This is a genomic window from Pseudoxanthomonas mexicana, assembly GCF_046736355.1.
Classification (GTDB): Bacteria; Pseudomonadota; Gammaproteobacteria; order Xanthomonadales; family Xanthomonadaceae; genus Pseudoxanthomonas_A; species Pseudoxanthomonas_A mexicana_B.
In genome coordinates this window covers 1,540,288-1,651,251 of sequence record NZ_CP157201.1, presented here as the reverse complement: position 1 = coordinate 1,651,251, position 110,964 = coordinate 1,540,288, and the positions used below count along the sequence as shown (strand labels likewise).

The following is a 110,964-nucleotide window of genomic DNA, read 5'->3' as shown; positions in this document are numbered from 1 at the left end:
CGTGTTCCGCGGCATCGGCAACGAACCGGGATGGTGGATCGAGGTCGGCCCCGGTGCCGCGCCGGCACTGCAGGCCGCGCTCGACTACGGGCAGCGGACGCTGCGCGTGGCGGGTTCGACTTCCTTCGTCGATGCAGATGCGCGCACGACCGGCTATCGCGGACAAACCGCCGACGGGCAGCGCGTGGAACTGCGCATCCGCGACGGCGAATGCAGCGACGGCATGAGCGACGAGACCTACCCGGCCACGGCCACGCTGCGGGTGGACGGGCAGGAATGGCAAGGCTGCGGTCGTCGCCTGCACCAGACGCGGGAGGGATGACCGATGCGCTCGCGCCGCCACCGCAGGTCGCATTCCCGCCACATGCCCTGGCTGATCATGGGCGCATTGCTGATCGCGCTGGCGGGATGGTTCTGGAGCCAGCGCCTCAACTCGCCTGAAGCGCTCCCCGCGCCGCCCGCCAGCGAATCGCCGCTGCCGTCCGGCAACGACGGCCTGCGCAGCGAACCGCTGGAACTGCCACCGCCTTCGGAGCCTGCGGGCCAGCCGCCGCCCGCGCCCGCCGCGCCACCACGGTCATCCGTCGATGCGCCCGCGCCTGCCGTGGCCGCCGACCTGCCCCCGCAGGCGCACGAAGTGCTGCGCCTGATCGCGCGCGGCGGGCCGTTCCCGCACCGGCAGGACGGCAGCGTGTTCGGCAATCGCGAGCGCCTGCTGCCGCAGCAGCCGCGCGGCTACTACCGCGAGTACACCGTCGACACGCCCGGCCTGGGCCATCGCGGCGCGCGCCGCATCGTCGCCGGCGGCCAGCCGCCGCGCGAGTTCTGGTACACCGACGACCACTACGCCAGCTTCCGCCCCATCGCCGCCACGGGCGCCGCGCGATGAGCGATTCCGGCTTCGACCTCGGCCTGGACGACCCGGCGCGCGCCGGCGTGTTCCTGATCACCCACGACGACCTGGCGCCGCTGGCCACCGCCGCGCGCGACGCCGGCCTGCGCGCCACCCGCATCGACCTACAGGATTGCCGCGACAAGTCCACCCTGCTGCTGCGCATCGCCACCGCGCTCGACTTCCCCGCCGGGCTGGGGCGCAACTGGGACGGCCTGGCCGACTGCCTGCAGGATCTGTCCTGGCTGCCCGCGGCCGGCCATGCGCTGCTGCTGGGCCATGCCGGCGACCTGCGGCGCGACCGCGAGGCCGACTTCGACACCCTGCTCGACATCCTCGACGAGGCCTCCCGCTCCTGGGCCGGCGCGCAGCGGCCGTTCTGGGCGTTCGTGTCGCTGGCCGAGGAGGACTTCGAGGCGATGGAGTGAGCACCGCTCGCATCGCCTGATCCCCGCGGCCGCGCATCGCCGGCGGTCCCGCCGGACCTCCCGTTCACGCCGCGCCCCTACGCGCGCCGCGCCAATGCTGCGATCATGCGCGGATGGAATCCTTCGCCTCCCTGTCCCTCCCCCCCGCCCTGCAGCGCGGCCTCGACGCGCTCGGCTACGCGGTGCCGACGCCGATCCAGGCGCAGAGCCTGCCCTTCATCCTGTCCGGCCGCGACGTCATCGCGCAGGCGCCGACCGGCAGCGGCAAGACCGCCGCGTTCGGGCTGGGCCTGCTGCACGCGCTCGACCCCGCGCTGATCCGCACCCAGGCGCTGGTGCTGTGCCCGACCCGCGAACTGGCCGACCAGGTCGCCCAGCAGATCCGCAGGCTGGCGCTGGGCATCCCCAACCTGAAGGTGCTGACGCTGTGCGGCGGCATGCCGCTGGCGCCGCAGCTGGCCTCGCTGGAGACGCACGACCCGCAGGTCGTGGTCGGCACGCCCGGGCGCGTGCAGGAACTGCTGCGCAAGAAGGCGCTGCACCTGTCCGGCGTGCGCACGCTGGTGCTGGACGAGGCCGACCGCATGCTCGACATGGGCTTCGAGGAACCGCTGCGCGAGATCGTCGGCAAGCTGCCGAAGACGCGGCAGAGCCTGCTGTTCTCGGCGACCTTCTCCGAGGCGGTGCGCGAGATGGCGCGCGCCAGCCTGCGCGATCCGCACGAGGCCACGGTCGAGGGCGCGGCGCGCCCGGTCGCCATCGAGCAGCGCTTCATCGAAGTGGAACCTGCGCGCAAGCAGCCGGCGCTGGCCGCGCTGCTGCTGCGCCATCGGCCCGAATCGGCGGTGGTGTTCTGCAACACCCGCCGCGAGGTGGACGAGGTGGCCGGTTCGCTGTCGCACTACGGCTTCTCCGCGCTGGCGCTGCACGGCGACATGGAGCAGCGCGACCGCGAGGAAGTGCTGCTGCGCTTCGCCAACCGCAGCTGCAACGTGCTGGTGGCCAGCGACGTGGCCGCGCGCGGGCTGGACATCGAGGACCTGGCGATGGTGGTCAACCACGATCTGCCCAGCGACGCCGACACCTACGTGCACCGCATCGGCCGCACCGGGCGCGCCGGCCGCGACGGCATCGCGCTGACGCTGGTCACCCCGCGCGAGCTGCCGCGCGTGGAGGCGATGGCGGAAACGCTGGCGATGCCGCTGCAATGGGAGCGCCACGTCCCCGCCCCGCCGGCCGCGCGCAGCGCCCCGCCGGCGGCGATGGCCACGCTGCGCATCGACGCCGGCAAGACCGACAAGCTGCGTGCCGGCGACATCCTCGGCGCGCTGACCGGCGAGGCCGGCCTGCCGGCCAGGGCCATCGGCAAGATCAACATCTTCCCGACCCGTTCCTACGTGGCGGTGGAAACCGGCAAGGCCGCGCAGGCGCTGGCGCGGCTGGGCCAGGGCAGGATCAAGGGCCGCAGCTTCCGCGTGCGCAGGATCTAGAAAACGAATCGTGCCCGTGTGCTTGCCCGACAGGCTGGATCGGGCAAATCTCCGGCCGACGGAAGCCTCCGAATCCTTCCCCGGTTAAACAGGAGGGAGTTGCTCGCCATGGTTTCCAGCGCCATGACCCGCCCCTTCCCCCGCCTGCGGGGGAAGGTTGGGATGGGGGCAACCACCAGCCGACGCCCCCACCCCAACCCTCCCCCGTGAACGGGGGAGGGAGCCCATTCCGATGAAGGAAGCATTCCGACCCTGACAGCCCCCCAACTGGCCCTAGCGGATTTGCAGCGTCTCGTTCTCCGCCAGCACGCGAGGATTCTCGCTCGCCGCGCTCATCAGGAAATGCAGCGCCTTGCCGAATACCGTGCCCGGGCCATCCCAGTACTCGGCGCTTTCCACGGCGACGCGGATCAGGCGCAGGTCGGGATCGTCCGGGCCGCCGGGGAAGAACGCCTTCATCGCCGGCGTCCACAGTTGCGCGGTCCTCGCGCGATCGTCGACCACCTGCGCGAGGCCGGAAACGGACACGTAGTCGTTGCGGTCCCTGCTCGCATAGGCCACGTTGACGCGCGGGTTGGCGCGGATCTCGGCGACCTTGTGGCTGTCGGCCGAGGTGGCGAACCACAGGTCGCCGTCGAACTCGACCTCCTGCGTGGCCAGCGGCCGGCTGACCAGGCGGCCGTCGGCGGAGGTGGTGGTCAGCATCGCGATGTCGATGCCCTTGATCAGATCGGCCAGCTTGCGGATGTTTTCCTGGTGCTCGGTCATGGTCTGGCGCCTGCGCGGTGGAGAGACCGCCATCAGAGCGCACCGGCGCGCAAGAACAAGTGAACCGCGCAACCATCGCAACGCGCGCGCAAACAAAAACGCCGGGAGCTTGCGCTCCCGGCGTTCGAGGTCAATCGGTGCGGCGCTGGATTACAGCGGCTGCACTTCGTCGGCCTGCATGCCCTTCTGGCCCTGCACGGCGACGAAGCTCACGCTCTGGCCTTCCTTGAGCGACTTGAAGCCGTTGCCCTGGATCGCGCGGAAGTGCACGAACAGGTCCGGGCCGCTCTGCGGGGTGATGAAACCGAAGCCCTTGGCGTCATTGAACCACTTGACGGTGCCGGTCTGACGTTCAGCCATTTTACTAACTCCTGAAAACATTGGATTTGGAAGATGAATCGCGGTACCGGAACATTCCGGGGCCGAGACTGGGTTTGCAGGCGTTGGTAAAGCGGAACGATGTAGCAGAGCGATCTACCGCATCAGGACTCACGATTCACAGTGACCCTGGCAAGCACAGTGCCCGCACTCTACCGGGGTTCCGGGACAAAAGCGAATGTTTTGTTAAGCCCGGGGGCGCCGTTGGTCAGCCCGCCTTCACCGCCCGTCAGCCGCCGCGGCTCCGCGGGCCGGTATCATGGCGCCCCTTTGCCTTTCCGGACCGTCATGGCGCTCAAGGCCACCGTCGTCAAAGCCGAGCTGCAGATCAGCGACATGGACCGCCACTACTACGCGGCCCATGCGCTGACCCTGGCCCAGCACCCGTCGGAGACCGACGCCCGCCTGATGGTGCGGCTGCTGGCCTTCGCGCTGTACGCCGACGAGCGGCTGGAGTTCGGCCGCGGGCTCAGCGCCACCGACGAGCCGGATCTGTGGCGGCGCGACTACAGCGGCCAGATCGAGCAGTGGATCGAACTCGGCCAGCCCGACGAGTCGCGCATCCGCAAGGCCTGCGGCCGCGCCCGCGAGGTCGTCGTGGTCAACTACGGTGGCCAGGTCGCGGAGCTGTGGCGGGAAAAGAACGCCGCCGCGCTGGCGCGCCAGGACAACCTGACCGTGCTCGACCTGTCAGCGGCCGACGTCGAGGCGCTGGCCGCGCTGCACGCCCGCGGCATGCGCCTGGACGTGCTGGTGCAGGACGGCGAAGTGCAGTTGCTGGCGGCCGATGCGTCGGTGTCGCTGACGCCCGCCGTGCACCGCTCGGCCGCGCCCCGGGCCTGACCCGGTGCCGATGACCCACGACGTCATCGTCGTCGGCGGCGGCGCGGCCGGGCTGATGTGCGCGCTGACCGCGGGCGGACGCGGCCTGCGCGTGCTGGTGATCGAGCACGCCAACAAGGTCGGCAAGAAGATCCTGATGTCCGGCGGCGGGCGCTGCAACTTCACCAACACCGGCGCCACGCCGGCGCAATACCTGTCGGCCAACCCGCACTACTGCAAGTCGGCGCTGGCGCGCTACACGCCGGCGCACTTCATCGACCTGGTCGAGCGCCACCGCATCGCCTACCACGAGAAGGAACTGGGCCAGCTGTTCTGCGACGAATCGTCCAGGCTCATCGTGAAGATGCTGCTGGACGAGTGCGCGGCGGCGCAGGTGCGCATCGCCACCCAGTGCGCGGTCGAGCGCGTGGCGCGCGAAGGCGACGGCTTCCGCGTGCAGACCTCGCAGGGCCGCTTCGCCGCGCCGTCGCTGGTGGTGGCCACCGGCGGGCTGTCGATTCCCAGCATGGGCGCGAGCGGCTTCGGTTTCGACCTGGCGCGCCAGTTCGGGCATGTCGTGCTGCCCACCCGCGCCGGACTGGTGCCGCTGACGCTGTCGGGCAAGCACCAGGAACGGCTGCGGGATCTCAGCGGCGTGGCCGTGCCGGTGGAGGCGCGCTGCGGCCGGCAGGCGTTCCGCAACTTCATGCTGATCACCCACCGCGGGGTCAGCGGCCCGGCCATCCTGCAGATTTCCTCGTACTGGCAGCCTGGCGACGACCTGCGGCTGGACCTGCTACCCGGGCAGGACGCGCTGGCCTGGCTGAAGGAGCAGCAGCGCGCGCGCCCGGCCGCGGAACTGAAGACCGTGCTGTCCGACGCGCTGCCGCGCCGCTTCGCCCAGCGCCTGTGCGAGGCCTGGCTGCCGAACCGGCCGCTGAAGCAGTACAACGAGCCGCAACTGCGCGAGGTGGCCGAGGTACTGGGCGCCTGGCCGCTGGTCGCCAGCGGCACCGAGGGCTACCGCACCGCGGAAGTCACGCTGGGCGGCGTCGACACCGACAGCCTGTCGTCCAGCACGATGATGTCGCGCCACGTGCCCGGCCTGTACTTCATCGGTGAAGTGGTCGACGTCACCGGCTGGCTGGGCGGCTACAACTTCCAGTGGGCGTGGGCGTCGGGCCATGCGGCGGGGATGGCGGTGCCAGGCTGACGGCGCGATCCTGCGCAGGCAGGGAGAAGATTCCCCTCTCCCCCGCTCGCGGGGGAGAGGGTGCCGAAGGCGGGTGAGGGGGCGAACGAAGTCCGCGCTCTCTGAAACGACTCGTACTCCTTCCGAAGCCGCGATTCACTTCTCGACGCAACCTATCGCAGGTCGGCGCCCTGCCCCCTCACCCCCAACCCTCTCCCCGCAAGCGGGGCAGAGGGAGCTATATCCCGCGCAATCACGAAAACACTGACCCGCGCATCCCCTAGGAACTACACGACAACATCGAGCACCCGGCACGCTCGCGCGCCCAGTCGGGCCGCCGCTGCGCGTAGCGCTCGCGCCCGGGCTGGTCCTCGTATGGCCTGCGCATCACCTCGAGCAGTTCGTCGATGCCACCCATGTCGCCGGCGTGCGCACGGTCGATGGCCTGCTGGGCCAGGTAGTTGCGCAGCACGTAGCGCGGGTTGGCCAGGCGCATGCGTTCGCGGCGCACGGCATCGGGCAGATCGTCCTCGCCCAGTCGTCGCGCGTAGCGGGCCAGCCACGCCGCCAGATCCCCGGCGACCGCATCGCGCCGTGCCTCGTCGTAGTATGCGGCCGCGAAATCCTCCGGACTGGCCGATGCTGGATCCGTCTCGCCCAGCGCGCGGAAGAAGATCGTCATGTCGGTTTCGCCGGCGTGCAGCAGTGCCAGCAGGTCCGAATACAGCACCGCGTCCCCGTCGCGGCATCCATCCAGTCCCAGCTTGCCGGCGACGACGTCGCGTTCTGCGCGCGCCAGCGCCTGCCCGTAGCGCTGCAGGCCGTCGTTGAGCGGTTCCACCGAGGCGAACAGCGGCGCCAGCGCCTGCGCCAGCCGGGTCAGGTTCCACCAGGCGATGCGCGGCTGCCAGCCGAAGCGGTAGCGACGCCCCTGCGCATCGGTGGTGTTGGGCGTCCAGTCCGGATCGTAGTCGTCGATCCAGCCGTAGGGACCGTAGTCGAGGGTCAGGCCGAGGATGGACATGTTGTCGGTGTTCATCACCCCGTGCACGAAGCCCACCCGCATCCAGTGCGCGACCATCACCGCGGTGCGCTCGCAGATCCGGGCGAACCATTCGACATGCAGCGCTTCGCCCTCGCCGGACAGCTCCGGGTAGTCGCGGCGGATGCAGAACTCCACCAGTCGCCGCAGCAGCACGGAGTCGCCGCGCGCGGACGGCAGTTCGAAATTGCCGAAGCGCAGGAACGACGGCGCCACCCGGCAGACGATCGCGCCCGGCTCGTGCTCGGGGTGGCCGTCGTAGAACATGTCGCGCAGCACCGCCTCGCCGGTGCCGACCAGACACAGCGCGCGCGTGGTCGGCACGCCCAGGTGGTGCATCGCCTCGCTGCACAGGAATTCGCGGATCGACGAGCGCAGCACCGCGCGGCCGTCGGCGGTGCGCGAGTACGGCGTCGGCCCGGCGCCCTTCAGTTGCAGTTCCTGGCGCCTGCCCTGCGCATCGATCGCCTCGCCCAGGGTGATGGCGCGGCCGTCGCCGAGCTGCCCGGCCCAATGCCCGAACTGGTGTCCGCCGTAGTTGGCCGCGTACGGCTGCATGCCCGGCCACAGCGCGTTGCCGGCGAAGACCTGCGCGAACTCCGGCGAGGCCACGGTCGCCGCGTCCAGCCCCAGCGATTCGGCCATCTCGCGCGAATATGCCAGCAGCCGCGGCGCGGCCACCGGTGTGGGCCGCACGGACGACCAGGCCGCGCCCAGCACCTCGCGGCGGCGCGGCCCGGTTTCAGGATCGCCCGGCAGTTCGGCGACGAAGCGGTTGTCGAACTGCAGCGGCGCGGCGGCCGGGACCTGCGCCATCGTCAGGCCGCGTCGTCCACCAGCGGGCGCAGCTGCGGATCCAGCGCGACGCGCTCGTCGAACACGAAGCAGCGGCCGTCGTAGCCGAACCCGCCGACCCGCTCGAAGTAGCCGAGGATGCCGCCGTCCAGTTGCAGCACGTTGTCCATGCCGTCGTCGCGCATCCACAGCGCGGCCTTCTCGCAGCGGATGCCGCCAGTGCAGAAGCTGACCACCGTCGCGTCGGCCAGCGCGTCGCGATGCGGGGCCAGCGCCTGCGGCAGGTCGGTGAACTTGCGTATCGGCAGCGTCAGCGCGCCGGCGAAGGTGCCGTATTCGATCTCCTGCTGGTTGCGCGTGTCCAGCATCACCACCCGGCGCCCGGCATCGTCGCGCCCTTGTCGCAGCCAGCGCGCCAGCGTCGGCGGATCCACCGCGGGCGCGCGCTCGCGGCGCAGCGGCGAAGCGTCGTCGCGACGGAAGCTGATGATTTCCGGCTTGACCTTGACCTTCAGCCGCGCGAACGGCTGGCGGCAGCTGTGGCTGAGCTTGACCTGCACATCGGCGAAGCGGCCATCCTGCCGCAATCCATCGAGGAAGCCGTCGATGCCCGCCGCGGCGCCGGCCAGGAACAGGTTGACGCCCTCGCCCGACACCAGCACCGTGCCGCGCAGGCCAAGACCCTCGGCCCGCTCGAACAGCGCATCGGCCAATGCCTGCGGCGCATCGACGTGGACGAAATGGTAGGCGGCGATGTTGACGATCATGGCGGCATTTTACCGCTCTACCTGCTGCCAGCCCTGCCAATCCTGAACAAACCTGCCTTTGTAGGGCCGAGCTTGCCCGGCTGCTCTCGCCTCCATGCAAAAGCAGCCGGGCAAGCTCGGCTCTACAGGCCCAGCAGCACGAACGGCAGCAGCACCAGCGAGGCGACGAAGACGATGGCCGCCAGCGTGGCCAGCACGAACAGCGGCCGGCGGCGCAACAGGCCCAGGAAGGTCTCGGCGGTGCCGTCGCGCTGCGCCTGGGCATGCTCGGCGCGCGCCCGCTCGCGCCTGCGCTGCTGGTAGTCGGCCATCAGCGCCTTGGCCTGCGGGTGGCGGTCGCGGTCCTCGATCCAGATGCCACCGGCGGAAATGCCGAACGGGCTGGGCGGAGTCTCGTAGAAGGCGATGCCGGCCTCGCGCAGGAACGCGCGCACGTCGTCGGCTTCGTCGTCGGGCACGTGGCGCAGGTTGAGCAGCAGCTTGGACATCGCCCGCATTGTACGCGTACCCTGCCCGCCCGCGCTTCGCTGCCAGTGGCGGCGTGCACCCACCTTTCCCCGGGAAAACCCTCGATGCGGATTCTTTCAATGCTGATGCTGCTGTGCCTGCCCCTGCTGAGCGCCTGCCGGGATCCGGGACCGCCGCCGGGCGGCAGCGTGGCCGAGCTGCAACGCATCGACCAGGCCGTCGGCGAAGGCGCGCTCGCCGAGCCCGGCAGCAGGGTCACCGTGCACTACACCGGCTGGCTGTACGACGAGAAAGCGCCGCAGCAGCGCGGCGAGAAGTTCGACAGCTCGGTCGATCGCGGCCAGCCTTTCAGCTTCCCGCTCGGCGCCGGCCAGGTCATCCGCGGCTGGGACGACGGCGTGGCCGGCATGCGCGTCGGCGGCCGCCGCGTGCTGCTGATTCCTTCCGACTACGGCTACGGCCGCAAGGGCGCCGGCGGGGTGATCCCGCCGCACGCCTCGCTGGTGTTCGAGGTGGAACTGCTGGCGGTCGAGCCGCGCTGACGGCGGTGATGCTACCCGTTGTGGGAGCGACGTGAGTCGCGATGGAGCTTTACCGGCAACCTATCGTCGCGACTCACGTCGCTCCCACAGGTTTCGCCCGGAAGCAATCAACTTGCGCCGGGACGACGGCAACTCACGGAGAACCCTGCCCCTGCTTCACCGCGCCACCGGCGCCAGCCGCAGATCATGGAAATCGAAGCTGAAATCGGTCAGCGGCGAGATCGCCTGCATCCGTGCCTCGCGGATGCCGCCATCCGGCTTCAGCGCGAAGGTGATGAAGGCATCGGCATTGAGCCAGCGCTCGCGCCAGCGCACGACGAAGGTGTCCTGCTGCCAGTGCGACAGGTCGCCGACCAGTTCCGGCGTGCGGGTGAAGCGCAGCACCAGTCCCTTGCCTTCCCGGGCGATCTCGACGTCGCCGTACCACGGATCCCGCAGCGTGCCCGCGTAGCGCGGCAGCGGCAGCGAAGGCTTCGACCTGGCGTCGCGCGCGGCCTGCAGCTTGCGCCAGTTCGCATCGGCGTCGCCGTGGTTCTTCGCCACCAGCTCGCGGTAGGCGGCCAGCCAGTCGTGCGCCGGCGCATCCAGGTAGGCGTCCAGCACCTGCAAGGTCAGCGCGTGGAAGGCCGCGCTCACTTCCTGGTTGGTCAGCACCACCACGCCCAGCTTCCGATCCGGCACCAGGGTCAGCCGCGAGACCATGCCCGGCCAGCCGCCGGTGTGCCAGACCAGCTTCTGGCCGCGATAGTCCGACAGCATCCAGCCCTCGCCGTAGCCGAGGAAATTGGGCCGCGCCGGCTTCAGCGACTCGACCCTGGGCTCGGCGATCGGCATCGGCGTGACCAGCGACCACATCGCCTTCTGCCGGGCGGCGGTGAACAGCCGCTGCTCGTTGCCGTCGGCATCGCGGTAGACGCCGCCATCGAGCTGCACCTGCATCCAGCGCGCCATGTCGCCGGCGCTGGCGTACAGGCCGCCGGCGCCGGCGACGTTGCTCCAGGTCATCCGCGGCGCGGTCTGCAAATCCCTGAAATCGGCCTTGGCGTGGCCGCTGGCGACGTTGTCGCCCGGTCGCAGGCGGTCGCTGTTGTAGCGCGTCTGCGCCATCCCCAGCGGCGCGAACACGCGCGCCTGCAGGAAGTCCTCGAAGCCCTGCACGCTGACCGTCTCGATCACCCGCTGCGCCACGCCGTAGAGGATGTTGTCGTAGGCGTACTGGCTGCGGAAGCCGCCGGCCAGCGGCACGTCGCGCAGCCGCTGCACCACTTCGGCGTTGCTGTAGGTGGTGGTCGGCCAGAACAGCAGGTCGCCCGCGCCCAGCCCCAGCCCGCTGCGGTGCACCAGCAGGTCGCGCAGGCGCATCTCGCGGGTGACGTAGGCGTCGGCCATGCGGAAATCCGGCAGGTGATCGATGACGCGATCGTCCAGCGACAGCTTGCCGTCGTCGGCCAGCATCGACAGCGCGGCGGCGGTGAAGGCCTTGGTGTTGGAGGCGATGGCGAACATCGTCTCCGCATCGACCGCCTCCGGCCGCCCCTGCTCGCGCACGCCGTAGCCGCGCGCCAGCACGACCTCGCCGTCCTTGACGATCGCCACCGCGATGCCGGGGATGTCGAAGGCCTCGCGCACCGCTTCCACCCGCCGGTCGAAATCCTGCAAGGCCGGCGGCAGCGCGGAGGCGGCAGAGCTTTCCTGCGCATGCAGCACCGGGAAGCACAGGGACAACAGGCCGGCGGCGAGGACGGCGAGCAGGCGCGGGGACGATGGCGTCATGGAGCGGGTCCGTATCCGGAGGAGGCGTGAAGATACTGCATCGCCGCCGCGGGTTGCGCCGCCACGGGCATGGCGCGCATCCTCGGCGATAATCCCGCCATGTCCCTTCTCCCCGAAAGCATCGCCCTGGCCGTCATCGGCGGCGGCCCCGCCGGCCTGATGGCCGCCGAAACCGCGCGCGCGGCCGGCGTGGAGGTGGACGTGTTCGAGGCCAAGGGTTCGGTCGGACGCAAGTTCCTGATCGCCGGCAAGGGCGGGCTCAACCTCACCCACTCGGATCCGCGCGGCGTGTTCGACCGCCGTTACGGTACGCGGCAGGCCGAGGTCGCCCGCTGGCTCGACGGCTTCGATGCCGAGGCGCTGCGCGCCTGGGCCGCCGGGCTGGGCGTGGAGACCTTCGTCGGCAGCTCCGGCCGCGTCTTCCCCGCCGACCTGAAGGCCGCGCCGCTGCTGCGCGGCTGGGTGCGGCGGCTGCGCGAATCGGGGGTGCGCTTCCACGTGCATCATCGCTGGCGGGGCTGGGCGCCCGACGGCGCACTGCGCTTCGACACGCCCGAGGGCGAGCGCATCGTCCGGGCCGGCGCAACCGTGCTGGCGCTGGGCGGGGGCAGCTGGCCGCAACTGGGTTCCGACGGCGCATGGGCGCCGTGGCTGCAGGCACGCGGCGTGCCGGTCGCGCCGCTGCGGCCTTCCAACTGCGGCTTCGACATCGACTGGAGCGCGCATTTCGCCAGCCGCCACGCCGGCGCGCCGCTCAAGCCGGTGGTCCTGCATTGGCGCGACGACCACGGCATCGAGCAGGCGCTGCAAGGCGAATGCGTGGTCACCGCCAGCGGCATCGAGGGCAGCGCCATCTACGCCATCTCCGCCACGCTGCGCGACGCCATCGCGCGCGACGGCGAGGCCCTCCTGTATCTGGACCTGCTGCCGGGCCGTGACCTGCCGCGCCTGCAAGCGGATCTGTCCAGGCCACGCGGCACGCGCAGCTTCAGCGAACACCTGCGCCGCGCCGCGGGCATCGGCGGCGCCAAGGCGAGGTTGCTGTACGAAGTATTGGACAAGGCCGAACTGCAGGATCCGGCCAGGGTCGCCGCCACGCTGAAGCGGCTGCCGCTGCGGCTGCGGCGCGCGCGTCCCATCGACGAGGCGATCAGCAGCGCCGGCGGCATCATGCCGGAATCGCTCGACGAGGACCTGATGATCACCGGCCTGCCCGGCGTTTTCGCCGCCGGCGAGATGCTGGACTGGGAAGCCCCGACCGGCGGCTACCTGCTGACCGCCTGCTTCGCCGGCGGCCGCCTGGCCGGCGCCGGTGCGGCACGCTGGCTGGCACGGCGCGGCTGACGCGCCGGAAGGCTCAGACCGCCGCGGTCACCACGATTTCGATCAGCCAGTGCGGATCGGCCAGCGACGCCTGCACGGTGGCGCGCGGCGGGGTGTGGCCCGGCACGACCCAGGCGTCCCAGACCCGGTTCATCGCCTCGAAGTCCAGCGTATCCTTCAGGTAGATCTGCGCGCGCAGGATCTTGCTCTTGTCGCTGCCGGCCTGCGCCAGCAGCCGGTCGATGGCATCCAGCACCTGCCGGGTCTGGCCGACGATGCCCTCACCGGGGTCGTCGGCGATTTGCCCGGCCAGATAGACCACGCCGTTGTGGACGGCCATCTCCGACATCCGCGGACCCACTTCGAAACGCTCGATCATCACGCAAGCTCCCCTTGGCAGGCGTCCAGCTTAACCCGCCGGCTTGGTCAACCGGATACGGCCCCCTGCGGCGCCCGCCGGAACCTTCTTCAGCAGGCGCGCTCCAGCCGCGCAGCCCGGTAGTCACCGTCCAGCGCCGCGTCCTCGGCGAGCACCGCCGGGATCTCCCCGGCCTCGCCAAGCACGCTCACCATCGGCTCATCGTCGGTGCCGCAGACACGGTTTCGCCCGAGGTGCTTGGCGCGGTAGAGCGCCTTGTCGGCGTGCGACAGCAGCTTGGCCAGGCTGTAGCCGGACACCGCCGTCGTGGTGACGCCGAAGCTGGCGGTGATGGGGAAGTCGAAGCCGGTTTCCCTGGTATCGATGCCGGCGATCCGCATCCGGCAATCCTCGGCCATCCTGCGCGCGTTGCGCATGTCGCAACCATGCAGCAGGAAGGCGAATTCCTCGCCGCCCAGCCGCCCCAACGCATCGATGCGGCGGCAGAAGTTCTGGCAGGCCTGCGTCACCTGCTTCAGCGCCCAGTCGCCGGTCTGGTGGCCGTGGCGGTCGTTGATCTGCTTGAAGTGATCCAGGTCGAACATGACCAGCGCGGCCTCTTCCCCGGCGCGCGCGCACTGCGCCAGGCTGTGCTCGGCCCTGAGGGTGAAGTTGTGGCGGTTGCACACGCCGGTCAGCGCATCGGTCTCGGCCAGCTTCTTCAACGACAGTTGCACGCGCTTGACCTTGAAGGCCCAGTAGCCGATCGAGGCGATCAGCACCACCAGCAGCAGCACCACCAACCGGGTGTTCTGCGCCGACTGCTGGTCCAGCCGGCTTTGCAGCTGCAGCAACTGGTTCTTCTGGTCGAGCTGGTTGATCTGCTGGCTCTTCTGCAGGGTTTCCTGGCGGACGATCTGGTAGGCCATCTCCCTGGCCTTGACGTCGTTGAGATACGCCTTGTCGGCTTCGGCGTAATTGCGGTAATGCTGCAGCATTGCCCCCACGTCGTTGCGACGCTCCGCGATCTGGTAAAGCGTCTTGTGCGCCATCGCCAGCGGCAGGGTGAACGCGATGCCGGAAGCCTCTCTCGTGACTCGCCGCGCATGGGCTTCCGCTGCGGCGATCTGCTGTTCTTCGAGCAGGTATTGGGCCAGCAGGCCATGCATCTCGACACTCAGGCGCGGATAGCGCGTTTCCTCGGCCTCGCCCAGATGTCGGCGCAACAGGGCAATCGCCTTGCGCCTGTCGCCTTCGGCCGCCCATTTGCGTGCAAGCAGGATCCGGGTCAGGTTTGCCACGACCAGTTCCTTCTGCTCCACGCAGTAATCGATCACTTCGGTGATTTCCGAATCCTTCTCGGGAAGTCCGGAAATATTCAAAAGCGCCTCAAGGCGCAATTGACCCGCAAAACATTTTGTCCTTGGCTTTATCGGGCTCGCTTCGAGTTTCCGGGAAAACTCCAGGCCCAGTTCGTACTGTCCGATCTGGTTGTACAGAACGGCAGCGGCAACCCATATATGCCAACGGACATCGTCACTCTTGACGCCAGGCACCAACTGCAGCGTCGACTCCAACTGGCGAAGGCCCTCGGCGAAGTTCCTCGTTGCCGCATGGCTATTGACGATCAAGCCACCTGCACGAACCTTGACATCAACGTCATCTGCTTCGGCAAGAAGCTTCCGGGCCTCCCCGATGGCTTCATCGTACTCGCCAGCGTAAGCCTTGGCGTACGCATGAAGGTAGCGGATTCGGGCATTTTGCAGGGGAGTTGCCTGCCCCTCCATATCCCGCAATTCGCCAAGCAGGTGCCTCAGCCGGACGGGTTCCGAACTGCGCATGCCTTCCGCCTGCACAAGTTTTTCTTCTACCTGAGGCGAGGCCAGGACAAAAACAGGAATGCAAAAGAGGATGGCCGCAAGCAGCCATCCTCTCGTCAGTCCCTGACCCGGGTGCTTCATTGCAGATCCCGCAGCATCAATCCGGAGACGCCGGATCCTGCTCGTCTTCTTTTTCACTCTCTCCTTCCTCGGCACCTTCCTCATGGGAAGGCTGCTCTTCAGCAGGATAAAGGGCACACACCATCAACTCGCGACCACCCAGCAATTCGCTCAGGGAATCGCGGTCCCTCCTCAACAGCGCCTGGCGCTCCGAATCATCGACTTCCAGCGCATTGACGAGTTCCTCGTAGCCTTCGGCCCGATACATCGGGTAGGAACCGCCCATCTTCTCGAGAAACTGGATCACGTTCGACATCAATTGTCACTCCCCTATGGTTTGAACTGATTGTGATGCAAGCGAAGACTCGTTCATTCTTCCAATGCTGCAATGCGTTCCATCATTTCGGTGTTGCAGATCAGCGGCTCGGAAGGCGGCACGACCAGCGTCGTCTCGAACCGCAGGTCCACCCTCCCCAGATCGGAAAGCTTCACGGTCTCCATCCTGGGCACCCCGATCGGGAGAGTAGCAGCTTCATAGGCCACCAGCCGATGATCCGGAGGATATGTTTCCGACAGGAGGTCCACCAGCAACTGCCGGTATCCGGGCCCGGTCGAGAAGCGTTTCATCGTGGGATCGCCGGCGATGCCCACCTGCCAAAGGACGAGATAGGCGGACGGGTCCACCCGCCGCCGGTAGAACATGAATTGGCTGGCTTCGAAGTGCTGGCAGCCATAGGTCCCGGGATCGATGCCCAGATCCGCGTACAGGCAGTCTTCGGCGGAGATGCCAGGCTCCATCGCCGCCTCGTAGCCCTCGGCCCTGGCCTGGGCGATGGCGCGGTGGGGAGGCAGGGCGAAAACGCCCGGATGCCCGTAGAACACGCCGCAGACCCGCTTGCCATCCCTGACCTGCGCCAGCATCGCATCGACCATCTGGCGATAGGTGATGTTGCGGGATTTTCCTTCACGGTAATAGGGTTGCAGGCTGCGGACGTCCCGGCGCATCGACTGCAACCAGAGCTCGACCAGCGGATCGGAAACGGCCGCGAACACCACGTCGGCGCCCTCGATGGCGGCGCGCGATCGCGGGCTGATGTGGGCACCCAGCATCATGCCGATCCCGACACAGGTAAGACTGCCTTTGCCGGTCCCCATCTCTTCCCCCCCTTCAAAATCCCTAATCTAGGCAGGGCCGGCTGCCATTGCAAAGGCATTCGGCAGTTTCATTCCAGCCTGCCAGTGCCGGCGCCCCAGGCGCCAGGCAATGCGTCCTTCCGGAAGCGGATGGCGGGTGAAACCGAGCCTTTCCATTAGCCGGATGGAGCGCAGGTTTCCGGCATCCTGCCGACCTTCGAGCCGGGCGAATCCGCCTTCCGCAAAGGCATGGTCGCGCACGCTGGCCAACGCCTCCCCGGCCAGTCCCCGCCCCTGCCAGGGCCGTTCGATCATGGCGCCGATGTCCGCCGCCCGGCGACCCGCATGCGGCACCAATCCGATCAGGCCCACGGTCGAGGCATCGTCCAGAAGCACGGCCTTCCAGAGCAGCATCCGCGGCGGCGACGCGGTGACGGCTGCCAGCGCGGAACGAAAGCTCCTGCGGGCGGATTCTTCCGAAAGCGGCTCCGCCACGTGGCGCATCATGTCCACGTCGGTATAGATGCGGCAGTAGAGCGGTTCGTCCTCCGCGACCAGTGGATGCAGGCCAAGCCTGGCGCTTTGCAGTTTCGGGTAAAACGCTGTCATCGTCCTGGCGACCATCGAAACCGGCAACTCAGAACTTTCCCGCGTTGACGGACGGGTTTCCCTGCTCCAGCGCCCGGATCGACTCTTCCTGCCGGCGCTGCCATTCGGCCAGTTCCTGCTCGGTCCAGACGTTGCTCCGGGTCAGTTCGACGAACTGCGGCGCCGGCTGCGTTTCCGCCGGGTGCGGACGGACGGCCGGGGATGCAGGCGACGGCTGGATCGGGCGTGGAATCCAGACGCCGGTCAGGCGCTCCTTCTTCGCGCTGTCCGTTTCGGCTTGCGCCGCCGTCGCCGGGCGCTCGGCGAAACGCGGCTGGCGTGCGGCCGCCTCGGCCTGCGCCTGGGCCTGGCGTATCTGCGAGGCCAGGTAGGCCGGGTAGCCCCATACGGTCAATACCAGCAACAGGGGGATGGCGGCCGCCAGCGCCAGGCGCGGGCGCTGCCGCCCGCCGGCCAGGCGTTGCAGGAACCATCGCCGCAGGGCAGCCGGTGGCACCGCCTCCGGTGCTTCTTCCTGCAATGGCAAGGGGGGCGGCACCGAGGCGGAGAACAGTTCGGGGACCGGCCCCAGCATGGATTCCAGCGCGGGACGGTCGAGCAGCCGCAGCGTGGGATGGTCGGCCGCCAATCGCCATGCTTCGTCGTCGAACCCATGCCGGCTGGCCAGCAGCCCGGTGGCCGCGCCGGGCTCGGCCGCGACCTGCCGCTGGAACCGGACCACCTCGCCGGCCGCCACCGGGCTCGCGCCCTCGGCGGAGACGCAGCGGATCAGCAGGGTGCCGGCCTCGTTGCGCAACCTGCCGGTGGCCTCGTCCGCCGCCATGCCCAGGGGCGCATATCCCCGCTGCCGGTAGCTGGCCAGCAGGCAGGACAACAGGGGATCGGTCCCGGAAGGCGTTCTGGTTTCGCCGTTCGATGGCGCGCTGTCGTCCCGCATATCCCCGTTTCCCCCTGTGGCAACCTTGGAATGATGGCGGCAGGGTGGCGGGGCGTCCAGACTCCGAGGTGCGTTGACCGTGCCGAGGATATCGTCAGCGGCCCAAACAAAAACCGGCGGGAAATGCCCGCCGGTTTCTTTCGCAACGGCTCGCAAGGCGACGCCGCATGGGCCGCAGCCCTCCGGGTCAAGCCGCGCTCTTCATCGCCAGCTTGCGGTTGCGCATCACGTCGTGGCTGGCGCGTACCTCCGGCAGCAGCCGGGTGACCACGTCTCGGGCGGCCTGGGAGGTGCGCGAATCCTGCGCGACCTCGTTGAAGGCGTTGATCAGGCGGTCCTCCGATTCCTCCAGTTGGGCGACGTAGCCGTATTCCTTGTCGCCCAGGGTGGCGCGCAGGTTGCCGTACATCTTCTGCATCGAGCCGACCAGGGTGCCGGAATCCTCCGGCGTGCCGCCGGCGGCCTGCACGACGGCGCCCAGTTCGGTGACCAGGTGCCCCTTGATGCCGGCGATGCGGGTGAACAGGTTCTTCAGTTCGGCATCGTCGACCTTCTGCGCGGCTTCCTCGTAGAACGACTTGCCGTCGCGGGCGATGGCGATGAGATCATTGAGGGTATGGGCGGTGTTCTCGTTGTTCACGACATATCTCCTTTGAGTGCGATGGATCCGGCGGAACAGGACCACGGCGCGGTCCATGCAGGCATTGCGCAAGTGCCGGATTTCCGTCGTCACGCTAGCGGCAACGCGATGAAATGCGGGTGACAGCAAGGTTTGCAGAATGTGGAGGAAAGGTTGCGCACGGGTTTTCGAGCGCTGCGATCGGCCATGCACGCGAGGCGGATGACATAATCGCCGCCGGCGCATCCCGCACCGCCCTACCCGACGCCACGCCCAGGAGCACGACGACGCGATGAAGGAAAGACTGCCGCTGTGGTTGCAGGAATGGCTCGGCGTCATCGTGCCGACCGGCCAGGTGCTGCTGATCCTGCTGGCCGCCTGGCTGCTGCACGCGCTGGTGCGCCGGATCGTGCGGCGGGTGTCGGCGCGGCACAGCCTGCCGCCGGAAATGAGCATCGGCGCGCGCCGCATCCTCGGCTTCATCGTCTACGCGGCGGCGCTGCTGCTGATCCTGGAGCGCCTGGGCGTTTCCGGCACGGTGCTGTGGACGGCGTTCACCGGCTTCGCCGCGGTCGGCGCGGTGGCGTTCTTCGCCGCGTGGAGCGTGCTGTCCAACATCTTCTGCACGCTGCTGATCTTCACCACCCGGCCGTTCCGCCTGCACGACCACATCGAACTGCTCGAGGGCGGCGACAAGCCGGGGCTGCGCGGGCGCGTGATCGACATCAACGTCATCTACACCACGCTGGAGGATACCGGCCCGCAGCATGCCGGCGCGGTATTGCAGGTGCCCAACAACCTGTTCTTCCAGCGCACCGTGCGGCGCTGGCGCGGCGTTCCACCGGCCGCGGCGCTGCCGGGCGGAAACGCCGAAGCGCCCCAGCCCGGCCCCTGAACACCGCCGGGCAACCGGCCGTCACGACAACCGCCACTCGCCCAGGCACTGGTAATCCGGCGCTCCGGCGATGCCGTGGAGCAGATGGAAGCCGCGCACTTCCAGCGGCACCGCCGCCACCGCCTCGTCCACGGTTGCCGGGCCGCGCGCATAACCGAGGGTGACGTGCGGATGCAACGGCGGCCCCGCCAGTCCGGTGAAGCCGGCGCGTGCGGCCGCCTCGCGCAGCGCCGCGCCGAGCGCCGCGGCCGCTGGCGGCACCTGCGCGCAGGTCAGCGCGAGGGCCGGCTGCCGGGGATTGCCGAAGGCGGCGATGCGATCCGGCGCGAGGGCGAAGGCGTCCGCGCGCAGCCGCCGGCCCGCCTCGCGCGCCATCCGGATCCAGGATTCGCGCGGCCCCGGGCTCTCGCCCAGATAGAGCAGCGTCATGTGGTGGCGGCGCGGATCCACCCAGCGCACGGCGGGCATCCGGGCGCGCAGTTCCTGCGCCAGCGCCGCCAGCCGCCGGCGCTCGTCCTGCGCCGGCAGCCAGGCGAAGAACAGCCGATGCAACGGCTCGGCCGGCATCCGGAACAACTGCTCCTGCGGGTTCATCGACGCCTCAACGCAGCTGGCTGTCCTTGCTGCCGCGGCGGTTGTAGCCACTGGCGGCCTGCTCGTCGGCGTCGTGCGCTTCCTGGCAGGCCACGCACAGGCGGACGCCCGGCACCGCCTTGCGGCGGGCCGGGGGAATCGGCGCGTCGCATTCCTCGCAGCGCTCGCGGCCCGGCCCCTGCGGCAGCCGGCTGCGCGCGCGCTTGATCGCATCCTCGACGGTGGCGTCGATCTGTTCCTGCACCGCGCCGTCGCCGGCCCAGCCGGTCGCCATGATGTTTCTCCCGCATACGGCCTCCACCGGATCACGCGGGCGCCCGCGGCGAATGCAACATCGGCCCGCCAGCGAGCGGTTGCGCATGGCCGCGCTGACGCGGCAACGACGCCGGCCGGCCTATGCTCGGTCCTCCTCCCGCCGCGAGTCCCGACATGGACAACCCCGTCGTGCATCCGTTCTCCTCGCTGTTCGACCAGCTCGGCCTGCCCTCGGACGACGCCAGCATCCGCGCGTTCATCGCCGGGCATTCGCCCTTGCCGGACGACATGCGACTGGAGGAAGCGCCGTTCTGGTCGCCCGCTCAGGCCCAGCTGCTGCGCGAGGAGCGCATCGAGGATGCGGACTGGATCATCACCATCGACCAGCTGAACGTCGCGCTGCACGCCCGCCCGGAAGCGGGAGCCTGAAAGGCCGGCGAAAGGTCGCATCCGCCGGCAGTGCGTAGTGCCGTATCCGGCGCCCTCAGCCTTCGCCGGAACGGCTGATGCGCTCCCAGATGCGCGACACCGCCTCGTGGCGGCTGTCCAGGCGGGCCAACCACGCCTGCGCCTCGGCCTCTTCGATGCGGCCGTGGCGATGCAGCATCGCCAGCGCGCCGGCGGCGCGCCCGAAGCGCAGCGAACGGCCCAGCGGCGTGAGTTCTCCCGGCGCATCCGGGCGCTGCTGGTCGTCCAATGCCTGCGCGATGCGTGCGGACAGTTCCCAGCCCTGCGCCACCCTGCGCGCCGTCGGCGCGGCCCACTGGTCCAGCAATGCGGCCGCGACGCCGGGATCGGGCGCGAGCTCCGGGCGCCTGGCGTATTCGTCGCGCAGCACCTGCACGACGATGATCGCGCCCAGGCCGTGCAGCAGTCCCAGCATCTGCGCGGCGAACGCATCGCCATGCTCGATCCGCCTGGCATGCTCGGCCGCCGCCACCGCGGCCAGCAGCGTGTGTTCCCAGATCACCGCCGGGCAGCGGCCGAACGCGCCGTCGCCGACCTGCATCACCGGCTGCATCAGCGCCACCGCGATGAGCTGGCGGATGCCGTCGGTGCCGACCAGCGCCACCGCGCGCTCGATGTTTTCCACCGGCAGCGACTGCACCCGGTACAACGCGCTGTTGGCCAGCCGCAGCAGGTTGCCCGCCAGCGCCGGGTCCTGGCCGATGATCGCGGCGATGGCCTTGCCCGACGACTCGGCATCGTTGACCGCCTGCATCAGCTGCGGCAGCAACTGCGGCCGCCGCGGCGCGTAGCGCGGCTGAGTCTCGATGCGCGCCAGCAGCGCGCCGGCGGCGGCGATTACCGGTGCATGCTCCTTGCCGGGCCGTCCTTCGGGCACGGGCGGCGCGTCGTCGAAGGCGATGGCATGCAGGCGCGCGAACAGTTCGCGGATGTCGCCCCCGGCCTGCGCTGCCCCGGCGTCGCCGGGGGCGGCTTCGCGCAGGTCCGATCCGGCGGTGCGGCCGCCTGCGGCGACAATCCCGGCCGCGTCCCGGCCCGCCAGGCGGCGCCACTGCCACCATCCGAACACTCCGCCCGCCAGGGCCAGCAGCACAACGGCAATCAGCAGGGTCGAGGTGGTCATTCCGTCAAGAGCATTCACGGACGCCGGCTGGCGCCAAGGCGGTCATGGTAGCGGAGCTTGCGGCAACTGCCCGCATGCGGCCGTTCGAAGGGAATCGCTGGCGCCATTGCAGGCGCGCCGACGGGCATGCGCACCGCCATCACTCCCGGCCGCCGGTTTCGCGCAACAGCGCGGCGCGCTGCCCGGCATCCAGGCGCTCCGGCGCGCATACCGGCAGGCCCGTCTTCTCGTCGAAGAACGGGGAAACGCGATCGCCGCGCAGCCGCGCCGCAAGAAGGCGGGCCAGCAGGCGCATGCCGGCCAGCGCGGTGGCCAGCGGCGTCCTGCGCACGGGTGCGGTTGCGGAAGCGACATTGAGCACCGCGCGCGCCGCGCCGAAGGCCGCATCGATCGATGCGGATGGCGCATCGAGGCAGGCGACGACGATGCCCGCATACGGCAGGCTGGCTTCGCGCGCGGTGTTGGCCAGAGGCGTCCGGCAGCAGGCCGCGTACCAGCGCAGCGGTCCCTTCCCGCTCAGGCAGACGCAGGCGAGCCGGTCGGCGCCGGCCGTCAACCGCACCGCCGAGGGCGGCATCGCGACGATGTCCGTACCGCCCCACGCATCCACCACATCGGTCCGGCCGAGGAAGCGCGCATAGGCCTGGCAGTAGCGGCAATGGCAGACCAGGCGCGCATAGCTGCGCGCCGCCGCCACTTCGCCGCGGACCTGCCCGCACCGGCAACGCAGGGCAATGCTCATCCCTGCCCCGTTCCTTGCCGCAGCGTCCTGGCGAACAGCACCAGCATCCGCGCCCATGCCTCGGCGGCCGCGGTCGCGTCGTAGCGTGGCGTGGTGTCGTTGTTGAAACCGTGCAGCGTGTCGGCCGGCTGGTAGAGCGCATGGGTCACCCCTGCCGCCTTCAGCGCCGCCTCGTAGGCCGGCCACTGCGCGTTGATCCGCTCGTCGCTGGACGCCAGCACGACCAGCAACTCGGCCCTGATCCGCGGCACGTCCTCCAGCGGCGCGGCGCTGCCGTAGAACGGCACCGCGGCCGCCAGTTCCGGTAGCTGCGTGGCCAGGTAGTTGGCCATGCCGCCGCCGTAGCAGAAGCCGACCACGCCCAGCCGCCCGTTGCCGCCCTCCACGCCCTGCAGCCAGCGCGCGGCGGCGATGAAGTCCTGCCGCGTCCTGTCCTGATCGAGCTTGCCGAACAGCGCGCGCGCGGCATCCTCGTCGCCCGGATAGCCGCCCAGCGGGAACAGCGCGTCCGGCGCGAAGGCGATGTAGCCTTCCAGCGCGATGCGGCGCGCCACGTCCTCGATGTGCGGATTGAGCCCGCGGTTCTCGTGCACCACCAGCACCAGCGGCAAGGGACCGGCGGCCTGCGCCGGCCGCACCAGGTAGCCGCGACCGCGGCCGTGGCCCTGCGGCGAGTCGAATTCCACGTGCCCGGCCCGCAACCGCGCGTCCTCGGGCTTGACCTGCTGCGCCTGCGCGAACTGCGGGCTCAACGCCGCCAGCAGGCCGGCCGCGGTCGTCGCGCCCACCGCGAAGCGCGCCGCGCCGCTCAGGAAACCGCGCCGGTCGATGAGGCCGTGGACGTACCTGTCGAACAGTTCCAGCACCTCGGGATGGAAATCGCGGGCGGTCTTGCGCGATGGCGTGGTCATGGCGGGCTCCGGAGACGTGCCGAGCCGGCATGCTAGCGCGTTTGCCGCGCATGCCCCGTCGCCTCCCCCCGTCGGTCGCCTTGCGGGCAACGCTTGCCGGCGGCCAGGCGCGGCTGGCAACATCCGGCCGGCCGCATGGGCGCCGGCAAATTCCGCGACCCCGGCGCGCCTGCCGCCTTCACCCGCGCGAGGTTCCCCATGCCATCCACCCGCGGCAACACCGGCACCGCTGCCGTCGAAGCCTACCTGGCCGGCCTCGACCACCCGCGGCTGGACGACATCCGCGCGCTGAGGCGGCTCATCCTGGAAACGGACCCGGCCATCGGCGAGGCGATCAAATGGAACGCGCCCAGCTTCCACCTGGGCGAGCACTTCGCCACGATGCGGCTCAACGGCAAGCCGCCGCTTCAACTGATCCTGCACCTGGGCGCGAAGAACCGGCAGCCCCTGCCCGCCGGCGCCATTGCCGATCCCGTAGGCCTGCTCAAGTGGCTGGGCCCGGACCGCGCCTGCATCGACTTCGCCGAACCCGGTTCGGTGGGAGCGTGGCGCGACCGGCTGCAGGCCATCCTCCGCCAGTGGATGGTGCACGTCCGTTGAGCGGATCCGGTGCGCCTCAGCGGTGCGCCAGCGCGTAGTCGATGGCCGCGCACACCGCGGCGACCTGCGCCTGGTTGCACTGCGCCGGCGTCGCCTTCGGGCTGTCGGGATAGACCTCGGTGGTGGTGGTGTAGCGCGCCCCGCTGATGCCGGCGCACAGGCCAAGCGGTTTGAACGCATAGCGGATGACGCCCGGCGCGACCACCGGCGAGCCGATGATCTCGCCGTTGGCATCGGCCGGCGCGATGTGGGTGACCTGCGCCACCGCATCGATGATCGCCTGCTGGAAGGCCGGCTGCGGGTTGTCCGTATCGTCGACCAGGTAGAAGCCATCGGGGATTTCGCCCGGCACGAACGGCTTGCCGTCGCGCGCGGCCAGCGCCGGGCGGAATTCGCTCTCGTCGCTGTCGGTGGTCTCGTGCAGGTCGATGTGCATCAGCACGCGGCCGTGCAGCGGCGCGACCAGCGCCATCAGCGCGGCCGATTCCTGCGCCGGGCTCGGCTGGCGGAAGGAGCGGTTCGGATCGACGGCATCGGCGTTCCAGCGGTGGATGCGCTCGTAGCCCCAGGGACTGACGCAGGGCACGACCAGCAGGTTGGCCCTGCCGGCAGGGTCGCCGGCGCGCGTGTCGAGGAACTGCAGCGCACCATGCACGCCGCTGGTCTCGTAGCCGTGCACGCCGCCGGTCACCAGCATGACCGGCAGCGCGTCGTCCCAGCCACGGCTGCGCACGGCCAGCAGCGGATACCTGCCGTCGTCGCCGTAGTCCAGTTCGCCGTAGCGCTGCACGTCGAAGCGATCGCGCAGCCGGTCGATCGCCGCCACCACGTCGTCCGCATGGCTGCGCCGCACGCGCAGGCTCGCGCGCCATTCGGCTTTCTCCGCCGCGCCCCAGGGCTGGCCGGGAGTGCCGATGGGATGGAAGCGTTCGATGGCGTTCATGGGATTCCAGGCAGGCGGAAAGGCGGCACTCTAGCGCGACGGCGTGTTCGCTTCGAGTCCCGTCGTCGTCCGCCGGGACGACCACGCGTGCACCCGGCAATCACTTGCCGCCCGCTAGCTTGGACATTCTTCCCGGCGAACCGCGAAACATGGCCAAACCTTCCTCCTCCCGGCATGCCGGGGACGATCGCGGCCGGCATGGCGCCACGCGGCTGCCCGGCCTGTCGATCGACAACTACAACCTGGCCATCGCGGATCCGGAGGGCGATGGTTTCCTGGGCGACCGCGCCAGCCAGACCGCGTTCCGCACCCTGCTGGATACCGCGCGCCGGGAGCAGCGCACCGGCAAGGATCCGTTCGGCAAGTCCCCGGCCAGGGAACTGGGCAAGAAGGAAATGGACCTGGTGCTGGTCGGCGGCGATCCGGATGCGGCGCACCTGATGCACCTGGTGATCGAGGAATACGCGCGTCGCCTGGTGCATGTGCTGCAGTGTTTCCTCGCCCAGCCCGAATGGGAGGGCGTGGAGCGGGTGGTGCTGGGCGGCGGCTTTCCCGACAGCGAAATCGGCGGTTTGGCGATCCGGCGCGCGATGCGGCTGTTGAAGATCGCCAGGGTCGATCTCGACCTGCACGTATTGCGGCACGACAGCGACGAGGGCGGCCTGCTCGGCTGGCTGCCGCTGCTGCCACGGCAGGCGCATCGCCGCCATGACGCCTTCCTGGCCGTCGACGTGGGCGGGACCAACCTCCGCTGCGGCATCGTCGAACACCGCCTGGCCGATGACGCGGAAGGCGGCAAGGCGCGCGTGATCGAACGGCTGCAATGGCGCCACGCCGACGACGAGCCCAATCGCGGCGAGGCGATCGCACGGCTGGCGGCGATGCTCAATGGACTGATCGCGCAGGCGCGCACGCTCGGCATCCGCCTGGCGCCCTTCGTCGGCGTGGCCTGCCCAGGCCGGATCGAGGAGGACGGCGGCATCCCGCAGGGCGCGCAGAACCTGCCGGGAGACTGGGAAATCCCGTTCAACCTGCCGCGCGAACTGACCCGCCGCCTGGATCCCGTCGGCGGCAGGATCCCGCTGGTGGTGATGCACAACGACGCCGTCGTGCAGGGACTCAGCGAACGCCTGCGGATGCGCAAGGCCAGGCGCTGGGGCGTGCTGACCATCGGCACCGGGCTGGGCAACGCCAGCTATACCCGCCGGTAGGCAGGCCGGCCTCCCTGGCCTGCTCGTCGAAGCACAGATGCGGCGTGATCGGCTTGACGAGGGACAGGGGGGTTCTCCTGCGTGGCGGAGGATGGTTCCCGGCGGCGAACCGGGCGCAGTCTCGTTGGCCGGGTTCAAGGCACGCGAAGACAGGCGAGAATGTTAGCTCCCCCGGAGCCAAGCCCGTGCCAGAAGCCGAAATCCGACCGCTGCTCCACCTGCTGCTGCACGTGGCGGTGCCCGTCGCCGCCGCGCGCCTGTTCTGGCCTAAGGCATGGCAGCGCGCCGCGCTGTGGATGCTGGCCGGCTGGGTGATCGACCTGGATCACCTGCTGGCCGATCCAATCTACGCACCCGGGCGTTGCAGCCTCGGCTTCCACCCGCTGCATACCTGGCCGGCGATCGCCGCCTACGGCGCGCTGGCCCTGCCGCGTCGCACGCGCTGGTTCGGCATCGGCCTGCTCATCCACATCGCGCTGGACGGCATCGACTGCCTGTTGATGTGACGGTGGCGTGACGACACCCCGCCTGTTCGGCACGGCGTTCTGTCCGATCACCCGACAGGCGTCCGCGCCTGATCTGGGTCAAGGCCGCGCGGGCGCGCCTGCGGCACGCTCCACACCACCGCCCTCCTGAATGCCATGAATCCTTCGGTCGAAATCGACGGCGCCCTGGTCGCGCGCGCACTGGAACTCGATGTGGCCGAGTTCCGCAAACTGATGGACGACGGGAAAATCACCCTGCTGTGCGAACGCGGCACCGGCGAGGATGCGGGCCGCTACCGCGCGACCTTCTACTACGGCCAGCGTCGTGCAAGGCTGGTGGTGGACGCCGAGGGCCGGCCGGTGGCCTGACTGGCAGGGGCGCGGGTCCATGCACGGCAAACGCATCCCGCCCCGGCTCCCCGTCGCCTCGCGTTCAAGCCCGCCGGCCCATGTTTCCGTACACTACCCGGCCTATCCCCTGCCGGTGATTCATGGCCAAGCCCAACTATTCATTCGAAAAACGCCAGCGCGAACTCGCCAAGAAGAAGAAGCAGGACGAGAAGGACGCCCGGAAGCGCGCCGAACGCGAAGCGGCCAAGGCCGACGCCAAGCCGGGCCAGGACACGCCGCAATGACCGACCCGGCATCGAACGCCCCCCGCATCTGGGTGGACGCCGATGCCTGCCCGATGGCGATCAAGGAAATCCTGTTCCGCGCCGCCGAGCGCGCGCAGATCCCGCTCACCCTGGTCGCCAACCAGTGGCTGCGCACCCCGCCCTCGCGCCACATACGCGCCTTGCAGGTGCAGGGCGGCTACGACGTGGCCGACGACGCCATCGTCGAGCGCGCCCAGCCCGGCGACCTGGTCGTCACCCAGGACATCCCACTGGCCGCACGCGTGCTCGAACGTGGCGTCGACGCGGTCAACCCGCGCGGCGAGCGCTACACCGCCGGCAACATCGCCGAGCGCCTGTCGATGCGCAACTTCATGGACGAACTGCGCGGCGCCGGCGTGCAGACCGGCGGACCGGCCGCCTTCCACGCACGGGACCGGCAAGCTTTCGCCAACCAGTTGGATCGCTGGATTGCGGCGCGGCAAGCCCGCATGCCTGCGTCGTGAAGCCGGGGTGACAGGCAAGCTCACGCATGCACCGCGCCGCGGGGAGATGCCGCAGCGCTCCGGTTGACGGGTGGACGACACCGCCTTCACGACTGAATCCGGGAGCGGTCCTATCATCGGTGCATGGTCCGCTCACCGACCACCGTATTCACCATCGGCCATTCGTCGCGGCCGCTCGACGAGTTCATGGGCCTGCTGTCGGAATCGGGCATCGAATGCATCGTGGATGTGCGCCGCCTGCCCGGCTCGCGCCGCTTTCCACAGTACGACGCGGATGCGCTGGCCCGGGTGCTCAATGCGCATGGAATCGACTACGGGTACCTGCCGGCGCTGTGCGGGCGCCGCACGAAAGCCGAACTCGACGGCGCGCCTCCCGAGGATTTCTGGACCAACGCCAGCTTCGCCCGATATGCGGCGTACGCGCGCAGCGCGGCCTTCCGGCAAGGGCTGGAGGATCTGATGGATCGCGCCGCGACCCGGCGCTGCGCGCTCATGTGTTCGGAAGCCGTGTGGTGGCGTTGCCACAGGCGCATCATCGCCGACCACCTGCTGGCGCGGGGCGTGGCCGTCCGCCACATCCTCGGCGCCGGCCAGGTCGAAACCGCCACCCTGACCCGCGGCGCCCGCCTGATCGGCACCGAAGTGATCTATCCCTCTCCCACCCACACCTCCCCCGAGGCTCGACCCACCCCATCGGAGAGCCAGGCATGAACAGGAAATTCAAGGTCGGCGACCACGTGCGCTGGAATTCGGAAGCCGGCCATGTCAGCGGACACATCATGAAAGTGCATACCCGCGATGTAACCTACAAGGGCCATATCCGCCATTGCAGCGAAGACGACCCCCAGTACGAGATCAAGAGCGACAAGACCGACCATGTCGCCATGCACAAGGGCAGCGCGCTGAGTCGCATCCCATCGTGAGGCGGCGCAAGGCTTCGCCTTCATGGATCGTGCTCCTGGCAATCGATCATCCACAGAACCCGGCAAGTGGACGCGTCACGTTGTTTGGGCATGCATGCATGACAGAACGTGAAAATCCACGAGACATCACGCCCCAGGTTCATTCAGCAGCCAACAACTCCGAATCGACTGGCTTCCACTCATTGTCAGATATGCTCTCTGGCTTGTATTTCGTATCGCCAAAGTAAATGGTTCGCCATTTGCTCAAATTACCCGCAAACCAATGCGATGTGGAGTCATGGCCGTAGCCATCAAAGAAAAGCTCGACATTCTTCGGCAGAGGAGCGGTGTTCCCCCATGCCTGCAACATGGTGAGTTCACTCATGGTCAGTTCACGACCACTATCGCGCTTGCGATGGAGCGCTGCCATCCTCCGGCCCAGAACATCCGCCTCGCGAATCAGCCCCTTTCGTTGACTCTTGACCTCCGATAATTCACTGCGTCTTTCCCGGATGGCATCCCCGGTGATTTTCCACTCCGCCATTTCCTGAGTACTGAGGAGGGCGCCGCGGTCATTGTAGGGATCCTTCAACCTGCGCTTCTTCCGATACAGCGTAAGCAACTCTGCATTCAAAGCCGCCTCTCTCTCCCGCAACTGCTGCACTGAAGCGAGGTTCTCGCCTCGTTCGATTCGCACCTTCAACCAGCGATGCAGCAACTCCATATGCGCAGCCTGCACCATCTCCGACCGGCCTTGCTTGAGGCGCACGGCTTGCAGATATCCATTGTAGGCACTGCGTAGTTCTTCGTCCTCCTTGTTGAACTCGTCTTGGACATGACTGGCAAGATCCGGGACGGGGCGAAGCAAGACTCCAGCCATCCTGGCCATGTCGTACATCTCGTTCAACGAGAACCGGGAGATGCTGTTCTTGCGCCCTTGATGCGCCGGGTCGTATCCGCCCCCTACGTCCGAATGCACGCCGGGATACCAAATCTCGACCGTATTGGATGGATACCGGGCATCGTCACGGGTGGAGTCCAGCGGAAACTGCGGGCGCAACTCATGGGCGGCGGTCATGTGCACGCATTGCTCCACGATGGGTGGCAGTTTCACGTCATGCGCCCACTCGCCATGACCATCCCTGGCATTGAACAGGGCGGTTACGAAACCGCTCCAGACCGAGCAGACTGTATCGAAGATGCCCACGAAGGCTACCCGCAAGGGAATGTCGCGGTAATGCCATGTCCCATCTGGCTGGGCCTTGCAACGAGCAGCCAAGTCACGCACGAAGGCACGAGCCTGCGCTGCGCCACGTGAAAAGCCGAAGACCGATACATTGATGATGAGAATTTTCTTGGCCGTCTGCTTATCGATCAGTTCGTCAAGCTTCTCAAAAGCGTAGTCTACGCGCTCACCCCCTCCCTTACCGAAGGCAAGGCCCGCGGTTCCTCCCTTGTCGCCCACTTCTGGACACGGCGTGCCAACGCCAGCCAGATATAGATTGGTGATATTATTTGCTTCAGCAACATGAGCAAAACGCAACTTCGCAATATTGGACAAGGCTCGCCGCTCAACCGGCTTGGCCATTTCCTCATCCCGATTGTTGCCCGTTCCATCGAAGAAGACGGCCAGATGAAGAACCTGGGTACAGCCTGCCCCGGCCTCGTCAGGATCCAGCACGCTGCATGACATAGCCACCTGCCGCTGCTGACGCTCCGCATCGCCGAGTGGCCGGGCGCCACGCGCCAAACGCGCGATGCGCGCCGTCGGATCAGCATTCACCAGCGGATCGGGCGTTCCCGGCAGCAGATCCACCTGCCCCGTGATCTCCGTGGGGTCTTTAACGTCTTGTCCCATAGTACTTGTGTCCTTCCGGTATCGGGATGCGCCTGAAATCGAACTTGTTGTCCTTACGCTCTATCATTTCTGCATCGACATGCCCATCCGGGTAGAAATGCAGAATTAGGTCACCTGGATCATCCGGATATGGGAACTTGATTGGCACGGTGGCGCTACGCGACTCCAGAGGACCTAAAGCGACATATCTGTTGGCCTTCAAATCGTATCGATCCGATAACTCCCACTTGATCTCAATCGCATGCTGTTTGCTTCGATCGCGCGGAGGTCGCGGCCCTATTGCACTTCCACCATTGACATAGGCATCAGCCCCCCCATCCACATTCCATCCACCGTGATATTCATCAAGTAACGATCGGTGTAATTGAAAGCAAACAGTGACAGACTCCGCGACTTGCCATCGCCCTTGGTTTTTGCGGTCACACTCGCACAACCCGCCAACAAGACCGCCAGCACAAGCAGGACGAAACCCGCCAACAACACCAGCTTTATGTTGTTCATCTGCGCCTCCTGATTCGGCATTTCATCGACCTAGCATCCGCCCATTACGCAAGCCACAAGGCGATGCCATTGCACCGCGCGTCGATGACGCCTGATGCCAGCATTCATTCCCATGTCTCCTCCACGGGCCAGGCTTCATTCCCAATTTCGCGTGCAGTCCGCCGGCCAGCCGCGAAATCCTCAAGGCGCGCGACCCAAGCGGGATCCTGATGAAATTTATCTCCCAGCAAGAGCGCCCATGTGCAGATCATGACAATCCTTTTTCCGTCACGGATGCCGAATTGTTCGGCGATGCGCATGCAGTGCCTGAAGAACCTGTACCGATCGCGAGGAGGAATCCGGTCCAGCAGCTCCTTGTCCGTGAACGAGAAATGATCCATCAACGTGTAAGGGTAAGTATCGTCCACAATCCGCCGGCGCTGCGCATCGCTGAACTGCTGCGGACCGCTGTACGGGTCGGAGGCTGGATCCGTCAGTTCCAGCGATTGCCATGAAAGATCAGGACCAACGAACCACCAGCGGCTTCCTACCGCGAGGAAGGCTTCGCGCTGTTCTGGCGTCAATACATCGATGAACATGGGAAAGACACGTCCATCGAAGAACCGCTGGAGGAACTCCTTTCCATTGGCAAACTTGGCGCCAAGACGACGCATCAGCCGCTGCGATAGCTCGCCTGGTGGCAAGGATGAATCAATCAGGCCAACCCCTCCCCAGCTCAGGAGAGCGGGCGCAGCGCATCGCAGGAAAGCGGCCAAATCCATGTTTTCCGACAATCGCAACAGATACACCGAGGCATCGGCGCTGCCATCGGCCAGCACCCCATCGAAAAGATGAATCGCAGTCCCGGCATCAGGAATACGCTTGAGGATGTCCTCTACGGATTTGCACTGAGCACCATCCAGCAACAGGAATCGCTGTTCTCCATTGGACGGAGATTTCCAATCGTGGAGTGGAATGAACGCGGCGATGGACATTCTTCAACCCTTCGGGATAAATGGGGCTGCACGTTGCGCCGCGATCAACAGGCATTCCTTGCAGACGCTTTGCGGGAAGACAGGCAACGGATACCTCATCTGCGCCGGTCCGACGAACGACTTCTTGCTCGCCAGCACCTTGATTTCCCCCGGGCAGGCGAAGGTGATGTTGCCGCCCTCCAGGGTCACGCTGGCGCCGCCGGCCGTGGCCAGGTGGATGCGCCTTGCCCGCTGCCAGTTCGGCTACGACGCCAGCGCGCTCATCTGCCGGTAGTCATGGCCCAGCAGCGTCAGGCGCACCGAACCCGGACGTTCATAATGGCCCAGCGCCTGTATCACGTCGGCCGACTCGGTGGCGCAACCCTGCCACAAATTCAAGCAATTGCCTTGTCGACTGGTTCAACATTGGATTCGCCAAAACGTCAGCCCAGCACCGAAACAGACGAAGGCGCCTTCGCCATCCAGGTGTCCTGTTTGCGCAGGAGATCATTTGCATAACGAATCTCCTTGTCCTCACCCATGTAGATTGCCCGTGGGTCAGAGGGCAGCGTGGCATCCTTGGCGAAGCCCGCCAGCGAGTCATGCACGTAGCGGTCAAAGAAATCGATGAGCGTTTTATCCCGCAACCCGGCGCCACGGACGAACTCGGCCTCATAGGCCGCCAGCAATGCCGCATAGTGTGGGCGCAGGGGTTTTCCCTGATATTGGCGCGATGCAACGGCCTCCCTCAGCAACTTGGCGTCCTTCACCAATTGGCGGTCATAGACGCCCATCTTGTCCAAGCTGGGCTCGGGGATGCCGGCCAATTTCGCCTGATGGGCGTTTTGGCGATCTTCGGCCTCCTTCCACTTTCTTTTGGCCTCATCCGCCCGCACCCCTGCCTTGTCCACATCCTGCTGTGTGGCAGCCTGTTCCCATCTTTTTCTACTGGTTTCATGATAGTTCTGATTCGCCATCGACCATGACGACTTCGCCAAGTCTGTTTCTTTCTTCAGGCGTTCCAACTCACGTCGCATGCGCGCCTGCTCCTCGGCGTCAATCTGCTCCTGTTGGCGGATGCCCGCCGCATCGGGCATTTCCTGGGCATGGATGCGTTGGAAACGCCACGCGAAGTACAGCCGCATGTGCGCCAGGAACACCTGCCCCAGCGGGCGCGCGCCATTGCCCACCGCCGACATGTAGTGGTTCCAGTGGGACAGCATGTCGGGCGAGATGGAGAAACCTTGCTCAAGCCCCGTGTCCAGAAACTTCCCGATCTCTTGCAACGGCACCTCCTTGTCCAGCGCCGCCTTGTGCATGATGCGCAAAGCGATATTGCTCAGAGCTTCGTTGCGCGACTTGATGCGCCCCTGATAGCCCAACGTATAGCCGCCCCCCAAATCCGAGTGCACGCCGGGCAACACCATTTCCTGGCAATTACCGGGGTAGGCATCTCCACTACGCACGGAATCCAGTGGAAACGAGTTGCGCTGCTCGTGCGCGGCGACCAGATGCAGGCAATACTCCACCAGCCTTGGCACATGCAGGTCGCTGGCCCAGTCGGAATGCCCATCGGGATTGTCAGGCGTTGGGTCGGCCCCAGGCGCGCCAAACGCCAACCCCCGTACGCTGACAATGGAGTCCTGGGACGGGGCCTCTCTTACCTGGAGGGTGCGCGTGCTGCGCTCGTCCAGGGCGCGCTCCAACTGTTTCCAGCCTTTGGCAATAAGAGCCGACAATCCCGAATCCGCACTGGCAGGAAATCCCACGGAGGCGACGGTATCGAACAATCCCATGAACCGCAGCCGGAACGGTATTTTGGTCTTGGCCCAATGCCACTCGGCCGACGCATTGCCGGTGCTGATGCGTTGCCTGGCCAGACGCAAGGCAAAGGCGCGCGCCAGCGCCGCGCCGCGGGAAAATCCGAACAAGGCGATATTGATTTCCTTCAGCCGATCCACCGGATAGCGCGCCACCCGCAGATCCACTTCTTTCAGTGCCCAATCCAGCCGGGCGCTCCCGTGTCTGGCAAACGCCATCCCGGTGTCCGTACTGCCCGGATCGTCGATTTCACGAAAATAGGTGCCGATACCGGGAACATAAATGGCAAATTTTGCCTCTGCAGAATTATCACGCCCTTGCGACCTAAACAACCGGGCGACATTGGTATCGCGATGCACCGGCTCGTCCGCATCGCGGTTGTTGCCGGTGCCATCAAAGAACACGCTGATCCACAGGGGAATACTGCATGTGCCGGTGACACAGGGTGGCAAGGCTTTGGCTTTGCCCGGACGGGCAGGAGAAGGCACGGCCACAACCGGGGCGCCGCGTGCGTCCGCCAGTGCCGCTAACGCCAGGACGCTGGCGGGAGGCGCATATGCGGGGCTGTTCTGATCACCGGAACCTGTCATGGACATGCCACCCCTCCCTTATTTGGCAAACGTGCGTTTCTGTTCTTCCGTGCATTCGGGCCAGTCCGGAATGCCCGGTCGTTGATCCCGCTCATCCACGGGCAATATCAAGCGCGGCGGCGTGTAGTCATCGGTAATCTCGATGCGAATGTCATCGTTTGAATAAAAGTGCACCTCAAAATACAGAGGATTGGCGGGTAGCGGGCCCGCATATTGCACCTGTTTCTCCCGCCAATCCGAGCGATAGTTGGTAAACCACTCTCCACCGCCATAAACCTGCTCACGGCACATCTGCGCAATCCAACGCACGGTGTAGGTCTTCGGCAACTCGCTGGCAAACGGCATGCGCATGCAGCAAATTGCTTTTCCTCCTCCTGATGTCGGCGTGCTTGTGAAAACATTCCCGCCCCAGTTTCCATCCACGCTGAAACTACTGATGGTTCTATCCATGTAGTTATAGCTGTGGATGCCCAGCCCCGGCTCAGGGTCTTGCGCGCAGCCCGCAAGCGGCAAGAACGTCAACGTCAGCCATAGCCAGCACCCTGGGTATTTCTTCTTCATGGCATGTCCTGCATGATTCTCATTTGGCAAACGTGCGCTTTTGTTCTTCCGTGCATTCCGGCCAGTCCGGGATGCCCGGTCGTCGGCCCCGCTCATCCACGGGTAATATCAAGCGCGGCGGCGTGTAGTCATCGGTGATCTCGATACGGATATCGTCGTTCGGATAAAAGTGCACCTCAAAATACAGGGGGTTGGCGGGTAGCGGCCCCGCATATTGCACCTGTTTTTCCCGCCAACCCGAGCGATAGTTGATGATCCATTGTCCATCTCCCCACACTCGCTCACGGCACGCCTGTGCAATCCAACGCACGTTGTAGGTCTTCGGCAACAAGCCAACCAGCGGCACGCGCATGCAGCAGGTTGCCCCCCCTCCCCCCGCCGTTGGCGTACTTACACGCACGTCCCCTCCCCACGTGCCATCCACGCTGAAACTGGTGATGGCACGGTCCGTATAGTTATAGCTGTGGATGCCCAGCCCCGGCTCAGGGTCTTGCGCGCAGCCCGCAAGCGGCAAGAACGCCAGCAGCAGCCAACGGTGTGGGTACTTCTTTGTCATCGGATGCCCCGCATGGGTTCTCATTCGGCAAACGTGCGTTTCTGCTCTTCCGTGCATTCGGGCCAATCCTGGATGTACGGCTGCCGATTGGCCTGTGTGCAATATTTCATGCGACGTCACCGACGGAGACGCGCCATGACGCATTTTTCGGCATCGACTTGCGCGCAAGCTTGAGGCGGCAATAACGGGCTTTCCGCGAGAAGTCACCCTCCCCGCCCTGCAGCGACTCGTCAATCAAGGCGTTGACATAAGCACGCCGTCGATGATGCGGCCAATGGCTCCATGCCTCCGGCCAATTGCGGGACAGTAGCCCCAAAATCTGCACCTGCTCGCTCTTGTATTGCAGCGCCTGCGCGAGGTTATCCTCCACCGGGACAGGCGAGACCATCTCGCCGTCGCCGGCGTTCAACTCCATCCGCATCAGACATCCTGTTTCCTCCACCCACAACCAGCCCCCGCTGCCGAGCGAGAAGAAGCGTTCCTTCCAAGCCTCCGATGCGTTCTGGGCAATGACACCGAGCAGTCTTGGATCATAAAACCGGAACAATGCGGTTTTTCCCTGAGTACTTGCGGTCATGCGGTGCGACAACCGGCTGGCAAGTTCAGGCGCCGGTAAATCGGTCATCACCCAAGAAGCCACGCCGCCCACCTGATTTTCCAGGCGCAGGAACTCCCGCAATTCCTGGCACGGTTGTGCGCAGGCAAGGGGTAGCAGCCATGGGGCCAGGATTTCCGCCGATGCCTCGGGCTGCCCCATGAACAGGTTGGATGCGCCTGCAATCCGCTTGAACCGGTTGAGATGATCCACGGGATTGTCCAAGCGCGCCAGATCGATAATGGCAAACAGTTGCCGACCGGCTGCTTCATCACAGCAACTCGCGATCTCTTCGGCAAACGTCTCGATGGCATCCACTGCGCTTGGCATTCCGGCCTCTCCTATCTGGCAACGAATGCCTGGGCGGCCGTTGCTGCACGTTTCAGACAGTCTTCGCAAACACTCTTGGGAAAGAGCGGCAACGGATACCTCATCTGCGCCGGCCCGACGAACGACTTCTTGCTCGCCAGCACCTTGATTTCCCCCGGGCAGGCGAAGGTGATGTTGCCGCCTTCGAGGGTCACGCTGGCGCCGCCGGCCGTGGCCAGGTGGATGCGCCTGCCCGCTGCCAGTTCGACCTCCGCGTTGGCGCTGACCACCTTGAGGGTTTCCTTCGATTGCAGCCTGACCTGGTCCTGCTGCGCCTGCACGTCCAGTTCGCCCTCGCCCGTCACCAGGCTCAGGCGGGTTCCCCGTTCCTGCCCGGCCAGCGCCGCCGACAGCACGCCGATGGCCTGGCCCGCATGCAGGCGCAGGTCGCCGGCGATGGCCACGTCGCTGTGCCGGCCGCTGGCCAGCGTCAGCGTCTGGCCGGCCTGCCAGTCCAGGCATTGCCCCGCCACCACGCCGATGCCGGCCGGGGCGGCCAGGCCCAGCAGGGCATCCCCCGTGTGCGGCACCCGGTCCGGGCCGGCGGCCGGGTCGCGCGCCTGCGCTTCGCCGCGGGCTTGCCCGTATTCGGTGCCGGTCACCGTCGTCCGGGCGCTGGCCCGCAATGCTTCCAGCGGGGCCTTGTCTTCCCCCCGTTGCGAAGCGCCCGCCCACCTCGCGCCCTCGTGCGAGGCCAGCTTCACCGTCAGGTGGGTGGCCGCCGCCTGCGAGAACGTCTGGCCCAGCCTCCGCAGTTGCGCCAGCAGCGCGCCCTGCGGCACCGCCTCGCCGGCCGGCGTGCCGGGGCCATGCCCGTAGGCGCTCAGCCACAGGCCCGAAGTGGCCCGCACCGCGCCCCAGGCGTCGCTGCGCAACTCGAAACCTTCGCCGCGGAAACTGCCGCGGTAGTTGTCGGCCTGGTGTATCAGGTGGCCCTGGTTCAACTGGCTTGCGCCTTGCGTGGTGGCCAGTTGCACGCGCAACTGGCCGTCGCTGTCGTCGAACAGCAGCCGGCTGTAGCCGCTGCCGCCCCACTCCTTCGACTGCACGCCCCACAGCGCCGTCGCATTGCGGTGCGCCGGTTCGCCCGCGCCCATGCCGTGCCACGGCGGCGCATGTCCGCCGGCCAGGTTGCCCTGCGCGCTGGGACGCGCATCCCGCGCCTGGGCGTAGAGGTCACGCTCGCTCTCGCCCGCCCGGCCGCCCGGCGTGGCCGGCACGCCGGCTTCGCCGCGGCCGTTGTATACCGCCCCCAGCACCACCGGACGGTCAATGTCCCCGTCCAGGAACACCACCACCACCTCCTGGCCGATGCGCGGCAGGAACTGGCTGCCCACGCCCGGGCCGGCATAACGCTGGGCCACCCGCAGCCAGCAGCTGTCACCCTCGTCCGCGCGCCCGCCCCGCTGCCAGTGGAACCTCACCTTCACCCGGCCCAGCGCGTCGCAATGCAGTTCCTGCGCCGGGTCTTCGCCCGCTCCCACCACCACGGCGGTCTGCCGGCCCGGCGCGGTGGGGCGCGGGTTCAGCCGCAGGCCGGTCCCATCCGACAGCACCGGGCGCCACGGCAGGGCACGGTCCACGCCCCGGAACCGCTGCGCATAGCCCACCACCTCGGCGCGCGCGGCCACCCACGGTTCCAGCGGCTGCGGCGGCATCGCCGGTCCCAGGGCCTGCTCCAGCGCCTGCCGCAAGTCCGAGGGCAGGTTGTTCACGCCAGCCTGCTCCACCTCGGTCAGCAGCACTTCGATGGCCTCGCCCGCCTGGGTAAGCCGCAGCCACGTCCCGGCGCGCAGCGTGCGCACCGTGCCCAGCCCCTGCCATTGCAGGCGTCGCGCCTCCCCGGCCTGCGCCAGCAGGTTCGCATGGCGCTCGCCCTCGGCCACGCTGGCGAAGGCATGGCTGCCCACCACATCAAAGGCCTCGCCCACGCCGCCGGTGGCCAGCGGCAACTGCACGGCCCGCGCATGCGTGCTCTTGTAGTCGTGGCTCAGCAGCGTCAGCCGCGCCGGACCCAGGCGCTGGTGGCGCCCGAGCGCCTGTATCGCATCGGTCGACTCGGCCGCGTCGCTGCGGTGGAAGCGCACGCCGCCCTCGCGCGCCGAAGAGGCGTCCTCGGCCTGCGCCGCGCTGTCGGCAAACAGCACCAGCACATGGCCCGACGCCGACGCCGCATCCTCTTCCAGCCGCCAGCCCAGGCCTTCCTCGGCCAGCAGCCGGCTCACGAAATCCCGGTCGCTCTCGCGGTACTGCACGCAATAGCTGCGCGCCCGCGCCTGCGCCATGAACGACGCCACTTCCCCGCCCTGCTTCCACGACGCCAGCGGCGCGTAATCGGCGAACACCGATGCGACGATGTCCAGCACGCCGCGTTCCTGCCAGACCCGGCTGTGCCGGCCCTGCTCCAGCAGCCACGTCCACGGCGACAGCGTCAGCCGGTAGCGCGCCAGGCCGCCGTCCGCGCCCACGCACGCCGCCTCGCTCACCAGGCCGCTGCGCATCGCGTCCGCGCCGTCGGCGCAGCGGGTCAGCAGCCTTGCCGTCCGGCCCAGCCAGGACGACACCGGCAGCGATGCATCCGCCGACAGCACGTCCACGTGCCAGCAAAACCCTTCCGACAGCCGTTCCCAACCCTGCCAGCGCTCGACCAGCAGCACCGGCGCACCGTCCAGTTCCAGGCGGTGCAGGCGGCTGGAAGCCTCCATCTGCGACAGGCGCGCCAGCAGCGGCGCGGACTGCATGTCCTTGTCCATAAGCATCCCTGCTCCCGGGTCCCGGCATGCAGGACCCGCCATCTTTCCCTGTGGGGCAAAACTATCAGACTCGCGCGGCGTCCGGTATAGGGGCGGCTTGACAAAGACCCGCGCACGGGCAGCGTGTGCGCGGTTCTGTAGAATCGATGCCCTTCCCGACTCTTCACGCGAGTACGCCATGCTGGAAATGGAAGACCTGCTGGCCCCGATTTCGCAACACGCCCCCGCCGGCGAGGACCTGTCCTTCTCGCTCGAATTCGACGCAATCCAGGAAGCCCGGCGCGCCGACGACCCCACCCTGGACCAGGGCGAATGGGTCACCGACATCAAGACTGCCGACTGGAACGCGGTCTGGCGCAGTTGCACGCAACTGTTGCAGGCGCGCACCAAGGATCTGCGCCTGGGCGGATGGCTGACCGAAGCCGGCGTGCAACTGCACGGCTTCACCGGCCTGGCCCACGGCTTGCGGGTGGTGGCCGGGCTGTGCGATCGCTACTGGGACGAGTTGCATCCGCTGGCGATCGACGGCGACCATGAGGAGCGCATCGGCAACCTGGGCTGGCTGCTGGCCAATGCGCTGCAGTGGCTGCGCCGCACGCCCATCGTGCAGGGGCCGCAGGGGCGCTTCTCGCTGGCCGATTTCGACGCCGCCCATGCTCGCGGCCGCAACGAAGCAGCCCGCGGCGACCACGATCAGCCGGGACTGGAAACGCTGGAAGCCGCGCGCCGCGATACGCCGCACGACTTCTACCGGCAACTGCTGGAAGCGCTGCCCGATTGCGCCGCGGCCCTGCGTGAACTGCAGGCCGTGGTCGATGCGCGCCTGGGCATGGACGGCCCCGGCTTCGGCACGGTGCGCGATGCACTGGACGACGTCCACCGCACCGTGCAGCGGTTCGCGCGCGATGCGGGGCTGTTGCCGGATGGCGACGTGCCCGGCGAAGGCCTGCCCGCGGGCGTTCCGGCCAGTGAGCCACCCGTGCCTCCACGCGGCTCCGGCGGTCCCATCGGCACGCGCAAGGAGGCGTTGGCGCAACTGCGCCAGGTCGCCGAGTTCTTCCGTCGCACCGAACCGCACAGCCCGGTCGCCTACCTGGCGGAAAAGGCCGCACGCTGGGGCGAGATGCCGCTGCACGTGTGGCTGCGGCGGGTCATCAAGGACGATGCCACGCTCAGCCAGGTGGAGGAACTGCTGGACATGGATCAGAACGGTCAGTAAGCGGGGCCTGGCGGGCGCCTTGCCCGGGCGACAGGCCTGAAGGAATATCCGGCCCGTCCGTTCACAGCACCCGGAACTCGATGCGCCGGTTGCGCGCACGGCCGTCGGCGGCGGCGTTGTCGGCCACCGGCTCATCCGGCCCCTTGCCCAGCACGCTCAATCCGCCCGCGGCCACGCCCCGCTGCGCCAGGTAGGCCCGCACCGTTTCGGCGCGGGCGTGGCTGAGCGCGAGGTTGTTCTGGCGCTGGCCGACATTGTCGGTATGGCCGACGATCTGGACGCGCACGTCGCCCAGTTCGCGCATCTTCCCCGCCATCTCGTCGAGGATGCTCATGCCCAGCGAGGTCAGCCGCGCGCTGCCGCTCTCGAATTCGATGATGCGGCCGGCCAGGGTCTGGTCCAGCAAGTCCTGCTCGCTGCCGCCGGCGCGCAAGCTGTTGGTGATGGTGTAGCTGCTGTTGCTGGCCACGCTGAGTTCGCTGGCCACCTGCTGGCGCTGCGCCTCGTTGGCCACCTGCCCGCTGACCCTGACGCTCTGCCCGTCGACTTCCAGCTTGCCCGCGCTGACCCTGCGCAGGCCGGGAGACAGCATGTTGGACACGTACTTGCCCCAGTTCGGCGGCGCGGGAATCGACTCCACCTGGATGCGATCCACGATCCGCCCCGCGCCGTACAACTCTTGCAGGCGCGCCAGGATTGCCGACTTGGTGGCCTGGTCGGGGACGATGCCCTCGGCGATCACCGGCGCCTGCGGCTGCGCCGGCATGGGGGATTGCGCCGGCGCGGCGCCGGACAGCAGCCACAGCAACATGATGGCCGAACGATGCATGCTCATGCTCCCAGGAAGGTTTCGCCGAAGATCGCCCGCGCCGACCTGAGCGAGAGATCCTCGCGATCGATGTAGCTGGCCAGCTTGTTGAGCGCGTAGTCGCCGGGCAGGTATTCCTCCACCCATTCCGAATCGCGCAGCCGGATCTGGTATTCGTCCGCCGCCTGCGGATCGAACGCGGCGCGCAGGATCTGCGGGTCGGCGCCGCCGAAGCCGAGCAGCAGTTGCGGCGCGTCGTCATCGCGGATCAGCACCGCCAGTTCGAAATCGCCACGACCGATGAACGCGGCCACCGCGTCGAGCCAGAATGCGGCGACCAGCGGCCGGTACAGGGAATCGCGCGGCAGCGGCAGCTCCAGCGCCTTGTCTATGCTGACGCCGCCGCCGGACAGCAGGGGCTGCAGCAGCAGGCCCAGCGCCGGCAGCATCTGCCGAAGCTGGATGCGCATATGCCCAGATTCCAGCAGGATGCGCTGCATCGAACTCAAGGTCTGCAGTTCGAGGAAATCGGCGAACGGCGCGTCGTAGGCGGCCGGATCGGTATCGAGCCGGTGGCGCGTCCCGGACAGTTCGCGCAGCGGCGCGGCGGCGTCCTCCGCCGCCACCGCCTGTCGCGCATGCCGGGCCATGCCGGTCCAGGCCCGCGACAGCGCCAGCGGGCTGCGGGCGATGAAACGCAGCGGCTCGGCCACCTCGAACCGGGTCGCCGACAGGAACGGGAAGCGGCGCTGCGAGGCGTCATGGCTGCGCAGGTGATGGCCACCGATCACCCACCGGCTGCGCGAGCCCATGAAGGCGTAATGCATGCCGGGGGCGGTGTCGTACAGCCGCTTCCAGTCGGGATTGCGGCTCAGCAGTTCCAGGCCGCCGCCGGCCCAGCGGTCGAGCTGGGCCATCAACGGGTGGTCGTCGGCGTCGCGGACGAAATCGCCGCGCGCAGGCAGCTTGCCGAAATAGTTGATGAGGGCCGACACCTGCGTCATTGCGCTTCTCCCTGCGTGGTCGCCGCGGCCTGCGGCGCGCCGGCCACCACCGCCGGCAATTGCAGGCCGCGCTGCCAGTCGCCGCCGCCGCCGCCCGCGCCGGCGCGGCGCACGGTGCGCATCTCCACCGTCAGGCTGACGCCTCCCTCCTGCCAGGTCACCAGGCTCTTGTCGGCGCCGCCCTCGATCGCGGCGGCCTGCATCAGGCGCGCGAAGCCGTTGCTGCCGGGGGCGTTGAAGATCTCGACGCCGCGGCCATCGCTGGCGACCGCGGAAATCCTGGCGCCGGGCACGGTGCCGGGATTGGGCCACTGGAAGGTTTCCCATTCCGGCGGGGTGTTGCGGTAGCGCAGGACCTGGCCGTCGATCTCCAGGGTGTACTCGACCGCGCCGGTGGCCGGCGCCGGGCGGATCTGGAAGATCGTCGCATCGGAACCGCCCGCGCCCGGGCCGCTGACCCAATCGCCGTAGCCGCTGATCAACTCGGGCGACAGCGTGATGCCCAGGCCCGCCCAGCGCCGCGGCTCCAGCAGGTTGCCGCGCTGGATCACCAGCGTCCCCAGGGCTTCCTTGTTGAACGCGGCGATCGCGCCGGAGGCGCCGAAGATCGCCGCGACGTCGCCGGCCGCCGCATCGACGTCGGCATCGAGCCTGAACGGATAACGCTGGCCGATGCCGCGGCGGAAGGGTTCGTGCACCTGCGCGGTCCAGGCCCGATTGACCTCGGCTTCGGCCGGCGCCACCAGCGCGGCGAAGGTCTGGGTCAGCGGCCGCAGCAGCAGCGGACGGATCGCATCGCGCTGGGCCTCGTCCAGGCCGGTCATCATCTGCTCGTCCACCTGCGCCAGGGCGGCGTTGAGTTCGGAACCCTCGTTGCCCAGCGTGGCCTGCATCAACGCGCGCGCGCCCGGCCCCGGCTCGCCCTGGGCCTTGATGCCGTTGAGGCGGGTGCGCAGCTTGCCCAGGGTCTGGAAATAGTGGTCGATCAGCGGCGGGTTGTCGTCGCGCGCCACCATCAGCCGGGCAAAGCCCTCGAAGGCCTTGCCGATCGGCCCCACCGGCGCCGGCCGCGGGCGGCCGGTCGCCGGATCGATCTGCGCCGCGCCCGCATCGCGGCGCAGGACCACGCGCTGGAACCAGGCCACGAAACCCTTTTCGCCCTGGCGCGACAATTCGCTGGCCGCGCCGGGGTTGTCCCAGACGGTCTGTTCGTTGATCGCGGCCAGCAGCGCGCGCAGCGGCGAGTTCTGCGGGTCGCCGAGGCTGTTCATCCGCGCGACCGCGTCGTCGAAGTCGCGGAACTGCGCCATGCCGACGCCCTGCACGAACTTCCGCCACTCGCGCGCGTATTCCTGCTTGTAGAGCGTGGACAGTTCACGGGCGACGTGCTCGGGACTGCCGGCCTGCGACAGGTCGCGCTGCTCGGTGGTTTCCAGCACCCAGTCGGTGGTGCTGAGCTGGGTGTTGGCCGCCTCGTCGATGGCCGAGCGGACGTACTGCTCCCATGCCTGCCGCGAGAATGCGCCGGAGATCGCATAGCCGCCCACGATGGCGCCGCGGTTGCGTTCCTCGCCCACCAGCGAGGCGGCGGTGATGGTCGGGAAGCGGGTCGCCGCGCGCGCCTTGATCTGGGCGAACACGCGCTCGATCGCCGGCTGCCCCTTCATCACCTGCCGCAGCGCCTCGCGGCTGTCGCCGACCAGGGTCATCCGGGTCTGGATCTGCGGCCAGTCCCGCTCGCCGGCACGCGCCACGTAGAAGGTCATCAGCTTCTCGGCCGCGCGCGCCATCTCCTCGCGACTCATCTGGCCGCGGTTGGCGTCCAGCCAGCCGCGCCAGAACAGGGTCAGCTGCTGGCCCAGGTGCGCCTGCTCCACGCGCGTGCGATCGCCCAGCATCAGGTAGGTCTTGAGCGCGTTGTAGGCGTCGTTGACGTTGGACGGCGAGGCTTCCTGGTACAGCACGTCCTGCGCGGACTGCTGCGCCTGCGCCGGTTCGCCGCCCAGGCTGTCGCGGCCCGCCACGACCTCGCCCAGGAACGCCTCCAGCCGTGCGCTGGCGGGCTGCACCATCACCTGCTGCATGCCGGCGAAGTATTCCCGCAGCAGCTTGTCCTCGATGCGCCCGCCCTGGTACAGGCCCAGGCCGGTGGTGAGGCCACCCTGCCGGCGGTAGTGTTCGAGTTGTTCCAGCCGGTCCTGCAGCAGCAGCAGCGCGTCGATCCGCGACTTCAGATCGACGCGGCCTTCCTGCACGCGCACCGCCTGTTCCAGATCCCGGGCGGCGTTGGCCACCAGCTGGCGGTTGGTGGTGTACGACCACGTCCACAGCCCCAGCATCACCGCCAGCGCCGCCACCGCGCCGAGGAACACGCCGTAGCGCAGCCGGGTCCGGCCCGGGCTGGAATACTGCCGGACCAGTTGCCTGTCGGCGAAGATCACCTTGCGGAACAGATCGCGCAGGAAGTGCGCGGTCTGCCCGCGCGGTTCCTCCGGCGCCGCGCCGGCGCCGGCCGCCTGCAGGCCGAACTGGCGGCCGACGCGCTCGGAGGCATGCTGCAGCAGGTGCCCTTCCTGCAGCGCGCTGGTGAAGTAGAAGCCGCGGAACACCGGCTTGAACTGGTAGGGGTTCTCCTCGAACAGCGTGGCGACGAAGGTGCGCAGCGCCGGCTTGATCCCGATGAATTCCATCGGCAGGGTCAGCAGCCCCGGCGCGACCTGGCGGCCGCGCTGCATCGCCATCTGCGCCAGCCCCATTTCCTTCAGGCCCTCGGCCAGTTCGTCGAAGCGCGCGTCGAAGGCGGCCAGCGCGTCGGTTTCGGCATGGGGATCGTAGGGCAGCGTGGCGCCCCATACGCTCTCGCGCTCGGACGGGTCCAGGCCTTGGAAGAACTCGGTGAAGCCGGCGATCAGGTCGGCCTTGGTGAACACCACGTACACCGGCGCGAACACTTCCAGCCGCTCGGTGATCTCCTGCACGCGCTGGCGCAGGTTCTTGGCCAGTTCGATCGCGAACTCGGGCCTGCTGCCCGACAGCTCGGCGATGCTGGCGGCGATGATGATGCCGTTGAGCGGCGCGCGCGGGCGGTGCTTCTTCAGCAGGTCGAGGAAGGTCAGCCACTCCAGCCGATCCTCGACGCTGACCGAGTAGCGCCCGGCGGTGTCCAGCACGATGCCTTCGGTGGTGAAGTACCAGTCGCAGTTGCGGGTGCCGCCGATGCCCTGGATGACGTTGCCGTGGGTGTCCTCGAACGGGAATTTCAGCCCGGAGTTGAGGATCGCCGAGCTCTTGCCGGCCGCGGGGTTGCCGATGATCGCATACCAGGGCAGTTCGTACAGCGCCGCCTTGCCCTTGAGCATGCCGAGGCGCGAGGACTTGATCGCCTTGACCGCTTCCAGCATGCGCGTGCGCAGCGCTTCGGTTTCCGCGCGCGAGGCCTGCCGGCTGCCCGCCACGGCGCGGTTGGCCTCGCCCTCGACCATCGCATCCAGGCGCCGGGCCGCGCGCCGCGCCGCCATCCTGCGCACCGCCCAGGCCAGCAGCGCGATCGGCAGTGCGATGGCCAGCGCAACCAATGCCCAGATGCCGACGCGGCCCAGCCCGTCGGCGCCGAAATACGCCAGCGCGGCCGCGGACAGGAAACCGAGCACGATCAGCACGCGGTAGTCGGTGAGGAGATACCAGAGCCTGCTCGACATCGGGAACGATCCATGTACGTTGGGATTAGCCGGCGCCATCCGGCGCGGGGCCGGAGTGCCGTGCGGAAGGGGAATCGACGGCCACCGGCGTCAGCGCCACCGCGATGCGCTCGTCCGCGTCGGCAAGGCCGAGCGCCAGCGCCGGCGCCTGCGCGCGCCGGACCTGTCCGGACGCCAGCGCCAGCGCGATCAGCGGCGCGACGTGGCCGGTGCAGCCGGTGACCAGGCCCGGCGCCAGGCAGTGTTCGAAGGCATCCAGCTCGGGGCAGGCCGACTGCGCCGCGGCAGCGGCTTCGGCCAACGCATCGCGCCGGTGGTCGGCATCACACACCAGCAGGGTGACCGCTTCCGGCGCGGTGCCGCTGCGGCGCAGCACGCTTGCGATCAACTCGCCGCATGCTTGCGTTCGCGCGCGCAACGAGCGGCCGGCGCCGGCCGGCGCGCGCCACGGGCGATGCAGGGCCACGGCGGGAACCGCGCCGGGCACGGCGCCGGCCGTCGCGGCATCCACGCGACGCAGCAGCAGTCCACAGGCCGCCTCGCCGGGAATCACGCCCTCCGGACGATGGCCGCTGGCCAGCGTTCCGGCCGCGGCCAGCCGCGCGATGCTGCGCTCGCCCATCGACGATTCGCAGGCCAGCAGCAGGCGCCATTCGCGCGGTTCGGTCGGGGACGCTTCGCAGATCTGTTGCAAGCGCCGCCAGACTTCGATGGCCTCGCGCACCGGCACGGTTTCCAGTCGCAACTGCCGCGGTTCTAATCCCAGTTCCACCGCACTGCGGCGCAGCCATTCGCCGGCCGCATCGCGCAGCGCGGGGGGCCACGCCGCCGGCAACAACGCCTCGATGCGCAGCACGCCGCCGATGTCCGGTTCGGCCATGCGGCGCAGTCCGGCGACCACGCGCTCTTCCCGCGATTGCATCGGCGGCAGCGCGGCCAGGGCCGCCATCAGCAATTCCTCCGCCACCGGCTCCAGCAGCGCGAGCGCGCGCAGGTGTTCTTCATCGGGCACGAGGGCATCACCGTGCATGCCCGGGATTTCCAGCGCATGCGCCACCGGTCCGGTGTCCAGGTCATGGACGAAGGCGGCGAATACCGGCAGGTCGTCGCGATCGCGGAAGCGCGGATGCAGGCCGGGACGCGGCAAGGTGGGCAGCGTCGCCGACAGCGCCGCGATGTCCGCGCCGACCGGCAGGCGCGCGGCGGCCGACAGCAGTTCCAGCGGCGCGGGCAGGACCGCCTCGTCCTGCGGCTGCAACGAAGCCGTGCCGGCAGCTACGCCGTCCTCCGCGATCGCCTGTTCCCGCGCGGCCAGCCTGCGCACGACCAGCGAATGCAGCATCCAGCCGCCCGCGGACAGGCTGACCGGCAGCACCCCCAGCCACGCCAGCATCTGCATGCCGCCGGGCAGGATGCCGCTGTTGCGCCAGTACGCGATCGCGCCGGCCCAGACGGAAGCCGACACCAGTGCCGTCGTCAGCAAGCCGCGCATGGCCGCCCGCACGCTCAAGCCCTGCCCTTCGGATCCGCCGCGGCGGCAGTCGCCAAAGCGATCACGGTCAACCGATCGTCGTGGTGGCCTGCGAGGCGATCAGCGTCGCGCCGCACGCGGTCCTGTCGCCGTGGCGGGCCACCGGCATCCCGTCGACGATGACGCCCGGATCACCGCTGGCGATGCGGGTCGGTCCGCACTTGCGGCAGGCGACCGGATCGCCGAGGCGCGCGACCTGCCGGCCTTCGATGTCGGTGGCGGGCGATCCGCCGACCACGCTGCCGCCGTGGCTGATGCTGTCGCCGATCACGATGATGGGCCGAGACACGAAACTCTCCCTGTAGGTCCGTATGCGCGTTCCTGCGCGTGTCCCCGCCTGATCGCCGCTGCGACGGGGCGACCAGGAGGATGTTGGCGGGCCAGAAGATAGCAGGACTCGACCCGACTATCACCCGTCCCGCGCTTGCCGCTCCCGCCGGGCCTGGCGCGCGCGCCTGCACTCGGCCGCCATCTCGACGTGGACGTAATCCTTCAGGCCGCGCCAGTTGCCGCCCCATTCCAGCCCGGCCTGCTGCGCCAGTTCGCCGTACAGGTGATAGGCCCGGCGGGTCCAGGCATCGCCCATGTCCCATTGCAGGCGGCCATCGCGCAACGGCGCGATGTCCACCGCCAGGCCGTACTGGTGGCAGCTCTGCCAGGCGCCGGCGCGGGTCGCGCGTCCCCCGCGCATCAACTCGGCCTGCCGCCCGGGGCTGCGGTAGCCCTCGACCAGCACCATCCGGTAGCCGTATCGCCGGCTCATGACCTCGAAGATGGCCAGCACGCGCTGCTGGAGCTCGGGATCGACCCGCTCCCAGCGCCGGTCCGCGGACACGATCTCCGGCTTGATCCTGCGCACCTCGGCATTGGTGAACACCTCCGGCGGCGGCGGCGAAGGCGGCACCAGGCGCTCGCCGCGCAGCAACTGCGCGATCATGCTGCTGGATTCGGACAGGTCCTCGCTGCCGAAGCCCTCCAGCACCACGTGGCGGCGCAGGCCCAGGATCAGGATCGGCGGCAACAGCAGCAACGCCAGCGCCATCGCCAGCACCATGCGATGGTGGAGCAGGCCGTCGAACGCGTGCGCGCCGGTTGCGCGCGCGGCCCGCCCCGAATCCTCCACGCGCACGGCCACGCCCCGCCCCGCCTGCGCCGCGCGCCCGGCGAACAGTCGCCAGCGCCGGGCCAGCCACGCGCCGGCCCGCTCGCGTGCCACTGGAAACAACAGCGACCAGGACGCCAGCGATGCGAACAGGAAGAACAGCGCCGTCCACAGCAGGATCACGCGCCACTCCCCGGCCCGGCCGGCGTCGTTGACGCGGATCCGGCAACCGCTAGAATGCGGCAGGGATGCCATTCCGGCCCAGGCCGGTCAAGAGCGGGATTGCACTTGAACACAGCCGGTTCCAATCGTCCAAGCCTGGTCGCGGAGGCTGCAAACCGGAAACCGGCGCAGGCCACGGCGGCCGGCCGCATCCTCGCCGGCATGGAAAGCCGCGAGCCTGTCGCATCGGCTTCCGCCTTCCGGAACAGGCTTCTGCTCGCCCTGCTGGCGGCCGGTTCTGTCGTCCTTGTCATCCTTGCCCTGGGTTCCTGGTGGCCGGCGACCCGCGGGCACGAGCCCGCTGCTTCTCCTTCGCTCCGGCACGCGGTCGCAATGCCCGATGCGGTGGCGGCGCCGGCGCAGGCCGTCCCCGATCAAGGCGGCGCCATTATCGTCGATGATCCGCAGGCCGCCACCTCCCCGGCCGACGCGCTCGCCGGCATCGCGTCGGTGGATACCGATGCCGTGGCCGGGGTGGATGCGCCGCCCGCGGCCAGGGCTTCGCCATCGGGCGATGCCGGCGTCCGCGCGCCCGCACGCCGCGTCGCGGCCGCGTCGGCGCCCGCTGTCCGCGCCGTGCAGCAGGAATCGGATCCGCGCCTGCTCGCCTCGCTGCTGAGCATCATCCGGCAGGAAGAAAAGGCGGCCTCCAGCGAACAGCAGCACGAATCGATGGACGCGCTGATCGCCAGGATCCAGGGCGAAAGCAGCGCCACGCGCACCGGGACCGCCGCCGCCCGGGCCTCGAACGGCGGCGTGCAGGCGGACAGGCACGAAGCGCCTTCGCGCTCGCAGGAAATACAGGACCGGCTGCGTGCCTGCCCGGCGGCCAATACGCTGGCCGGCATCGAATGCCGCAAGAAGGTCTGCGCACCGCATCAGGGCAAGGATGCCGCCTGCCCGGCATCGCAGTAGCGCGCGCCGGCGTCCCCCCCGGAGAATCCCGATGAGCCACAAGAACACCATCTGCCTCTGGTACGACGGCACCGCGCTCGAAGCCGCGACCTTCTATGCCGAAACCTTCCCCGACAGTGCGGTGACGGCGGTGCACCACGCGCCGGGCGACTACCCTTCCGGCAAGGAGGGCGACGTGCTCACGGTGGAATTCACCGTGCTCGGCATTCCCTGCCTCGGACTCAACGGAGGCCCGGCGTTCAAGCACAGCGAGGCGTTCTCTTTCCAGGTGGTCACCGAGGACCAGGCCGAAACCGATCGCCTGTGGAACGCGATCGTCGGCAACGGCGGCGAGGAAAGCCAATGCGGCTGGTGCAGGGACAAGTGGGGCCTGTCGTGGCAGATCACCCCACGCGTGCTGAACGAGGCCGTCACCGGTCCCGACCGCGCGGCGGCCAGGCGTGCGTTCGAGGCGATGATGACGATGCGCAAGATCGACATCGCCGCCATCGAGGCCGCACGGCGCGGCTGAAGCCCGCCATCCACGATTGCGCGCGGGCCAGGCCCTGCGGACGGATTGTGTAGCTGGCGCCTGCGCCCTGCATCACGCCTGTCGAACCTGGGCCATTCCGCTCGTCATGCCAGCAAGTCCATCCGGGAAAGCCAAAGATGTCCACCAACCTGCCGCGCCTGTACGCCCATCCGTTCTCGTCGTACTGCCAGAAGGCGCTCGTGGCGTTGTACGAGAACGCGACTCCCTTCGACTACCGCAACCTGGAGGACCCGCAAGCCAGCGCGGAGTTGGCGGCGTTGTGGCCGATGAAGCGCTTCCCGGTCCTGGTCCACGGCGAGCGCACGGTGCTGGAAGCGAGCTGCATCATCGAATACCTCGACCTGCACCTCCCCGGCCCGGTGCGCCTGATTCCCGAGGATCGCGATGCCGCGCTGGAAGTCCGGATGCTGGACCGCTTCTTCGACAACTACGTCTCCACGCCGCAGCAGAAAGTGGTGTTCGACGCCATCCGCGACGAATCCGACCGCGATCCCCACGGCGTCCGGGAAGCCCGCGCGATGCTCGAAACGGCCTACGCCTGGCTGGACCGCCACATGGCCGGATGCGAGTGGGCCACCGGCGCGGCATTCACCCTGGCCGACTGCGCCGCGGCGCCCTTTTTGTTCTACGCCGACTGGACGCATGCGATAGACGAGCGTTTCGCCAACGTCCACGCCTACCGCAAGCGCCTGCTGGCGCGTCCTTCGTTCAAGCGGGCCGTGGACGAAGCGCGGCCGTATCGCGCTTACTTCCCGCTGGGTGCGCCGGATCGGGATTGATGCGGCCGCCGCGGCGCAAGCCGGATGCGAGCCCGGTTCGCAGGGGACGCTTCCATCGTCGGTCGGGGCCAAGCAGTCCAGCGCCTTGGCGGTGACGTCCGGGCCGATCTGCGGATGGTAAGAGCCGAGCAGCTTGTCGCTTCAACCTTGGCACATCCCGGCGCTCCGGGTAATGTCGCCTCCACGTCCCATGCTCTTCCCCCCATGAAGTCCCCCTCCCCCGACGTCCGCGCCTCCACATGAGCGATGCGTCGCGTCGTGCACCGACCACCGAGCGCCTGATCGATCGCCACCCGCAATGGATCGCCTCGCTGGCGAGCCTGCTGATGCACGTCCTGTTCGTGCTGGCGCTGCTGTATTCATCAAAGATATCCCTAGCCCCGCCCGAGGGCAGCAGCAGCGGCGGCGCCCGCGTCAAGGTCGACTTCCTGGGCGAGGCCTCCCGGGAGGATCAGCAACCGCCCGTGCCCCCGGCCGCCGCCGCCCCGCCCAGCGATCGGCCCCGCCCCCGCAAACCGCTGGTGACCACCGCCGTCGCCTCGCCCGTCGACGCCACCCGCGTGACCGAGGCCGAGACCCCCATCAGCCCCGAAGAAGTGCAGGCCACGCCGCCGGCCGCCGAACAGGCCGTCGTCCCGCAGGAGACCCGGCCGCCCGCCAGCCAGCCCATCCCCGCCTGGCGCCGCTCCGGCCGCTGGGGCCAACCGCCCGGCCTGCTGGCACAGGACACCGCCCCCACCAACAGCGGCCCTACCGCTGGCACCGGCCGCTACCAGGGACCGGGACAGAACAACAACACCCCCAACATGGAAGTGGACGGCCACCAGATCTACTACGACCTGCGCAACGAACTGCGCCTGCGCGACTGGCAGGAGCGCGGCATGGCCGAACTCTCCTTCCCCCTGCCCGGCCGCAGCGAATTCATGGTGTGCGCCCTGGAGATCGTCGCCCGCCGCGGCTCCGGCGGCTGCCGCCTGGTGCAACCGGACGATCCCGCGCTGGCCAACATCGGCGACGCCCGCGACGTGGTCAGCGTGGTGCGCGTGTACCGCCGCGGCGAACTGATCTGGCGCGGACCGGGAGCTTACAGGTAGGACTGCCGACAGACGGTCCACATTCTTGCGCTGCGATCTCCATTCGTGAGACTCAACGACCCTAGCGTGACTCCACGAACCACCGAGGAGTCATCGCAATGCCCCGCTACTACGTCAATCACGAGCAACAAGCCAATGGTGACCATGAAGTGCATGTGGAAACCTGCGGCTTCCTCCCCTCGAACCGCCTGGACCTCGGCATTCACTACACGTGCCAGGATGCGGTGCGCGAGGCCAAGCGTTACTACAGCCAATCCAACGGCTGCTACTGGTGTTCCAGGCCCTGCCACACAACGTAAACAAAAAAACCCGCCGAACGGCGGGTTTCTCGATTGAAGCCACCAAGCCGGCCCTACATGTTGCGGCGGTACTCGCCGCCCACGTCGTACAGCGCATGGCTGATCTGGCCCAGGCTGTGCGTCTTGACCGCCTCGATCAGCGCCGCGAACACGTTCCTGCGCTCGCGCGCGGTGCGCTGGAGATAGGCCAGGCCGTGGCCGTCGTGCACTTCGGGGGCGGCATGCTCCTCCAGCGCGATGCTGTGGCCGTGCTCGGTCTCGCCGAGCGGGGCCAGCGGGTTGCGGTTGCGCTGCCAGCCCTGCACGTTGGCGATCTGCTGCGCCTTTTCCTCCCCGGTCGAGCGGATCAGCTCGATCTCGGTGGCGACCTCGCCGCCGTGCTCCTTGGGCAGGAAGGTGTTGACGCCGACCAGCGGCAGCGAGCCGTCGTGCTTCTTGTGCTCGTAGTACAGGCTCTCTTCCTGGATCTTGCCGCGCTGGTACATGGTGTCCATCGCGCCGAGCACGCCGCCGCGCTCGCTGATCGCCTCGAACTCCTTGTACACCGCCTCCTCGACCAGGTCGGTCAGGTAGTCGACGGCGAAGCTGCCCTGCCACGGGTTCTCGTTGAAGTTGAGGCCCAGTTCCTTGTTGATGATCATCTGGATGGCCACCGCGCGGCGCACGCTCTCCTCGGTCGGCGTGGTGATGGCCTCGTCGTAGGCGTTGGTGTGCAGGCTGTTGCAGTTGTCGAACAGCGCGTACAGCGCCTGCAGCGTGGTGCGGATGTCGTTGAACTGGATCTCCTGCGCGTGCAGCGAGCGGCCGGAGGTCTGGATGTGGTACTTCATCATCTGGCTGCGCTCGTTGCCCTGGTAGCGCTCGCGCATCGCGCGCGCCCAGATGCGGCGGGCGACGCGGCCGATGACGGTGTACTCCGGGTCCATGCCGTTGCTGAAGAAGAACGACAGGTTGGGTGCGAAGTCGTCGATCCTCATCCCGCGCGCCAGGTAGTACTCGACGATGGTGAATCCGTTGGACAGGGTGAACGCCAGCTGCGAGATCGGGTTCGCGCCGGCCTCGGCGATGTGGTAGCCGGAGATGGACACCGAGTAGAAGTTGCGCACGCCGTTGTCGACGAAGTACTGCTGGATGTCGCCCATCATCCGCAGCGCGAACTCGGTACTGAAGATGCAGGTGTTCTGCGCCTGATCCTCCTTGAGGATGTCGGCCTGCACGGTGCCGCGCACGGTCTTCAGCGTGTCGGACTTGATGCGCGCGTAGGTGTCGGCATCGACCAGTTGATCGCCGGTCACGCCGAGCAGTCCCAGGCCCAGGCCGTCGTTGGTCGGCGGCAGGTCGCCGTGGTAGCGCGGGCGCTCGCGGCCCTCGAAGAACGCGGCGATCTTCGCCTCGGCCTCTGCCCAGCGCTGCGGGTCGCTCTTCAGGTACTTCTCCACCTGCTGATCGATGGCGGTGTTCATGAACATCGCCAGGATCATCGGCGCCGGGCCGTTGATGGTCATCGACACGCTGGTGGTCGGCGCGCACAGGTCGAAGCCGGAGTACAGCTTCTTCATGTCGTCCAGCGTGGGGATGTTGACGCCGGAGTTGCCGATCTTGCCGTAGATGTCAGGACGCGGCGCCGGGTCCTCGCCGTACAGGGTGACGCTGTCGAAGGCGGTGGACAGGCGCGCGGCCGGCTGGCCGACGCTGAGGTAGTGGAAGCGGCGGTTGGTGCGCTCCGGCGTGCCCTCGCCGGCGAACATGCGGATCGGATCCTCGCCGGTGCGGCGGTACGGGTAGACGCCGCCGGTGTACGGATAGCTGCCCGGCAGGTTCTCCTTTTGCAGGAAGGTCAGCAACTCGCCCCAGCCGCGGTATTTGGGCGGGGCGATCTTCGGGATCGGCTGGTGGCTGAGCGAGGTGCGGTAGTTCTCGATGCGGATGGTCTTGCCGCGCACCTCGTACTCGTTGACCTCGTCGGTGGCCGCCTTGAGGCGCGCGGGCCATTCGTGCAGCAGCTTGAGGGCCTCGGTCGAGAGCGATTGCACGGCATCGTTGTACCGCTGGCGCAGGGTGAGCAGGGTGCGGTCGGCAGTCGGCGCTCCCTCCCCCGCTTGCCGATGGGCTTCACCGGCCCTGCCCCCATCCGCCCTTCGGGCACCTTCCCCCGCAGGCGGGGGAAGGATCGCGTCGGCGGGATACAGTTCCAGCGCCTTGGGCAGCAGCGGATCGTCGAGATCCTTCAGCGATTGCCAGTAGCTCTGCGCGCGGCTGGCGGTCTCGGCCTCGCTCTCGATGCGGCGGTTGATGCTGCGGCCCTGCTCGGCGATCTCGGCCAGGTAGCGCACGCGGCTGCCCGGGATGAGGACGGTGGCGCGGGGCTCCTTGAGGGAGGTGTCCAGTTGCGGGTTGAAGTCGCAGCGAGTGGAGGCGGCACCCTCCCCACCCGACCCGCCCCTTGAAGGGGAGGGCTTTTCAAATCCCGACTCCCCAATCCCGAATCCCAGCTTCCCACGCAACAACCGGCACAGGTTGACGAACATCCAGCTCACGCCGGGATCGTTGAACTGGCTGGCGATGGTCGGGTAGACCGGCACCTCGGCGTCCGGGGTCTGGAAGGCGGTGCGGTTGCGCTTCCACTGCTTGCGCACGTCGCGCAGCGCGTCCTCGGCGCCGCGGCGGTCGTACTTGTTCAGCACGATCAGCTCGGCGAAGTCGAGCATGTCGATCTTCTCCAACTGGCTGGCCGCACCGTAGTCGCTGGTCATCACGTACATCGGGAAATCGACCAGGTCGACGATCTCCGAATCGCTCTGGCCGATGCCGGCCGTCTCGACGATGATGAGGTCGAAGCCCAGCGACCTGAGGAAGGCGATGCAGTCCTTCAGCACCGCATTGGTCGCCACGTTCTGCCGGCGCGTGGCCATCGAGCGCATGTAGATGCGCTCGCTGCGCAGCGAGTTCATGCGGATGCGATCGCCCAGCAGCGCGCCGCCGGTGCGCCGGCGGGTCGGATCGACCGAGATCACCGCCATGCGCATGGCCGGGAAGCTGGACAGGAAGCGGTTGAGCAGTTCGTCGGTGACCGATGACTTGCCGGCGCCGCCGGTGCCGGTGATGCCGATGACCGGCGTGCCGCCGGTCCGGGATTCGGGATTGGGGATTGGGGATTGGGAGGAAGATCGCGGATTCGCCCATGTCTTGCGCATCAGCGCGAGTTCGGCTTCGCTGAAGATGCCGTCCTCGATGGCCGAGAGCATGCGGCCGATGGAGATCTCGTCGTCGATCGCAGGCGCCTGTCCTTGCGAATCCCCAATCCCCAATCCCGAATCCCGAGCCGCGCAAGCGCGGCTCACCACATCCCCGATCATCTCCACCAGCCCCATCTTCATGCCGTCGTTGGGGTGGTAGATGCGCTCGACGCCGTAGGCCTCCAGTTCGCGGATCTCCTCCGGCGTGATGGTGCCGCCGCCGCCGCCGAACACGCGGATGTGCGACGCGCCGCGCTCGCGCAGCATGTCCACCATGTACTTGAAGTACTCGACGTGGCCGCCCTGGTAGGACGACAGCGCGATGCCGTCGGCGTCCTCCTGCAAGGCCGCGCGGACCACGTCCTCGACGCTGCGGTTGTGGCCGAGGTGGACCACCTCGGCGCCCTGCGACTGGATCAGCCGGCGCATGATGTTGATGGCCGCGTCGTGCCCGTCGAACAGGCTGGCCGCGGTGACGAAGCGCAGCGGCGTAGGCTCGGCCTGCGCTGCGGTAAAACGGGTAGCCGGTGTGCTCATGCGCCCTCACTCGCTGGCATCGTTGCAAGCCGGATATTGTAGCGCGCGCGGCGAACGCGGCCGCTGAACCCGCAACGCGCTCCCTACGCCGGCGTGCGGTGTCTCCTCGCCGCCAGCGAGTTCAGAAGCAGCCGTAGGGCAGTTCGCGCGTGGACACGACCCGCTCGCCGACGGCTTCCCCGCGCAGGAAGCGCAGCGCCTCGGCGATCACGCCGGCGTCGTTGGCGATGCGGTAATGCCCCAGCCCGCTCGTGGTCAGCAATCGCGCGCCCGGCCAGTAGCGCGCGTAGCGCTCGCCTTCGGACCAGGGCACCTCGCGGTCCTCGACGTCATGGACGATCAGCGCGGGCGTGGCGATGGAAGGCGCGTTGACGTGGGCCTGCAGGCTGCCGGGCGCGATGCCGGTCACCGCCTCGTATTCGTCGAACAACCGTTCGGTCAGGTGCGTGGCCAGGCCGATCAGGCCGCCGAAGCGGCGCGCCGCCGCCACCGGATCGGCGGACGGGGCGATCAGCACCACGCGGCCGGCCGGCATCCCGCCCGCCAGCGCCAGGGTCGCCGCCGCGCCGCCCATCGAGTGCGCGATCAGCGCAGCCGGCGGGCTGGCGTGCCCGGCGACCCGGCGCATCACCTCGGCGAACATCGGCAGCGTGGTGCGCTGGCCGCCGCTGCGGCCATGCGCGATCTGGTCGAAGGCCACCACCGCGTAGCCGGCGCGGCGCAGCGGCTCCACCCACGGCAGGAAGAACAGGCCATAACCCGACCAGCCGTGCGCCAGCAACGCCACCGGCTGGGTCCGGGCATCACCCCAGCGATAGATCGCCACCTGCTGGCTGCCGAAGGCCAGCGTTTCGATGCGCGCGCCGGCACCGTCGCTGTCGCCCGCGCGCCGGCGTCCTCCCGGCAGCGGCGTGCCGAACAGGCGGAAGGCGTGCAGCAGCGCGGTGGTCGGCATCAGCCAGCCGCCCAGCCGGAAGCCCAGGCGCAGGGAGAGGAGTCGCAGGAAATATAGAACGTTCGTGCTTTTTTTCGCGGCAGCGAGGACGGCCATGTCGGTTTCCGAAGAGGCTCAGGAAGAATGCGCGTCGAGCAGATGCGCCAGCGCGCGGCGGGCAAGTTCGCCGGTGTTGGAGGTGTCGTAGATGCGGGTGTCGTGCAGGCCATGCGCCAGCGAGAGCAACTGGAATGCCAACAGCTCGGCGTCGGTGTCGGCCCGCAGCTCGCCGGTCTCGATGCACAGCGCGATGGCCTTGCCGAGCTGCGCGCGCCACAGGCCCAGCCAGGAAACTGCGCGCTCCTGCAGGGGACCGGGCCGCCCGTCGTATTCGCCGCTGACGCCCAGGATCACGCAGCCGTCGGGGTTGGCGCAGATCCAGTCGAACCAGCCGTGCATCAGCGCGCGCAGGCGCGGCAGCCCGCGTGGCTGCCGCAGCGCCGGCCCCATCACCGCCTCGCCGAAGCGCGCGGCGGCCCAGTCCAGCACGGTCAGCTGCAGTTCCTCGCGCGATCCGAAATGGGCGAACACCCCGCTCTTGGACATGCCCGCGGCGCTGGCCAGCTCGCCGATGGACAGCCCTTCCAGCCCGTGCCGGCAGGCGATCGCGTAGGCCCGCGCGAGGATCATCTCGCGGGTGGCGCTGCCCTTGCTGGTGGTCGCGGCCAGGTTCATGCCGGCATAAATAGCACGACCGTTCGTTTCTTTCCAGGCCCTTTCGGCCCACGGTCGCGGCAGCCTGTACGGCCGGCGCGCGGCGATTGGATTAGACTGCGCATCTGCGACGACCACGGCCCCTACCGTAAACGTCGCTTTTTTTATTGCCGATCAGCCACTTGACCCGTATCCAGGCCAGTCCGCATCGCCCCAAGCGCCGGAGCTACCCATGATGTTTGAAACCCTGGCCACTTCCGGCCACGAGCAGGTCATCTTCTGCCACAACCCCGATGCCGGGCTGAAGGCCATCATCGCCATCCACAGCACCGTGCTGGGGCCGGCGCTGGGCGGGGTGCGGATGCGCACCTACGCCGACAGCGCCGCCGCACTGACCGATGCGCTGCGGCTGAGCCGCACCATGACCTACAAGAACGCGCTGGCCGGGCTCAACGTCGGCGGCGGCAAGGCGGTGATCATCGGCGACAGCAGCCAGGACAAGACCGAGGCGCTGTTCCGCAGCTTCGGCCGCTACGTCGATTCGCTGGGCGGGCGCTACATCACCGCCGAGGACGTCGGCACCGACGTCAACGACATGGAACACGTCTACCGCGAGACCGAGTACGTGGTCGGCGTGCACCAGGTCCACGGCGGTTCCGGCGACCCGGCGCCGTTCACCGCCTACGGCGCGCTGCAGGGGCTGATGGCCACGCTGGGCCGCAAGCTCGGCCACGAGGAGGTCGGCAAGGCCAGCATCGCGGTGCAGGGCCTGGGCCACATCGGCATGGAGTTCGTCAAGCTGCTCAAGGAGCGCGGCGCCAAGCTGTTCGTGACCGACCTCAACCCGAAGCTGGTCGAGCACGCGGTCGAGGAGTACGGCGCCGAGGCGGTCAAGCCCGACGAGATCTACGAACTGCCGGTGGACGTGTTCGCGCCGTGCGCGATGGAGTACGCCATCAACGAGCAGACCCTGCCGCGGCTGAAGGCCAGGATCATCTGCGGCACCGCCAACAACCAGATGTCGCACGTCACCGGCGAGGAGGCGGCGCGGCGCGGCATCCTGTACGCGCCCGACTACGCGGTCAACGCCGGCGGGGTGATGAACGTGTCGCTGGAGATCGACGGCTACAACCGCGAGCGCGCGATGCGGATGATGCGTACCATCTACCATACCGTCGGCCGGATCTTCGACCTGGCCGAGCGCGAAGGCATCACCCCGCACTACGCCGCCGACCGCATCGCCGAGGCGCGCATCGCGTCCATCGGCAAGCTCAAGCTGCCGCTGGGCCGCACCGCGCCGCGCTTCATGGGGCACCTGCGCGGCGAGCATTGAAAACCGAGCGACACATTCCATAGCCCGCAAAGGAGGGAGGACCGGATGCGAGCATTTCCACTGGGCGAAGAGATCGACGCCCTGCGCGAGGCGGTGCGCCGTTTCGCCGAAGCCGAGATAGCGCCGCGCGCGGCGCGGATCGACCACGACAACGCGTTCCCGCAGGATCTGTGGCCCAAGCTGGGCGAGATGGGCCTGCTGGGGATGACGGTGCCGGAGGAGTTCGGCGGCAGCGGCATGAGCTACCTGGCCCACCTGGTGGCGATGGAGGAGATCTCGCGCGCCTCCGGCTCGGTCGGCCTGAGCTACGGCGCGCACTCCAACCTGTGCGTGTCCAACCTCTACCTCAACGGCACCGACGCGCAGCGCCGCAAGTACCTGCCGAAGCTGTGCAGCGGCGAATGGAAGGGCGCGCTGGCGATGAGCGAGCCGGGCGCGGGCTCGGACGTGGTCGGCTCGATGAGCTGCCGCGCCGAGCTGCGCGACGGCGTCTGGATCGCCAACGGCAACAAGATGTGGATCACCAACGGCCCCGAGGCCGACGTGCTGATCGTCTACATGCGCACCGCCGGCAAGGAGGCGGGCAGCCGCTGCATGACCGCCTTCGTCGTCGAGAAGGGCATGCAGGGCTTTTCCACCGCGCAGAAGCTGGACAAGCTCGGCATGCGCGGCTCGAACACCTGCGAGCTGGTGTTCGAGGACTGCGAGATCCCGCAGGAGAACGTGCTCGGCGAGGTCAACCAGGGCGTGCGCGTGCTGATGAGCGGCCTGAACACCGAGCGGCTGGTGCTGTCCGGCGGCCCCATCGGGCTGATGCAGGCCGCGCTCGACATCGCCCTGCCCTACGTGCGCGCGCGCAGGCAGTTCGACGCCGCCATCGGCACCTTCGGGCTGATGCAGGGCAAGCTGGCCGACATGTACGTGCAACTGCAGTCCAGCCGCGCGTTCGCCTACCAGGTCGCGCGCGACTACGACGGCGGCCATTCCTCGCGCGCGGCGGCGGCCGGCTGCCTGCTGCACGCTTCCGAGGCGGCCGTGCAGGTCACCCTGGAGGCCATCCAGTCGCTGGGCGGCAACGGCTACATCAACGAGTACGCCACCGGCCGGCTGCTGCGCGATGCCAAGCTGTACGCCATCGGCGCCGGCACCAACGAGATCCGCCGCATGCTGATCGGCCGCGAGCTGTTCGAAGGCCGCAGCTGACCGCGTCCGGCGCGGGCGGCGCATCCGCCGTCCGCGCCGGCGCTTCCCCGTCGCCCGTTCGGGGCGCGCGAAGACTCCCCTTCCCGGCTGCTAACCGCTGGAGGCGGTTGCCGGTTCCCGCGCGGGTCAGCGAGGACAAGGCACGCAAGCTCCAGCCGCCTTCCCCGCTCGCGCGCGATCGCGCCGCCGCCTGCCCGTACGCGGGCGATTTGCCGCGCCTACCGTGGCGGGCGGATAATCCGGCCTCTACCTCCACGAGATTCCCGCCATGTCCGACATCGTCATCGCCGCCGCCAAGCGCACGGCCATCGGTTCCTTCCTGGGCCAGTTCACCGGCGTGCCGACGCCGACCCTGGGCGCGGCGGCCATCGGCGCGGCGCTGGAGCAGTCCGGCGTGCCCGCGGCCGACGTGTCCGAAGTCATCATGGGCTGCGTGCTGCCGGCCAACCTGGGCCAGGCGCCGGCGCGCCAGGCCGCGCTGGCGGCCGGCATCCCGGTCGGCGCCGGCTGCACCACCATCAACAAGGTCTGCGGCTCGGGCATGAAGGCGATCATGCTGGGCCACGACCTGATCAAGGCCGGCTCGGCCAGCATCGTCGTCGCCGGCGGCATGGAGTCGATGACCAACGCGCCGCACATGTTCCCCAACTCGCGCACCGGCAACCGCTACGGCGGTTTCCAGGCGGTCGACCACATGGCCTGGGACGGCCTGACCAACCCCTACGACGGCCAGTCGATGGGCGTGTTCGCCGAGGCCACGGTCGAGAAGTTCGGCTTCACCCGCCAGGAGCAGGACGACTACGCGATCGAATCGGTCAGGCGCTCGCAGGCCGCGCAGCAGTCGGGCGCGTTCGCCGACGAGATCGTCCCGGTCAAGGTCGCCACCCGCAAGGGCGAGATCGAGGTGGCCACCGACGAGCAGCCGGGCAAGTCCGACGTCGCCAAGATCCCGACCCTCAAGCCGGCCTTCAGAAAGGACGGCACGGTGACCGCGGCCAGTTCCTCGAGCATCTCCGACGGCGCCGCCGCGACCGTGCTGCTCAGCGCCGAGGAAGCCGCCAGGCGCGGGCTGGCGCCGCTGGCGCGCATCGTCGGCCACGCCACCCTGTCGCAGGAACCGCAGTGGTTCACCACCGCCCCGGTCGGCGCCATCGGCAAGCTGCTCGAGCAGGTCGGCTGGAAGGTCGAGGACGTGGACCTGTTCGAAATCAACGAGGCGTTCGCGGTGGTGGCGATGGCGCCGATCAAGGAACTCGGCATCCCGCACGCCAAGGTCAACGTCCACGGCGGCGCCTGCGCGCTGGGCCATCCCATCGGCGCCTCCGGTGCGCGGCTGGTGGTGACGCTGATCCATGCCCTGCGCAAGACCGGCGGCAAGCGCGGCGTCGCGTCGCTGTGCATCGGCGGCGGCGAGGCCACCGCCATCGCCGTCGAGATCGTGTAACCGCTTCCCGGCGAGGACGCCGGCAAACGATTAACGACCCTTTGACAAAATTAAGCCAGCTGCCGCTTGACAGCCGTCACCGGCTTGTCATCATGTTGCGGGCGCGCAATTGCGCGTTGCCTAACTAACGACGAGGAAATCGCAAAATGACCATCAACAAGGCTCTGATCGCGCTGGCTCTGGCTGCTGCCCTGGCTGCGTGCTCGAACCAGGACCAGGCTGCTGACGCCGCGACCGACGCCAACGCCGCCGCCGCCGAAGCCCAGGCTGCTGCCGACGCCGCCGCCGCCGCTGGCGACGCGACCGCCGAAGCCGGCCAGGAAGCTGCCGACGCCGCCGCCACCGCCGCCGACGCCGCTGCTGCTGCCGCCACCGACGCTGCTGCCGCCACCACCTCCGACGCCGCCGACGCTGCTGCCGACACCGCTGCTGCGGCTGCCGACACCGCCGAGGCTGCCAAGGACGCCGCCGAAGAAGCCAAGAAGTAATCTTCCTGGCCTCTGCGAGAGGCACCGTGGTAACGAAGAGCCGCCGGGAAACCGGCGGCTTTTTCGTATGCGCGCCACACGGCTTGCGGCGTGGGCGCATCCCGCTTCCGGTCAAGCGGGCGTTCACTGGAACGGCTGGCGTGTTCACATGGCCCGCATCCGGCACTGCCTAGACTTGCCGGCGCTGTCCTCCCCCTTTCTCGATGAGGAACCCGCCATGAAGATCCGCCACGTTCTGCTGGCCGCCACCGCTATCCTGGCGCTGGGCGCCTGTACGCCGCAGGAAACCGACCAGGCCGCGCGCGAGGCCGACGCCGCCGCCGACCGTGCCGCCGAATCCGCGCGCGAAGCGGCCAACGACACCGCCACCGCCGCCCGCGAGGCCGCCGATGCCGCAGCCGCGGCCACCCGCGACGCCGCCGACGCGACGGTCGCGGCCAGCGCCGAGGCGACCAGCGACGCCGCCGCGGCCACCGCGCGCGCCGCCCAGGCCACCGCCGACAAGGCCGCCGAGGTCGCGGAGAAGGCCGAAGCCAAGGCCGAGGAAAAGCGCCAGTAACCCGCGCCATCGGTTGCGACGAGGCCCGCGCGAGCGGGCCTTGTCATGTCCGCAGTCATGTCCGCGCCGGCATTGGGTTTGGTATGGCGCGGCCTTTGTGTTCAGATCGCGTCTTTCCACCGACCGGTACCGGCATGTCCTTCCTGTCCACCCAGATCGATTCGCGCTCGCAGGCCTTCCAGGAAAACGCCGACTACCACCGCTCGCTGGTCGCCGAACTCGAACGCCGGCTGGCGCGCGCCGCCGATGGCGGCGGCAGCAAGGCGCGCGACAGGCACACCGAGCGCGGCAAGCTGCTGGCACGCGATCGCATCGCCGCGCTGCTGGATCCGGGTTCGCCGTTCCTGGAGATCGCCCCGCTCGCCGCCGAGGAGATGTACGACGGCGCCGCGCCGGCCGCCGGCATGGTCTGCGGCATCGGCCGCGTGCAGGGGCTGGAAGTGGTGATCGTCGCCAACGACGCCACCGTCAAGGGCGGCACCTACTTCCCGATGACGGTCAAGAAGCACCTGCGCGCGCAGGAAGTGGCGCGCGAGAACCGCCTGCCCTGCGTCTACCTGGTCGATTCCGGCGGCGCGTTCCTGCCGTTGCAGGACGAGGTGTTCCCCGACCGGGAGCACTTCGGCCGCATCTTCTACAACCAGGCGCGGCTGTCGGCCGAGAACATCCCGCAGATCGCGGTGGTGATGGGCAGCTGCACCGCCGGCGGCGCCTACGTGCCGGCGATGTGCGACGAGAGCGTCATCGTGCGCGAGCAGGGCACGATCTTCCTCGGCGGCCCGCCGCTGGTGAAGGCGGCCACCGGCGAGGTGGTCGACGCCGAGGCGCTCGGCGGCGCCGACGTGCACACCGCCGTGTCCGGCGTGGCCGATCACTTCGCCGAGGACGACCGCCACGCGCTCGACATCGCCCGCCGCCTGGTCGGCAACCTCAACCGCCGCAAGACCCTGCCGGTGGCCGTGCGGCAGGCGCGCGAACCCGCCTACCCGGCCGAGGAGCTGTACGGCATCGTGCCGAAGGACACCCGCAAGCCGTTCGACATCCGCGAGGTGATCGCGCGCATCGTCGACGGCAGCGAACTGGACGAGTTCAAGGCGCGCTACGGCAGGACGCTGGTGACCGGCTTCGCCCACCTGCACGGCTACCCGGTCGGCATCGTCGCCAACAACGGCATCCTGTTCGGCGAGAGCGCGCTCAAGGGCGCGCACTTCATCGAGCTGTGCAACCAGCGCGGCATCCCGCTGGTGTTCCTGCAGAACATCACCGGCTTCATGGTCGGCCGCAAGTACGAGAACGCCGGCATCGCCAAGGACGGGGCCAAGATGGTGACCGCGGTGGCGTGCTCGTCGGTGCCCAAGTTCACCGTGGTCATCGGCGGCAGCTTCGGCGCCGGCAACTACGCCATGTGCGGCCGCGCCTACGGCGCGCGCTTCCTGTGGATGTGGCCGAACGCGCGCATCAGCGTGATGGGCGGCGAGCAGGCCGCCAGCGTGCTGGCGACGGTGCGCCGCGACGGCATCGAGGCGCGCGGCGACAGCTGGAGCGCCGCCGAAGAGGAAGCGTTCAAGGCGCCGATCCGCGAGCAGTACGAGACCCAAGGCAGTCCGTGGTACGCGACCGCGCGGCTGTGGGACGACGGCATCATCGATCCGGCCGACACCCGCCGGGTGCTGGGGCTGGGCATCTCGGCCTCGCTCAACGCGCCGATCGAGCCGGCCAGGTTCGGCGTGTTCCGGATGTAGGCGCGCCGCCGTGGCTTGCCCGGCCGGCAGCGGTTCTCGGCATGCCGGCCGCCCGCTTAAACTGTCATCGCCCCTTCCCGCACAGGACGCCGGATGATCGTCGGCATCGATCTTGGCACCACCCATTCACTGATCGGCTGCTACGACGGACAGGCGCCGCGGCTGATCCCCAACGCGCTCGGCGAGTACCTGACGCCTTCGGCCGTCAGCGTCGACGCCGACGGCAGGCTGATGGTCGGCCGCGCCGCGCACGAGCGCCTGCTGACCCATCCCGGCGACAGCGTGGCCACCTTCAAGCGCTGGATGGGCAGCCAGCGCGAGACCGCGCTGGGATCGCGCAAGTACCGTCCCGAGGAACTGTCGGCGCTGGTGTTGCGCGCGCTGCTGGACGACGCGCGCAGCCACCTGGGCCAGGAGATCACCGAGGCGGTGATCAGCGTGCCGGCCTACTTCGGCGACTCGCAGCGCAAGGCCACCCGCGCGGCCGGCGAGCTGGCCGGCATCAAGGTCGAGCGGCTGATCAACGAGCCCACCGCCGCCGCGCTGGCCTACGGCCTGCAGGAACGCGTGGACGGCTCGACCTTCATCGTGCTGGACCTGGGCGGCGGCACCTTCGACGTGTCGATCCTGGAGGTCTTCGATGGGGTGATGCAGGTGCACGCCAGCGCCGGCGACAACCGCCTCGGCGGCGAGGACTTCCTCGACCTGCTGGTGGACGCCTTCTGCCGCGATCAGAAACTGGACCCGCAGAAGCTGTCGGCGCAGGAGAACGGCCAGCTGCGCCTGCGCATGGAGGCGCTCAAGCGCCAGCTCGGCCAGCAGGATCGCGCCGGCCTGCAGATCCAGCTCGACGGGCGCGCCTGCGAGTGGGAGATCGCCGAAGCGCGCTTCCACGAGCTGGCCAACCCGCTGCTGCAGCGGCTGCGCCAGCCGATCGAGCGCGCGCTGCGCGACGCGCGGCTGGCCCCGGACCAGTTGCAGGAAGTGGTGATGGTCGGCGGCGCGTCGCGGATGCCGCTGTTCACCCGGCTGGTCGCGCGCATGCTGGGGCGGCTGCCGCTGCGCCACGTCAACCCCGACCAGGCCATCGCGCTGGGCGCGTGCGTGGCCGCCGGCATGAAGGCGCGCGACCAGTCGCTGGAAGAGGTGGTGATGACCGACGTGTGCCCGTACACGCTCGGCGTCGGCACCGGCCGCATCGACGACGGCGGCCGCGAGACCACCGGCCACTTCAGCCCGATCATCGAGCGCAACGCGACCGTGCCGGTCAGCCGCGCCGAGACGTTCGCCCCGCTGCACGACAACGCCGACCACGTGCTGCTGGAGATCTATCAGGGCGAGAGCCCGCGGGTGATCCACAACGTGCTGCTGGGCACCCTGCGGGTGCCGCTGCCCAAGGGCAGGACGCGCGAGCAGAACAACTTCGAGGTGCGCTTCACCTACGACGTCAACGGCGTGCTGCAGGTCGAGGCGCACGTGCTGGCGACCGGCCTGAAGCACGAGCTGATCCTGGAGGGCAACCCCGGCGTGCTGACCCAGGCCGAGATCCGCGAGCGGCTGGCGCAGTTGGAAGCGTTGAAGATCCATCCGCGCGAGGACCAGGCCAACCTGGCGGTGATCTCGCGCGCCGAGCGGCTGTACGAGGATCACCTCGACCTGCGGCCGATGCTGCACGACTGGCTGGCGCGCTTCATGGGCGTGCTGGAAAGCCAGGATCGCGAGCGCATCGCCCGCCATCGCGGCGAGCTGGCGCGCGCGCTGGACGAGCTCGAACAGCGGATCGACGCATGACGCCGTTCGGGCAGCTGGGGCTGCCGGCCGACGCGGACGAGCGCGCGATCAAGCGTGCCTATGCGCGGCTGCTGCGGCAGTGCCGGCCCGACGAGGACGCGGCCGCGTTCCAGCGCCTCAACGACGCCTACCAGCACTGCCTGATGCTGGCGCGCCGGCGCGCGCTGGCAGTGGCCGATGTCGATGGCGATGCCGGCATCGATACGGAGGACGCGCCTCTTCCCGCCCGCGACGACGACGCGGCGCTTCCCGCGCGCGCGCCGCAATCCCGCACGGAAGAGGCGGACGGCGCGCCGCATGGTTTCGGCGACGGCGACCCGCACGTGCCGGATGCCGCGCACATCCCGGAGACCCGCACCTACGATGCCGGCCCGTTCCTGCGCGAACTGTGGGAGCGCCTGCAGGCCGACGACGCCGCGGCGCTGCGCGACTGGCTCTGGCAGCAGGAGGATCTGTATTCGCTGTCGCTGCGCGACGCGCTGCGCCCGCACGTGGTCGAGATGCTGGTCGAAGGCGAGCCGCCGCCGATGCCGGAACCGCTGGAGGTGGTGCTGGAGTTCTTCGGCCTGGACGCGCTGCTGGGCGATCGCTGGCTGGCCGAGCAGGTGCGCACCGCCAGCGAACGCAGCGAGGCGGCGCAGGCGTTCGTCGAGCGCACCCTGTCGGCGCTGAAATCGAAGTCGGGCAAGCCGGTCGATCGCCTGCTGCTGCGCGAGCTGATGGAGCCGATGCGGCCGGCGCGGCGCTGGCTGCTGATGCTCTGCCCCACCCTGCCCGGCCGGCTGCGCGCCACCCTCCTGGATCTGCAGCAGGCGCACCCGGCGATGACCCGGCGCCATCTCGATGGCGGCAGCCTGGCGTTCTGGCTGCAGGCCACCGACCGCGCGCGCTTCGCCCGCCCGCGCTGGGCGCTGCTGGTCTCGCGCTGGCTGCTGTATGGCCTGCTCGCCGCCTGGGCCATCTCGCGCCTGAGCATCCCGACGGCGCCGCTGCTGGACGTGCTGCCACGGACGCTGGGCTGGATCGTCATCCCCTGGCTGCTGTACGCCGTCGCGCTGGCCGGCCTGATCCGGCTGCGCGAATGGAACCGCAGCAAGCGCGGCTGGGACGAGTCGCTGGCACTGACCCTGGCGCTCGCGGGCGGACTGACCCTGCTGGGCCTGTTCCTGCCGTGGCTGGGCAACCTCGGCTTCCTGATCCTGGCGATGGTCTGGATCGCGCCGCGCTCGGGCGGCGCGTACTGGCTGGCCTTCGCGCTGCTGTGCCTGGCCGCGTTGTTCACCGGCACGCTGCTGGTCAAGCTCGACCTGGCGCGCCTGGCCGGCGATCGGATGATGCTGCTGGTGCCGCTGTCGGCGCTGGGCCTGCTGCTGGGCCACGACCGCCTGCTGGCGCACCGGCACCGGCTGGCGATGCCGCAGGCGCGGCGCAGCGGCGGATGGCTGGGCCTGTGGTCGGGCGGACTGGCGGCCACGCTGGCAGCGGTGCTGCTGCTGTTTCCCTGAAGCGCCAGCGGCGGCACGCCGAAACGGAACGTGATGGCGCGCAAGCGGGGCCACGGCCCACGAAAGCCGCATCCATCGGTCTTTTTCCGCAACAGGTCACAACTTCGCCGCGCGGTGACGGGCCATAGTGCGGGTCCTTCCAGACTGGAGACCCCCGCCCATGTCCATGTGGAAAGATCAGGCCCGCAAGGATTCCCCCGCCCCGCCGCCGGAACCGGTGACCCTGCGCGACCCCGCGCCGGCGGCCGCCGCCGATTTCACGCCCACCGTCACACCGCCGGCCGCCCGCGCCGCCGCCGAGCGTGAGCTGAAGGAATCGCTGATCGCCGCCGATCTGACCATCGAGGGCAAGATCGAGGGCGCCGGCCACATCCGCATCGCCGGCAAGTTCAAGGGCGACGTCAACGTGCAGGGCGACCTGACCATCGAGAACGGCGCCAAGCTCAACGGCGGCGTGCGCGCCAAGAAGGTGATCATCGCCGGCGAACTGGAAGGCAACATCGAATCGGCCGCGCGCGTCGAACTGCTCGCCTCCGGCGTGCTGATCGGCGACGTCAAGGCCGGCTCGCTGACCGTGGCCGCCGGCTCGCGGATGCGCGGCCAGGCCGACTTCGGCTGGGAAGGCGACAAGGCCTCCTCCGACAAGGGCGGCAAGGACTCCGGCCCGGCGGCATGATCAATCCGCGCCCCGGCACGCCCGGCGCCACCCGCACCTGCCCGCACTGCAAGACCACGATCCTGGAAAGCGCCGTGGTCTGCCCGGCGTGCCGGCACCACCTGCGCTACGACCCGACGGCGGCCGCGACGGCCGCCGCCGCGGAAACCATCACCCCGCTGAAGGTCGAGGGCAGCATCCGCCAGCCGGCCGACGGCGGCGCATGGGAATACTGCGTGGTGCTGAGCATCCGCAACGATCGCGGCGAGGAGATCCGGCGCGAGGTGGTCGGCGTCGGCGCGATGCAGGCGGGCGAGCAGCGCAGCTTCGCCCTGGCGGTCGAAATGACGCCGGCGGCCGGCAAGGGTGGCAGGCGCGGCACGAAGCACTAGCGTGGTTTCAGTGTGCGGGATGCTTCAGTACGACGCAGGAATGAATTAGAGCGTGTTATGAACTTTGGAAGGATCGTAGCGGCATTGCCGAGCATCAAGATTGTGAAGACGACGAAGTGCAGCCCTGCCAAGGTCTCGGGTAGCCGCTCGTAGTCCCAGGCCAATCTCCGGAAGCGGTTGACCCAGCCGAAGCTGCGCTCGACCACCCAGCGCCTGGGGAGCAGCACGAATCCCTTCTTCGCTTCCGGCCGCTTGATCACCTGCAGGTCAATGCCTTCTTCCTTCGCCGCGTCTGCCGCCTCTTCGCCGGTGTACCCCCGAGCCACGAAGGCCAACTTCACCGCCTCGCCTGTCACATGTTGCACTTCCTGCGACAACAAACACACCTGCGCACGCTCCTGCTCGCTGGCGGGCGTGACCTGTGCTGCGAGCAGGTAGCCCAGCGTATCGACCGCCATGTGTACCTTGCTGCCCTTCCTGCGCTTGTACCCATCGTAACCCGCACGTGCCTCGCTCTCGCAGGTCGATTGCAACGTATGCCCATCGAAGATCGCAGCGCTGGGCTGCCTTTGCTTGCCCCGGGCCACTTGAAGAATCGAACGCAGGTCATTGACCATCGCCTCGAAACAGCCTGCCTGAAGCCAGCATTGGGTCTGCTGATAGACCGCTTCCCACGGCGGGAAGTCATTGGGGGAGCAGGCGCCAGGGCGCCCCGGCCCGCGCCATCCAGCGAAGAGCATTGAACATCGCACGCAGATCGTACTTGCGCTGCGGCGCCTGCTCGGTCATCAAGGTCAGGTAGGGCGCAGCGAAGGCCCATTCTTCGTCGGAAACGTTGGTCGGATACGGCTTGCGTGACGTCATCGGCGTAACATAGCGCCAACGCTTCAAAGTTCATAACACGCTCTAGCGTTGCCACCGCAGACGTTAAGTCTACTCATCTGCCGGCTCTACCTGATCAGGCTGGAGCAGAGCCTGTTGCCGCGGCTGATTGCGTGCCTGGCTAAGTGAGAATTGCGTGATGTTCCGGCGTAATCCGCTGAAAGTACGCGCCACTCGGGGCAGGCATTGACAGCGGTCGAGTTTAGCGATAGATCTATCCTTCCCAACGGCGTACTACCGATCTGGATATTGATCCAGTATTAGGGGACACAAGGACGTGGGAATCGACAGAGCATTCAGTCCGCATACGCTCACCGTGCTTTGCACCTATCAGTGCACGGCGGCCTGCAAGCAGTGTTGTTTCGAGTCGGGCCCCAGGGTGACGGGCCGGCTTTCGCGCGAGACAATTATTGCGCGCATCGCGGAGGCAAAGCGGACTTTTCCGCGGCTTGCGCTGGTTGCGTTCAGCGGCGGCGAAGCAATGATGTTGAAGGACGATCTGCATGCGGCTATTGCGTTTGCGAGCGCCGAGGGCCTGACCACACGGGTAGTCTCCAATGGTTATTGGGGCAAGACACCGCAATCAGCACGCACAGCTGTCAAAAAACTCACGCAGGCTGGGCTATGCGAGCTCAACATTAGCACCGGCCGTGACCATCAGGAATGGGTGCCTGCGGCTAGCGTCGTGAACGCCGCCGCCGCAACTGCGGAGGCTGGCTTATTCTGCCTCATCACTGTCGAGAATGACGGAGAAGACCGCAGCCTTCTTGACGAACTACTCAAGCACCCATTGTTGGCGCCGTTTATCGAATCGCGCGCAGTGACGATTCAATCGAACTCGTGGATGCCGTTCCACGATACTGCAGAATATCGAGAGCAGCGGGTAGATGTCCAAGAACTCCGCAAGGGCTGTGATCAGATTTTCGGCACGACTGTAGTTACGCCGCACGATAATCTGTCGGCCTGCTGCGGACTCACTCTCGAACACATTCCCGAGATGAGGCTGGGAAAGAACAACGGAAGCAACATGGAGGCGCTTTATGCCTCCCAGTTCGACGATTTCATGAAGGTGTGGCTACAGGTCGACGGGCCATACACAATCGTCGAGCGCCTGATGGACGCGTCTGCCGAGCGATACTTAAAGAATGTGGTCCACATCTGCGAAGCATGCGCGATACTTCACAAGAATCCCGATGTACGAGCCACGGTGATGGAACGCTACCAGGAGTTCGTTCCTGAGATTACGACTCGCTTCAAGATTGCGATGGCTCTGCGTGAGCGCGCAGACACCACTCCTTCACTCTGATTGAGGCAGACACATGAAAGCGGACAAGAACCGAAGGAAATTGATCCAGGCCAGCCTCATCGCCCCGTTGGCTGCGACATTACCAACAGCGGCGGGGTCTTCCTTCGGCCGATTGCACGGAGCTCCTGCCAGTAAAGCTCCCTTGGCTGGAGCCGCAGTGACTGCTGAGAAGATGGTCCTACCTCTAGCGGAGTCTGGAATTCCCGCTGAAGCGTTGACTGATCTTTCTCGCGTGTCGACGCTGGTCGAATCTGTGTTGACAGATGAGAAAGCCGCTGGCGCTTTCTTCGCCGGTCCAGGCAAATATTTTGAGGCGCACGGCCTCGATGGCACTGATTCAACCCTTGTCGATACATCCGTGAGGATGCTCGTTGCACTGACCGAGCCCTCAGTGAAGAACGCCTTGGTGCGGCGCAACTATCCGGATTTGTTCGCCTACCTGGAAGCAGCCGGAGTATTCGAGCCGCGCAACCCCTCGGAGTTGCAGGCACGCGTCCAACGGTTGATCTCCGACAATCTGACAGAGATTAGGCGAGCCATCGATGAGCGCAGCAAGACACCCATGACACGCCAGGAGCAATCGGAACTCCTCGAGATTCTGCGCGAATCCGGTGCGCTGAATGCGGAAGACGAGTTGGCCGCAGTGGCGCGCGTGCTCAACGGCAATAGCGGCGAGGTTACGATTGCGGCATGCTCAGCCATGGCCGCATGCGTGGTCGGCATCGCGCTGATGGCGGCACTCTATGTATCCGTTGCGATAGCGGCTACTGTTGCCGTGCTGGCCGGTATTAGCATCAGCATCGCCGTAATGACCGCCATCTTTGCCGGAGGCTCTACTCTGCCGCAGTCGTTCAGTGCACCCTTCACGGGGCAGTTCATGAGGCTCGATCCGGCGGCCATTCGCAACATTCAGCGAGCCTACAAAATTGCCGCTGTCACTCACGACGGACAGATGCAGCTGCACGCACTGCGTGGTCTGATCCGGGAGGAGGTCGAGGCCGTCCTGGTATCACTGTCCAATCTCCAAATCATCAGTATTGATCGCCAGACCATGCCCAAGGCTGTGGATGCTGTAGCACATTATGCTTGCCGATCGGCAGGCATTCCTACGAACCTATCGGCCTGACTTCCAATGTTCTCTATCAGCGCTCTGAATCCCAAAACCATCTCAACCTTGCTGTTGCTGGGGTCGGCACCACTCTTGCTCATAGCTGGATTGCTGTACGCCTTCGCGCACCAAGGGAAGGGCAGTCTCGCACCCTCAATCGGCACTGTCGGGATTGCAGTCCTGCTCGCGATCCTCGCATTGTGGCAACTTTCCGTAGTTCGGATAGAGGTCAATGCGGACACGCTGCGAGTAGGTGGAGGATTTTATCGCGTTTCTGTTCCCCTCAGTGAGGTGCGCCGTGACGCGGTGATGAGGCGTGATCCAGCAGACCCATCACAAATGCTTGGTCTGCGGACCAATGGTATTGGCATGCCAGGTTTGGCGTTGGGTTGGTTCAGGGCAAAGTCCGGCGGTGAAAAGATTTTCGCCGCCGTAACTGAGGGTGAAAGGGTTCTGGTCATTCCGACCACCGCGGGGTACTCTATCTTGGTGTCGCCCGACGATCCCGATGCCCTTCTTGAGGCATTGGCTACCGCCCCCCAATAGTCCAGTTGCACCACATGCAACTACTACTCAGGCCGGGCGCACTGCTTCTATCCTTGGGTCTCGGCCAGACGCTGAAGGTTCTTTCCGAACGGTCACAGGCTGCTGCAGCCACTGGCGATGTCGTTCCGCAAGAAAAAAGGTCGGCGATGCACCTGCTTATTGTGGATGTGTGGACTGATGTGATTTCTGGACCTCACACCGTAGCGAACTTTCAAGCACCCAACACAGCGATCGCCGAGAATCGCAATTGAATCAAGTGGAACATCAGTGCGGATTCTGAAATTTCTCTGCGCCTACGGCAAGTGAGACAGCAACAATCAGTACTGTAAGTACCATCAGTATAAGAAGCGCCGCTGATAGTCCCGGTTTCTGCAGCGAAACCAGTCCAGACATCAGGAAGAGCACAGGAAGAATAGCAAGCCGGTTCCCAGCCCAGCGGTGCAGGGCAGCAGGGTCCTTCACACGCGCGTAGCTGACGATGTTTAGCGGCCTCGATTTTCCTGCAAAGCGAACAGCCAACGCGGGAACGAGGAGTACAGGAACAAGCAACAGTTGAATGATCGCAAGCAGAGTCGCCATGTTGGTTCGCTCCTGGCTTAAGTCTCGTCACGAAAATGACGAAGAATTAAGGTAGCTCAATTGCCAAAACTGCGCACTGAGAAACTGCCCGCTCAGTTCCCAACCGATGGGCTAGAGCGTGTTATGAACCTTGAAGGATCGTAGCGGCATTGCCGAGCATCAAGATTGTGAAGACGACGAAGTGCAGCCCTGCCAAGGTCTCGGGTAGCCGCTCGTAGTCCCAGGCCAATCTCCGGAAGCGGTTGACCCAGCCGAAGCTGCGCTCGACCACCCAGGTCGGAATCTCTACCGGCTAATGGCCCTGCTATCGGGGGTGGGTCAGTGCGGTGTCCCGCAAGAAACTTCCGATTCGTCGTCCCGCGAAGGCGGGGACCCCACGACTTCCCGAGTCGTGTAATGACCCAGTGATTTCCTGCTCAGGTGCTACCTTTTGACGGAGAGCACGATGAGCCAAGTGATGGACGAAGAGATCAAGCGATGGACGGCCCGGCGGAAGTCGGCGCTGGTGCTGGAAATCATCCAGGGCAAGACGACGGTGGCCGAGGCCAGCCGGCAGTTCGACCTGACCCCATCAGAAGTCGAGGGTTGGGTCGAGGAAGGCAAGCGCGGGATGGAGAACGCCCTGCGGGCGAAGCCCGAGGACGTTCGGGAGCAGTACGAGCGGCAGCTCAAGGACCTGCAGGAAGCTTACGGCGAGGCGATGCTGGAGCTGCGCGCTCGAAAAAAATTGGCGTCCCTGTTGGGCAAGGACGAGACCTGATGGTCTCAATCCAGCAGGGACTGCGGGAGGACGGCTTCGAGGTCTCGATGGTGAAGCTGTGCCGGTGGTTCGGCGTGGCGCGCAGGACGGTGTACTACCGACCGACCAAGGCACCGCCGACGGTGCGGCCGGAGTTGGCCGAGCCGATCAAGGCGCTGATCGAGGAAGAGCCATCGTTCGGCTACCGGACGGTGGCGGGCCTCCTGGACATGAACAAGAACACGGTGCAGCGGATCTTCCAACTGATGGGCTGGCAGGTCCGCAAACGGGCCGTGGGTGCTCGTCCACGGATCCAGGCGCTGCCGTCGGTGGCGCAGGCCCCGGACGAACGTTGGGCGACCGACCTGTGTCGGATCTGGGGTGGTCGGGATGGCTGGCTCACCCTGGCCCTGGTGATCGACTGCTACACCCGGCAGCTGCTGGGCTGGCAACTCTCGCGCAGCGGCAAGGCCAGCACCGCGGCCGCGGCGCTGGAGCAGGCGTTGATCGCCCGGTTCGGGACCTTGGGCCGGGTGCAGGCGCCATTCCTGCTGCGCTCGGACAATGGCCTGGTCTTTACCAGTCGCAACTACACGCGGCTGGTGCGCGGCTACGGCCTGCAGCAGGAGTTCATCACCCCGCACTGCCCGCAGCAGAACGGGATGGTCGAGCGCCTCATCCGCACCTTGAAGGAGCAGTGCGCGCATCGCCACCGCTTCGAAACCCAGCAACACGCCATGCGCGTGATCGGCGACTGGATCCAGTTCTACAACCACCGGCGCCCCCACCAGGCGCTGGGCATGAAGACACCCGCCGAGGCTTATGCCTTAGCAGCCTGACCTGTGCAGGAACCGCTGGGTCATTACAGTCGTCTCAAGGCACGAGATCCCCCTTCGCGGTGATGACGCCCTGGAGATTCGCGGGACTCCACCCTACCGCCGCGGATCAGACGGCCCGCAGTTGTCGCAGCCGCCGCAGGCGTCGTTGCCGCCGGCATTGCCCGGCGGCGCGATGCGGCGCCCTATGGCGCGCAGCCAGCCGGCGCGTCCCTCGCGCAGCAGCGGCAGCGCCAGCGCGATGCGCAACCGGCGCAGCGGCCCCGGGAACTGCTTCTTCGCCACCACCCACAGGCTGACCACCACCGCCACGGCGATGATCGCGTACTGCACGGACAGCGGCAGGTCCATCGCTCAGCCGGCCCCCAGCGCCACCGCGACCTGGTAGGTGATCATCGACGCCAGGTAGGCCAGCACGAACAGGTAGCCGGCCGCCATCGCCATCGTCTTCCACGAGCCGGTCTCGCGCTTGATCGCCGCCCAGGTGGCGATGCATTGCGGCGCGTAGATGAACCACACCAGCAGCGACAGGCCGGTGGCCAGCGACCAGCCATCGGCGATCAGCGGCGTCAGCGCCTCGGCGGCGGCCTCATCGTCGGCCGCCGACAGCGCGTAGACGGTGGCCAGCGAGGCCACCGCCACCTCGCGCGCGGCCAGGCCGGGGATCAGCGCGATGCTGATCTGCCAGTTGAAGCCCAGTGGCGCGAAGAACGCGGCCAACGCATGGCCGATGCGGCCGGCGAAACTGTAGTCGATGGCCGGGCCGGTCGCGCCGTCCGGCGGCGCCGGGAACGACAGCAGGAACCACAGCAGGATGGTCAGCGCCAGGATGATGCCGCCGACGCGCTTGAGGAAGATCATCGCCCGCTCCCACAGGCCGATCAGCAGATCGCGCGGGTGCGGGATGCGGTACGAAGGCAGTTCCAGCAGCAAGGGATGCTCGCTCTTGTCGCGGCGGTACTTCTTCATCACCCACGACACCGCCAGCGCGCTGACGATGCCGGCCATGTACAGGCCGAACAGCACCAGCCCCTGCAGGTTGAACCAGCCGACCTCGCGCGCCGGGATGAACGCGCCGATCAGCAGCGCGTACACCGGCAGCCGCGCCGAGCAGGTCATCAGCGGCGCGACCAGGATGGTCGCCAGCCGGTCGCGCGGATCCTGGATGCTGCGGGTGGCCATGATGCCGGGGATGGCGCAGGCGAAGCTGGACAGCAGCGGGATGAACGAGCGGCCCGACAATCCAGCCGAGGCCATCATCCGGTCCAGCAGGAACGCCGCGCGCGGCAGGTAGCCCGACTCCTCCAGCGCCAGGATGAAGGCGAACAGGATCAGGATCTGCGGCAGGAAGATGACGACGCCACCGAGGCCGGCGATGACGCCGTCCACCAGCAGGCTGGACAGCGGGCCTTCCGGCAGCGCGCCGGCGGCCCATTCGCCGAGCGCGCCGGCGCTGGCGTCGATGGCGTCCATCACCGGCGTGGCCCAGGCGTAGACCGCCTGGAAGATCAGGAACATCACCGCCGCCAGCGTCAGCAAACCGAACAGCGGGTGCAGCAGCCAGCGATCCAGCGCGTCGTCCACCCTGGCGGTGCGGGTCGGCATGCCGACCGCCAGCGACAGCAGGCGGCGGGTCTCGGCGTGCAGGGCCTGTTCCGGCGTCGATTCGGCGCCGGCTTCCAGCGCGCGCCGCGGCGGGTGCGGATCCTTCGCCATCGCGTCGATCCGCTCGACCAGCGCGCGCGCGCCGTTGCGGCGCACCGCCACCGTCTCGACCACCGGCACGCCCAGCTCGCGCTCCAGCGCGGCCAGGTCGATGGCGATGCCGCGCCGCTGCGCCGCGTCGATCATGTTGACCGCCAGGATCATCGGCTTGCCCAGCTCGCGCACTTCCAGCGCGAAGCGCAGGTGCAGGCGCAGGTTGGTCGCGTCGACCACGCACACCAGCACGTCCGGCGCGGCCTCGCCGGGCAGGAAGCCGCGGCAGAAATCGCGCGTGATCGCCTCGTCCAGGCTGGCCGCGTGCAGGCTGTAGGCGCCGGGCAGGTCCAGCACCGCGTAGCTGTTGCCGGCCGGCGTGTGCAACCGGCCTTCCTTGCGCTCGACGGTGACGCCGGCGTAGTTGGCGACCTTCTGCCGGCTGCCGGTGAGCTGGTTGAACAGCGCGGTCTTGCCGCAGTTGGGGTTGCCGACCAATGCCAGCCGCAGCGGCGCCGCGCTCATGCCGTCGCCCCCTGCGCCAATGCCACCTGCACGCGCGCAGCCTCGCTCAGGCGCAGCGCGAAGCGGGTGTAGCCGATCTGCACCAGCAGCGGCTCGCCGCCGATCGGCCCGCGCGCCATCACCTGCACCTCCTCGCCTTGGACGAAACCCAGTTCGCGCAGGCGGCGGGCGATGTTGTCGTTGGGGCCGCGGTCGGTGACGGACAGGACGGTGGCCGGCGTGCGGCCGGGCAATTCGGACAACATCACAAAGGATTCTCAAATGCGAACTGTTCTCGATTCTACCATTCCGCAGCGCACACCGGGCCGACCCCGCTGCCCGGCTATCATGCGGGCCCCCGAGGGAGAGGATGCGATGGCCGGATCACTGGTCGAGGAACCCACCGGCGCCGTGCTGCGCCTGCGGCTGGACAGGCCGGAACTGCACAATGCCTTCGACGCGGCGCTGATCGCGTCGCTGACCGCGGCCCTGCAGCGCGCCGGCGACGACGAGCGCGTGCGCGTGGTGGTGCTGGAGGCAGCCGGCGCCTCGTTCTCGGCCGGCGCGGACCTGAACTGGATGCGCGGCATGGCCGCCGCCGGCGAGGCGGAGAATCGCGAGGACGCGCTCGCCCTGGCCCGGCTGATGCGCACGCTGGACGAACTGCCCCGCCCGACCGTGGCGCGCGTGCACGGCGCGGCCTTCGGCGGCGGCGTCGGGCTGGTGGCCTGCTGCGACATCGCCATCGGCGTGCCGGAAGCCAAGTTCGGCCTGACCGAAAGCAGGCTGGGCCTGCTGCCGGCGGTGATCTCGCCCTACGTCATCGAGGCCATCGGCGCGCGCCAGGCGCGGCGCTGGTTCGCCAGCGCGGAGGTGTTCGACGCCGACACCGCGCTGCGCATCGGCCTGCTGCACCAGGTGGTGCCGGCCGCGCAGCTGGACGAGGCGGTGGAACGGCAGATCGCGCTGCTGCTGAAGGCCGGCCCGAAGGCGGCCGCCGGCGCCAAGTCGCTGGTGCACCGCGTCGCCGCGGGCGGGGACCGCGATGCGCTGGACCGCGAGAACGCCGCGCTGATCGCGCAGCTGCGGGTATCGCCCGAGGGACAGGAAGGCCTGGGCGCGTTCCTCGACAAGCGCGCGCCGAACTGGACCAAGCAGGAGTAAAAGCCCTCCCCTTCAAGGGAAGGGTTGGGTGGGGATGGTTGTCCCCCAACCATCGAAAAGTTCCGAAGCAAGGAAAATCCCGATGCAACGTGTTCAAGGAGGAACACATGCAAGCCCAGACCAACAGGAAAATCCTCGGCAACCGCCTGCAACGCCAACTCCGCAACAATGCGACGGATGCGGAAAGAAGGCTGTGGCGCGAATTGAGAGGCAGGCAGTTGGAAGGATGCAAGTTCAGGAGGCAACATCCGTTCGGCGACTACATCCTGGATTTCGCCTGCCTTGAAAGGAAAGTGGTCGTGGAGCTGGATGGAGGCCAGCATGCGGACAATGCGGCCCATGACGCCATCCGCAGCCGCGCCTTGGAAAAGGCTGGATTTACGATATTGCGGTTCTGGAACAACGAAGTATTCGGCAACATCGAAGGAGTGGTCGAAGTGATATTGAATGCGCTGGCACGTCAAGCCACACCATCCCCACCCAACCCTCCCCTTGAAGGGGAGGGCTTGAAGCAGGACACCTGATGTTCTCCAAGATCCTCATCGCCAACCGCGGCGAAATCGCCTGCCGCGTCATCCGCACCTGCCGCCGGCTCGGCATCGCCACGGTGGCCGTGTACTCCAGCGCCGACGCCGACGCCCAGCACGTGCGCCTGGCCGACGAGGCCTGGCCGATCGGCGGGCCTCAGCCTTCGGAGAGCTACCTGCGCGGCGACGCCATCCTCGAGGTCGCGCGGAAGACCGGCGCGCAGGCCATCCATCCCGGCTACGGTTTCCTGTCCGAGAACGCCGACTTCGCCGAGGCGGTCGAATCGGCCGGGCTGGTGTTCATCGGCCCGCAGGCGTCGTCGATGCGCAGGATGGGCAGCAAGGCCGGCGCCAAGGAGCTGATGGACGCGGCCGGCGTGCCGGTGGTGCCCGGCTACACCGGCGAGGACCAGTCGCCGGCGACGCTGGCGCGCGAGGCCGCGCGCATCGGCTTCCCGCTGATGATCAAGGCCGCGCACGGCGGCGGCGGCAAGGGCATGCGCATCGTCCACCGGCTGGAGGACTTCCCCGGCCAGCTGGAGAGCTGCCAACGCGAGGCGCGCGGCGCGTTCGGCCGCGACCGCGTGCTGCTGGAACGCTACGTGCAGTCGCCGCGCCACATCGAGATCCAGATCTTCGGCGACCGCCACGGCCAGGTGATCCACCTCAACGAGCGCGAGTGCTCGGCCCAGCGCCGCTACCAGAAGGTGCTGGAGGAATCGCCCTCGCCCTTCCTCACCCCGGCGCTGCGCCAGGCGATGGGCGAGGCGGCGGTGCTGGCCGGCAAGGCGATCGACTACGTCAACGCCGGCACGGTCGAGTTCATCGTCTCGCCGGAGGGCGAGTTCTACTTCATGGAGATCAACACCCGCCTGCAGGTCGAGCACCCGGTCACCGAGATGACCACCGGCCTGGACCTGGTCGAGTGGCAACTGCGCATCGCCGCCGGCGAAGCGCTGCCGCTGGCGCAGGACCAGGTGCCGCAGCGCGGCCATGCCATCGAGGTGCGGCTGTACGCAGAGGATCCCGAAGCCGGCTTCCTGCCCGGCTCGGGCCGGCTGGAGACGCTGCGGCTGCCGGAACCGTCGCCGCAGGTGCGCATCGACTCCGGCGTGATCGAGGGCGACGTCGTCACCATCTTCTACGACCCGATGATCGCCAAGCTGATCGTCCACGACGCCGACCGCCCGCGCGCGCTGGCGCGGCTGCGGCAGGCGCTGGCGCACTGCCACGTCGAGGGCCCCAAGTCGAACATCGCCTTCCTCGAACGGCTGGCGCGGCACCCGGCCGTGGTCGAGGCCAGCATCGACACCAGCTACCTGGACCGCTATCTGGACCAGTTCATGCCGCAGGACGCAGCCGGCGACGCCGCGCTGCTGGCCGCCGCCGCCAGCGTCACCCTGCTCGAACAGGAGCGCCACGCGCAGCAGGCGGCGGCGCGCTCGGCCGATCCGCATTCGCCCTGGGCCATCGCCGACGGCTGGCGGCTGGGCCATGCCGGCGGCCGGCGGCTGGCGTTCCTGCACCGCGGCGAGGAAGTCGTGCTCGACGCCCACGGCGCGCAGGGCCGCTACCGCATCCGCAACGGCGAGGCGCTGCACGAGATCGAGGGCGCGCGGCTGACCGGCGACGGCGTCAGTCTGCGTATCGATGGTCAGGGAAGGCGGCTGCTGGCCGCGCGCGCCGGCGACCGCCTGACCCTGCACGACGGCGAGCGCAGGCTGAGCCTGCAGATCGTGCCGGCCTACCGCCGCGGCGAAGGCGACGAGCACGGCGGCGAGAACCGCGTCGCCGCGCCGATGCCCGGCCGGGTGGTGCTGGTCAGGGCGCGCCCAGGCGATGCGGTCACCGCGGGACAGGAGTTGCTGGTGATGGAAGCGATGAAGATGGAACTGGCGCTCAAGGCCCCGCGCGACGGCGTGGTCGCCGAGGTGCGCGCGGCCGAAGGCGATTTCGTCGAGGCCGACGCCGTGCTGGCGGTGCTGGAGTGAAGGGCATGGGCGACTTCGTCCGCATCGTCGAGGTCGGCCCGCGCGACGGGTTGCAGAACGAGAAGGCCCACGTCTCCACCGCCGACAAGATCGAACTGATCGACCGGCTCTCGGCCACCGGCCTGCGCACCATCGAGGCGACCAGCTTCGTCAGCCCGAAGTGGATCCCGCAGCTCGCCGACGCGGCCGAGGTCTACGCCGGCATCACCCGCCGGCCGGACGTGGCCTACCCGGTGCTGGTGCCCAACGAGACCGGCTACGAGCGCGCCCGCGCGGTCGGCGTGGAGGAGATCGCGGTGTTCACCGCCGCCTCCGAGGCCTTCAACCGCAGGAACGTCAATGCCGGCATCGACGAGTCGCTGGCGCGCTTCGCGCCGGTGCTGGAGCGCGCGCGCGCCGACGGCGTCAAGGTACGCGGCTACGTCTCCACCGTGCTCGGCTGCCCCTACCAGGGCGAGGTGCCGCTGGCCGACGTGGTGCGGGTGTCGCAGCGCCTGCACGCGATGGGCTGCTACGAGATCTCGCTGGGCGACACCATCGGCGTCGGCACTCCGCACCAGGCGCGCGCGATGCTGCAGGCGGTGGCCGCCGAGATCCCGCTGGACGCGCTGGCGGTGCATTTCCACGACACCTACGGGCAGGCGCTGGCCAATCTCCTGGCCTGCCTGGAGGCCGGCGTGCGGGTGGTCGATGCGGCGGTCTCCGGCGCCGGTGGCTGCCCCTACGCCAGCGGCGCCAGCGGCAACGTCGCCAGCGAGGACGTGGTCTACATGCTGCACGGGCTGGGCCTGCGCACCGGCGTGGACCTGCCGCGCCTGGCCGAGACCGGCCGCTGGCTGGCCGCGCGGCTGGGCCGCGAGACCGGCAGCAAGGCCGGCAAGGCGATGACCGCCGTGCCATGACCCGCCCGCCGGCCCGCTCGGACGATGTTCCGGACGCGCCGGAAGACGGCGATGGCGACGCCCTGCTGCAAGCGCTGCGGCGCGCCGGCGGCGACCCTTCCCTGTCGCCTTCCACCCGTGAACTGCTGGCGCAGGCCGCCGGCGCGCTGGCGCTGGCGCACCGCGACATCGCCGCCGCCCAGCTGCGCTACCGCACCCTGTTCGACGCGGTGCCCGACCCGGTCAGCATCATCGCCGAGGACGGCACCGTGCTGGACCTCAACCGGGCCGGCATGCAGGCCTACCGCCGCCCGCGCGAGGAGATCGTCGGCCGCAACATCCGCGTGCTGAACCCGGACCTGCCGCGCGATCACATGGTTCCGGTGTGGGAGACGCTCAACCGCGGCGACACCTACGTCATCGAAGTGACCAACATGCGCGGCGACGGCAGCCGCTTCCCGGTCGAGGTGCACTCGGCCAACATCCACTTCGACGAGCGCAAGAGCCTGGTCGCCGTCGCCCGCGACATCAGCGGCCGCCGCGAGGCCGAGATGCGCTACCGCGAGCTGATGGAGACCATCGACAAGGGCATCGTCGTCGAGGACCGCCACCACGAGATCGTCCACTGCAACGGCGCCGCCCTGCGCATCTTCGGCATCGGCGAGAACCAGCGCGCCAAGGACGAGCTGCACCTGTCGCGCTGGCGCATCGTCGACGGCGACGGCCGCGAACTGCCGCCCGAGCGCCTGCCCGCGCGCATCGCGATGGCCACCGGTCAGGTGGTCGAGAGCGTGCTGCTGGGCCTGTACCACCGCAGCAACCGGCACCTGCGCTGGCTGACCGTCACCTCGGTGCCGCAGTTCGCCCCCGGCGACAGCGTGCCGACGCAGGTGACCTCGATCTTCAGCGACGTCACCGAGCTCAAGCGCGACAGCGCGCTGTTCGATCGCGCGCAGTCGCTGGCGCACATCGGCGGCTGGGAATGGGACATCGGCCGCGACCGCATGTACCTGACCGACGAGTCACTGCGCATCCTCGGCGCGGCGCGCCCGCTGGAGACGCTGGAATCGGTGCTGCTGTGCCTGCGCGACCCGGACCGCCAGCGCCTGCGCGCGGCCATCGAGCAGGCGGCGACCGGCGGCAAGGCCTTCGACATGGAGCTGCAGGGCAGCCGCGCCGATGGATACGTGTTCTGGATCCGCGTGATCGGCGAGGCCGAACCCGGCGACCCCGGCTCGCTGCGGGTGACCGGCACGATGCAGGACATCTCGCTGGACAAGCAGGCCGAGGAGACGCTGCGCATCCAGGCGCGCACCGACCCGCTGACCGGGCTGATGAACCGCGACGCGGTGCTGACCGAACTGGGGCTGCGCCTGGCCGATCCCGGGCGCGCGCAGGTGGCGGTGCTGTACATCGACCTGGACCGCTTCAAGATGGTCAACGACGTGCTCGGCCACAACGCCGGCGACGAGCTGCTGGTGCAGGCCTCGGACCGCATCCGCGGCGCGGTCGGCACCGACGGCATGATCGCGCGCTTCGGCGGCGACGAGTTCCTGGTGATCTGCGAGGGCGGCTGCGCCGCCGAACTGGCCGACGCGGTGCTGGGCGCCTTCGCCGACGCGTTCCGCTTCGGCAAGGACGAGTTCGCCATCACCGCCAGCATCGGCGTGGCGCGCGCCCCGCACGACGGCCAGCGCCCGCAGCAGCTGATCCAGAACGCCGACATCGCCATGTACGACAGCAAGCGGCGCGCGCGCAACGGCTGGCAGCTGTTCTCGCCGGACCTGGCGCGGCGCCAGCAGGACCGCATGCAGATCGAGACGCAGCTGCGGCGCGCGGTGGACAACGAGGAATTCCGCCTGGTCTACCAGCCGCAGGTGGACCTGCGGCATGGCGGCGTGGTCGCGGTCGAGGCGCTGATCCGCTGGCAGAACCACCAGCTCGGCGAACTGCGCCCGGACCTGTTCATCAGCCACGCCGAGACCACCGGCGACATCGTCCGCATCGGCAGCTGGGTGCTGCGCGAGGCCTGCCGGCAGATCGCCGAGTGGCGCGCGCAGGGGCTGGGCATCGTGCGGGTGGCGGTCAACGTCTCCTACCGCCAGTTCGTCGGCGACGACCTGGCCGACCGCGTGCGCGCGCTGCTGCATGAGTTCAGCCTGCCCGGCGCGGCGCTGGAACTGGAATTCACCGAGCGCGTGCTGATCGAGGACGCGCCGGCCACCCTGCGCACCTTCGCCGAGCTGCGCGAACTGGGCGTGATGCTGGCCATCGACGACTTCGGCGAGGGCTACAGCGCGCTCAACTACCTGCGCCGGCTGCCCATCCACGGCCTCAAGCTGAGCCAGCTGTTCACCGAGGGCGTGCCGGACAACCGCTCCGACGTGGCGGTCTGCCAGGCGGTCTCGGCGATCGCGCGCAGCCTCGGGCTGGGGCTGGTCGCCGAGGGCGTGGAATCAGAGGCGCAGCGGCAGTTCCTGCTGCAACTGGGCGTGCCGGTCGGCCAGGGCTTCCTGTTCGCGCCGGGCCTGTCGCCGGAGGAATTCGCCCGCCGGCTGGCCGATACGGCGCCCGGACCGGAGCACAGGCCCTATCTGCCCGCCTAGCAGGTACGTTTACTTTTGTGAGGGCTTGCGGCTATAAATCCGCACCGCCTGGGTAGCCGGCGGCAACAACGACTCTGGGGGAAAAATGGAAATCGTCTTCCTGCGCGCCTCGCGCGCAGCTGCTTTCGCGTGCCTGTGCCTGCTGCTCACCGGCTGCCTGTCGATGAAGTCCTATGTCGACACCGCCCTGCCGGTGGTGAGCAAGGGCGAACTGGTCCGGCCCGCCAATCCGCAACCGGCGCAGGTGCTGTTCGAGTTCCGGACCAAGGGCAACGCCAACGCGAAGGCGACCGACCAGCTGCGCGGACGCGTGCTGGCATCGATCGTCGAATCGCAGATGTTCGGCACCCTCAATGCCGCACCCGACGGCGATTCCCCGGCGGTGCTCAAGGTCGTCATCGACAACGTCCCGATTACCGACAATGCCGCCGCCAAGGGCTTCGGCACCGGCCTCACCTTCGGCCTGGCCGGCTCCATCGTGACCGACGGCTACGTCTGCGAGGCGACCTACCAGCGCGCCGGCAAGACGACGAGCACCACCGTCAAGCATGCCCTGCACACGACCATCGGCAACCACTCCGGGGTCAAGGGCGTACCCGCGATGCAGACGCAGGATGCGCTCAACCAGGTCATCGACCAGTTGGTGCTCAATGCGCTGAAGAACCTCGATGCGCAGTCGGCGTTCGCGGGGGAGTGAAGCCATGACCCTTCCGAAGCTCCTGTCGATCGCGGCGCTGGCGTTGACGCTCTCGGCGTGCGTGTCGATGCCGGCTCCCAGGTACCAGCCGGGCGTCGAGAACACCTCGGTGCTGCTGCAACACCGCCCGAGGCTTTCGATCGGTGCGTTCACCGCTTCCACGGACATCAACAACCGCTCCCTGAGCATTCGCGGTTCGCAGTTGAAGGGAGGCAGCGACGGCACCTACTCCGGCTACCTGCGCGAAGCCCTGATCAGCGAGCTGGAAGCCGCGCATGCCCTGGACGCCTCCGCGCCCGTCGTCCTCAGCGGCGAACTGACCCGCAACAGCCTGGACGGCAGCGGCGTCAAGGTGGGCAAGGCGGAAGTCGGCGCGCGCTTCGCGGTCGCCAGGAACGGCACGGAAATCTATGCCAGGGAATTGATCGTGCAGCACGAATGGGAATCCTCGTTCGTGGGTGCGATCGCCATCCCGGCGGCGATGGACAACTATTCGGCTGCGGTCCAGAAGCTGATCGGCAAGCTGCTGGCCGATCCCGAATTCATCGCCGCGGTGCAGAGCGATTGAACCGGGCGGGAGCCGGCACGCAGCCGGCTCCCGTGTCCCGGGGTTTCCGTGGCTGGAGTAAAATGCCGGCCTTTCCCCGGAGATTCCCGATGCAGCTTTCCGATACCCGCGCCGTGGTCACCGGCGGCGTCTCCGGCCTGGGCCTGGCCGTGGCGCGACACCTGGTCGCCGCCGGCGGCAAGGTCGCGCTGTTCGACGTCAACGACGACAAGGGCGCGGCCGCCGTCGCCGAGCTGGGCGAGGCCAACGCGGGCTACTTCCGCACCGACGTGACCGACGAGGCCGGCGTGGCCGCCAACGTCGCCGCGGCGAAGGCGTTCATGGGCGGGCTGAACGCGGCGATCAACTGCGCCGGCATCCTCGGCGCCGGCCGCGTGCTGGGCAAGGAGGCGCCGATGCCGCTGTCCACCTTCCAGGGCACGGTGATGGTCAACCTGGTCGGCAGCTTCAACGTCGCCAAGGCCGCGGCCGACGCGATGCAGCACAACGCCCCGGGCGAGGACGGCGAGCGCGGCGTGATCGTCAACACCGCCTCGGTGGCGGCCTACGAGGGCCAGATCGGCCAGGCCGCGTATTCGGCCTCCAAGGGCGGCGTGGTCGGCATGACCCTGCCGATGGCGCGCGAGCTGGCGCGCTTCGGCATCCGCGTCAACACCATCGCCCCGGGCATCTTCTGGACACCGATGGTCGACGGCATGCCCGAGTCGGTGCAGCAGTCGCTGTCGGCCTCGATCCCGTTCCCGTCGCGGCTGGGCCGTCCCGAGGAATTCGCCGGGACGGTGGCCTTCATCCTGCAAAGCCGCTACGTCAACGGCGAGACGATCCGGCTGGACGGCGCGGTGCGGTTGGCGCCCAAGTAGCGGGAATCGGGAATGGAGAATGGGGAATCGTTAAAGCTATACCCCGGCTATTCCCGCTTTCCCATTCCCGACTCCCTATTCCCCATTCCCGGATTCACCCCATGAAAGCCGCAGAAATCAAGAAAGGCAACGTCGTCGAATACAACAACGGCGTCTACCAGGTCCGCGACATCGACCGTTCCTCGCCGCAGGGTCGCGGCGGCAACGTCCGCTTCCGCTTCACCATGTACAGCGTGCCGGGCAACAACAAGCTCGACGCCAGCTTCGACGCCGACGACAGCCTGACCGAGGTCGAGCTGCTGCGCCGCCAAGCCACGTTCTCGTACAAGGACGGCGATGCCTTCGTGTTCCTCGACGACGAGGACTACACGCCGTACACGCTGGACGCCGACGTGCTGGGCGATGCGGCCGGCGACATCACCGACGGGCTGGGCGGCTGCTACGTGCAGGTCATCGACGAGCTGCCGGTGGCGCTGCAGCTGCCGCAGCACGTGGCGCTGGAAGTGATCGAGACCCCGCCCGAACTGAAGGGCGGCACCGCCACCAAGCGCCCGAAGCCGGCCAAGCTGAGCACCGGCATCGAGATCATGGTGCCCGAGTACATCGGCAACGGCGAACGCGTGCTGGTCAACACCACCACCGGCGAGTTCGGCGGTCGCGCGGATTGATTCACTGCGTGTAGCCACGCTCGCCGGGCAAGCCCGGCGCTACAGCATCCTGTAGAGCGGAGCTTGCTCCGCTGGCGTGGCCGGCAGACGGTTCAACGCGGCTCCTGCACCGCAGCCTCATCGTTCCTGTTCCAGTTGGTGCAATTGGCGCAAACGTTCGCCCAGCGCGTCCAGATTGGCTTCGGTGGCTTCCAGCGCAAAACGGCGCGACGGCTCCAACCATCGACGGGCTTCCATTCGCAGCGAATGCGCCTGCTCGCGCCATTGCGCGGCGTGATGTTCGCCTTCGCGCTGCAGTCGCACCCTTTCGGCGGCCTGCGGCAGGCCATAGCCCTCCCCTTCCAGCAACTGCGCCGGACGGCTGAGCAGGCCGCCGAGTTGCAGGAACGCGCGCACTTCCTCGGCCACCTCGCGCGGCGCGCGCATCCCGCGCCCCAGCAGCCGGCGCTTCAGTTCGTCGCGCGCCTGCGCTTCCTGCCGGCGCAGCGCCGCCTGCTCCAGCAGCAGCAAGGCTGCCGCAGCGCGCAGGTCGGCGCGTTGCAGCACCGGCCGGCGCCGAGTCGGTTCCAGCGCCAGCCAGCCTTCGTCGTCCACCGGCGCCAGGCCCAGTCTTTCGCGTGCGACTTCGTACATCGCCTGGTAGTGCGCACTGGCGGCATCGAAGCGATAGCCCAGCCGCAGCGCGCGATCACCATCGTCCAGCACCGACGCATCGGCGATGCCCTTGCGCTGCAACCGGCGCAGCAGGCCGGTCGGGGTGATGCTGGAAAGTCGTTCTCCCGCCAGTCTCGGCGCACCGGCGCGCAGCAGCTTCCAGGTCTCCACCGCGCAGTTGTTGGAAAGGAAGTAATAGCGCCCGTCGTAGCTCCAGTGCAGTTGCGCGGCGCGCTCGAGCAGACCGGCGATCTCCCCGCGCTCCAGCCGCAGCGGCAGCGAGCGCAGACCGCGCAGTTCGACCTGGGTGTATTCGTCGACGACCTGTTCCAGCGGCAGCACGAACAGCCGCGACGGGTACGAGCCGGTCAGGCCGCGCCAGTTCGACACCTGCACGTCGTCGACGAAGGCGCGGAACGACAGCACGCGGTGGTGCTGCAGATCCAGCCGGCAATCCGGCCCGCGCGGCCGGCCCGGCGCGCAGATCACCAGCCGCAGCATCGAATGGCCCCAGCGGCTCATCGGCTGGCGCTGGTGCGGTTCGGCGAGCAGGTAGTCGACCTCGTGGACCCGCTCGGGATCGATGCGCAGCAGCGCCTCGCCCGCCTCGGCGACGTCGCCTTGCAGGTAGACCATCCCCGGCGCGCAATCGGCGGACGTCGGCGGCGCCCAGCCGAAATGCGCGGCGAAATGGCGGTGCAGCGCGGGACGGCGGCAGGCGTACTCGGGGTCGAGCAGGAAATGCTCGAGATTGACCGCGACGAACTCCGCCGGCCGGGTCAGCTCGTACGCGTCCGGGCTGCGATCGCGGAAATCGTTGCGCCGCTCGCGCAGGCCCGCGCGCAGCGGGCGCGGCTGCCAGCCGGCCAGATCCAGCAGGCGCGGATCCCGCGACAGCCCGCCCTGCGGCGAACGATCGTGCACGTGGGCCAGTTCGTGCAGCAGCGCGGCCAGCGCCGCGCGTCGGGCCATCGCATCGGCCGGTCGCGACATCCAGTCATCGAGCAGGGACGAGGCCAGCGCAATCCTGCGGCCCTGCGCCCGGCCATGCACCTGCGCGGGCAGATCGCCGCGCCAGCGCAGCGTCAGTCCCGCCGGCAACGACGCCGCCCAGGCCGGCGGCAGGCGCTGCATCGCCTCGTCGATCAGCGCCTGGCTGGCCTGCGCCTGCGTTGCGCTCAGCCCTTCGCTCTCCAGCCGCGCGGCCTGCGCAGCCGGCGGAACGAGGCAGGCCGCCCACCACCACAGCGCCAGCCAGCGCCGGCGCACCGGATTCACTGCGCCAGGATCGCCCGCGCCAGGGCCATGTCGCTGCGGCGGCGCGCCGCCGGATCGCGCTCGCGCAGGTGGCGCAGCGCCGCCTCCAGGCGCGCGCCGCGGATGCGGCCGTCGCTGGCGACGAAGCTGGCCGCGTCGCTGCGCGCGTGCCGCACGATCTTGTCGTCGCCGGAAGTGCTGCCGGAAGAAGCCGAGGTGCCGGCCGAGGAAGCGCCCGCCGAGGTGCCGGCGAAACTGCCGGCGAAAGCGGCGGAGGACATCGCCAGCAACAGGCCGGCCGTCAGGATTCTGGTCATGGTTCGACTCGGGGATGCGGAAAGAAGCCGCCTGCGCGGCGGCGCAAAGACTAACCGCAAACGCGCGGGCCGGGCTGAATCAGGTCACAGCAGGTCGAACAGCTTGCCCGGGTTCATGATCCCGTCCGGATCCAGCACGCCGCGGATGCCGCGCATCACCGCGATCTCCGCGGCGCTGCGGGTGCTTTCCAGGTAGCCCTTCTTGACCAGGCCGATGCCGTGCTCGGCCGAGATGCTGCCCTCGTGGCGCGCCAGCGACTGCGCCAGCAACCGGGTCACGTCCTCGCACTGGCGCACGAAAACGGCATCGTCCAGGCCCTCGGGCTTGAGCACGTTGATGTGCAGGTTGCCGTCGCCGATGTGGCCGAACCAGACCACGTCGAAATCCGGATAGGCCCGTCCCAGCAGGGCCTGGGTCTCCTCCAGGAAGGCCGGCATCCGCGACACCCGCACCGACACGTCGTTCTTGTACGGCTTGTGGCGCGCCAGCGCCTCGGTGATGCCCTCGCGCAACCGCCACAGCTGCGCCGCCTGCGCATCGCTCTGGCTGATCACGCCGTCGCCGACCCAGCCCTGCTCCAGGCAGTGCTCGAACGCGGCCATCGCCGCCGCCTCGCGCGCCTCGTCGCCGATGGCGAACTCGGTCACCACGTAATACGGATGCATTTCCGCGAACGGCGGCTGCGCGCCGTGCGCCAGCACGTGGTGCAGCGCGCGGCCGGTGAAGAACTCGAACGCCTCCAGTTGCAGCCGCTCGCGGAACGCGGCGAACACCTTCATCAGCACGTCGAACGACGGCAGCGCCAGCAGCATGACGTTGCTCGGCGGCGGCGGGTCGGTCAGCCGCACGGTCGCCTCGACCACGATGCCGAGCGTGCCTTCCGAGCCGACGAACAACTGGCGCAGGTCGTAGCCGCTGGAGTTCTTGATGAGGCCACGGTTGAGGTGCAGCACCTCGCCGGCGCCGGTGACCACCTTCAGGCCGGCGATCCATTCGCGCGTGTTGCCGTAGCGGATCACGCGGATGCCGCCGGCGTTGGTGGCGATGTTGCCGCCGATGGTGCACGAACCGCGCGCGGCGAAGTCCACCGGATACTGCAACCCGTGCTCGCGCGCGGCGTTGTGCAGCGCCTCCAGCGGCATGCCGGCCTGCACGGTCAGCGTGCGATCGATCGGATCGAACTCCAGCGCGCGGTTCATCCGCTCCAGGCTGACGACGATTTCGCCGGCGGCGGCGACCGCGCCGCCGGACAGGCCGGTGCGTCCGCCCGACGGCACCAGGGCGATGCCTTGCGCGCGCGCCCAGCGCACCACCGCCTGCACTTCCTCCACGTCGCCGGGCAGCGCGATCGCCAGCGGCGCCGGCGTCCAGCGGCGCGTCCAGTCGCGGCCGTAGTGTTCGAGATCGGCGGGATCGGTCTTCAGGCGCAGCGCGGGCGCGGCGTGCCGCAGGGCGTCCAGGCGCGGATCGGTCATGGGAGAAGGAAGGGCGGTGGGGCGGTCAGGGTGCCAGCGATGATCGCCTGCGTCCAGTTGCCGCCAGTGGCGCGGGATTGGTCTGGCGGTTGCGGCTGAAACCGTTGCGCCGCAAGGATTCTGCGTTGATGCGGCGATGCAGCACGCGGGCCCTGCATCTGGCATAGTGAACGCCCTTTCCCCCATCGCCGCGCGCCACGCCACATGTCGGACAAGAGAACCTCCTTTCCCAGGCACGACATCCGCGTCCTGCTGCTCGAAGGCGTCAGCCAGACCGCGGTGGAGACCTTCCAGGCCGCCGGCTACACGCAGATCGAGTACCACACCAAGTCGCTGCCCGAGGACGAGCTGAAGGCACGCATCGCCGAGGCGCACATCGTCGGCCTGCGCTCGCGCACCCATCTCACCGCCGACGTGCTGGCGCAGGCGCGCCGGCTGATCGCGGTCGGCTGCTTCTGCATCGGCACCAACCAGGTCGACCTGGACGCCGCCGAGCTGGCCGGCATCCCGGTGTTCAACGCGCCCTATTCCAACACCCGCAGCGTCGCCGAGCTGGTGCTCGCGCAGGCCATCATGCTGATGCGCGGCATCCCGCAGAAGAACGCCGAATGCCATCGCGGCGGCTGGTCCAAGTCGGCCGCCGGCAGCCACGAGGCGCGCGGCAAGACGCTGGGCATCATCGGCTACGGCCACATCGGCACCCAGGTCGGCGTGCTGGCCGAGGCGATCGGCATGAACGTGCTGTTCCACGACATCGAGACCAAGCTGTCGCTGGGCAACGCGCGCGCCGCCGCCGGCCTGGACGATCTGCTGGAACGCAGCGACGTGGTCACCCTGCACGTGCCGGAGACGGCCGCCACCCAAGGCATGTTCGGCGCGGCGCAGATCGCGGCGATGAAGCCGGGCGCGCACCTGATCAACGCCTCGCGCGGCACCGTGGTCGACCTCGACGCGCTGGCCGCGGCGCTGCGCGAGGGCCGCCTCGGCGGCGCGGCGGTGGACGTGTTCCCGGTCGAGCCCAAGGGCAACGCGGATCCGTTCGAGTCGCCGCTGCGCGGCCTGGACAACGTGATCCTGACCCCGCACGTCGGCGGCAGCACGCTGGAGGCGCAGGACAACATCGGCATCGAGGTGGCGGCCAAGCTGGTGCGCTACAGCGACAACGGCAGCACGCTGTCGTCGGTCAACTTCCCCGAGGTCACCCTGCCCGGCCACGACGGCAGCACCCGCATCCTGCACATCCACCGCAACGTGCCGGGCGTGCTGTCGCAGGTCAACGACGTGTTCCGCGATCGCGGCATCAACATCGACGGCCAGTTCCTGCGCACCGACGCCCAGGTCGGCTACGCGGTCATCGACGTCACCGCCAGCGAGCTGCAGGCGGCCGAACTGCGCGAGGCGCTGGCGGGGATTCCGGGGACGTTGCGGACGAGGGTGCTTTACTAGCAGGGGCTAGGGGCTAGGGGCTAGGGAAAAGCGTATCGCTTTTGCTCGTCATCCCCGCGCAGGCGGGGATCCAGCGACGTCATCCGCCTTCTCGCGTACACCGCAGCCACTTGCCCGCCATCCTCCGCATCGACTCGTCCGCCCCCGGATCGTCGAGCAACCCCGCGATGTCGCGCCAGGCCAGAGCCAGCGACTCGGCGCCGACCACGAAGGCCTCGTCCGCGCCGGCGCGCACCACGTAGCGCACGTCGTAGTGCCAGTGTCCGGGCACGTCGCCGCGTTCCGGTATCCAGTGCCGGTCCAGGTCGAAGATGGCGTCCGCGTCCACCCGCAGGTCCGGCAATCCGGATTCCTCGCGCGCCTCGGTCAGCGCCACCTGCGCCATGTCTTGCTGGCCGTCGGCGTGGCCGCCCAGTTGCAGCCAGCGGCCGAGCTTGCGGTGATGGGTCAGCAGCACGCACGCGCCGTCGCCGCCGACCAGCCAGGCGCTGCCGGTGAAATGCCCGGCCAGGCGCTCGCGCAGGAAGGGATCCGCTTCGTCGTCGAGCAGGGCCAGGAACGCGTCGGCCACGGCCGACTCGGCGGGCCAGCGACGGCGATAGGCTTGCAGTTGCTGTTGCAGTTCGGGGGCGTACGGCATGGTGCATGCGGTGGTGGTGGCGAAGCGCATTGTCGCCCAATGCTGCACCTGCGCTTGTGCTCCTTCCCGGACCTTGGCTATGTTAGGGACTTCGTTCGGTTTTTCGACCGAACCACTTTCGGCTGCAGCGGCCCGTATCCGCCATGCCATTCATCACCAAGGGGAATCCGCGGATGCTCAATGCTCTGTTCAGGGTCAAGCCGGTCGAGCCGGCCGGACACATCGATGCCGGCGAGCCGTTCGAGGGCAGTCTGGAAGGCGAGGCGACCCTCAAACGCACCCTGACCGCCAGGCACCTGATCCTGCTGGGCATCGGCGCGGTGATCGGCGCCGGCATCTTCGTGCTGACCGGCCAGGCGGCGGCCAACCACGCCGGCCCGGCGATCATGCTCAGCTTCATCCTGGCCGGCACCGCCTGCGCCTTCGCCGGCCTGTGCTATGCCGAGTTCTCCGCGATGATGCCGGTGTCGGGCAGCGCGTACTCGTATTCGTACGCGACGCTGGGCGAATGGGTGGCCTGGTTCATCGGCTGGTGCCTGGTGCTGGAATACCTGTTCGCCTCGTCGACGGTCGCGGTCGGCTGGTCGGGCTACCTGGTGAGCTTCCTGACCACGACCCTGGGCCTGCCCTTCCCGGCCGAACTGGCGACCGCGCCGATCACCTGGGCCAATGGCGAGTTCGTCAGGACCGCCGGCGTGATCAACCTGCCGGCGGTGCTGATCGTCGCCGCGGTCAGCGGCCTGTGCTACGTCGGCATCACCCAGTCGGCCTTCGTCAACGCGATCATCGTGGCGATCAAGGTTACGGTGATCGCCGCGTTCCTGGGCTTCGGCTTCCAGTACGTGGATCCGGCCAACTGGACGCCGTTCATCCCCGAGAACACCGGCCCGGGCCAGTTCGGCATGGACGGCGTGTTCCGCGCGGCCACCATCGTGTTCTTCGCCTACATCGGCTTCGACGCGGTCTCCACCGCCGCCGGCGAGGCCAAGAACCCGCAGCGCGACATGCCGATTGGCATCCTCGGCTCGCTGGTGGTCTGCACGATCATCTACATCGCCGTCTGCGCGGTGCTGACCGGCATGACCCACTATTCGCTGCTCGACACCGCCAAGCCGGTCGCCACCGCGCTGGAAGAGGTGATGAAGGCCGATCCCGGCGCGAGCATCGGCTGGCTCAAGACCGCCGTCGAAATCGGCGCGATCGCCGGCCTGTCCTCGGTGATCCTGGTGATGCTGATGGCGCAGCCGCGCATCTTCTATTCGATGTCGCGCGACGGCCTGCTGCCCAAGCTGTTCGGCAAGGTCCACCGCAAGTTCCACACCCCCTACGTCGGCACCCTCATCGTCGGCGTGGTCGCCTGCCTGCTCGCCGGCTTCATGCCGCTGAGCGTGCTCGGCGAACTGGTCTCGATGGGCACGCTGATCGCCTTCGCGACGGTCTGCCTCGGCGTGCTCGTGCTGCGCTTCACCCGCCCGGACCTCAACCGTCCCTTCCGCGTGCCGCTGTTCTGGGTGATCTGCCCGCTGGGCGTACTGGCCTGCCTGTTCCTCTTCCTGCAGTCGTTCATGGAGCACTGGCTGATCTTCGTGCTGTGGACCGTGCTGGGCCAGCTGATCTACTTCGGCTACGGCATCCGCAAGAGCAAGCTGAACCGCGCGTCCTGATGCGCGAGGCGACGGCCGGCTGCAAGCCGGCCGTTTCCTTTCTGCCTTCGCCCAACCACCGCACTCCGGGTGATCCATGACTGACGCCCCCCGCAAGATTGGCCCGGTCCTGGCGACTTTCGTGGTCGCCAACAACATGATCGGCTCCGGTTTCTTCCTGCTGCCGGCCACGCTGGCCAAGTCCGGCGGCGTCACCGCGCTGAGCTGGCTGCTGGCCACGCTGCTGGCGGTGCTGCTGGGCAGCACGTTCGCGCGGTTGGCGCGCGACTATCCCCGCCTGGAGTCGCCCGACGACTACGTGCGGCCGTCGCTGGGGCGCGACATGGGCTTCCTGACCACCACGCTGTACTGGATCTCGTCGTGGATCGGCAACAACGCGATCGCGGTGGCGGCCTTCGGCTACCTGGTCATCCTGCTGCCGGTGGGCGACGGCCAGTTGACCCGCGTGCTCGGCCAGCTCGCGCTGATCTGGCTGATGTTCGCGCTGAACCTGCTCGGGCCGCGCGCGATCGCGCGCTTCCAGTCGCTGTGCGTGGTGCTGGGCCTGCTGCCGGTGGCGGTGATCCTGATCTGGGGCTGGGGCAGCTTCGACCCGGTGCTGTACAGGGACGCCTGGAACGTTTCCGGCCGCTCCGACGCGGCCGTGGTGTTCGGTTCGCTGGCGCCGATCTTCTGGGCCTTCATCGGCCTGGAGACCGGCGCGATGGTCGCCGGCGTGGTGCGCGATCCCGGGCGCAACGTGCCGCTGGCCACGCTGGGCGGCATCGTCATCGCCGGGCTGGTCTACCTGGTGTCGTCGGTGCTGATGATGGGCATCGTGCCGGTCGGCGATCTCGCCGCTTCCAGCGCGCCGTTCGCGCTGGTCGCCGGGCAGATGTTCGGGATGTGGGCGGTGCCGATCATCGCCGCCGCCGCCGCGCTCAAGGCCACCGGCACGCTGGGCGGCTGGATGATGGTGACCGGCGAGTCCGGTGCGCGCGCGGCGCAGCGTGGCTACCTGCCGGCGATCTTCGGCCGCCTGCGCGGCAACGGCTCGGCCGGCTGGGGCCTGCTGATCGTGGCGGTCTCGATGACCCTGCTGGCGGTGCTGACGCTGTCGCCGACGGTGTCGGGGCAGTTCGAGACATTGATCGAAATGGTGGTGACGCTGGTGGTGATGGCCTACGTGACCGCCGGGCTGAGCCTGATGCTCGGCGCGCCGGGCCGGCCTGTTCGCCAGCGATCGCGCCATCGGCATGGGCGCGCTGATCGCCTGCGGGCTGCTGGTGTATTCGACCCCGGTCAAGACCCTGATCGGCGGCGTGGTGCTCGCGCTGCTGGCGCTGGCGGCCTACCGCGGGTTCTCGCGGCAACGCACGGCCGAGGGTGGCAGGCGCTAGACTTGCACGCATGAATGCCCTGCCCTACGACGCCGAACGCCTGCGCACGCAGGCACGGCTGCTGATCGACAACATCACCGAATTGGCCCGGCTGGGCTGGACGCCGGCGACCAGCAGCAACTTCTCGCTGCGCCTCGACCAGCGCCACGCCGCCATCACCGTGTCCGGCCGCGACAAGGGCCGGCTGGTCGAGGACGACATCATGGTGGTGGATTTCGAGGGCCAGCCGGTGGCCACCACGCACCGCCCCTCCGCCGAGACGCTGCTGCACACCCAGCTGTACCGCCGCTACCCCGAGATCGGCTGCGTGCTGCATACCCACTCGCCGGTGCAGACCATCGCCTCGCGGCTGTTCGCCGGCGCCGGCCACGTGCGGCTGGAAGGCTACGAGCTGCTCAAGGCCTTCCACGGCAACAGCACGCATGAGATGGCCATCGACGTGCCGGTCTTCGCCAACACCCAGGACATGAACGTGCTGGCCGCACAGGTCGACGCGCTGCTGGATCACCAGTGCATGTGGGGCTATCTCATCGACGGCCACGGCCTGTACGCCTGGGGCCGCGACATGGCCGAGGCGCGCCGGCACCTGGAAGCCTTCGAGTTCCTGCTGAACTGCGAACTGGAACTGCGCAAGCTCGGCTGCCGGCGCTGACAACCGCCGGTATTGGCGTACTGCCGTTCGGTAACGGGCGGTTGCCATCGCATTTGCTACGATCCTGGCCCCCTCCAGCCGGATCCGCCGCCATGAGCCGCCTGCGCATCTTCTCCGAGAGCGACCCGAGCACGCCGGAGTTCGCCAGCTACGACCCCGACTTCATCGCCACCGAGTTGCAGAAGATCGGCGTCACCTTCGAGCGCTGGCAGGCCAGCAAGCCGATCCAGCCCGGCGCATCGCCGGAAGAGGTGATCGACGCCTACCGCGCCGACATCGACCGGCTGGTGGCCGAGCGCGGCTTCAGGAGCGTGGACGTGGTCAGCATCAGCCCCGACCATCCGCAGCGCGAGGCGATGCGCGCCAAGTTCCTCGACGAGCACTACCACAAGGAGGACGAGGTGCGCTTCTTCGTCGCCGGCTCGGGCCTGTTCACCCTGCACGTCGGCGACAGGATCTACGAGGTCGAATGCGTGAAGGACGACCTGATCGGCGTGCCCGACGGCGCGCTGCACTGGTTCGACATGGGTCCGGAACCGAACTTCGTCGCCATCCGCTTCTTCACCGAGCCGGATGGCTGGGTCGGCCATTTCACCGGTACCCGCATCGCCGGCGAATTCCCGCGCTACGACGGACCGACGCAGTCGTGAGCCGGGGTTCGGGGTTCGGGATGACCGGACGTTCGTCCGTTAAAAACCGGGATTCGGGAAAAGCGTATCGCCTTTGTTCGTCCTCCCAGCGCAAGCTAGGATCCATCTTGATTTTGACTTTGCCTGTCTAAAGCCAAAGCCACAGCAACGGCAAAATGGATGACCAGCCATGACCAGCCGTTCGGCTGTTGTGAAGCGCTTCGGCTGTTGAAAAGCAGTTCCAGCTTGCGCTGGGATGACGCCTCCGGGGGACACTGGCTGTTGCGAATCCCCAATCCCCAATCCCCAATCCCCAATCTCCTATCCCAACCCCATGCTCCTCACCCTGCTGACCGATATCGAAGGCACCACCAGCAGCATCTCCTTCGTCAAGGACGTGCTGTTCCCGTATGCGCGCCGCGCCCTGCCCGGCTTCGTGCGCGCGCACCGCGACGACCCGGAGGTGCGGCGCTGGCTGGACGTGGTCGCGACCGAGCACGGCAGCATCTGCGACGACGAGGTCATCGTCGAGACCCTGCAGGGCTGGATCGACCAGGACCGCAAGCACACCGCGCTGAAGGCGCTGCAGGGCATGATCTGGCAGGCCGGCTACCGCGAAGCCGACTTCACCGCGCACATCTACCCCGACGCCGCGCAGGCGCTGCGTCTGTGGCACGCGCAGGGATACCCGCTGCACGTGTACTCGTCCGGCTCGGTGCCGGCGCAGAAGCTGTTCTTCGGCCACAGCGACGCAGGCGACCTGACCCCGCTGTTCTCCGGCTGGTACGACACCGAGGTCGGCGGCAAGCGCGAGGCGGGCAGCTACCACGCCATCGCCGCGCGCATCGGCCAGCCGGCGGAGGAGATCGTGTTCCTGTCGGACGTGGTCGAGGAACTCGACGCCGCCCGCGAAGCCGGCATGCAGACCTGGCTGGTGGATCGCCGGCAGGACTACCCGCAACCCCGCCACGGCGAGCAGACGCACGGCCATCGCCGGGTGGAGAGCTTCGCCGACATCGTCCTGCCCGGCTGAACCGCGGGCGCGAAGCCCCTCAGGCACCCGTCCACGAAAAAGCGGGGGCCATGCCCCCGCTTCTCGATGCCGCGTTGCGGCGCGATGGATTCAGCGCGCGCCTTCCGGCTGCGGCTCGGGCTGCGGCAGCGTCGGCAGCCTGACCCGCACGCGGCTGGGGAAGGCATGGCGCAGGATGCGCCAGGCCACCTGGCCGAACTGCGTGGGCAGCGTGCCGGTGTTGTAGTGCTGGCCGTAGCGCGCGCAGATCTCGCGCACCTGCACCGCCATCTCGGCATAGCGGTTGGCCGGCAGGTCCGGATAGAAGTGGTGCTCGATCTGGTGGCTCAGGTTGCCCGACAGCACGTTCATCAGGAAGCCGCCGCGGATGTTCGACGAACCGCGCAGCTGGCGCAGGTACCAGTGGCCGCGCGATTCGTTCCTGACGCACTCCTTCGGGAAGGTCTCGGCGTTGGCGGTGAAATGCCCGCAGAAGATGATGACGTAGGTCCACACGTTGCGCAGGCCGTTGGCGACCAGGTTGCCCAGCAGCACCGGCAGAAAGAACGGGCCGGCCAGCGCCGGGAACAGCACGTAGTCCTTCAGCAGCTGGCGGCCGATCTTGCGCCCGACCGGGGCGAACTCGCGGCGCATCTGCGCGGTGCTCATCTTGCCGCTCCACCAGCGGCCCAGCTTGACGTTCTGGATCGCCACGCCCCACTGGAAGTACAGCGCGAAGAACACCGCGATGAACGGTTGCAGCAGGTAGAACGGCCGCCACTTCTGCTCGGGGAAGATGCGCAGCAGCCCGTAGCCGATGTCGTCGTCCAGCCCGCGCACGTTGGTGTAGGTGTGGTGGCGGAAGTTGTGGGTGTGGCGCCAGTTCTCGCTGGTGGCCACGATGTCCCATTCGTAGCTCTTGCCGTTGAGGTGGGGATCGCCCATCCAGTCGTACTGGCCGTGGATGACGTTGTGGCCCAGTTCCATGTTCTCCAGGATCTTGGACAGCGCCAGCAGCAGCGTGCCGAGGATCCACGCCGGCCACAGCAGCATCGGCACGAACGCACCGACGAACAGCAGCGCGCGCCCGGCCACGCCGGTGTAGCGCACCGCCTTGACGATGCGGCGGATGTAGCGCGCATCGCGCTCGCCCAGTGAGGCCGCGGTGCGGGCGCGCAGTTGGTCCAGTTCCTCGCCGAAGCGCCGTAGCTCGTCGGCGTCCAGCGCGCGGTTGCGGGAAGGCGTCATCGCTTTCTTGGCCATCACAGATCCAGCACCAGGTCGGTGGCGGCGCTGCTGATGCACAGCTTCAGCGCCGGGGAGGGTTCGTTGTCGAGATCGCCGCCGGGCAGGTGGCGGGTGGCGCCGGCGGACTTGCCGCAGGCGCAGGTGTTGCAGATGCCCATGCGGCAGCCGTAGGCGGGCCTGAGCCCCTGCGCCTCCAGTGCGGCGAGCAAGGGTTGGCCGCGCGGCACTTCCAGCGTGCGGCCGCTGCGCGCCAGTCGCACCTGCACGCTGCCGGTCTCTTCCATCGTCGCCGCAGGCAGGGTGAAGGCCTCGGCCTGGAACGAGACGGCGCGCTCGCCCAGCAGTTCGCGCGCGGTGGCGACGAAGCCGCCCGGACCGCAGGCCAGCACCCGGCAGTCGGCGGGCCGACCGACCAGGCGCTCGATCACCGCCGCGTCGATGCGGCCGGCCGGCGCGCCGCCGCCGGGCAGCGGCTGGCGGGTGGTCAGCGCGTGGAAACGGAAACGCGGCTGCCGGCGCGCCAGCGCCTCCAGTTCGCCGGCGAAGCACAGTTCGCCGTGGGCACGCGCCCAGTACAGCAGGGTCAGTTCGACCGGCATGTCGTCGACGGCCAACCGGCGGATCAGCGCCATCAGCGGGGTGATGCCGCTGCCGGCGGCCAGCATCAGCCAGCGTCCCTGCGGCGCGGCCGGCAGCGTCATCCCGCCGAACGCCGGGCCGATCTCGAACACCTCGCCGACCCGCGCCTGCCGGCACAGGTACTGGCTGACCCTGCCACCCTCGATCGCCTTGACGGTGATTTCGATGCAGCCATCGCGGCGCGGCAGGCCGCTGAGGCTGTAGCTGCGGTGGGTCCGGCGGCCGGCGATCTCAACACCCAAGGTGACGTGCTGGCCGGGAAGGAACCCGCGCCAGTGGCGGTTGGGCCGCAGTACCAGCGTCACCGCGTCGTCCGACTCGCGCCGGCGCCCGACCAGCCGCGCCAGCGGCCGCTCCCAGCTCCACAGCCGGTTGAGGCTGCCGGCCCAGAAATCGAACACGTGCGGCGTCACCAGCGGCCGCGCCAGGCGCCGCAATGGGTGCGGGCGGGAGGGAGCAAGCGGAGGGACGGCGGCATTCATGCCCGGCACTATACAGGCGCAGATACAGATGTGTATACGACTGTATATTAAATATCTGGGGCTATGATGGCCGGGACGCCTCCAAAGAGCCGCCCCTTGGCCAGTTCTCCCGACATCGACATCACCGTGGAAGACCACGCCCCCGGGCGCAAGGCCTCCATCGCGCGCGAGGACATCATCGCCGCCGCGCTCAAGCTGGTCGGCCCGCACCGCAGCGTCTCGACCCTGAGCCTGCGCGAGGTCGCGCGCGAGGCCGGCATCGCGCCGAACAGCTTCTACCGCCACTTCCGCGACATGGACGAACTGGCGGTGGCGCTGATCGACCTGGCCGGCCGCTCGCTGCGCCGGATCATCGGCGAGGCCCGCCAGCGCGCGGCCACGCCCGAGCGCAGCGTGGTCCGCACCTCGGTGGAGACCTTCATGGAGCAGCTGCGCGCCGACGACAAGCTGCTGCACGTGCTGCTGTGCGAGGGCGCGGTCGGATCGGACGCGTTCAAGCACGCGGTCGAGCGCGAGCTGGACTTCTTCGAGGAGGAACTGCGCATCGACCTGATCCGGCTGGCCGCCGCCGACGGCGCCACCCTGCACGAGCCGGCGCTGGTGTCCAAGGCGATCACCCGGCTGGTGTTCGCGATGGGCGCCACCGCGATGGACATGCCGCCGGAGAAGGACGGGGAACTGGTCGAGCAGATGTCGCAGATGATCCGGATGATCATGACCGGCGCGCGCGTGCTGAGCCGCAATGCGGCCGCGCAATCGGCGCGCAAGCCGCAGCCGCCGCGTACAGGCCGCCAGGCCCGGTAGCGATAGCGGGTCGAACCGGGTCCCGGAGAAGTCGCGCCGCGCCTGCGCTGGTCGGGATGGCAAGCGGCAATGTCCGGCGAACGTCGGGGGCGCATCCTTGCGCCCGCTGAATCATGGGTCCGTCTTCAGCTGACCGGCGCTAATGTGGCCAAACGGCACGGCAGTTGCAATGGCGCGGGATCGCCGCAGGCCGTCACCATCGCTGGCAGCGCCCGCCCCCCGGAATGTCCCGGGACTGTCCCGGGTGGACATGCCAGCAATAGTGTACAAGTTGATGCCAATATCACTGGCATAGGTGCCAATGATTGAAATCGCCTCCGGCATCCGACTAGCCTTTGCGTGCTGACGGAGGCGAGAGGAAGACGTGAGGATGAAACTGGGGATGCGGATCCGCGTGGCGCGGCATCATGCGCGGCTTTCACAGGCCGAACTCGCGGCCAGGGTGGGCGTCGGCCGCAGCGCGGTCGCCAACTGGGAATGCGACGACGGCGTGCATCCGGTGGCGGTGAGGCTGGAGCGCATCGCCCTGACCACCAGCGTCTCCTACGAATGGCTGGCGACCGGCCGCGGCCGCATGAGCTACCAGGCCGGCCCCGAGGACATCCCCGCCGTGCAGGGCGAAGTCGTCGACGATGCCGAGGAGCGCCGCCTGCTGAAGGCGTTCAGGGCCTGCTCGCCCAAGCATCGCGCCCTGCTGCTGGAAATGGCCGAACTGCATGTCGGCCGCGCACGGGTGCGCAGGCGGGTGGATTGAACCGGCGGCAAGGGTTCGTCGTCCGCGGCTGATCAGCCCGGCAGCGCGCGTTCCACCAGCATGGCCTGCGCCGGATCCTCCGGCAGCGTGCCCAGCGCCATCGCATGCTCGCCGCCCAGCCGGCTGCGCACGAACAGCGACGCGGCCGGGCTGCCGGCGCGCAGCAGCAGCGCGGCCTGCAGCAGCAGCGCCAACCGCTCGACCAGCCGGCGCGCGCCCGCTTCGCCGGCCTGCCGCAGTTGCTCCGGCAATGCGGCGACGGCGGCGTCCAGCGCCGCATCGGCGCCGCGCGCGTCCTGCAGCTCGCGCAGCAGCGCCTGCACGCTCGCCGGTTCGCGCGACAGCACGCGCAGCACGTCCAGGCACTGGATGTTGCCGCTGCCTTCCCAGATGGAATTGAGCGGCGCCTGCCGGTACAGCCGCGGCAGCATCGATTCCTCGACGTAGCCGGCGCCGCCCAGGCATTCCATCGCCTCGTTGACGAACACCGGCGCGCGCCGGCACAGCCAGTACTTGCCGATGGCGGTGGCGATGCGGGCGAACGCGGCCTCGCCCGGATCCGACGGCGCGGCATCGACCGCGCGCGCGGTGCGCAGGGCCAGCGCCAGCGCCGCTTCCGACTCGATCGCCAGGTCCGCCAGCACGTTGCGCATCAGCGGCTGCGCGACGAGCAGTTGCCCGAACGCGCGGCGATGGCGCGCATGGTGGATCGCCTGCGCCAGCGCCATGCGCATCTGCGCGGCCGCGCCGAGCATGCAGTCCAGCCGGGTCAGCATCACCATTTCGAGGATGGTGGCCACCCCGCGCCCCTCGTCGCCGATGCGCCGCGCCCACGCGCCGGTGAACTCGATCTCGGACGAGGCATTGGCCCAGTCGCCCAGCTTGTCCTTCAGCCGCATCAGCCGGAATGCGTTCTTGCTCCCGTCCGGCAGCCGGCGCGGCAGCAGGAAGCAGCTCAATCCGCCCGGCGCCTGCGCCAGCACCAGCCAGCCGTCGGACATCGGCGCGGAGAGGAACCACTTGTGGCCGACCAGCGAGTATTCGCCCTGCCCGGCCAGCGGCGCGGCGACGGTGGCGTTGCTGCGCACGTCCGAGCCGCCCTGACGCAGGTTACATGCACCCCCATGGACATTCCAAATTTCCCGCAATTTTTGGCGCTTTGACCAAGAAACACGAGTGTCCATGGTCCAGCCACAGAATCGCTTATCCAGCGGCATGGATTTGTCCATACCTCCACAAGACACCACAGCATTAGAAGTTGCCGTACGGCATCCCCAACCGCCATTGACCCGAGCACGACTTGTTCGTGTGCGAGCTGCGTGATGCTGGCATTGGGGCTCTTGCATATCTAAGCACCCTACTCTTTGCCAACGAAGTCTTGAAGTGGACAACGCGAACTTCCTGGCTTTTCATCTGCCTGACACGGTTATTTGTCTGGCGCAGCCACCTAACTGGCGAGTAGAAACTCAGCCATGCTATCCAATCGGCTCTTGATCCGCTTCCATTCCGGTGCGCTCTGGCTTCCCGCACATGCCCATCCAGTCTCAGCCACAAGAAGTGCTTTTGCGCGCAACGCCCCCTTTCCACTGAGCCAAGCGTTCTTGCCTCGGTTGGCAACCGGTAGACTGGACCACTAGTGTCCACAGGGGGTTGCATGGGGATCGTCGCTGAGTTCGCTCGTTACAAGGCCAAGCTGGCCAACCACTTCTGGGCCGTTTCTGCGCTAACGGATACCGAGCTGGTCGCCAGCCTGTGGGAGCACCGCATCAAGGTCGTGGACGGCCAATGGGTCTATCAGGACCACTTGTCCCGCTGGACGGGCAACGGCAGCAAGCTCATGGGCGAGCACTTGGCCCAGGCCGTGGCCGAAGGCCGGCCCGTGCGCATCGTCAAGGCCACCACCGACAACGTGCCCCTCATCGAGGGCGGTGGGGACGGCTCTAAGGCCAACAACACCTTCAAGGCGCGGCCTGAGTGGGTTGGCAAGGTGACAGCGTTCGATGGGGACAACTTCACCATCGTTTTCGACAAGGTAAGCCCATGAATGTGGAGCCTCACACTGCGCTGAAACTTCTCAGGGCGTTCTCCCGAATCGAGTTTGCCCTCAAGCAAATCCCGGAGTTTGTCAATGGTGCCGTTGGGGAGACGCCGGACACCCAATGGTCAGCGTTCTACGTCCATGTGCGCCGGCACATCCAGAATCAACTGCCACAGGAAAACAAGGACCTTCTGTTGGGCACCGGACCCAATGACCCGCCCCCGATGAAAATGCAGGTCAGCGCACAGCGCCGTATCGAGTTCGTGGATGCCCCATTGGGTGACGGACTTGAGGGCGATCGTTTGATGGATGCTGCTCGCCGGGTGCGCAACAACCTCGTGCATGGCGGCAAGGAGCACGCTCGGCAACAGCGATATCCAGGCCATGACGATAAGCTGGCACGCGCCGCCATCGATGTCATGTTTTTGGCCATGGCATCGCATCCCGAAGTGTCCCAGCTCGCCTTTTACGACTGATGGCGGCGCTCGACCTTTCCCAACCTGCTGCGTGGGCTGGCGAGCTGCGCGAGGTCCTCAATGAGTTGCGCCCGCTGTTCCGCTCGTGGGAGTTGGACTTGCCAGACCGCGCCGCGCCCGCGTTCGATGCAGCTATTCGCACGCTTGGCGAAGCTCTCATGCCGCATGCCCTATGTGGTTACCACTTCACCCGCTTGACCGAAGAAGAAGCGGTGCACATCCGCGAGAACGGGCTGGAGGTGCTCAGCACCGGGTTGCTGGAAAGACGCATTGTGGCCCAAGTCACGCGAGGCAAGCTTGCCGAAGAGCACGCGCAACGTTTGCTTGCGAACAACCAGGTGCGCGATAGCAACCGGTCCGGCAAGGCGTGGTTCTGCTTCTACCCAGCGCACGAAGTCCGAGAGTATGGCGTTCGCTCCCTGCTCGGACACTGGGGCGGTGAAGCACTCTACAACTTCAACGCCGAAGACCCGGAGCTCGGCCCTGTTCTTAAATCCATGGGAAGCCCTGCACTGGTTGAAGCGGTAGTGCCCGTGGCGTTCCTTTCCACGACGAATGGCTTGGCAATAGCCGTAGCACGGCTTGACCTGATTCACCAAGGCATCAGGTCGAGTGAGTATCCGGACAAGTTTGAGGACTACTCCACACAAACTTTGGAAGCCTCCATGGTGCGTCGCGTCGTGCTCCATCCTGGCAGCGAGTTCCTTGAGCTCACCCAGTGCCAGCAATGGTATGAGCCGTTGACCTAGGACCGGATCATCACACGCAACCCCTGGCCGCCATCGAAGTCGTGCCAGTGCCGGCAACGATGTGATCGAGCACCCGGCAGTCGATGCGGAGGTGGATCTTGAATACGACCAGACCGCGTTCCCGGACCGTCTCGCGGGCCCGTGCCATGACGCGCCGATGGAGCACGTCTTCTCTTTCGATCCGGTACGCTTTGTCGGATGGGCTCTGCTGGGTGCGCAAGATATTTACCGGGGTTCAAGACTTTAGGCCCAGCCTACCCCCGATAAATCCACCTAATCCCCACGCACCCCTCTCAAGGTCTGCTTTCCAAAAAAAAGAAATCGGCCACTAGCTAGGGTTTGATCCTGCCAACGGAGCCTAGTATTGGTCGCTGACAGTCCGGTTGATCACCAGAACACCCATCCTGTCCTCTCCATCTAAGATGTCCTGACCTCCGGAGCGACCCATGAGCAGGTTCTCTGTATGTCGCCCGCCTCGGGGCTCCGATGGCCGTTCCCAGTCAAGGCCATTAAGCAGGTCTGCAGGCCTGCCTACAGGCATCATCTGCAAGATCCCGGCAAGTCGGCGGCCCTGCCCTGCAACAGCCTGCGCAACCTCGGGCAGATCCTCGCAGAGGCACTCGTTGATCAATAGAGCGACCAGATTATCCCAGTCGCTCGATTTCCCCTGAAGCTGAGGCGTAAGCGCACAACGAGCGCCAACGCCGACCGAGGTGCCGAATGAAGCAACAGAGGCAATGACCTCGCCGATGCTGACGTCACATGTGGTTCCACTACCGGGAGGGCCGCACAACCAAGCAGCACGTTGCTGCCCGGCTTGGACCGAATCGCGGTGAGCTGCCATGAACCAGCCGTAGCTTTCGTCCTGCGCGGCAAGGCTGAAACTGCCGATCTCTGGTCCACCAGTGCTGTGCCGAAATAGGTCGAACCGACCCCAATTCGAAAGAAGATACTGTTGATTCGCGGAGCTCGCGTCATTCTTGCCGAACAAGACGGTGAGCTTGTTCGATACGCCTACGTCCTGCAGCTTCGCCTGCATCAAGGCACAACGACCTGTGAAGTCGCGGGCTGGCCGACCCGGGCAAACGACCTTGTTAAGGGCGATTATTGCAAGGTCTCCGAGCTCGACGCGGGAACTCAGCCCTGCTAGCTCCGCGTAGGGCCGCTTGTCGATCCACCCAAAGGCAACCTGATAGTCGCTGTATCCACTTGTATCGGTCTTGTTGAATGCTTTGCGCATTTCTCGAAGAGACTCTTTCGAGAACATGTTCGCAAGTCGGCTCAACTCATGACGATGTTGGTGAACCTCAGTGCGATGCAATGCATTATCTAGATCCGCGCTTAGCGACATGACAAGTTCCTTCTCATATTGGACAAGGTTCCTAGACTACTGCGAGACACCGAATCGCGATCACCCTCGATCTAATATGCTACCCGCAATATGCTAACCGTGATAAACATCCCTAATCCCCTGCCCTATCGATGTTCGCTTCCGGCCAAAGCGGCCTACGATCACGGCGCCGGTATCGTTTACTCGGCGCCCCAACGGCTAGCTGTTGCTGAGCGATTTCAGGTCAGCGACGAACTGCTCGGGATGCGGTGGGTGTGGTAGACCATGACCAACGGGGGCATCCTCCGCCGCGCGAGGAAATCGCCCGGCGCGCGCCGCAATGACAACGTGTACGTACGGGCCACGTGGAGATTCCGGGCGACCCTGGTGATCGTGAGGCGACAGGCTTCGGCTGGCCGGACCCGCGCGCACAGCAGACAATGGTCGCCATGAAACCCCGCGACAGACCGGCCGAAGCCACGCCGGACCTGAGGAAATACGCCTGGCTGGCCATCGTGACCGCGGTGCTGACGGTGCTGCTCAAGGGCAGCGCCTGGGCGATCACCGGCTCGGTGGGCCTGCTGTCGGACGCCGCCGAATCGATGGTCAACCTGGTGGCCGCCATCGTCGCCCTGGTCTCGCTGACCATCGCCGCCCGGCCGGCCGACGACGACCACCACTTCGGCCACAGCAAGGCGGAGTATTTCTCCGCCGCGCTGAAGGGATCATGATCTTCGTCTCCGCGGCCTCGATCATCTACCTGGGCATCGATCGCCTGCTCAACCCCCGGCCGCTGGGATCGCTCGGCATCGGCCTCGCCGTTTCGATCATGGCCGCCGTCCTCAACGGCATCGTCGGGCGGATCCTGATCAAGGTCGGCACGCGCCACCGCTCCATCACCCTGCGCGCCGACGGCAAGCACCTGATGGCCGACGTGTACACCTCGGTCGGGGTCGTGGTGGGCCTGGGGTTGGCGTGGCTGACAGGCTGGAACTGGCTGGATCCGGTGATCGCGATCCTGGTGGGCGTGAACATCCTGGTTGTCGGCTACCGGCTGATGTCCGAATCCGCCTCCGGCCTGATGGACGCGACCCTGTCCCCCGAGGACAACGCCCGGATCCAGGCCATCCTGGACGCGCACGCCGAACCGGGCCGGATCGAATTCCACGCCGTGCGCACGCGCGAGTCCGGGGCCCGCCAGTTCATGGAGATGCACATGCTGGTGCCCGGCGACTGGACGGTGCTGCGCGGGCATGACGCCATGGAAGACCTGGTGGAGAAGATCGTGGCGGAGTTTCCCGCCATGCGCGTGACCGGGCACCTGGAACCGGTCTCCGATCCCCGCAGCTACGAAGACATGGCCCTGTAGCCGAAAAGCGGGAGGCGACGTTGGGTCAGGCAGGCGACGAAGACCCGCGGCTCGATCCCCCGTGCGTTGTCACTGTATTCATCCGGAGTTTATATCCGCACGTATACTAAGGCGCATGACTTTCCGCGCGCTCCTGATGCGATTGTTCCTGGTCGTTGCCTTGCTCGCCAACGGTCCGGGCATCGCTGGCGCGTCCATGCACATGGAGCACGTGCGCGACTCCGCCGGTGACGTCACCTCGGCACCGACAGCAGCCGAGGCCATGGCGGCCTGCCATGGAGGAGCAGCGGCTGCTACGGGGGCCAATGAACACCATCACCCCCAGGCCACTGACGAGGCCGGAGCGGTATCGCCGTGGGACGACTGCTCTGAGGCGGGTAATTGCTGCCCCTGCATGCACCATTGCGCAGCGGCGCTCGCCGGGTCGGCACTCGCCGATTTCACCATCCGGTACCGGCACACCGCCGAACCGTTCCTGTCGGTGCACGCGTCCGCGGCCCTGACCAATCTCTTCCGACCTCCGATCGGCTAAGTGTCCCTGCGCGCCTTCCGAGGCGCTGATGGATCCTGTCCGCTGCTCCGCACTGACAGGGTAACGCTCGTCCCGCGAGCCTTCGACCTTTCCCGGAGTTCCCATGTCATCCGATTCTTTCGGCCGTGCCGAGGGGCTGTCTGCCCCGTCGCGCCGCCGCTTCGTCCAGGGCCTTGCTGTTGGCGGGGCCGTCGCAACCTTGGGCCTGTGGCCCCGTTCCAGCTGGGCCGTCAAGGCCGAGGGCCTGCCCAACGTGCTCTCGGGCACCGAATTCGACCTGACCATCGGCGAGACGCCGATGAACTTCACCGGCGCCACGCGCCCCGCGATCACAGTCAACGGATCGATTCCCGCACCCTTGCTGCGCTGGCGGGAAGGCACCACCGTCAACCTGCGGGTCCGCAATGCCCTGCCCCGCGGCTCGATCCATGGCGAGCAGGCGTCGATCCACTGGCACGGCATCCTGCTGCCGTCCGACATGGACGGCGTGCCCGGGCTGAGCTTCAACGGCATCAACCGTGGCGAGACCTACCAGTACCGCTTCAACGTCGTGCAGGGCGGCACCTACTGGTACCACAGCCATTCCGGCTTCCAGGAGCAGGCCGGTCTCTACGGGCCACTGGTGATCGAGCCGCTGGAACCCGAGCCCTTCGCCTATGACCGCGATTACGTGGTCATGCTCAGCGACTGGACCGACCTCGATCCGAAGCGCCTGTTCGCCAGGCTCAAGAAGCGGTCTGACTTCGACAACTTCTCCAAGCAGACGGTCGGCGACTTCTTCGACGACGTGAAGCAGCACGGCCTGGCCGCTACGGTCGAGGACCGCAAGATGTGGGGCCAGATGCGGATGACGCCGACCGACCTGTCGGACGTCAACGGCAACACCTATACCTTCCTCATGAACGGCACGACCTCGCTCGGCAACTGGACCGGGCTGTTCCGGTCGGGCGAGAAGGTCCGCCTCCGTTTCATCAACGGGTCGGCAATGACGTACTTCGATGTGCGCATCCCGGGCCTGAAGATGACGGTGGTCGCGGCCGATGGACAGTACGTCCGCCCGGTCACGGTCGATGAGTTCCGCATCGCCACCGCTGAAACGTTCGACGTCATTGTCGAGCCGACCGGGCAGGATGCGTTCACCATTTTTGCCCAGGACAGCGGCCGCACGGGATACATCAGCGGAACACTCGCCGTCAGGGAAGGCTTGCGGGCGCCGGTGCCGGACGTCGACCCCAAGCCACTCCTCACCATGGACGACATGGGCCACGGCGGGATGGGTGGCGGCGGTCACGACATGTCTTCGATGTCGCACGGTGCGATGGCCGGCGGTGCCATGGCCGGAATGGACCACAGCGGTCACGACATGTCGTCGATGGGAGCAGGCACGGCCGCCGGAGGGAGCATGGCCGGGATGGACCACGGTGCCGGCGGGATGCAGGAGCATCCGGCCACCGAAACCGGCAACCCGCTGGTCGACATGCAGACGATGGCCCCTGTGCCGAGACTCGATGATCCGGGCATTGGCTTACGCGACAACGGCCGACGCGTACTGACCTACGGCGATCTGCGCAGCACGTTCCCCGACCCCGACGGGCGCGCGCCCGGCCGCACGGTCGAGCTGCACCTGACCGGGCACATGGAGCGTTTCGCCTGGTCGTTCAACGGAGTGAAGTTCGCTGACGCCGAACCCCTGCGTCTGAAGTACGGCGAGCGCATGCGAGTCGTCTTGGTCAACGACACGATGATGTCGCACCCGATCCATCTGCACGGCATGTGGAGCGACCTCGAGGACGAGTCCGGCAACTTCATGGTGCGCAAGCACACCATCGACATGCCGCCTGGTACGAAGCGGGCCTTTCGCGTGCGCGCCGACGCGCTGGGTCGCTGGGCGTTCCATTGCCACCTGCTTTACCACATGGAAGCCGGCATGTTCCGCGAAGTGCGGGTGGAGGAATGAACGCCATGAGCCGTTCCAATCGTCACTCCCTAGCCATCGGCCTGACGTCCGTACTCGTTCTTGCAACTGGTTGCGCCCCGGCGTGGGCGCAGGAGACGGACCACGCCGCACACCATCCGGCAGCCAAGCCGGCTGCGTCACCATCGTCGCCAAGGCCCGCGGATCCGCACGCCGGCCATCTACCGACTTCACCGGACAAGAGTTCCGACGATCACGGGACGATGAACCACGGGAACATGCGGCACGGAGCTGCGAATCCTGCCGACAGCGAACACACCGGGATGGACCACTCCACGATGGACCACTCCACGATGGATCACTCCGGGATGGATCACTCCAGGATGGATCACTCCGGAATGGATCACTCCGGCATGGATCACTCGGGCATGGATCACGCTTCCATGGGCCATCAACCTGGTGTCAGCGAGGACCTGCCGCCGACGGCCGAGCCGCGCGAGCCAATCCCGGTTGTCACGCCGAC

General features: G+C 68.0%; 113 protein-coding genes and 4 pseudogenes (2 of these 117 cut by a window edge). 64 read left to right on the top strand and 53 right to left on the bottom strand.

What is annotated here, in order from left to right:
• From AAG688_RS07640 to dbpA, 4 genes are all read left to right on the top strand, one after another.
• On the top strand, positions 1-322 hold the end of the coding sequence (locus AAG688_RS07640; RefSeq protein ID WP_411834738.1) for an MliC family protein. 365 nt of this gene lie to the left of the window's left edge; the window shows 322 of its 687 coding nt (coding positions 366-687); the start codon falls outside the window, past its left edge; the stop codon is at positions 320-322.
• A 42-nt stretch (positions 323-364) separates the two neighbouring features.
• Positions 365-889, top strand: a complete 525-nt coding sequence (locus tag AAG688_RS07635; protein WP_411834737.1) for a ribonuclease domain-containing protein — start codon at positions 365-367, stop codon at positions 887-889.
• Positions 886-1,320 (top strand): barstar family protein, encoded by a 435-nt coding sequence (locus AAG688_RS07630; protein ID WP_411834736.1) that lies wholly within the window; start codon positions 886-888, stop codon positions 1,318-1,320. The genes AAG688_RS07635 and AAG688_RS07630 overlap by 4 nt, the downstream gene beginning before the upstream one ends.
• A gap of 113 nt (positions 1,321-1,433) precedes the next feature.
• Complete coding sequence (dbpA, locus tag AAG688_RS07625) at positions 1,434-2,810, top strand: ATP-dependent RNA helicase DbpA (protein ID WP_411834735.1); 1,377 nt, start codon at positions 1,434-1,436, stop codon at positions 2,808-2,810.
• Positions 2,811-3,083: 273 nt separating this feature from the next.
• Here the strand turns inward: dbpA and AAG688_RS07620 are convergent, their stop codons facing one another.
• The gene (locus AAG688_RS07620) at positions 3,084-3,578 is read right to left on the bottom strand and encodes a pyridoxamine 5'-phosphate oxidase family protein (protein ID WP_411834734.1); all 495 of its coding nucleotides are present in this window, start codon (positions 3,576-3,578) and stop codon (positions 3,084-3,086) included.
• Between the two features lie 150 nt (positions 3,579-3,728).
• A complete protein-coding gene (locus tag AAG688_RS07615; protein ID WP_411834733.1) occupies positions 3,729-3,938 on the bottom strand; it encodes a cold-shock protein in 210 nt (69 codons plus the stop codon).
• A gap of 306 nt (positions 3,939-4,244) precedes the next feature.
• Here AAG688_RS07615 and AAG688_RS07610 point away from each other — a divergent pair, with 306 nt between their 5' ends.
• The gene (locus tag AAG688_RS07610) at positions 4,245-4,799 is read left to right on the top strand and encodes a YaeQ family protein (protein ID WP_411834732.1); all 555 of its coding nucleotides are present in this window, start codon (positions 4,245-4,247) and stop codon (positions 4,797-4,799) included.
• A 10-nt stretch (positions 4,800-4,809) separates the two neighbouring features.
• Complete coding sequence (locus AAG688_RS07605; protein WP_411834731.1) at positions 4,810-5,991, top strand: NAD(P)/FAD-dependent oxidoreductase; 1,182 nt, start codon at positions 4,810-4,812, stop codon at positions 5,989-5,991.
• Between the two features lie 259 nt (positions 5,992-6,250).
• Here the strand turns inward: AAG688_RS07605 and AAG688_RS07600 are convergent, their stop codons facing one another.
• The 3 genes from AAG688_RS07600 to AAG688_RS07590 all read right to left on the bottom strand — a co-directional run bounded on the left by AAG688_RS07600 (position 6,251) and on the right by AAG688_RS07590 (position 9,062).
• On the bottom strand, positions 6,251-7,828 hold the full coding sequence (locus AAG688_RS07600; protein WP_411834730.1) for a protein adenylyltransferase SelO: 1,578 nt from the start codon (positions 7,826-7,828) through the stop codon (positions 6,251-6,253).
• A gap of 2 nt (positions 7,829-7,830) precedes the next feature.
• Complete coding sequence (locus AAG688_RS07595; protein WP_411834729.1) at positions 7,831-8,574, bottom strand: sulfurtransferase; 744 nt, start codon at positions 8,572-8,574, stop codon at positions 7,831-7,833.
• 122 nt (positions 8,575-8,696) lie between these two features.
• Entirely contained in the window at positions 8,697-9,062 is a 366-nt protein-coding gene (locus AAG688_RS07590; protein WP_411834728.1) for a DUF6164 family protein, read from the bottom strand.
• A gap of 84 nt (positions 9,063-9,146) precedes the next feature.
• Here AAG688_RS07590 and AAG688_RS07585 point away from each other — a divergent pair, with 84 nt between their 5' ends.
• The gene (locus tag AAG688_RS07585) at positions 9,147-9,584 is read left to right on the top strand and encodes an FKBP-type peptidyl-prolyl cis-trans isomerase (protein ID WP_411834727.1); all 438 of its coding nucleotides are present in this window, start codon (positions 9,147-9,149) and stop codon (positions 9,582-9,584) included.
• 156 nt (positions 9,585-9,740) lie between these two features.
• On the opposite strand, the gene AAG688_RS07580 is transcribed toward AAG688_RS07585, so the two are convergent.
• A complete protein-coding gene (locus AAG688_RS07580; RefSeq protein WP_411834726.1) occupies positions 9,741-11,357 on the bottom strand; it encodes a serine hydrolase in 1,617 nt (538 codons plus the stop codon).
• A 99-nt stretch (positions 11,358-11,456) separates the two neighbouring features.
• Between AAG688_RS07580 and AAG688_RS07575 the strand changes: the two genes are divergently transcribed.
• On the top strand, positions 11,457-12,701 hold the full coding sequence (locus AAG688_RS07575; RefSeq protein ID WP_411834725.1) for a TIGR03862 family flavoprotein: 1,245 nt from the start codon (positions 11,457-11,459) through the stop codon (positions 12,699-12,701).
• A 13-nt stretch (positions 12,702-12,714) separates the two neighbouring features.
• Here the strand turns inward: AAG688_RS07575 and AAG688_RS07570 are convergent, their stop codons facing one another.
• The 7 genes from AAG688_RS07570 to AAG688_RS07540 form a co-directional block, all read right to left on the bottom strand.
• A complete protein-coding gene (locus AAG688_RS07570) occupies positions 12,715-13,059 on the bottom strand; it encodes a RidA family protein (protein WP_411834724.1) in 345 nt (114 codons plus the stop codon).
• Positions 13,060-13,148: 89 nt separating this feature from the next.
• Positions 13,149-15,056 carry a diguanylate cyclase gene (locus tag AAG688_RS07565; RefSeq protein WP_411834723.1) on the bottom strand — a complete coding sequence of 636 codons (1,908 nt, stop codon included), beginning with the start codon at positions 15,054-15,056 and terminating at the stop codon, positions 13,149-13,151.
• Positions 15,016-15,294 carry a hypothetical protein gene (locus AAG688_RS07560; protein ID WP_411834722.1) on the bottom strand — a complete coding sequence of 93 codons (279 nt, stop codon included), beginning with the start codon at positions 15,292-15,294 and terminating at the stop codon, positions 15,016-15,018. The genes AAG688_RS07565 and AAG688_RS07560 overlap by 41 nt, the downstream gene beginning before the upstream one ends.
• Positions 15,295-15,347: 53 nt before the next feature.
• The gene (locus AAG688_RS07555; RefSeq protein ID WP_411834721.1) at positions 15,348-16,133 is read right to left on the bottom strand and encodes an SAM-dependent methyltransferase; all 786 of its coding nucleotides are present in this window, start codon (positions 16,131-16,133) and stop codon (positions 15,348-15,350) included.
• A gap of 27 nt (positions 16,134-16,160) precedes the next feature.
• Positions 16,161-16,748: a GNAT family N-acetyltransferase gene (locus tag AAG688_RS07550; RefSeq protein ID WP_411834720.1), complete on the bottom strand. Its 588-nt coding sequence runs from the start codon at positions 16,746-16,748 to the stop codon at positions 16,161-16,163.
• Between the two features lies 1 nt (position 16,749).
• Positions 16,750-17,595, bottom strand: coding sequence for a restriction endonuclease (locus AAG688_RS07545; RefSeq protein WP_411834719.1), 846 nt, complete (start codon positions 17,593-17,595; stop codon positions 16,750-16,752).
• Positions 17,596-17,845: 250 nt separating this feature from the next.
• The gene (locus tag AAG688_RS07540) at positions 17,846-18,298 is read right to left on the bottom strand and encodes a PA2169 family four-helix-bundle protein (RefSeq protein ID WP_411834718.1); all 453 of its coding nucleotides are present in this window, start codon (positions 18,296-18,298) and stop codon (positions 17,846-17,848) included.
• Between the two features lie 271 nt (positions 18,299-18,569).
• Here AAG688_RS07540 and AAG688_RS07535 point away from each other — a divergent pair, with 271 nt between their 5' ends.
• Positions 18,570-19,172 (top strand): mechanosensitive ion channel domain-containing protein, encoded by a 603-nt coding sequence (locus tag AAG688_RS07535; protein WP_411834717.1) that lies wholly within the window; start codon positions 18,570-18,572, stop codon positions 19,170-19,172.
• A 21-nt stretch (positions 19,173-19,193) separates the two neighbouring features.
• On the opposite strand, the gene AAG688_RS07530 is transcribed toward AAG688_RS07535, so the two are convergent.
• Both AAG688_RS07530 and AAG688_RS07525 read right to left on the bottom strand, forming a co-directional pair.
• Positions 19,194-19,766: a 2'-5' RNA ligase family protein gene (locus AAG688_RS07530; RefSeq protein ID WP_411834716.1), complete on the bottom strand. Its 573-nt coding sequence runs from the start codon at positions 19,764-19,766 to the stop codon at positions 19,194-19,196.
• A 7-nt stretch (positions 19,767-19,773) separates the two neighbouring features.
• Complete coding sequence (locus AAG688_RS07525; protein WP_411834715.1) at positions 19,774-20,040, bottom strand: DksA/TraR family C4-type zinc finger protein; 267 nt, start codon at positions 20,038-20,040, stop codon at positions 19,774-19,776.
• 155 nt (positions 20,041-20,195) lie between these two features.
• On the opposite strand from AAG688_RS07525, the gene AAG688_RS07520 reads away from it, so the two are divergent.
• A complete protein-coding gene (locus tag AAG688_RS07520) occupies positions 20,196-20,450 on the top strand; it encodes a DUF2789 domain-containing protein (RefSeq protein ID WP_411834714.1) in 255 nt (84 codons plus the stop codon).
• 55 nt (positions 20,451-20,505) lie between these two features.
• Here AAG688_RS07520 and AAG688_RS07515 read toward each other — a convergent pair whose 3' ends face one another.
• The 3 genes from AAG688_RS07515 to AAG688_RS07505 form a co-directional block, all read right to left on the bottom strand.
• Positions 20,506-21,612: an HDOD domain-containing protein gene (locus AAG688_RS07515; RefSeq protein WP_411834713.1), complete on the bottom strand. Its 1,107-nt coding sequence runs from the start codon at positions 21,610-21,612 to the stop codon at positions 20,506-20,508.
• A 139-nt stretch (positions 21,613-21,751) separates the two neighbouring features.
• A complete protein-coding gene (locus tag AAG688_RS07510; protein ID WP_411834712.1) occupies positions 21,752-22,354 on the bottom strand; it encodes a DUF6151 family protein in 603 nt (200 codons plus the stop codon).
• Positions 22,351-23,265, bottom strand: a complete 915-nt coding sequence (locus tag AAG688_RS07505) for a dienelactone hydrolase family protein (protein ID WP_411834711.1) — start codon at positions 23,263-23,265, stop codon at positions 22,351-22,353. The genes AAG688_RS07510 and AAG688_RS07505 overlap by 4 nt, the downstream gene beginning before the upstream one ends.
• A gap of 198 nt (positions 23,266-23,463) precedes the next feature.
• Here AAG688_RS07505 and AAG688_RS07500 point away from each other — a divergent pair, with 198 nt between their 5' ends.
• Positions 23,464-23,865, top strand: coding sequence for a DUF1801 domain-containing protein (locus AAG688_RS07500; RefSeq protein WP_411834710.1), 402 nt, complete (start codon positions 23,464-23,466; stop codon positions 23,863-23,865).
• A 16-nt stretch (positions 23,866-23,881) separates the two neighbouring features.
• Here the strand turns inward: AAG688_RS07500 and AAG688_RS07495 are convergent, their stop codons facing one another.
• Complete coding sequence (locus AAG688_RS07495) at positions 23,882-24,808, bottom strand: M14 family metallocarboxypeptidase (protein ID WP_411834709.1); 927 nt, start codon at positions 24,806-24,808, stop codon at positions 23,882-23,884.
• Between the two features lie 149 nt (positions 24,809-24,957).
• Between AAG688_RS07495 and AAG688_RS07490 the strand changes: the two genes are divergently transcribed.
• The 7 genes from AAG688_RS07490 (at position 24,958) to AAG688_RS07460 (ending at position 28,547) form a co-directional block, all read left to right on the top strand.
• Positions 24,958-26,019, top strand: a complete 1,062-nt coding sequence (locus AAG688_RS07490; protein WP_411834708.1) for an ROK family protein — start codon at positions 24,958-24,960, stop codon at positions 26,017-26,019.
• A gap of 185 nt (positions 26,020-26,204) precedes the next feature.
• Complete coding sequence (locus AAG688_RS07485) at positions 26,205-26,525, top strand: DUF6122 family protein (RefSeq protein ID WP_411834707.1); 321 nt, start codon at positions 26,205-26,207, stop codon at positions 26,523-26,525.
• 135 nt (positions 26,526-26,660) lie between these two features.
• Positions 26,661-26,873 carry a DUF6522 family protein gene (locus AAG688_RS07480; protein WP_411834706.1) on the top strand — a complete coding sequence of 71 codons (213 nt, stop codon included), beginning with the start codon at positions 26,661-26,663 and terminating at the stop codon, positions 26,871-26,873.
• Positions 26,874-26,995: 122 nt separating this feature from the next.
• Positions 26,996-27,139, top strand: coding sequence for a hypothetical protein (locus AAG688_RS07475; RefSeq protein ID WP_411834705.1), 144 nt, complete (start codon positions 26,996-26,998; stop codon positions 27,137-27,139).
• On the top strand, positions 27,136-27,624 hold the full coding sequence (locus AAG688_RS07470) for a YaiI/YqxD family protein (RefSeq protein WP_411834704.1): 489 nt from the start codon (positions 27,136-27,138) through the stop codon (positions 27,622-27,624). The genes AAG688_RS07475 and AAG688_RS07470 overlap by 4 nt, the downstream gene beginning before the upstream one ends.
• A 123-nt stretch (positions 27,625-27,747) precedes the next feature.
• On the top strand, positions 27,748-28,335 hold the full coding sequence (locus AAG688_RS07465) for a DUF488 family protein (RefSeq protein ID WP_411834703.1): 588 nt from the start codon (positions 27,748-27,750) through the stop codon (positions 28,333-28,335).
• The gene (locus AAG688_RS07460) at positions 28,332-28,547 is read left to right on the top strand and encodes a DUF2945 domain-containing protein (RefSeq protein ID WP_411834702.1); all 216 of its coding nucleotides are present in this window, start codon (positions 28,332-28,334) and stop codon (positions 28,545-28,547) included. Before AAG688_RS07465 ends, AAG688_RS07460 begins: the two co-directional genes overlap by 4 nt.
• Before the next feature lie 139 nt (positions 28,548-28,686).
• Here AAG688_RS07460 and AAG688_RS07455 read toward each other — a convergent pair whose 3' ends face one another.
• The 10 genes from AAG688_RS07455 to AAG688_RS07410 all read right to left on the bottom strand — a co-directional run bounded on the left by AAG688_RS07455 (position 28,687) and on the right by AAG688_RS07410 (position 39,083).
• Positions 28,687-30,342, bottom strand: a complete 1,656-nt coding sequence (locus AAG688_RS07455; RefSeq protein ID WP_411834701.1) for a phospholipase effector Tle1 domain-containing protein — start codon at positions 30,340-30,342, stop codon at positions 28,687-28,689.
• A 318-nt stretch (positions 30,343-30,660) separates the two neighbouring features.
• Positions 30,661-30,885 carry a hypothetical protein gene (locus tag AAG688_RS07450; RefSeq protein WP_411834700.1) on the bottom strand — a complete coding sequence of 75 codons (225 nt, stop codon included), beginning with the start codon at positions 30,883-30,885 and terminating at the stop codon, positions 30,661-30,663.
• A 104-nt stretch (positions 30,886-30,989) separates the two neighbouring features.
• Complete coding sequence (locus AAG688_RS07445) at positions 30,990-31,859, bottom strand: DUF4123 domain-containing protein (RefSeq protein WP_411834699.1); 870 nt, start codon at positions 31,857-31,859, stop codon at positions 30,990-30,992.
• Positions 31,860-31,862: 3 nt separating this feature from the next.
• Positions 31,863-32,048, bottom strand: a complete 186-nt coding sequence (locus tag AAG688_RS07440) for a hypothetical protein (protein ID WP_411834698.1) — start codon at positions 32,046-32,048, stop codon at positions 31,863-31,865.
• A gap of 54 nt (positions 32,049-32,102) precedes the next feature.
• A complete protein-coding gene (locus AAG688_RS07435) occupies positions 32,103-32,237 on the bottom strand; it encodes a hypothetical protein (protein WP_411834697.1) in 135 nt (44 codons plus the stop codon).
• A 44-nt stretch (positions 32,238-32,281) separates the two neighbouring features.
• A complete protein-coding gene (locus tag AAG688_RS07430) occupies positions 32,282-34,255 on the bottom strand; it encodes a phospholipase effector Tle1 domain-containing protein (protein ID WP_411834696.1) in 1,974 nt (657 codons plus the stop codon).
• Between the two features lie 12 nt (positions 34,256-34,267).
• Positions 34,268-34,810 (bottom strand): DUF3304 domain-containing protein, encoded by a 543-nt coding sequence (locus tag AAG688_RS07425; protein WP_411834695.1) that lies wholly within the window; start codon positions 34,808-34,810, stop codon positions 34,268-34,270.
• Positions 34,811-34,829: 19 nt separating this feature from the next.
• Positions 34,830-35,366 carry a DUF3304 domain-containing protein gene (locus AAG688_RS07420; RefSeq protein ID WP_411834694.1) on the bottom strand — a complete coding sequence of 179 codons (537 nt, stop codon included), beginning with the start codon at positions 35,364-35,366 and terminating at the stop codon, positions 34,830-34,832.
• 106 nt (positions 35,367-35,472) lie between these two features.
• Positions 35,473-36,291: a DUF4123 domain-containing protein gene (locus tag AAG688_RS07415; RefSeq protein WP_411834693.1), complete on the bottom strand. Its 819-nt coding sequence runs from the start codon at positions 36,289-36,291 to the stop codon at positions 35,473-35,475.
• 11 nt (positions 36,292-36,302) lie between these two features.
• Positions 36,303-39,083, bottom strand: coding sequence for a type VI secretion system Vgr family protein (locus tag AAG688_RS07410; RefSeq protein WP_411834959.1), 2,781 nt, complete (start codon positions 39,081-39,083; stop codon positions 36,303-36,305).
• A gap of 178 nt (positions 39,084-39,261) precedes the next feature.
• Here AAG688_RS07410 and tssA point away from each other — a divergent pair, with 178 nt between their 5' ends.
• On the top strand, positions 39,262-40,302 hold the full coding sequence (tssA, locus tag AAG688_RS07405) for a type VI secretion system protein TssA (protein WP_411834692.1): 1,041 nt from the start codon (positions 39,262-39,264) through the stop codon (positions 40,300-40,302).
• Between the two features lie 61 nt (positions 40,303-40,363).
• On the opposite strand, the gene AAG688_RS07400 is transcribed toward tssA, so the two are convergent.
• The 6 genes from AAG688_RS07400 to AAG688_RS07375 form a co-directional block, all read right to left on the bottom strand.
• Positions 40,364-41,131, bottom strand: coding sequence for an OmpA family protein (locus AAG688_RS07400; RefSeq protein WP_411834691.1), 768 nt, complete (start codon positions 41,129-41,131; stop codon positions 40,364-40,366).
• A 2-nt stretch (positions 41,132-41,133) separates the two neighbouring features.
• Complete coding sequence (tagF, locus tag AAG688_RS07395) at positions 41,134-42,114, bottom strand: type VI secretion system-associated protein TagF (protein WP_411834690.1); 981 nt, start codon at positions 42,112-42,114, stop codon at positions 41,134-41,136.
• The gene (gene tssM, locus AAG688_RS07390) at positions 42,111-45,812 is read right to left on the bottom strand and encodes a type VI secretion system membrane subunit TssM (protein ID WP_411834689.1); all 3,702 of its coding nucleotides are present in this window, start codon (positions 45,810-45,812) and stop codon (positions 42,111-42,113) included. Before tssM ends, tagF begins: the two co-directional genes overlap by 4 nt.
• Before the next feature lie 25 nt (positions 45,813-45,837).
• Positions 45,838-47,304, bottom strand: a complete 1,467-nt coding sequence (locus tag AAG688_RS07385; RefSeq protein ID WP_411834688.1) for a hypothetical protein — start codon at positions 47,302-47,304, stop codon at positions 45,838-45,840.
• A gap of 67 nt (positions 47,305-47,371) precedes the next feature.
• On the bottom strand, positions 47,372-47,632 hold the full coding sequence (locus tag AAG688_RS07380) for a PAAR domain-containing protein (RefSeq protein WP_411834687.1): 261 nt from the start codon (positions 47,630-47,632) through the stop codon (positions 47,372-47,374).
• Positions 47,633-47,752: 120 nt separating this feature from the next.
• The gene (locus tag AAG688_RS07375; RefSeq protein WP_411834686.1) at positions 47,753-48,700 is read right to left on the bottom strand and encodes a M15 family metallopeptidase; all 948 of its coding nucleotides are present in this window, start codon (positions 48,698-48,700) and stop codon (positions 47,753-47,755) included.
• Positions 48,701-48,733: 33 nt separating this feature from the next.
• On the opposite strand from AAG688_RS07375, the gene AAG688_RS07370 reads away from it, so the two are divergent.
• The 5 genes from AAG688_RS07370 to AAG688_RS07350 all read left to right on the top strand — a co-directional run bounded on the left by AAG688_RS07370 (position 48,734) and on the right by AAG688_RS07350 (position 52,286).
• Entirely contained in the window at positions 48,734-49,582 is an 849-nt protein-coding gene (locus AAG688_RS07370; protein ID WP_411834685.1) for a hypothetical protein, read from the top strand.
• Positions 49,583-49,613: 31 nt separating this feature from the next.
• A complete protein-coding gene (locus AAG688_RS07365) occupies positions 49,614-50,093 on the top strand; it encodes a VOC family protein (protein WP_411834684.1) in 480 nt (159 codons plus the stop codon).
• A gap of 137 nt (positions 50,094-50,230) precedes the next feature.
• Positions 50,231-50,893, top strand: a complete 663-nt coding sequence (locus AAG688_RS07360) for a glutathione S-transferase family protein (RefSeq protein ID WP_411834683.1) — start codon at positions 50,231-50,233, stop codon at positions 50,891-50,893.
• A gap of 239 nt (positions 50,894-51,132) precedes the next feature.
• Entirely contained in the window at positions 51,133-51,987 is an 855-nt protein-coding gene (locus AAG688_RS07355) for a type II toxin-antitoxin system RelE/ParE family toxin (RefSeq protein ID WP_411834682.1), read from the top strand.
• A 98-nt stretch (positions 51,988-52,085) separates the two neighbouring features.
• A complete protein-coding gene (locus tag AAG688_RS07350) occupies positions 52,086-52,286 on the top strand; it encodes a hypothetical protein (RefSeq protein ID WP_411834681.1) in 201 nt (66 codons plus the stop codon).
• Positions 52,287-52,339: 53 nt separating this feature from the next.
• Here the strand turns inward: AAG688_RS07350 and AAG688_RS07345 are convergent, their stop codons facing one another.
• The 3 genes from AAG688_RS07345 to AAG688_RS07335 form a co-directional block, all read right to left on the bottom strand.
• Positions 52,340-56,059: a methylmalonyl-CoA mutase family protein gene (locus AAG688_RS07345; protein ID WP_411834680.1), complete on the bottom strand. Its 3,720-nt coding sequence runs from the start codon at positions 56,057-56,059 to the stop codon at positions 52,340-52,342.
• 121 nt (positions 56,060-56,180) lie between these two features.
• Complete coding sequence (locus AAG688_RS07340; protein ID WP_411834679.1) at positions 56,181-57,110, bottom strand: alpha/beta hydrolase; 930 nt, start codon at positions 57,108-57,110, stop codon at positions 56,181-56,183.
• A gap of 18 nt (positions 57,111-57,128) precedes the next feature.
• A complete protein-coding gene (locus AAG688_RS07335; RefSeq protein ID WP_411834678.1) occupies positions 57,129-57,728 on the bottom strand; it encodes a TetR/AcrR family transcriptional regulator in 600 nt (199 codons plus the stop codon).
• 211 nt (positions 57,729-57,939) lie between these two features.
• Between AAG688_RS07335 and AAG688_RS07330 the strand changes: the two genes are divergently transcribed.
• From AAG688_RS07330 to AAG688_RS07285, 10 genes are all read left to right on the top strand, one after another.
• Positions 57,940-59,040, top strand: coding sequence for a Glu/Leu/Phe/Val dehydrogenase dimerization domain-containing protein (locus AAG688_RS07330; RefSeq protein WP_411834677.1), 1,101 nt, complete (start codon positions 57,940-57,942; stop codon positions 59,038-59,040).
• Positions 59,041-59,085: 45 nt separating this feature from the next.
• On the top strand, positions 59,086-60,243 hold the full coding sequence (locus tag AAG688_RS07325; protein ID WP_411834676.1) for an isovaleryl-CoA dehydrogenase: 1,158 nt from the start codon (positions 59,086-59,088) through the stop codon (positions 60,241-60,243).
• A gap of 268 nt (positions 60,244-60,511) precedes the next feature.
• Entirely contained in the window at positions 60,512-61,687 is a 1,176-nt protein-coding gene (locus AAG688_RS07320; RefSeq protein ID WP_411834675.1) for a thiolase family protein, read from the top strand.
• A gap of 146 nt (positions 61,688-61,833) precedes the next feature.
• Positions 61,834-62,175 carry a hypothetical protein gene (locus tag AAG688_RS07315; protein WP_411834674.1) on the top strand — a complete coding sequence of 114 codons (342 nt, stop codon included), beginning with the start codon at positions 61,834-61,836 and terminating at the stop codon, positions 62,173-62,175.
• Positions 62,176-62,392: 217 nt separating this feature from the next.
• Positions 62,393-62,734 (top strand): hypothetical protein, encoded by a 342-nt coding sequence (locus AAG688_RS07310; protein ID WP_411834673.1) that lies wholly within the window; start codon positions 62,393-62,395, stop codon positions 62,732-62,734.
• A gap of 134 nt (positions 62,735-62,868) precedes the next feature.
• Positions 62,869-64,476 carry a carboxyl transferase domain-containing protein gene (locus AAG688_RS07305; protein ID WP_411834672.1) on the top strand — a complete coding sequence of 536 codons (1,608 nt, stop codon included), beginning with the start codon at positions 62,869-62,871 and terminating at the stop codon, positions 64,474-64,476.
• Between the two features lie 93 nt (positions 64,477-64,569).
• Complete coding sequence (locus AAG688_RS07300; protein WP_411834671.1) at positions 64,570-66,267, top strand: Hsp70 family protein; 1,698 nt, start codon at positions 64,570-64,572, stop codon at positions 66,265-66,267.
• Positions 66,264-67,772, top strand: coding sequence for a J domain-containing protein (locus tag AAG688_RS07295; protein ID WP_411834670.1), 1,509 nt, complete (start codon positions 66,264-66,266; stop codon positions 67,770-67,772). Before AAG688_RS07300 ends, AAG688_RS07295 begins: the two co-directional genes overlap by 4 nt.
• A gap of 160 nt (positions 67,773-67,932) precedes the next feature.
• Complete coding sequence (locus AAG688_RS07290; protein ID WP_411834669.1) at positions 67,933-68,448, top strand: bactofilin family protein; 516 nt, start codon at positions 67,933-67,935, stop codon at positions 68,446-68,448.
• Complete coding sequence (locus tag AAG688_RS07285) at positions 68,445-68,819, top strand: hypothetical protein (protein ID WP_411834668.1); 375 nt, start codon at positions 68,445-68,447, stop codon at positions 68,817-68,819. The genes AAG688_RS07290 and AAG688_RS07285 overlap by 4 nt, the downstream gene beginning before the upstream one ends.
• Here the strand turns inward: AAG688_RS07285 and AAG688_RS07280 are convergent.
• Positions 68,816-69,683, bottom strand: a pseudogene (locus tag AAG688_RS07280) (IS5 family transposase). The gene AAG688_RS07285 and the pseudogene AAG688_RS07280 sit on opposite strands and share 4 nt — an antisense overlap.
• A 295-nt stretch (positions 69,684-69,978) precedes the next feature.
• Between AAG688_RS07280 and AAG688_RS07275 the strand changes: the two are divergent.
• From AAG688_RS07275 to AAG688_RS07260, 4 genes are read left to right on the top strand one after another with little or no spacing between them, the layout of a single operon-like run.
• On the top strand, positions 69,979-71,007 hold the full coding sequence (locus tag AAG688_RS07275) for a radical SAM protein (RefSeq protein ID WP_411834667.1): 1,029 nt from the start codon (positions 69,979-69,981) through the stop codon (positions 71,005-71,007).
• Between the two features lie 13 nt (positions 71,008-71,020).
• Positions 71,021-72,133 (top strand): hypothetical protein, encoded by a 1,113-nt coding sequence (locus tag AAG688_RS07270; protein ID WP_411834666.1) that lies wholly within the window; start codon positions 71,021-71,023, stop codon positions 72,131-72,133.
• Positions 72,134-72,139: 6 nt separating this feature from the next.
• The gene (locus AAG688_RS07265) at positions 72,140-72,661 is read left to right on the top strand and encodes a PH domain-containing protein (protein ID WP_411834665.1); all 522 of its coding nucleotides are present in this window, start codon (positions 72,140-72,142) and stop codon (positions 72,659-72,661) included.
• 14 nt (positions 72,662-72,675) lie between these two features.
• Positions 72,676-72,912, top strand: coding sequence for a hypothetical protein (locus AAG688_RS07260; RefSeq protein ID WP_411834664.1), 237 nt, complete (start codon positions 72,676-72,678; stop codon positions 72,910-72,912).
• A gap of 13 nt (positions 72,913-72,925) precedes the next feature.
• Here AAG688_RS07260 and AAG688_RS07255 read toward each other — a convergent pair whose 3' ends face one another.
• Positions 72,926-73,240, bottom strand: a complete 315-nt coding sequence (locus AAG688_RS07255; RefSeq protein ID WP_411834663.1) for a hypothetical protein — start codon at positions 73,238-73,240, stop codon at positions 72,926-72,928.
• Positions 73,241-73,361: 121 nt separating this feature from the next.
• A pseudogene (locus AAG688_RS07250) lies at positions 73,362-73,514 on the bottom strand (transposase); the annotation flags it as partial.
• Positions 73,515-73,685: 171 nt separating this feature from the next.
• Between AAG688_RS07250 and AAG688_RS07245 the strand changes: the two are divergent.
• Positions 73,686-74,000: a DUF1153 domain-containing protein gene (locus tag AAG688_RS07245; protein WP_411833340.1), complete on the top strand. Its 315-nt coding sequence runs from the start codon at positions 73,686-73,688 to the stop codon at positions 73,998-74,000.
• A complete protein-coding gene (locus tag AAG688_RS07240; RefSeq protein ID WP_411833735.1) occupies positions 74,000-74,818 on the top strand; it encodes an IS3 family transposase in 819 nt (272 codons plus the stop codon). The genes AAG688_RS07245 and AAG688_RS07240 overlap by 1 nt, the downstream gene beginning before the upstream one ends.
• Before the next feature lie 93 nt (positions 74,819-74,911).
• Here AAG688_RS07240 and AAG688_RS07235 read toward each other — a convergent pair whose 3' ends face one another.
• The 3 genes from AAG688_RS07235 to AAG688_RS07225 are packed head-to-tail and all read right to left on the bottom strand — an operon-like array spanning position 74,912 to position 77,283.
• A complete protein-coding gene (locus AAG688_RS07235) occupies positions 74,912-75,166 on the bottom strand; it encodes a DUF6587 family protein (protein ID WP_411834662.1) in 255 nt (84 codons plus the stop codon).
• Positions 75,167-75,169: 3 nt separating this feature from the next.
• Positions 75,170-77,038 (bottom strand): ferrous iron transport protein B, encoded by a 1,869-nt coding sequence (gene feoB / locus AAG688_RS07230; RefSeq protein ID WP_411834661.1) that lies wholly within the window; start codon positions 77,036-77,038, stop codon positions 75,170-75,172.
• Positions 77,035-77,283 carry a FeoA family protein gene (locus AAG688_RS07225; protein WP_411834660.1) on the bottom strand — a complete coding sequence of 83 codons (249 nt, stop codon included), beginning with the start codon at positions 77,281-77,283 and terminating at the stop codon, positions 77,035-77,037. Before AAG688_RS07225 ends, feoB begins: the two co-directional genes overlap by 4 nt.
• Before the next feature lie 109 nt (positions 77,284-77,392).
• On the opposite strand from AAG688_RS07225, the gene AAG688_RS07220 reads away from it, so the two are divergent.
• From AAG688_RS07220 to yeiP, 9 genes are all read left to right on the top strand, one after another.
• A complete protein-coding gene (locus AAG688_RS07220) occupies positions 77,393-78,181 on the top strand; it encodes an enoyl-CoA hydratase-related protein (protein ID WP_411834659.1) in 789 nt (262 codons plus the stop codon).
• Between the two features lie 107 nt (positions 78,182-78,288).
• Positions 78,289-78,705, top strand: a complete 417-nt coding sequence (locus tag AAG688_RS07215) for an endonuclease domain-containing protein (RefSeq protein ID WP_411834658.1) — start codon at positions 78,289-78,291, stop codon at positions 78,703-78,705.
• Positions 78,705-80,699: an acetyl/propionyl/methylcrotonyl-CoA carboxylase subunit alpha gene (locus tag AAG688_RS07210; RefSeq protein WP_411834657.1), complete on the top strand. Its 1,995-nt coding sequence runs from the start codon at positions 78,705-78,707 to the stop codon at positions 80,697-80,699. The genes AAG688_RS07215 and AAG688_RS07210 overlap by 1 nt, the downstream gene beginning before the upstream one ends.
• A gap of 5 nt (positions 80,700-80,704) precedes the next feature.
• Complete coding sequence (locus tag AAG688_RS07205) at positions 80,705-81,601, top strand: hydroxymethylglutaryl-CoA lyase (protein WP_411834656.1); 897 nt, start codon at positions 80,705-80,707, stop codon at positions 81,599-81,601.
• On the top strand, positions 81,598-84,186 hold the full coding sequence (locus AAG688_RS07200; RefSeq protein ID WP_411834655.1) for an EAL domain-containing protein: 2,589 nt from the start codon (positions 81,598-81,600) through the stop codon (positions 84,184-84,186). Before AAG688_RS07205 ends, AAG688_RS07200 begins: the two co-directional genes overlap by 4 nt.
• An 85-nt stretch (positions 84,187-84,271) precedes the next feature.
• Entirely contained in the window at positions 84,272-84,883 is a 612-nt protein-coding gene (locus tag AAG688_RS07195) for a hypothetical protein (protein ID WP_411834654.1), read from the top strand.
• A gap of 4 nt (positions 84,884-84,887) precedes the next feature.
• Positions 84,888-85,451 carry a hypothetical protein gene (locus AAG688_RS07190; RefSeq protein WP_411834653.1) on the top strand — a complete coding sequence of 188 codons (564 nt, stop codon included), beginning with the start codon at positions 84,888-84,890 and terminating at the stop codon, positions 85,449-85,451.
• Between the two features lie 89 nt (positions 85,452-85,540).
• The gene (locus AAG688_RS07185) at positions 85,541-86,311 is read left to right on the top strand and encodes an SDR family NAD(P)-dependent oxidoreductase (protein ID WP_411834652.1); all 771 of its coding nucleotides are present in this window, start codon (positions 85,541-85,543) and stop codon (positions 86,309-86,311) included.
• Between the two features lie 101 nt (positions 86,312-86,412).
• The gene (gene yeiP, locus AAG688_RS07180) at positions 86,413-86,979 is read left to right on the top strand and encodes an elongation factor P-like protein YeiP (RefSeq protein ID WP_411834651.1); all 567 of its coding nucleotides are present in this window, start codon (positions 86,413-86,415) and stop codon (positions 86,977-86,979) included.
• A 117-nt stretch (positions 86,980-87,096) separates the two neighbouring features.
• Here the strand turns inward: yeiP and AAG688_RS07175 are convergent, their stop codons facing one another.
• The 3 genes from AAG688_RS07175 to AAG688_RS07165 all read right to left on the bottom strand — a co-directional run bounded on the left by AAG688_RS07175 (position 87,097) and on the right by AAG688_RS07165 (position 90,683).
• Positions 87,097-88,911 (bottom strand): DUF4105 domain-containing protein, encoded by a 1,815-nt coding sequence (locus AAG688_RS07175; RefSeq protein WP_411834650.1) that lies wholly within the window; start codon positions 88,909-88,911, stop codon positions 87,097-87,099.
• On the bottom strand, positions 88,908-89,207 hold the full coding sequence (locus tag AAG688_RS07170; RefSeq protein WP_411834649.1) for a DUF2388 domain-containing protein: 300 nt from the start codon (positions 89,205-89,207) through the stop codon (positions 88,908-88,910). The genes AAG688_RS07175 and AAG688_RS07170 overlap by 4 nt, the downstream gene beginning before the upstream one ends.
• A gap of 84 nt (positions 89,208-89,291) precedes the next feature.
• Positions 89,292-90,683 (bottom strand): FAD-binding oxidoreductase, encoded by a 1,392-nt coding sequence (locus AAG688_RS07165; RefSeq protein ID WP_411834648.1) that lies wholly within the window; start codon positions 90,681-90,683, stop codon positions 89,292-89,294.
• Positions 90,684-90,887: 204 nt separating this feature from the next.
• Between AAG688_RS07165 and serA the strand changes: the two genes are divergently transcribed.
• Positions 90,888-92,129, top strand: a complete 1,242-nt coding sequence (serA, locus tag AAG688_RS07160) for a phosphoglycerate dehydrogenase (protein WP_411834647.1) — start codon at positions 90,888-90,890, stop codon at positions 92,127-92,129.
• Positions 92,130-92,208: 79 nt separating this feature from the next.
• On the opposite strand, the gene AAG688_RS07155 is transcribed toward serA, so the two are convergent.
• Positions 92,209-92,769 (bottom strand): NUDIX hydrolase, encoded by a 561-nt coding sequence (locus AAG688_RS07155; protein WP_411834646.1) that lies wholly within the window; start codon positions 92,767-92,769, stop codon positions 92,209-92,211.
• Positions 92,770-92,942: 173 nt separating this feature from the next.
• On the opposite strand from AAG688_RS07155, the gene AAG688_RS07150 reads away from it, so the two are divergent.
• The 5 genes from AAG688_RS07150 to mtnC all read left to right on the top strand — a co-directional run bounded on the left by AAG688_RS07150 (position 92,943) and on the right by mtnC (position 98,126).
• A complete protein-coding gene (locus AAG688_RS07150) occupies positions 92,943-94,433 on the top strand; it encodes an amino acid permease (RefSeq protein ID WP_411834645.1) in 1,491 nt (496 codons plus the stop codon).
• A 76-nt stretch (positions 94,434-94,509) separates the two neighbouring features.
• Entirely contained in the window at positions 94,510-95,826 is a 1,317-nt protein-coding gene (locus AAG688_RS07145) for an amino acid permease (RefSeq protein ID WP_411834644.1), read from the top strand.
• On the top strand, positions 95,823-96,464 hold the full coding sequence (locus tag AAG688_RS07140; RefSeq protein WP_411834643.1) for a methylthioribulose 1-phosphate dehydratase: 642 nt from the start codon (positions 95,823-95,825) through the stop codon (positions 96,462-96,464). Before AAG688_RS07145 ends, AAG688_RS07140 begins: the two co-directional genes overlap by 4 nt.
• 92 nt (positions 96,465-96,556) lie before the next feature.
• Positions 96,557-97,114 (top strand): 1,2-dihydroxy-3-keto-5-methylthiopentene dioxygenase, encoded by a 558-nt coding sequence (locus AAG688_RS07135; protein ID WP_411834642.1) that lies wholly within the window; start codon positions 96,557-96,559, stop codon positions 97,112-97,114.
• A gap of 313 nt (positions 97,115-97,427) precedes the next feature.
• Entirely contained in the window at positions 97,428-98,126 is a 699-nt protein-coding gene (mtnC, locus tag AAG688_RS07130; protein ID WP_411834641.1) for an acireductone synthase, read from the top strand.
• Positions 98,127-98,216: 90 nt separating this feature from the next.
• Here the strand turns inward: mtnC and AAG688_RS07125 are convergent, their stop codons facing one another.
• Together AAG688_RS07125 and AAG688_RS07120 are read right to left on the bottom strand one after the other, a co-directional pair.
• The gene (locus AAG688_RS07125) at positions 98,217-99,353 is read right to left on the bottom strand and encodes a fatty acid desaturase family protein (protein ID WP_411834958.1); all 1,137 of its coding nucleotides are present in this window, start codon (positions 99,351-99,353) and stop codon (positions 98,217-98,219) included.
• A gap of 14 nt (positions 99,354-99,367) precedes the next feature.
• Entirely contained in the window at positions 99,368-100,474 is a 1,107-nt protein-coding gene (locus tag AAG688_RS07120; RefSeq protein WP_411834640.1) for a ferredoxin reductase, read from the bottom strand.
• Positions 100,475-100,540: 66 nt separating this feature from the next.
• Here AAG688_RS07120 and fabR point away from each other — a divergent pair, with 66 nt between their 5' ends.
• Positions 100,541-101,278 carry an HTH-type transcriptional repressor FabR gene (gene fabR / locus AAG688_RS07115; protein WP_411834639.1) on the top strand — a complete coding sequence of 246 codons (738 nt, stop codon included), beginning with the start codon at positions 100,541-100,543 and terminating at the stop codon, positions 101,276-101,278.
• 370 nt (positions 101,279-101,648) lie between these two features.
• A complete protein-coding gene (locus AAG688_RS07110; RefSeq protein ID WP_411834638.1) occupies positions 101,649-102,032 on the top strand; it encodes a helix-turn-helix domain-containing protein in 384 nt (127 codons plus the stop codon).
• A 32-nt stretch (positions 102,033-102,064) separates the two neighbouring features.
• On the opposite strand, the pseudogene AAG688_RS07105 reads toward AAG688_RS07110, so the two are convergent.
• Positions 102,065-103,393, bottom strand: a pseudogene (locus AAG688_RS07105) (acyl-CoA dehydrogenase family protein); the annotation flags it as partial.
• A gap of 293 nt (positions 103,394-103,686) precedes the next feature.
• On the opposite strand from AAG688_RS07105, the gene AAG688_RS07100 reads away from it, so the two are divergent.
• Genes AAG688_RS07100 through AAG688_RS07090 form a run of 3 tightly spaced genes read left to right on the top strand, consistent with a single transcriptional unit; the run spans position 103,687 to position 105,295 of the window.
• Positions 103,687-104,076, top strand: a complete 390-nt coding sequence (locus tag AAG688_RS07100) for a hypothetical protein (protein WP_411834637.1) — start codon at positions 103,687-103,689, stop codon at positions 104,074-104,076.
• Positions 104,073-104,546, top strand: a complete 474-nt coding sequence (locus AAG688_RS07095) for a hypothetical protein (protein WP_411834636.1) — start codon at positions 104,073-104,075, stop codon at positions 104,544-104,546. Before AAG688_RS07100 ends, AAG688_RS07095 begins: the two co-directional genes overlap by 4 nt.
• On the top strand, positions 104,546-105,295 hold the full coding sequence (locus AAG688_RS07090; protein ID WP_411834634.1) for a hypothetical protein: 750 nt from the start codon (positions 104,546-104,548) through the stop codon (positions 105,293-105,295). The genes AAG688_RS07095 and AAG688_RS07090 overlap by 1 nt, the downstream gene beginning before the upstream one ends.
• Before the next feature lie 10 nt (positions 105,296-105,305).
• Here AAG688_RS07090 and AAG688_RS07085 read toward each other — a convergent pair whose 3' ends face one another.
• Positions 105,306-105,515 (bottom strand): hypothetical protein, encoded by a 210-nt coding sequence (locus tag AAG688_RS07085; protein ID WP_411834632.1) that lies wholly within the window; start codon positions 105,513-105,515, stop codon positions 105,306-105,308.
• Between the two features lie 138 nt (positions 105,516-105,653).
• Entirely contained in the window at positions 105,654-106,562 is a 909-nt protein-coding gene (locus tag AAG688_RS07080; RefSeq protein ID WP_411834631.1) for a hypothetical protein, read from the bottom strand.
• A 503-nt stretch (positions 106,563-107,065) separates the two neighbouring features.
• Between AAG688_RS07080 and AAG688_RS07075 the strand changes: the two are divergent.
• The 4 genes and pseudogenes from AAG688_RS07075 to AAG688_RS07060 form a co-directional block, all read left to right on the top strand.
• Positions 107,066-107,994, top strand: a pseudogene (locus AAG688_RS07075) (cation diffusion facilitator family transporter).
• A gap of 115 nt (positions 107,995-108,109) precedes the next feature.
• Positions 108,110-108,526, top strand: a complete 417-nt coding sequence (locus tag AAG688_RS07070; RefSeq protein WP_411834630.1) for a CopL family metal-binding regulatory protein — start codon at positions 108,110-108,112, stop codon at positions 108,524-108,526.
• Between the two features lie 103 nt (positions 108,527-108,629).
• Positions 108,630-110,483 (top strand): copper resistance system multicopper oxidase, encoded by a 1,854-nt coding sequence (locus AAG688_RS07065; protein ID WP_411834629.1) that lies wholly within the window; start codon positions 108,630-108,632, stop codon positions 110,481-110,483.
• Between the two features lie 5 nt (positions 110,484-110,488).
• Positions 110,489-110,964, top strand: partial view of a copper resistance protein B gene (locus AAG688_RS07060; RefSeq protein ID WP_411834628.1) — the 5' portion only. It continues 688 nt past the right edge of the window; only the first 476 of its 1,164 coding nucleotides appear in the window; its start codon is at positions 110,489-110,491; the stop codon falls past the right edge of the window.

Bases quoted from the DNA above. Each gene is read 5' to 3' on its own strand.
- AAG688_RS07635 (WP_411834737.1), top strand. From the start codon at position 365: ATGCCCTGGCTGATCATGGGCGCATTGCTGATCGCGCTGGCGGGATGG.
- AAG688_RS07630 (WP_411834736.1), top strand. From the start codon at position 886: ATGAGCGATTCCGGCTTCGACCTCGGCCTGGACGACCCGGCGCGCGCC.
- dbpA (WP_411834735.1), top strand. From the start codon at position 1,434: ATGGAATCCTTCGCCTCCCTGTCCCTCCCCCCCGCCCTGCAGCGCGGC.
- AAG688_RS07620 (WP_411834734.1), bottom strand. From the start codon at position 3,578: ATGACCGAGCACCAGGAAAACATCCGCAAGCTGGCCGATCTGATCAAG.
- AAG688_RS07615 (WP_411834733.1), bottom strand. From the start codon at position 3,938: ATGGCTGAACGTCAGACCGGCACCGTCAAGTGGTTCAATGACGCCAAG.
- AAG688_RS07610 (WP_411834732.1), top strand. From the start codon at position 4,245: ATGGCGCTCAAGGCCACCGTCGTCAAAGCCGAGCTGCAGATCAGCGAC.
- AAG688_RS07605 (WP_411834731.1), top strand. From the start codon at position 4,810: ATGACCCACGACGTCATCGTCGTCGGCGGCGGCGCGGCCGGGCTGATG.
- AAG688_RS07600 (WP_411834730.1), bottom strand. From the start codon at position 7,828: ATGGCGCAGGTCCCGGCCGCCGCGCCGCTGCAGTTCGACAACCGCTTC.
- AAG688_RS07595 (WP_411834729.1), bottom strand. From the start codon at position 8,574: ATGATCGTCAACATCGCCGCCTACCATTTCGTCCACGTCGATGCGCCG.
- AAG688_RS07590 (WP_411834728.1), bottom strand. From the start codon at position 9,062: ATGTCCAAGCTGCTGCTCAACCTGCGCCACGTGCCCGACGACGAAGCC.
- AAG688_RS07585 (WP_411834727.1), top strand. From the start codon at position 9,147: ATGCGGATTCTTTCAATGCTGATGCTGCTGTGCCTGCCCCTGCTGAGC.
- AAG688_RS07580 (WP_411834726.1), bottom strand. From the start codon at position 11,357: ATGACGCCATCGTCCCCGCGCCTGCTCGCCGTCCTCGCCGCCGGCCTG.
- AAG688_RS07575 (WP_411834725.1), top strand. From the start codon at position 11,457: ATGTCCCTTCTCCCCGAAAGCATCGCCCTGGCCGTCATCGGCGGCGGC.
- AAG688_RS07570 (WP_411834724.1), bottom strand. From the start codon at position 13,059: ATGATCGAGCGTTTCGAAGTGGGTCCGCGGATGTCGGAGATGGCCGTC.
- AAG688_RS07560 (WP_411834722.1), bottom strand. From the start codon at position 15,294: ATGTCGAACGTGATCCAGTTTCTCGAGAAGATGGGCGGTTCCTACCCG.
- AAG688_RS07555 (WP_411834721.1), bottom strand. From the start codon at position 16,133: ATGGGGACCGGCAAAGGCAGTCTTACCTGTGTCGGGATCGGCATGATG.
- AAG688_RS07535 (WP_411834717.1), top strand. From the start codon at position 18,570: ATGAAGGAAAGACTGCCGCTGTGGTTGCAGGAATGGCTCGGCGTCATC.
- AAG688_RS07530 (WP_411834716.1), bottom strand. From the start codon at position 19,766: ATGAACCCGCAGGAGCAGTTGTTCCGGATGCCGGCCGAGCCGTTGCAT.
- AAG688_RS07525 (WP_411834715.1), bottom strand. From the start codon at position 20,040: ATGGCGACCGGCTGGGCCGGCGACGGCGCGGTGCAGGAACAGATCGAC.
- AAG688_RS07520 (WP_411834714.1), top strand. From the start codon at position 20,196: ATGGACAACCCCGTCGTGCATCCGTTCTCCTCGCTGTTCGACCAGCTC.
- AAG688_RS07515 (WP_411834713.1), bottom strand. From the start codon at position 21,612: ATGACCACCTCGACCCTGCTGATTGCCGTTGTGCTGCTGGCCCTGGCG.
- AAG688_RS07510 (WP_411834712.1), bottom strand. From the start codon at position 22,354: ATGAGCATTGCCCTGCGTTGCCGGTGCGGGCAGGTCCGCGGCGAAGTG.
- AAG688_RS07505 (WP_411834711.1), bottom strand. From the start codon at position 23,265: ATGACCACGCCATCGCGCAAGACCGCCCGCGATTTCCATCCCGAGGTG.
- AAG688_RS07500 (WP_411834710.1), top strand. From the start codon at position 23,464: ATGCCATCCACCCGCGGCAACACCGGCACCGCTGCCGTCGAAGCCTAC.
- AAG688_RS07495 (WP_411834709.1), bottom strand. From the start codon at position 24,808: ATGAACGCCATCGAACGCTTCCATCCCATCGGCACTCCCGGCCAGCCC.
- AAG688_RS07490 (WP_411834708.1), top strand. From the start codon at position 24,958: ATGGCCAAACCTTCCTCCTCCCGGCATGCCGGGGACGATCGCGGCCGG.
- AAG688_RS07480 (WP_411834706.1), top strand. From the start codon at position 26,661: ATGAATCCTTCGGTCGAAATCGACGGCGCCCTGGTCGCGCGCGCACTG.
- AAG688_RS07475 (WP_411834705.1), top strand. From the start codon at position 26,996: ATGGCCAAGCCCAACTATTCATTCGAAAAACGCCAGCGCGAACTCGCC.
- AAG688_RS07470 (WP_411834704.1), top strand. From the start codon at position 27,136: ATGACCGACCCGGCATCGAACGCCCCCCGCATCTGGGTGGACGCCGAT.
- AAG688_RS07465 (WP_411834703.1), top strand. From the start codon at position 27,748: ATGGTCCGCTCACCGACCACCGTATTCACCATCGGCCATTCGTCGCGG.
- AAG688_RS07460 (WP_411834702.1), top strand. From the start codon at position 28,332: ATGAACAGGAAATTCAAGGTCGGCGACCACGTGCGCTGGAATTCGGAA.
- AAG688_RS07450 (WP_411834700.1), bottom strand. From the start codon at position 30,885: ATGAACAACATAAAGCTGGTGTTGTTGGCGGGTTTCGTCCTGCTTGTG.
- AAG688_RS07445 (WP_411834699.1), bottom strand. From the start codon at position 31,859: ATGTCCATCGCCGCGTTCATTCCACTCCACGATTGGAAATCTCCGTCC.
- AAG688_RS07430 (WP_411834696.1), bottom strand. From the start codon at position 34,255: ATGTCCATGACAGGTTCCGGTGATCAGAACAGCCCCGCATATGCGCCT.
- AAG688_RS07425 (WP_411834695.1), bottom strand. From the start codon at position 34,810: ATGAAGAAGAAATACCCAGGGTGCTGGCTATGGCTGACGTTGACGTTC.
- AAG688_RS07420 (WP_411834694.1), bottom strand. From the start codon at position 35,366: ATGACAAAGAAGTACCCACACCGTTGGCTGCTGCTGGCGTTCTTGCCG.
- AAG688_RS07415 (WP_411834693.1), bottom strand. From the start codon at position 36,291: ATGCCAAGCGCAGTGGATGCCATCGAGACGTTTGCCGAAGAGATCGCG.
- AAG688_RS07410 (WP_411834959.1), bottom strand. From the start codon at position 39,083: ATGGACAAGGACATGCAGTCCGCGCCGCTGCTGGCGCGCCTGTCGCAG.
- tssA (WP_411834692.1), top strand. From the start codon at position 39,262: ATGCTGGAAATGGAAGACCTGCTGGCCCCGATTTCGCAACACGCCCCC.
- AAG688_RS07400 (WP_411834691.1), bottom strand. From the start codon at position 41,131: ATGCATCGTTCGGCCATCATGTTGCTGTGGCTGCTGTCCGGCGCCGCG.
- tagF (WP_411834690.1), bottom strand. From the start codon at position 42,114: ATGACGCAGGTGTCGGCCCTCATCAACTATTTCGGCAAGCTGCCTGCG.
- tssM (WP_411834689.1), bottom strand. From the start codon at position 45,812: ATGTCGAGCAGGCTCTGGTATCTCCTCACCGACTACCGCGTGCTGATC.
- AAG688_RS07385 (WP_411834688.1), bottom strand. From the start codon at position 47,304: ATGCGCGGCTTGCTGACGACGGCACTGGTGTCGGCTTCCGTCTGGGCC.
- AAG688_RS07375 (WP_411834686.1), bottom strand. From the start codon at position 48,700: ATGGCATCCCTGCCGCATTCTAGCGGTTGCCGGATCCGCGTCAACGAC.
- AAG688_RS07365 (WP_411834684.1), top strand. From the start codon at position 49,614: ATGAGCCACAAGAACACCATCTGCCTCTGGTACGACGGCACCGCGCTC.
- AAG688_RS07360 (WP_411834683.1), top strand. From the start codon at position 50,231: ATGTCCACCAACCTGCCGCGCCTGTACGCCCATCCGTTCTCGTCGTAC.
- AAG688_RS07355 (WP_411834682.1), top strand. From the start codon at position 51,133: ATGAGCGATGCGTCGCGTCGTGCACCGACCACCGAGCGCCTGATCGAT.
- AAG688_RS07350 (WP_411834681.1), top strand. From the start codon at position 52,086: ATGCCCCGCTACTACGTCAATCACGAGCAACAAGCCAATGGTGACCAT.
- AAG688_RS07345 (WP_411834680.1), bottom strand. From the start codon at position 56,059: ATGAGCACACCGGCTACCCGTTTTACCGCAGCGCAGGCCGAGCCTACG.
- AAG688_RS07340 (WP_411834679.1), bottom strand. From the start codon at position 57,110: ATGGCCGTCCTCGCTGCCGCGAAAAAAAGCACGAACGTTCTATATTTC.
- AAG688_RS07335 (WP_411834678.1), bottom strand. From the start codon at position 57,728: ATGAACCTGGCCGCGACCACCAGCAAGGGCAGCGCCACCCGCGAGATG.
- AAG688_RS07330 (WP_411834677.1), top strand. From the start codon at position 57,940: ATGATGTTTGAAACCCTGGCCACTTCCGGCCACGAGCAGGTCATCTTC.
- AAG688_RS07325 (WP_411834676.1), top strand. From the start codon at position 59,086: ATGCGAGCATTTCCACTGGGCGAAGAGATCGACGCCCTGCGCGAGGCG.
- AAG688_RS07320 (WP_411834675.1), top strand. From the start codon at position 60,512: ATGTCCGACATCGTCATCGCCGCCGCCAAGCGCACGGCCATCGGTTCC.
- AAG688_RS07315 (WP_411834674.1), top strand. From the start codon at position 61,834: ATGACCATCAACAAGGCTCTGATCGCGCTGGCTCTGGCTGCTGCCCTG.
- AAG688_RS07310 (WP_411834673.1), top strand. From the start codon at position 62,393: ATGAAGATCCGCCACGTTCTGCTGGCCGCCACCGCTATCCTGGCGCTG.
- AAG688_RS07305 (WP_411834672.1), top strand. From the start codon at position 62,869: ATGTCCTTCCTGTCCACCCAGATCGATTCGCGCTCGCAGGCCTTCCAG.
- AAG688_RS07300 (WP_411834671.1), top strand. From the start codon at position 64,570: ATGATCGTCGGCATCGATCTTGGCACCACCCATTCACTGATCGGCTGC.
- AAG688_RS07295 (WP_411834670.1), top strand. From the start codon at position 66,264: ATGACGCCGTTCGGGCAGCTGGGGCTGCCGGCCGACGCGGACGAGCGC.
- AAG688_RS07290 (WP_411834669.1), top strand. From the start codon at position 67,933: ATGTCCATGTGGAAAGATCAGGCCCGCAAGGATTCCCCCGCCCCGCCG.
- AAG688_RS07285 (WP_411834668.1), top strand. From the start codon at position 68,445: ATGATCAATCCGCGCCCCGGCACGCCCGGCGCCACCCGCACCTGCCCG.
- AAG688_RS07270 (WP_411834666.1), top strand. From the start codon at position 71,021: ATGAAAGCGGACAAGAACCGAAGGAAATTGATCCAGGCCAGCCTCATC.
- AAG688_RS07265 (WP_411834665.1), top strand. From the start codon at position 72,140: ATGTTCTCTATCAGCGCTCTGAATCCCAAAACCATCTCAACCTTGCTG.
- AAG688_RS07260 (WP_411834664.1), top strand. From the start codon at position 72,676: ATGCAACTACTACTCAGGCCGGGCGCACTGCTTCTATCCTTGGGTCTC.
- AAG688_RS07255 (WP_411834663.1), bottom strand. From the start codon at position 73,240: ATGGCGACTCTGCTTGCGATCATTCAACTGTTGCTTGTTCCTGTACTC.
- AAG688_RS07245 (WP_411833340.1), top strand. From the start codon at position 73,686: ATGAGCCAAGTGATGGACGAAGAGATCAAGCGATGGACGGCCCGGCGG.
- AAG688_RS07240 (WP_411833735.1), top strand. From the start codon at position 74,000: ATGGTCTCAATCCAGCAGGGACTGCGGGAGGACGGCTTCGAGGTCTCG.
- AAG688_RS07235 (WP_411834662.1), bottom strand. From the start codon at position 75,166: ATGGACCTGCCGCTGTCCGTGCAGTACGCGATCATCGCCGTGGCGGTG.
- feoB (WP_411834661.1), bottom strand. From the start codon at position 77,038: ATGAGCGCGGCGCCGCTGCGGCTGGCATTGGTCGGCAACCCCAACTGC.
- AAG688_RS07225 (WP_411834660.1), bottom strand. From the start codon at position 77,283: ATGTTGTCCGAATTGCCCGGCCGCACGCCGGCCACCGTCCTGTCCGTC.
- AAG688_RS07220 (WP_411834659.1), top strand. From the start codon at position 77,393: ATGGCCGGATCACTGGTCGAGGAACCCACCGGCGCCGTGCTGCGCCTG.
- AAG688_RS07215 (WP_411834658.1), top strand. From the start codon at position 78,289: ATGCAAGCCCAGACCAACAGGAAAATCCTCGGCAACCGCCTGCAACGC.
- AAG688_RS07210 (WP_411834657.1), top strand. From the start codon at position 78,705: ATGTTCTCCAAGATCCTCATCGCCAACCGCGGCGAAATCGCCTGCCGC.
- AAG688_RS07205 (WP_411834656.1), top strand. From the start codon at position 80,705: ATGGGCGACTTCGTCCGCATCGTCGAGGTCGGCCCGCGCGACGGGTTG.
- AAG688_RS07200 (WP_411834655.1), top strand. From the start codon at position 81,598: ATGACCCGCCCGCCGGCCCGCTCGGACGATGTTCCGGACGCGCCGGAA.
- AAG688_RS07195 (WP_411834654.1), top strand. From the start codon at position 84,272: ATGGAAATCGTCTTCCTGCGCGCCTCGCGCGCAGCTGCTTTCGCGTGC.
- AAG688_RS07190 (WP_411834653.1), top strand. From the start codon at position 84,888: ATGACCCTTCCGAAGCTCCTGTCGATCGCGGCGCTGGCGTTGACGCTC.
- AAG688_RS07185 (WP_411834652.1), top strand. From the start codon at position 85,541: ATGCAGCTTTCCGATACCCGCGCCGTGGTCACCGGCGGCGTCTCCGGC.
- yeiP (WP_411834651.1), top strand. From the start codon at position 86,413: ATGAAAGCCGCAGAAATCAAGAAAGGCAACGTCGTCGAATACAACAAC.
- AAG688_RS07170 (WP_411834649.1), bottom strand. From the start codon at position 89,207: ATGACCAGAATCCTGACGGCCGGCCTGTTGCTGGCGATGTCCTCCGCC.
- AAG688_RS07165 (WP_411834648.1), bottom strand. From the start codon at position 90,683: ATGACCGATCCGCGCCTGGACGCCCTGCGGCACGCCGCGCCCGCGCTG.
- serA (WP_411834647.1), top strand. From the start codon at position 90,888: ATGTCGGACAAGAGAACCTCCTTTCCCAGGCACGACATCCGCGTCCTG.
- AAG688_RS07155 (WP_411834646.1), bottom strand. From the start codon at position 92,769: ATGCCGTACGCCCCCGAACTGCAACAGCAACTGCAAGCCTATCGCCGT.
- AAG688_RS07150 (WP_411834645.1), top strand. From the start codon at position 92,943: ATGCTCAATGCTCTGTTCAGGGTCAAGCCGGTCGAGCCGGCCGGACAC.
- AAG688_RS07145 (WP_411834644.1), top strand. From the start codon at position 94,510: ATGACTGACGCCCCCCGCAAGATTGGCCCGGTCCTGGCGACTTTCGTG.
- AAG688_RS07140 (WP_411834643.1), top strand. From the start codon at position 95,823: ATGAATGCCCTGCCCTACGACGCCGAACGCCTGCGCACGCAGGCACGG.
- AAG688_RS07135 (WP_411834642.1), top strand. From the start codon at position 96,557: ATGAGCCGCCTGCGCATCTTCTCCGAGAGCGACCCGAGCACGCCGGAG.
- mtnC (WP_411834641.1), top strand. From the start codon at position 97,428: ATGCTCCTCACCCTGCTGACCGATATCGAAGGCACCACCAGCAGCATC.
- AAG688_RS07125 (WP_411834958.1), bottom strand. From the start codon at position 99,353: ATGACGCCTTCCCGCAACCGCGCGCTGGACGCCGACGAGCTACGGCGC.
- AAG688_RS07120 (WP_411834640.1), bottom strand. From the start codon at position 100,474: ATGAATGCCGCCGTCCCTCCGCTTGCTCCCTCCCGCCCGCACCCATTG.
- fabR (WP_411834639.1), top strand. From the start codon at position 100,541: ATGGCCGGGACGCCTCCAAAGAGCCGCCCCTTGGCCAGTTCTCCCGAC.
- AAG688_RS07110 (WP_411834638.1), top strand. From the start codon at position 101,649: ATGAAACTGGGGATGCGGATCCGCGTGGCGCGGCATCATGCGCGGCTT.
- AAG688_RS07100 (WP_411834637.1), top strand. From the start codon at position 103,687: ATGGGGATCGTCGCTGAGTTCGCTCGTTACAAGGCCAAGCTGGCCAAC.
- AAG688_RS07095 (WP_411834636.1), top strand. From the start codon at position 104,073: ATGAATGTGGAGCCTCACACTGCGCTGAAACTTCTCAGGGCGTTCTCC.
- AAG688_RS07090 (WP_411834634.1), top strand. From the start codon at position 104,546: ATGGCGGCGCTCGACCTTTCCCAACCTGCTGCGTGGGCTGGCGAGCTG.
- AAG688_RS07080 (WP_411834631.1), bottom strand. From the start codon at position 106,562: ATGTTCTCGAAAGAGTCTCTTCGAGAAATGCGCAAAGCATTCAACAAG.
- AAG688_RS07070 (WP_411834630.1), top strand. From the start codon at position 108,110: ATGACTTTCCGCGCGCTCCTGATGCGATTGTTCCTGGTCGTTGCCTTG.
- AAG688_RS07065 (WP_411834629.1), top strand. From the start codon at position 108,630: ATGTCATCCGATTCTTTCGGCCGTGCCGAGGGGCTGTCTGCCCCGTCG.